The 111258-nt window shown below is 74.2% G+C and carries 119 protein-coding genes (1 of these 119 only partly in view); 54 read left to right on the top strand and 65 right to left on the bottom strand.

Annotation, left to right across the window (positions count from 1 at the left end):
- Positions 1-484, top strand: the end of a protein-coding gene (locus APR03_RS20115; protein ID WP_253838676.1) for a family 43 glycosylhydrolase. The gene continues 1850 nt to the left of window position 1, outside the view; the window shows 484 of its 2334 coding nt (coding positions 1851-2334); its start codon lies off the left edge, out of view; the stop codon is at positions 482-484.
- 10 nt (positions 485-494) lie between these two features.
- On the opposite strand, the gene APR03_RS25470 is transcribed toward APR03_RS20115, so the two are convergent.
- Entirely contained in the window at positions 495-725 is a 231-nt protein-coding gene (locus tag APR03_RS25470; RefSeq protein ID WP_372494961.1) for a zf-HC2 domain-containing protein, read from the bottom strand.
- 157 nt (positions 726-882) lie between these two features.
- Here APR03_RS25470 and APR03_RS20110 point away from each other — a divergent pair, with 157 nt between their 5' ends.
- Positions 883-1563: a hypothetical protein gene (locus tag APR03_RS20110; protein ID WP_253838673.1), complete on the top strand. Its 681-nt coding sequence runs from the start codon at positions 883-885 to the stop codon at positions 1561-1563.
- Between the two features lie 10 nt (positions 1564-1573).
- Here the strand turns inward: APR03_RS20110 and thrS are convergent, their stop codons facing one another.
- The 4 genes from thrS to APR03_RS20090 all read right to left on the bottom strand — a co-directional run bounded on the left by thrS (position 1574) and on the right by APR03_RS20090 (position 6036).
- Positions 1574-2848: a threonine--tRNA ligase gene (gene thrS / locus APR03_RS20105; protein ID WP_253838672.1), complete on the bottom strand. Its 1275-nt coding sequence runs from the start codon at positions 2846-2848 to the stop codon at positions 1574-1576.
- A 158-nt stretch (positions 2849-3006) separates the two neighbouring features.
- A complete protein-coding gene (ypfJ, locus tag APR03_RS20100) occupies positions 3007-3891 on the bottom strand; it encodes a KPN_02809 family neutral zinc metallopeptidase (protein WP_253838671.1) in 885 nt (294 codons plus the stop codon).
- A 64-nt stretch (positions 3892-3955) separates the two neighbouring features.
- Positions 3956-5365, bottom strand: a complete 1410-nt coding sequence (locus APR03_RS20095; RefSeq protein WP_253838670.1) for a serine hydrolase domain-containing protein — start codon at positions 5363-5365, stop codon at positions 3956-3958.
- Positions 5366-5382: 17 nt separating this feature from the next.
- Entirely contained in the window at positions 5383-6036 is a 654-nt protein-coding gene (locus tag APR03_RS20090) for a DedA family protein (RefSeq protein ID WP_253838668.1), read from the bottom strand.
- Positions 6037-6164: 128 nt separating this feature from the next.
- Between APR03_RS20090 and APR03_RS25350 the strand changes: the two genes are divergently transcribed.
- Together APR03_RS25350 and APR03_RS20080 are read left to right on the top strand one after the other, a co-directional pair.
- The gene (locus APR03_RS25350) at positions 6165-7340 is read left to right on the top strand and encodes a sensor histidine kinase (RefSeq protein WP_253838667.1); all 1176 of its coding nucleotides are present in this window, start codon (positions 6165-6167) and stop codon (positions 7338-7340) included.
- Positions 7331-7969, top strand: coding sequence for a response regulator transcription factor (locus tag APR03_RS20080; protein ID WP_253838658.1), 639 nt, complete (start codon positions 7331-7333; stop codon positions 7967-7969). The genes APR03_RS25350 and APR03_RS20080 overlap by 10 nt, the downstream gene beginning before the upstream one ends.
- 406 nt (positions 7970-8375) lie before the next feature.
- On the opposite strand, the gene APR03_RS20075 is transcribed toward APR03_RS20080, so the two are convergent.
- Positions 8376-8837 (bottom strand): hypothetical protein, encoded by a 462-nt coding sequence (locus APR03_RS20075; RefSeq protein ID WP_253838656.1) that lies wholly within the window; start codon positions 8835-8837, stop codon positions 8376-8378.
- A 68-nt stretch (positions 8838-8905) separates the two neighbouring features.
- Between APR03_RS20075 and APR03_RS20070 the strand changes: the two genes are divergently transcribed.
- Genes APR03_RS20070 through APR03_RS20055 form a run of 4 tightly spaced genes read left to right on the top strand, consistent with a single transcriptional unit; the run spans position 8906 to position 11302 of the window.
- The gene (locus APR03_RS20070; RefSeq protein WP_253838654.1) at positions 8906-9361 is read left to right on the top strand and encodes an NUDIX hydrolase; all 456 of its coding nucleotides are present in this window, start codon (positions 8906-8908) and stop codon (positions 9359-9361) included.
- Positions 9362-9400: 39 nt separating this feature from the next.
- Positions 9401-10045, top strand: a complete 645-nt coding sequence (locus APR03_RS20065) for a LysE family translocator (protein ID WP_253838652.1) — start codon at positions 9401-9403, stop codon at positions 10043-10045.
- A 55-nt stretch (positions 10046-10100) separates the two neighbouring features.
- On the top strand, positions 10101-11018 hold the full coding sequence (locus APR03_RS20060) for an IS5 family transposase (RefSeq protein WP_372494965.1): 918 nt from the start codon (positions 10101-10103) through the stop codon (positions 11016-11018).
- Positions 11015-11302, top strand: coding sequence for a hypothetical protein (locus APR03_RS20055; RefSeq protein ID WP_253838650.1), 288 nt, complete (start codon positions 11015-11017; stop codon positions 11300-11302). The genes APR03_RS20060 and APR03_RS20055 overlap by 4 nt, the downstream gene beginning before the upstream one ends.
- A gap of 33 nt (positions 11303-11335) precedes the next feature.
- Here APR03_RS20055 and APR03_RS20050 read toward each other — a convergent pair whose 3' ends face one another.
- Positions 11336-11710, bottom strand: a complete 375-nt coding sequence (locus tag APR03_RS20050) for an ASCH domain-containing protein (RefSeq protein ID WP_253838648.1) — start codon at positions 11708-11710, stop codon at positions 11336-11338.
- 71 nt (positions 11711-11781) lie between these two features.
- On the opposite strand from APR03_RS20050, the gene APR03_RS20045 reads away from it, so the two are divergent.
- The 6 genes from APR03_RS20045 (at position 11782) to rpmG (ending at position 13966) form a co-directional block, all read left to right on the top strand.
- Positions 11782-12192, top strand: coding sequence for a DUF6234 family protein (locus APR03_RS20045; RefSeq protein WP_253838647.1), 411 nt, complete (start codon positions 11782-11784; stop codon positions 12190-12192).
- Between the two features lie 37 nt (positions 12193-12229).
- Positions 12230-12745, top strand: a complete 516-nt coding sequence (locus tag APR03_RS20040; RefSeq protein WP_253838645.1) for a GNAT family N-acetyltransferase — start codon at positions 12230-12232, stop codon at positions 12743-12745.
- 287 nt (positions 12746-13032) lie between these two features.
- On the top strand, positions 13033-13338 hold the full coding sequence (rpsN, locus tag APR03_RS20035) for a 30S ribosomal protein S14 (protein ID WP_253838642.1): 306 nt from the start codon (positions 13033-13035) through the stop codon (positions 13336-13338).
- Positions 13339-13366: 28 nt separating this feature from the next.
- Positions 13367-13489, top strand: coding sequence for a type B 50S ribosomal protein L36 (ykgO, locus tag APR03_RS20030; RefSeq protein WP_253838635.1), 123 nt, complete (start codon positions 13367-13369; stop codon positions 13487-13489).
- Positions 13490-13505: 16 nt separating this feature from the next.
- Positions 13506-13799 carry a type B 50S ribosomal protein L31 gene (locus APR03_RS20025; RefSeq protein WP_253838633.1) on the top strand — a complete coding sequence of 98 codons (294 nt, stop codon included), beginning with the start codon at positions 13506-13508 and terminating at the stop codon, positions 13797-13799.
- On the top strand, positions 13799-13966 hold the full coding sequence (gene rpmG, locus APR03_RS20020) for a 50S ribosomal protein L33 (protein WP_253838631.1): 168 nt from the start codon (positions 13799-13801) through the stop codon (positions 13964-13966). The genes APR03_RS20025 and rpmG overlap by 1 nt, the downstream gene beginning before the upstream one ends.
- A gap of 61 nt (positions 13967-14027) precedes the next feature.
- Here the strand turns inward: rpmG and APR03_RS20015 are convergent, their stop codons facing one another.
- From APR03_RS20015 to APR03_RS20005, 3 genes are all read right to left on the bottom strand, one after another.
- A complete protein-coding gene (locus tag APR03_RS20015) occupies positions 14028-15290 on the bottom strand; it encodes an ATP-grasp domain-containing protein (RefSeq protein WP_253838626.1) in 1263 nt (420 codons plus the stop codon).
- Positions 15291-15549: 259 nt separating this feature from the next.
- Positions 15550-16959, bottom strand: a complete 1410-nt coding sequence (locus APR03_RS20010) for an MFS transporter (protein WP_253838624.1) — start codon at positions 16957-16959, stop codon at positions 15550-15552.
- Between the two features lie 101 nt (positions 16960-17060).
- Complete coding sequence (locus APR03_RS20005) at positions 17061-17966, bottom strand: LysR family transcriptional regulator (protein ID WP_253838622.1); 906 nt, start codon at positions 17964-17966, stop codon at positions 17061-17063.
- Between the two features lie 82 nt (positions 17967-18048).
- Between APR03_RS20005 and APR03_RS20000 the strand changes: the two genes are divergently transcribed.
- Complete coding sequence (locus APR03_RS20000) at positions 18049-19329, top strand: MFS transporter (protein ID WP_253838620.1); 1281 nt, start codon at positions 18049-18051, stop codon at positions 19327-19329.
- A gap of 82 nt (positions 19330-19411) precedes the next feature.
- Here the strand turns inward: APR03_RS20000 and APR03_RS19995 are convergent, their stop codons facing one another.
- The 3 genes from APR03_RS19995 to APR03_RS19985 form a co-directional block, all read right to left on the bottom strand.
- Positions 19412-19924: an SRPBCC family protein gene (locus APR03_RS19995; protein ID WP_253838618.1), complete on the bottom strand. Its 513-nt coding sequence runs from the start codon at positions 19922-19924 to the stop codon at positions 19412-19414.
- Between the two features lies 1 nt (position 19925).
- Positions 19926-20294: an ArsR/SmtB family transcription factor gene (locus tag APR03_RS19990; protein WP_253838612.1), complete on the bottom strand. Its 369-nt coding sequence runs from the start codon at positions 20292-20294 to the stop codon at positions 19926-19928.
- 187 nt (positions 20295-20481) lie between these two features.
- Positions 20482-21513 carry a LacI family DNA-binding transcriptional regulator gene (locus tag APR03_RS19985; RefSeq protein ID WP_253838610.1) on the bottom strand — a complete coding sequence of 344 codons (1032 nt, stop codon included), beginning with the start codon at positions 21511-21513 and terminating at the stop codon, positions 20482-20484.
- A gap of 369 nt (positions 21514-21882) precedes the next feature.
- On the opposite strand from APR03_RS19985, the gene APR03_RS19980 reads away from it, so the two are divergent.
- Positions 21883-22860 carry a ThuA domain-containing protein gene (locus tag APR03_RS19980; protein WP_253838608.1) on the top strand — a complete coding sequence of 326 codons (978 nt, stop codon included), beginning with the start codon at positions 21883-21885 and terminating at the stop codon, positions 22858-22860.
- 63 nt (positions 22861-22923) lie between these two features.
- On the opposite strand, the gene APR03_RS19975 is transcribed toward APR03_RS19980, so the two are convergent.
- Both APR03_RS19975 and APR03_RS19970 read right to left on the bottom strand, forming a co-directional pair.
- Entirely contained in the window at positions 22924-23712 is a 789-nt protein-coding gene (locus APR03_RS19975) for an MBL fold metallo-hydrolase (RefSeq protein ID WP_253838606.1), read from the bottom strand.
- 38 nt (positions 23713-23750) lie between these two features.
- Complete coding sequence (locus tag APR03_RS19970) at positions 23751-24566, bottom strand: alpha/beta fold hydrolase (RefSeq protein WP_253838604.1); 816 nt, start codon at positions 24564-24566, stop codon at positions 23751-23753.
- A 114-nt stretch (positions 24567-24680) separates the two neighbouring features.
- Between APR03_RS19970 and APR03_RS19965 the strand changes: the two genes are divergently transcribed.
- Complete coding sequence (locus APR03_RS19965) at positions 24681-25346, top strand: GntR family transcriptional regulator (RefSeq protein ID WP_253838601.1); 666 nt, start codon at positions 24681-24683, stop codon at positions 25344-25346.
- Positions 25347-25392: 46 nt separating this feature from the next.
- Here the strand turns inward: APR03_RS19965 and APR03_RS19960 are convergent, their stop codons facing one another.
- The gene (locus tag APR03_RS19960; RefSeq protein ID WP_253838599.1) at positions 25393-25860 is read right to left on the bottom strand and encodes a winged helix-turn-helix transcriptional regulator; all 468 of its coding nucleotides are present in this window, start codon (positions 25858-25860) and stop codon (positions 25393-25395) included.
- Positions 25861-25964: 104 nt separating this feature from the next.
- On the opposite strand from APR03_RS19960, the gene APR03_RS19955 reads away from it, so the two are divergent.
- On the top strand, positions 25965-26669 hold the full coding sequence (locus tag APR03_RS19955) for an SDR family oxidoreductase (RefSeq protein ID WP_253838597.1): 705 nt from the start codon (positions 25965-25967) through the stop codon (positions 26667-26669).
- On the opposite strand, the gene APR03_RS19950 is transcribed toward APR03_RS19955, so the two are convergent.
- Both APR03_RS19950 and APR03_RS19945 read right to left on the bottom strand, forming a co-directional pair.
- Positions 26645-27790, bottom strand: a complete 1146-nt coding sequence (locus tag APR03_RS19950; protein WP_253838595.1) for a sensor histidine kinase — start codon at positions 27788-27790, stop codon at positions 26645-26647. The genes APR03_RS19955 and APR03_RS19950 overlap by 25 nt on opposite strands.
- A complete protein-coding gene (locus tag APR03_RS19945; protein ID WP_253838594.1) occupies positions 27787-28470 on the bottom strand; it encodes a response regulator transcription factor in 684 nt (227 codons plus the stop codon). The genes APR03_RS19950 and APR03_RS19945 overlap by 4 nt, the downstream gene beginning before the upstream one ends.
- A gap of 88 nt (positions 28471-28558) precedes the next feature.
- On the opposite strand from APR03_RS19945, the gene APR03_RS19940 reads away from it, so the two are divergent.
- On the top strand, positions 28559-29203 hold the full coding sequence (locus tag APR03_RS19940) for a M15 family metallopeptidase (protein ID WP_253838592.1): 645 nt from the start codon (positions 28559-28561) through the stop codon (positions 29201-29203).
- Here APR03_RS19940 and APR03_RS19935 read toward each other — a convergent pair.
- The 6 genes from APR03_RS19935 to APR03_RS25340 are packed head-to-tail and all read right to left on the bottom strand — an operon-like array spanning position 29200 to position 37988.
- Positions 29200-32562, bottom strand: coding sequence for an ATP-binding protein (locus APR03_RS19935; RefSeq protein WP_253838591.1), 3363 nt, complete (start codon positions 32560-32562; stop codon positions 29200-29202). The two genes, APR03_RS19940 and APR03_RS19935, sit on opposite strands and share 4 nt — an antisense overlap.
- A complete protein-coding gene (locus APR03_RS19930) occupies positions 32559-33248 on the bottom strand; it encodes a DUF4194 domain-containing protein (protein ID WP_253838590.1) in 690 nt (229 codons plus the stop codon). The genes APR03_RS19935 and APR03_RS19930 overlap by 4 nt, the downstream gene beginning before the upstream one ends.
- Positions 33241-34761, bottom strand: a complete 1521-nt coding sequence (locus APR03_RS19925; RefSeq protein ID WP_253838589.1) for a DUF3375 domain-containing protein — start codon at positions 34759-34761, stop codon at positions 33241-33243. The genes APR03_RS19930 and APR03_RS19925 overlap by 8 nt, the downstream gene beginning before the upstream one ends.
- A gap of 54 nt (positions 34762-34815) precedes the next feature.
- Positions 34816-35415, bottom strand: coding sequence for a TetR/AcrR family transcriptional regulator (locus APR03_RS19920; protein ID WP_253838588.1), 600 nt, complete (start codon positions 35413-35415; stop codon positions 34816-34818).
- 32 nt (positions 35416-35447) lie between these two features.
- Positions 35448-36482 (bottom strand): DUF4037 domain-containing protein, encoded by a 1035-nt coding sequence (locus APR03_RS25345; protein WP_253838586.1) that lies wholly within the window; start codon positions 36480-36482, stop codon positions 35448-35450.
- Between the two features lie 51 nt (positions 36483-36533).
- The gene (locus APR03_RS25340) at positions 36534-37988 is read right to left on the bottom strand and encodes a BadF/BadG/BcrA/BcrD ATPase family protein (protein ID WP_308216523.1); all 1455 of its coding nucleotides are present in this window, start codon (positions 37986-37988) and stop codon (positions 36534-36536) included.
- Between the two features lie 176 nt (positions 37989-38164).
- On the opposite strand from APR03_RS25340, the gene APR03_RS19900 reads away from it, so the two are divergent.
- Positions 38165-38833: a UdgX family uracil-DNA binding protein gene (locus APR03_RS19900; RefSeq protein ID WP_253838584.1), complete on the top strand. Its 669-nt coding sequence runs from the start codon at positions 38165-38167 to the stop codon at positions 38831-38833.
- A 41-nt stretch (positions 38834-38874) separates the two neighbouring features.
- Here APR03_RS19900 and APR03_RS19895 read toward each other — a convergent pair whose 3' ends face one another.
- The gene (locus tag APR03_RS19895; protein WP_253838582.1) at positions 38875-40155 is read right to left on the bottom strand and encodes an ABC transporter permease; all 1281 of its coding nucleotides are present in this window, start codon (positions 40153-40155) and stop codon (positions 38875-38877) included.
- Positions 40152-40847, bottom strand: coding sequence for an ABC transporter ATP-binding protein (locus tag APR03_RS19890; RefSeq protein ID WP_372494960.1), 696 nt, complete (start codon positions 40845-40847; stop codon positions 40152-40154). The genes APR03_RS19895 and APR03_RS19890 overlap by 4 nt, the downstream gene beginning before the upstream one ends.
- Positions 40848-41042: 195 nt before the next feature.
- Between APR03_RS19890 and APR03_RS19885 the strand changes: the two genes are divergently transcribed.
- The 7 genes from APR03_RS19885 (at position 41043) to APR03_RS19855 (ending at position 48051) form a co-directional block, all read left to right on the top strand.
- Positions 41043-41555 carry a histidine kinase gene (locus APR03_RS19885; RefSeq protein WP_253838580.1) on the top strand — a complete coding sequence of 171 codons (513 nt, stop codon included), beginning with the start codon at positions 41043-41045 and terminating at the stop codon, positions 41553-41555.
- Positions 41556-41639: 84 nt separating this feature from the next.
- Positions 41640-42482, top strand: a complete 843-nt coding sequence (locus APR03_RS19880; protein ID WP_253838578.1) for a DUF4097 family beta strand repeat-containing protein — start codon at positions 41640-41642, stop codon at positions 42480-42482.
- A 43-nt stretch (positions 42483-42525) separates the two neighbouring features.
- Positions 42526-43347, top strand: coding sequence for an ABC transporter ATP-binding protein (locus APR03_RS19875; protein WP_253838576.1), 822 nt, complete (start codon positions 42526-42528; stop codon positions 43345-43347).
- Positions 43344-44102, top strand: coding sequence for an ABC transporter permease (locus tag APR03_RS19870; RefSeq protein ID WP_253838574.1), 759 nt, complete (start codon positions 43344-43346; stop codon positions 44100-44102). Before APR03_RS19875 ends, APR03_RS19870 begins: the two co-directional genes overlap by 4 nt.
- A gap of 124 nt (positions 44103-44226) precedes the next feature.
- Entirely contained in the window at positions 44227-45612 is a 1386-nt protein-coding gene (locus APR03_RS19865) for an MFS transporter (protein WP_253838572.1), read from the top strand.
- On the top strand, positions 45609-47261 hold the full coding sequence (locus tag APR03_RS19860; RefSeq protein ID WP_253838570.1) for a carboxylesterase/lipase family protein: 1653 nt from the start codon (positions 45609-45611) through the stop codon (positions 47259-47261). Before APR03_RS19865 ends, APR03_RS19860 begins: the two co-directional genes overlap by 4 nt.
- A gap of 112 nt (positions 47262-47373) precedes the next feature.
- Positions 47374-48051 carry a TetR/AcrR family transcriptional regulator gene (locus tag APR03_RS19855; RefSeq protein ID WP_253838569.1) on the top strand — a complete coding sequence of 226 codons (678 nt, stop codon included), beginning with the start codon at positions 47374-47376 and terminating at the stop codon, positions 48049-48051.
- A 34-nt stretch (positions 48052-48085) separates the two neighbouring features.
- On the opposite strand, the gene APR03_RS19850 is transcribed toward APR03_RS19855, so the two are convergent.
- From APR03_RS19850 to APR03_RS19835, 4 genes are all read right to left on the bottom strand, one after another.
- Positions 48086-48697, bottom strand: a complete 612-nt coding sequence (locus tag APR03_RS19850; RefSeq protein WP_253838567.1) for a TetR/AcrR family transcriptional regulator — start codon at positions 48695-48697, stop codon at positions 48086-48088.
- Positions 48698-48701: 4 nt separating this feature from the next.
- Positions 48702-50348 (bottom strand): long-chain-fatty-acid--CoA ligase, encoded by a 1647-nt coding sequence (locus tag APR03_RS19845; protein WP_253838563.1) that lies wholly within the window; start codon positions 50346-50348, stop codon positions 48702-48704.
- On the bottom strand, positions 50341-51114 hold the full coding sequence (fabG, locus tag APR03_RS19840) for a 3-oxoacyl-ACP reductase FabG (RefSeq protein WP_253838561.1): 774 nt from the start codon (positions 51112-51114) through the stop codon (positions 50341-50343). The genes APR03_RS19845 and fabG overlap by 8 nt, the downstream gene beginning before the upstream one ends.
- Before the next feature lie 84 nt (positions 51115-51198).
- The gene (locus APR03_RS19835) at positions 51199-51906 is read right to left on the bottom strand and encodes a GntR family transcriptional regulator (RefSeq protein WP_253838559.1); all 708 of its coding nucleotides are present in this window, start codon (positions 51904-51906) and stop codon (positions 51199-51201) included.
- 142 nt (positions 51907-52048) lie between these two features.
- Here APR03_RS19835 and APR03_RS19830 point away from each other — a divergent pair, with 142 nt between their 5' ends.
- From APR03_RS19830 to APR03_RS19810, 6 genes are all read left to right on the top strand, one after another.
- On the top strand, positions 52049-52837 hold the full coding sequence (locus APR03_RS19830; RefSeq protein ID WP_253838557.1) for a MerR family transcriptional regulator: 789 nt from the start codon (positions 52049-52051) through the stop codon (positions 52835-52837).
- Complete coding sequence (locus APR03_RS19825) at positions 52834-53568, top strand: GOLPH3/VPS74 family protein (RefSeq protein ID WP_253838555.1); 735 nt, start codon at positions 52834-52836, stop codon at positions 53566-53568. The genes APR03_RS19830 and APR03_RS19825 overlap by 4 nt, the downstream gene beginning before the upstream one ends.
- Positions 53569-53643: 75 nt before the next feature.
- A complete protein-coding gene (locus tag APR03_RS19820; RefSeq protein WP_253838554.1) occupies positions 53644-54156 on the top strand; it encodes a mycothiol transferase in 513 nt (170 codons plus the stop codon).
- A 113-nt stretch (positions 54157-54269) separates the two neighbouring features.
- The gene (locus tag APR03_RS25005) at positions 54270-56081 is read left to right on the top strand and encodes a zf-HC2 domain-containing protein (protein WP_275977789.1); all 1812 of its coding nucleotides are present in this window, start codon (positions 54270-54272) and stop codon (positions 56079-56081) included.
- 370 nt (positions 56082-56451) lie between these two features.
- Entirely contained in the window at positions 56452-57246 is a 795-nt protein-coding gene (locus APR03_RS19815) for an SDR family NAD(P)-dependent oxidoreductase (protein WP_253838552.1), read from the top strand.
- Between the two features lie 148 nt (positions 57247-57394).
- On the top strand, positions 57395-58567 hold the full coding sequence (locus APR03_RS19810; RefSeq protein ID WP_253838550.1) for a MarP family serine protease: 1173 nt from the start codon (positions 57395-57397) through the stop codon (positions 58565-58567).
- 8 nt (positions 58568-58575) lie between these two features.
- On the opposite strand, the gene APR03_RS19805 is transcribed toward APR03_RS19810, so the two are convergent.
- Positions 58576-59247 (bottom strand): NADPH-dependent F420 reductase, encoded by a 672-nt coding sequence (locus APR03_RS19805; RefSeq protein WP_253838548.1) that lies wholly within the window; start codon positions 59245-59247, stop codon positions 58576-58578.
- Positions 59244-60311: an LLM class flavin-dependent oxidoreductase gene (locus tag APR03_RS19800; protein WP_253838546.1), complete on the bottom strand. Its 1068-nt coding sequence runs from the start codon at positions 60309-60311 to the stop codon at positions 59244-59246. The genes APR03_RS19805 and APR03_RS19800 overlap by 4 nt, the downstream gene beginning before the upstream one ends.
- 80 nt (positions 60312-60391) lie before the next feature.
- On the opposite strand from APR03_RS19800, the gene APR03_RS19795 reads away from it, so the two are divergent.
- Positions 60392-60886, top strand: a complete 495-nt coding sequence (locus tag APR03_RS19795; RefSeq protein ID WP_253838544.1) for a MarR family winged helix-turn-helix transcriptional regulator — start codon at positions 60392-60394, stop codon at positions 60884-60886.
- A 16-nt stretch (positions 60887-60902) separates the two neighbouring features.
- On the opposite strand, the gene APR03_RS25335 is transcribed toward APR03_RS19795, so the two are convergent.
- Together APR03_RS25335 and APR03_RS19785 are read right to left on the bottom strand one after the other, a co-directional pair.
- Entirely contained in the window at positions 60903-61883 is a 981-nt protein-coding gene (locus tag APR03_RS25335) for a GlxA family transcriptional regulator (RefSeq protein ID WP_253838542.1), read from the bottom strand.
- A 31-nt stretch (positions 61884-61914) separates the two neighbouring features.
- Positions 61915-62601: an HD domain-containing protein gene (locus APR03_RS19785; protein WP_253838535.1), complete on the bottom strand. Its 687-nt coding sequence runs from the start codon at positions 62599-62601 to the stop codon at positions 61915-61917.
- Between the two features lie 178 nt (positions 62602-62779).
- On the opposite strand from APR03_RS19785, the gene APR03_RS19780 reads away from it, so the two are divergent.
- A complete protein-coding gene (locus APR03_RS19780; protein WP_253838533.1) occupies positions 62780-63070 on the top strand; it encodes a zf-HC2 domain-containing protein in 291 nt (96 codons plus the stop codon).
- Here the strand turns inward: APR03_RS19780 and APR03_RS19775 are convergent.
- Entirely contained in the window at positions 63024-64571 is a 1548-nt protein-coding gene (locus APR03_RS19775) for an MFS transporter (RefSeq protein ID WP_253838532.1), read from the bottom strand. The genes APR03_RS19780 and APR03_RS19775 overlap by 47 nt on opposite strands.
- A 50-nt stretch (positions 64572-64621) precedes the next feature.
- Between APR03_RS19775 and APR03_RS19770 the strand changes: the two genes are divergently transcribed.
- Positions 64622-65206, top strand: a complete 585-nt coding sequence (locus APR03_RS19770) for a TetR/AcrR family transcriptional regulator (protein ID WP_253838531.1) — start codon at positions 64622-64624, stop codon at positions 65204-65206.
- A 3-nt stretch (positions 65207-65209) separates the two neighbouring features.
- On the opposite strand, the gene APR03_RS19765 is transcribed toward APR03_RS19770, so the two are convergent.
- From APR03_RS19765 to APR03_RS19740, 6 genes are read right to left on the bottom strand one after another with little or no spacing between them, the layout of a single operon-like run.
- Positions 65210-66001: an HpcH/HpaI aldolase family protein gene (locus APR03_RS19765; RefSeq protein ID WP_253838530.1), complete on the bottom strand. Its 792-nt coding sequence runs from the start codon at positions 65999-66001 to the stop codon at positions 65210-65212.
- Positions 65986-66786 carry a 2-keto-4-pentenoate hydratase gene (locus tag APR03_RS19760; protein ID WP_253838527.1) on the bottom strand — a complete coding sequence of 267 codons (801 nt, stop codon included), beginning with the start codon at positions 66784-66786 and terminating at the stop codon, positions 65986-65988. The genes APR03_RS19765 and APR03_RS19760 overlap by 16 nt, the downstream gene beginning before the upstream one ends.
- Positions 66783-67874, bottom strand: a complete 1092-nt coding sequence (gene hpaD, locus APR03_RS19755; RefSeq protein WP_253838514.1) for a 3,4-dihydroxyphenylacetate 2,3-dioxygenase — start codon at positions 67872-67874, stop codon at positions 66783-66785. The genes APR03_RS19760 and hpaD overlap by 4 nt, the downstream gene beginning before the upstream one ends.
- A gap of 4 nt (positions 67875-67878) precedes the next feature.
- Positions 67879-69384, bottom strand: coding sequence for a 5-carboxymethyl-2-hydroxymuconate semialdehyde dehydrogenase (gene hpaE, locus APR03_RS19750; protein ID WP_253838512.1), 1506 nt, complete (start codon positions 69382-69384; stop codon positions 67879-67881).
- A complete protein-coding gene (locus APR03_RS19745; protein WP_253838510.1) occupies positions 69381-70094 on the bottom strand; it encodes a GntR family transcriptional regulator in 714 nt (237 codons plus the stop codon). The genes hpaE and APR03_RS19745 overlap by 4 nt, the downstream gene beginning before the upstream one ends.
- A complete protein-coding gene (locus tag APR03_RS19740; protein ID WP_253838508.1) occupies positions 70091-71560 on the bottom strand; it encodes a fumarylacetoacetate hydrolase family protein in 1470 nt (489 codons plus the stop codon). The genes APR03_RS19745 and APR03_RS19740 overlap by 4 nt, the downstream gene beginning before the upstream one ends.
- A gap of 117 nt (positions 71561-71677) precedes the next feature.
- Between APR03_RS19740 and APR03_RS19735 the strand changes: the two genes are divergently transcribed.
- The 3 genes from APR03_RS19735 (at position 71678) to APR03_RS19725 (ending at position 76745) form a co-directional block, all read left to right on the top strand.
- Positions 71678-73030, top strand: a complete 1353-nt coding sequence (locus APR03_RS19735; protein ID WP_253838506.1) for an MFS transporter — start codon at positions 71678-71680, stop codon at positions 73028-73030.
- Between the two features lie 11 nt (positions 73031-73041).
- Positions 73042-74928 (top strand): FAD-binding monooxygenase, encoded by a 1887-nt coding sequence (locus tag APR03_RS19730; RefSeq protein WP_253838504.1) that lies wholly within the window; start codon positions 73042-73044, stop codon positions 74926-74928.
- Positions 74929-75080: 152 nt separating this feature from the next.
- Complete coding sequence (locus APR03_RS19725) at positions 75081-76745, top strand: thiamine pyrophosphate-binding protein (RefSeq protein ID WP_253838502.1); 1665 nt, start codon at positions 75081-75083, stop codon at positions 76743-76745.
- Here APR03_RS19725 and APR03_RS19720 read toward each other — a convergent pair.
- The 4 genes from APR03_RS19720 to APR03_RS19705 all read right to left on the bottom strand — a co-directional run bounded on the left by APR03_RS19720 (position 76742) and on the right by APR03_RS19705 (position 81331).
- Positions 76742-77575, bottom strand: coding sequence for a carbohydrate ABC transporter permease (locus APR03_RS19720; protein WP_253838500.1), 834 nt, complete (start codon positions 77573-77575; stop codon positions 76742-76744). The genes APR03_RS19725 and APR03_RS19720 overlap by 4 nt on opposite strands.
- Positions 77572-78480 (bottom strand): carbohydrate ABC transporter permease, encoded by a 909-nt coding sequence (locus tag APR03_RS19715; protein ID WP_253838498.1) that lies wholly within the window; start codon positions 78478-78480, stop codon positions 77572-77574. The genes APR03_RS19720 and APR03_RS19715 overlap by 4 nt, the downstream gene beginning before the upstream one ends.
- A complete protein-coding gene (locus APR03_RS19710) occupies positions 78477-79880 on the bottom strand; it encodes an ABC transporter substrate-binding protein (protein ID WP_253838496.1) in 1404 nt (467 codons plus the stop codon). Before APR03_RS19710 ends, APR03_RS19715 begins: the two co-directional genes overlap by 4 nt.
- 140 nt (positions 79881-80020) lie before the next feature.
- Entirely contained in the window at positions 80021-81331 is a 1311-nt protein-coding gene (locus APR03_RS19705; protein WP_253838492.1) for an FAD-binding oxidoreductase, read from the bottom strand.
- 130 nt (positions 81332-81461) lie between these two features.
- Between APR03_RS19705 and APR03_RS19700 the strand changes: the two genes are divergently transcribed.
- Positions 81462-81983 (top strand): PH domain-containing protein, encoded by a 522-nt coding sequence (locus APR03_RS19700; RefSeq protein WP_253838490.1) that lies wholly within the window; start codon positions 81462-81464, stop codon positions 81981-81983.
- Positions 81980-83557: a PH domain-containing protein gene (locus APR03_RS19695; RefSeq protein ID WP_253838489.1), complete on the top strand. Its 1578-nt coding sequence runs from the start codon at positions 81980-81982 to the stop codon at positions 83555-83557. Before APR03_RS19700 ends, APR03_RS19695 begins: the two co-directional genes overlap by 4 nt.
- A 43-nt stretch (positions 83558-83600) precedes the next feature.
- Here APR03_RS19695 and APR03_RS19690 read toward each other — a convergent pair whose 3' ends face one another.
- The 3 genes from APR03_RS19690 to APR03_RS19680 form a co-directional block, all read right to left on the bottom strand.
- The gene (locus APR03_RS19690; protein ID WP_253838487.1) at positions 83601-83918 is read right to left on the bottom strand and encodes a DUF5808 domain-containing protein; all 318 of its coding nucleotides are present in this window, start codon (positions 83916-83918) and stop codon (positions 83601-83603) included.
- A 107-nt stretch (positions 83919-84025) separates the two neighbouring features.
- Entirely contained in the window at positions 84026-84982 is a 957-nt protein-coding gene (locus tag APR03_RS19685; protein ID WP_253838486.1) for a diacylglycerol/lipid kinase family protein, read from the bottom strand.
- A gap of 29 nt (positions 84983-85011) precedes the next feature.
- On the bottom strand, positions 85012-85992 hold the full coding sequence (locus tag APR03_RS19680) for a helix-turn-helix transcriptional regulator (RefSeq protein ID WP_253838484.1): 981 nt from the start codon (positions 85990-85992) through the stop codon (positions 85012-85014).
- A gap of 77 nt (positions 85993-86069) precedes the next feature.
- Between APR03_RS19680 and APR03_RS19675 the strand changes: the two genes are divergently transcribed.
- Positions 86070-86519 carry an SRPBCC family protein gene (locus APR03_RS19675; RefSeq protein ID WP_253838480.1) on the top strand — a complete coding sequence of 150 codons (450 nt, stop codon included), beginning with the start codon at positions 86070-86072 and terminating at the stop codon, positions 86517-86519.
- Positions 86520-86522: 3 nt separating this feature from the next.
- Here the strand turns inward: APR03_RS19675 and APR03_RS19670 are convergent, their stop codons facing one another.
- On the bottom strand, positions 86523-87098 hold the full coding sequence (locus tag APR03_RS19670; protein ID WP_253838478.1) for a dihydrofolate reductase family protein: 576 nt from the start codon (positions 87096-87098) through the stop codon (positions 86523-86525).
- 159 nt (positions 87099-87257) lie between these two features.
- Here APR03_RS19670 and APR03_RS19665 point away from each other — a divergent pair, with 159 nt between their 5' ends.
- Entirely contained in the window at positions 87258-87944 is a 687-nt protein-coding gene (locus tag APR03_RS19665) for an alpha/beta fold hydrolase (protein WP_253838474.1), read from the top strand.
- On the opposite strand, the gene APR03_RS19660 is transcribed toward APR03_RS19665, so the two are convergent.
- Complete coding sequence (locus APR03_RS19660) at positions 87934-88527, bottom strand: hypothetical protein (protein WP_253838472.1); 594 nt, start codon at positions 88525-88527, stop codon at positions 87934-87936. The genes APR03_RS19665 and APR03_RS19660 overlap by 11 nt on opposite strands.
- 158 nt (positions 88528-88685) lie before the next feature.
- Here APR03_RS19660 and APR03_RS19655 point away from each other — a divergent pair, with 158 nt between their 5' ends.
- The gene (locus tag APR03_RS19655; RefSeq protein WP_253838471.1) at positions 88686-88895 is read left to right on the top strand and encodes an EF-hand domain-containing protein; all 210 of its coding nucleotides are present in this window, start codon (positions 88686-88688) and stop codon (positions 88893-88895) included.
- Between the two features lie 4 nt (positions 88896-88899).
- On the opposite strand, the gene APR03_RS19650 is transcribed toward APR03_RS19655, so the two are convergent.
- Positions 88900-89733 carry a class II fructose-bisphosphate aldolase gene (locus APR03_RS19650; RefSeq protein WP_253838469.1) on the bottom strand — a complete coding sequence of 278 codons (834 nt, stop codon included), beginning with the start codon at positions 89731-89733 and terminating at the stop codon, positions 88900-88902.
- Positions 89730-91046 carry an alpha-glucosidase/alpha-galactosidase gene (locus tag APR03_RS19645; RefSeq protein WP_253838467.1) on the bottom strand — a complete coding sequence of 439 codons (1317 nt, stop codon included), beginning with the start codon at positions 91044-91046 and terminating at the stop codon, positions 89730-89732. Before APR03_RS19645 ends, APR03_RS19650 begins: the two co-directional genes overlap by 4 nt.
- Positions 91047-91145: 99 nt before the next feature.
- On the opposite strand from APR03_RS19645, the gene APR03_RS19640 reads away from it, so the two are divergent.
- Positions 91146-91952 carry a DeoR/GlpR family DNA-binding transcription regulator gene (locus APR03_RS19640; RefSeq protein ID WP_253838465.1) on the top strand — a complete coding sequence of 269 codons (807 nt, stop codon included), beginning with the start codon at positions 91146-91148 and terminating at the stop codon, positions 91950-91952.
- On the opposite strand, the gene APR03_RS19635 is transcribed toward APR03_RS19640, so the two are convergent.
- The 6 genes from APR03_RS19635 to APR03_RS19610 are packed head-to-tail and all read right to left on the bottom strand — an operon-like array spanning position 91949 to position 97835.
- Positions 91949-92857: a 1-phosphofructokinase family hexose kinase gene (locus APR03_RS19635; RefSeq protein WP_253838463.1), complete on the bottom strand. Its 909-nt coding sequence runs from the start codon at positions 92855-92857 to the stop codon at positions 91949-91951. The genes APR03_RS19640 and APR03_RS19635 overlap by 4 nt on opposite strands.
- Positions 92854-93813 (bottom strand): carbohydrate kinase family protein, encoded by a 960-nt coding sequence (locus tag APR03_RS19630; protein ID WP_253838461.1) that lies wholly within the window; start codon positions 93811-93813, stop codon positions 92854-92856. Before APR03_RS19630 ends, APR03_RS19635 begins: the two co-directional genes overlap by 4 nt.
- A complete protein-coding gene (locus tag APR03_RS19625; protein ID WP_253838459.1) occupies positions 93810-94697 on the bottom strand; it encodes a carbohydrate ABC transporter permease in 888 nt (295 codons plus the stop codon). The genes APR03_RS19630 and APR03_RS19625 overlap by 4 nt, the downstream gene beginning before the upstream one ends.
- Positions 94694-95581: a carbohydrate ABC transporter permease gene (locus tag APR03_RS19620; protein WP_253838457.1), complete on the bottom strand. Its 888-nt coding sequence runs from the start codon at positions 95579-95581 to the stop codon at positions 94694-94696. Before APR03_RS19620 ends, APR03_RS19625 begins: the two co-directional genes overlap by 4 nt.
- Entirely contained in the window at positions 95578-96897 is a 1320-nt protein-coding gene (locus tag APR03_RS19615; RefSeq protein ID WP_253838450.1) for an ABC transporter substrate-binding protein, read from the bottom strand. Before APR03_RS19615 ends, APR03_RS19620 begins: the two co-directional genes overlap by 4 nt.
- A gap of 50 nt (positions 96898-96947) precedes the next feature.
- Positions 96948-97835 (bottom strand): SIS domain-containing protein, encoded by an 888-nt coding sequence (locus tag APR03_RS19610; RefSeq protein ID WP_253838449.1) that lies wholly within the window; start codon positions 97833-97835, stop codon positions 96948-96950.
- A 194-nt stretch (positions 97836-98029) separates the two neighbouring features.
- Between APR03_RS19610 and APR03_RS19605 the strand changes: the two genes are divergently transcribed.
- From APR03_RS19605 to APR03_RS19590, 4 genes are all read left to right on the top strand, one after another.
- On the top strand, positions 98030-99121 hold the full coding sequence (locus tag APR03_RS19605; RefSeq protein ID WP_253838444.1) for an amidohydrolase family protein: 1092 nt from the start codon (positions 98030-98032) through the stop codon (positions 99119-99121).
- A 43-nt stretch (positions 99122-99164) separates the two neighbouring features.
- Positions 99165-99644 (top strand): restriction endonuclease, encoded by a 480-nt coding sequence (locus tag APR03_RS19600; RefSeq protein WP_253838440.1) that lies wholly within the window; start codon positions 99165-99167, stop codon positions 99642-99644.
- A gap of 134 nt (positions 99645-99778) precedes the next feature.
- On the top strand, positions 99779-100198 hold the full coding sequence (locus APR03_RS19595) for a hypothetical protein (RefSeq protein WP_253838438.1): 420 nt from the start codon (positions 99779-99781) through the stop codon (positions 100196-100198).
- A gap of 60 nt (positions 100199-100258) precedes the next feature.
- On the top strand, positions 100259-100870 hold the full coding sequence (locus tag APR03_RS19590) for a trimeric intracellular cation channel family protein (protein ID WP_253838436.1): 612 nt from the start codon (positions 100259-100261) through the stop codon (positions 100868-100870).
- Here the strand turns inward: APR03_RS19590 and APR03_RS19585 are convergent.
- Entirely contained in the window at positions 100837-101712 is an 876-nt protein-coding gene (locus APR03_RS19585) for an HAD family hydrolase (protein WP_253838434.1), read from the bottom strand. The genes APR03_RS19590 and APR03_RS19585 overlap by 34 nt on opposite strands.
- A gap of 257 nt (positions 101713-101969) precedes the next feature.
- Between APR03_RS19585 and APR03_RS19580 the strand changes: the two genes are divergently transcribed.
- Positions 101970-102638: a PadR family transcriptional regulator gene (locus APR03_RS19580; RefSeq protein WP_253838432.1), complete on the top strand. Its 669-nt coding sequence runs from the start codon at positions 101970-101972 to the stop codon at positions 102636-102638.
- Between the two features lie 136 nt (positions 102639-102774).
- Positions 102775-103497: a lytic transglycosylase domain-containing protein gene (locus tag APR03_RS19575; RefSeq protein WP_253838428.1), complete on the top strand. Its 723-nt coding sequence runs from the start codon at positions 102775-102777 to the stop codon at positions 103495-103497.
- Positions 103498-103526: 29 nt separating this feature from the next.
- Here the strand turns inward: APR03_RS19575 and APR03_RS19570 are convergent, their stop codons facing one another.
- Positions 103527-104213 (bottom strand): SDR family NAD(P)-dependent oxidoreductase, encoded by a 687-nt coding sequence (locus tag APR03_RS19570; RefSeq protein WP_253838426.1) that lies wholly within the window; start codon positions 104211-104213, stop codon positions 103527-103529.
- Between the two features lie 69 nt (positions 104214-104282).
- On the opposite strand from APR03_RS19570, the gene APR03_RS19565 reads away from it, so the two are divergent.
- Positions 104283-105194 carry a helix-turn-helix transcriptional regulator gene (locus APR03_RS19565; protein WP_253838424.1) on the top strand — a complete coding sequence of 304 codons (912 nt, stop codon included), beginning with the start codon at positions 104283-104285 and terminating at the stop codon, positions 105192-105194.
- Here APR03_RS19565 and APR03_RS19560 read toward each other — a convergent pair.
- The 4 genes from APR03_RS19560 to APR03_RS19545 are packed head-to-tail and all read right to left on the bottom strand — an operon-like array spanning position 105135 to position 108848.
- Positions 105135-105800 carry a response regulator gene (locus APR03_RS19560; RefSeq protein ID WP_253838881.1) on the bottom strand — a complete coding sequence of 222 codons (666 nt, stop codon included), beginning with the start codon at positions 105798-105800 and terminating at the stop codon, positions 105135-105137. The genes APR03_RS19565 and APR03_RS19560 overlap by 60 nt on opposite strands.
- A gap of 8 nt (positions 105801-105808) precedes the next feature.
- A complete protein-coding gene (locus tag APR03_RS19555; RefSeq protein WP_253838422.1) occupies positions 105809-107092 on the bottom strand; it encodes a sensor histidine kinase in 1284 nt (427 codons plus the stop codon).
- Entirely contained in the window at positions 107089-107967 is an 879-nt protein-coding gene (locus APR03_RS19550) for a hypothetical protein (RefSeq protein WP_253838421.1), read from the bottom strand. Before APR03_RS19550 ends, APR03_RS19555 begins: the two co-directional genes overlap by 4 nt.
- A complete protein-coding gene (locus APR03_RS19545) occupies positions 107964-108848 on the bottom strand; it encodes a CPBP family intramembrane glutamic endopeptidase (protein WP_253838413.1) in 885 nt (294 codons plus the stop codon). Before APR03_RS19545 ends, APR03_RS19550 begins: the two co-directional genes overlap by 4 nt.
- 155 nt (positions 108849-109003) lie before the next feature.
- On the opposite strand from APR03_RS19545, the gene APR03_RS19540 reads away from it, so the two are divergent.
- Both APR03_RS19540 and APR03_RS19535 read left to right on the top strand, forming a co-directional pair.
- Positions 109004-109711, top strand: coding sequence for a CPBP family intramembrane glutamic endopeptidase (locus APR03_RS19540; protein WP_253838411.1), 708 nt, complete (start codon positions 109004-109006; stop codon positions 109709-109711).
- An 18-nt stretch (positions 109712-109729) separates the two neighbouring features.
- Positions 109730-110029, top strand: coding sequence for a hypothetical protein (locus APR03_RS19535; protein WP_253838409.1), 300 nt, complete (start codon positions 109730-109732; stop codon positions 110027-110029).
- 151 nt (positions 110030-110180) lie between these two features.
- On the opposite strand, the gene APR03_RS19530 is transcribed toward APR03_RS19535, so the two are convergent.
- Positions 110181-111258 (bottom strand): HNH endonuclease (locus APR03_RS19530; protein ID WP_253838407.1); only part of this gene is annotated, 1078 nt, incomplete at its 5' end.

Genomic DNA, 111258 nt, shown 5'->3' with positions numbered 1-111258 from the left:
CCTCGTCGGCGAGGCCAACGACGCCCCGGCGCTGCTGCGCGACGCCCCGGACGGCGACTACGTGCTGGAGACCACGGTGACGCTGCCGCTCGGGCAGGACACGGTCCGCAACTACCAGCAGGCCGGCCTGCTCGTGCACGCGGGCGACGACGACTTCCTGCGCCTGGCCCCGGTCTCGATCTGGCAGACCCGCCAGGTCGAGTTCGGCAAGGAGCTCACGGCCGACGGGCGCTGGTGGGGCGGGCACGTCTCCGGACCGGTCGCGGACACGATGCACCTGCGCCTGTTCCACACGACCGACGCGGCCACCGGTGAGCATCGGTTCCGGTCGGCGACCTCGCGGGACGGCCGCACGTGGCGGTTCGGTGCCACGTGGACGCTCCCGGCGGACGCCGACCCGCGGGTCGGCGTCTACGCGGGCGGCGGGGCCTCGCCCGCGACCACGGCGGTCTTCGACGAGGTCCTGATCCGCGACCTCGACTGAACCGCACGCGTCAGACGTACGGGCCGCCCGGGCGGCCTGTACGTCTGACATGCGGGGCCCGGGTGGGGGTAGCCGCGGTCCAGGCGGACTCCCGGACGTCCGTGAAGACCCGCATGCACCGCACGCACTGCACCACGTGGTCCACCAGCCGACGGCGGCGGCCGGGCGGCAGACGGTGCCTCAGGTAGTCGTCGAGCGCGGCCCGGGTGGTGTCGCACGTCGCCGGTTCGGTGAGCCTCATGCACCCCAGACGCCCGGACCGTGCCGATGTCACAGCACTTCGGCGGATTGGTCCGAGACGCCTCGCCTGGAGGGGTATAAACGCCTTTGTCCGGGCCGCTCGGGCGGGTTCACGGGCTGGGCGAGCGGACCCGGCAGGCGGCACGTACGGTCCGCTCATGGGCACCGACTCGCCGAGCGTTCCCCTCACCGTCTCCGACGCGCTGCCGAACCTGCGCGTCGGGCGCCTGTCCCGCGCGGACGACCTCACCCACCACCGCCCCGCCAAGCACCTGATCGCGCAGCGCCGCACCTACCGCCGGCAGCATCTCGCGTCCCTGGTGCGCGGGCGGCTGCGCGGCGGCTACGACCCGCGGCACCGCGCCCTGAGCCGCCGGATCGTGGGCGTGCGCGGCGTCGCGAGCGAGCTGTGGGAGCTCGTGGCCAAGCACCCCGCCTGGCGGGTGCTGCACTCGGTGCGCACCGACGCCCCGACCCGCACGGCCCAGGGCGCGGGCGCCATCGTCCTGGACGACGTCGTGATCGGTCCCGCGGGCGTGTTCACCGTCCAGGCGGTGTACCGCCCGGTGGAGGACGTGACCGCCGACGCCGCGCGCGAGGCCGCCCGCCGCGCCCAGGAGATCCTGAACCGCGCCACCCGGGTGCCGGTCACCGTGCGGGCGCTGATCGTGTTCGTCCGCAGCGACCAGCCGCGCGTGGTCGGCCCGCGCGACGACGTCGAGGTGCTCACCGAGGACGAGCTGGTCCCCTGGCTGGAGTCGCGCCGTCCGATGCTGACCGACCGCGAGCTCGAGATCGTCTACCTCGCGGCCCGCGACCGGCGCACCTGGTCGCGCTGAGCCGCACGCCCTACGACAGCGGCCGCGCGACCCGGTCGCGGGCCGCGGCGGCGAGCCGGCCCGGCAGGTCGGCGAGCGGTACGGAGAACCGCTCACCCGACGCCGGGTCGGTCACCGCGAGCAGCCCCGCGTCCGCCTCGCGCGGGCCGAGCACCCCGAGCAGCGCGTCCCGCCGCTGCCGGGCCAGCCGGATGCGGTTGCCCAGCGACCCGTGCCGCTCCACGCGGACCCGCAGCCCGCGCCCGCGCAGATCCCTGGCGAGAGCGTCGGCAGCGTCGCCCGGGGCGCCGTCCGAGACCGGGAGCAGGCAGAGCTGCACGGGCGCGAGCCAGAACGGGAGCCGGCCCGCGTGCCGCTCCAGGAGGAAGGCGACCATCCGCTCCATGGCCCCGACGGTGCCACGGTGGATCATCACCACCCGCTCCCGGTCTCCCGAGGCCGCGACGTAGGTCAGATCGAAGCGCTCCGGCTGGTTGAAGTCGAGCTGCACGGTCGCCAGGGTCTCCTCGTGGCCCCGCGCGTCGAGCACCTGGACGTCGATCTTGGGCCCGTAGAACGCCGCCTCGCCCGGCTCGGCGCGCCAGGCGCGGGGCCCGGCGAGGTCGTCGAGCACCGCGGCCAGCGCCGCCTGCGCGGCGGCCCACCGCCCGGGGTCGCCCAGCCAGCGGTCGGTGTCGTCCCGGCCCGACAGCCGCAGGTACGACACCTCGATGCCCAGGGTGCCGAGCACCTCCAGGACGGCGGCCAGCGCGGTGCGCACCTCCGCCTCGACCTGGTCCGGGCGGCAGAACACGTGGGTGTCGTCCAGGTCGATCTGCCGCACGCGGCTCAGCCCGGACAGCACGCCGGACCGCTCGGCGCGGAACATCGGCGCCAGCTCCGAGTACCGCACCGGCAGGTCGCGGTAGGAGCGGGGTTCGGCGGCGTAGATCTGCGCGTGGTGCGGGCAGTTGGCGGGGCGCAGCACGAGCGGGTCGGCGTCCGGCGCTCCGTCGGGGCCGAGCGACATGGGCGGGAACATGTCGTCGGCGAACTTGGCCCAGTGGCCCGACCGCTCGAACAGCGACCGCTTGCCGAGCACGGGCGAGTACACGGGCTCGCAGCCGGTGCGCAGCGCCACCTCGCGGGCGTACTGCTCCAGCTCGTGGCGGACGGCGGCGCCCGCGGGCAGCCACAGCGGCAGCCCGGGGCCGACCAACGGGCTGGTGTCGAAGATCCGCATGTCGCGGCCGAGCTCGCGATGGTCCACGGGGGCGTTCCGGACGGGGGTGGCGGGGGCGTTCATGGTTGCTCCTTCGAGAGGGAGCCGCCCCGCGCGCCGCCGTCGTACGACGAAGGCCCCGGAGCGAGCTCCGGGGCCTGGTTGCTGGTGCAGGTCAGCGCGCGCCGGAGGGGTCCGGCGTCGTCGTGCGTGCGCTGAGGTGCATACCGTTCACCGTAACGTCAGAGGGTGGCGGCGTCCAGCGCGTTGCAGTCCTGGATGGTGCCCCCCTCGTAGCCGATCGAGAACCACTTCACGCGCTGCTCGCTGGAGCCGTGCGAGAACGCCTCAGGGTTCACGTCGCCGCCCGAGCGGCGCTGGATGTTGTCGTCGCCCACGGCCGCGGCGGCGGACAGCGCCTGCTCGAGCTGCTCCCGGGAGATCGGCTCGAGGAACGTGACGCCCGTGTCCGGGTCCTCGGTCGTGGCGGCGTTGCCGGCCCACATGCCGGCGAGGCAGTCGGCCATGAGCTCGATGCGCACCGAGTCGGACTCCGGGCCGGTACCCGACCGGTCGGCCCGCTCGAACAGGCCGAGCTGGTTCTCGATGTGGTGGCCGAACTCGTGCGCCGTCACGTACATCTCCGCGAGCGGGCCGCCCTCGGCGCCGAACTGGCTGGAGAGCTGGTCGTAGAACGCGAGGTCCTCGTACACCGTGGTGTCCGCGGGGCAGTAGAACGGCCCGGTCGCCGACGTCGCGTTGCCGCAGCCCGTGCTCACGGCCTGCGTGAAGCTGACGACCTCGGGCAGCTCGTACTCGATGCCGCCCTGGTCCGGCAGGGTCGTCGCCCAGTAGGCGTCGAGCGACTGGACGGCCGCGTTGAGGCGACACTCGGGGTCGGTGTTGGCCTGCTCGGCGGTGCAGTCGCCGATGTAGCCCTGCTCGCCGCCGCCCCCGCCGTCGGGGGCGGTGCCGCCCAGGATGTCGGCGGGGCTGTTGCCGGTGAGCACCATGTACAGCAGCGCGATGACGAGCGCGGCCCCGCCGCCCACCCCGGCACCGACCGCCCCGCGTCCACCCTTGCGGACCCGGCCGCCCTCGAACTGACCGCCCTCGTTGAACGTCACCCGACAACGCTACCGCGACCGGGGGTACGTCACCCGCGAGCGCCGGGGCGGTGGCCGGGGCCGTCTACCCGGCGGCGCGCCGGCGGTACTCCTCCACCGGCCACGAGGTCATCGCGCCGAGCCGGACGGCGGTCACCGCGCCGTCGTCGGCCCGCTCCACCTGGACCGGCTCGCCGACCGTGCCGAAGCCGGCCACCGACTCGTGGAACAGCGCGCCGTCGCGGACCACGAGGCGCGTGGCCTGCTCGACCGGCTGCGCGGCCCGCGAGTTCAGGACGTGGAGCATGCCCCCGAGGTCCACGACGTCGGCCACGCCCCACAGGTTGGCGAACCGGCCGACCGGGGCGTCCGCGGGCACCGGCTCGACCGGGCCGGCGGTGCCGGACGCCTTCGCGACCTCGTCCGCGGCCGCGAGCGCCAGGTCGACGAGCGTGATGACGCCGTTGGCGATCTGGGTGGCGATGCCGTCGACGGCGTTGGTCAGGGCGGAGACGACGAGGCCGTCGACGGGGTCGATCCAGGTGCGGGTGATGTGCCCGGGGTACCCGCCGGAGTGCCCGACGAGCTCGCGGTCACCGACCGCGCCGACCTCGAGGCCGACGCCGTAGCGCCCGCGCTCCTGCCCGCGCACGACGACGCGGGACTCCTCGCGCTGCATGATCCGCTTGCTCGCGTCGGTGAGGAGCGTGGTGTCGCCGAGCACGTGGGCGGAGCCGTAGCGGACCATCTCGAGGGCGGTCGAGTACCAGCCGGTGGCGGCGGCCATGGCGCGGGTGTCGACGTGCGGGACGACGCGGCGGGCGTCGTCGTGCGCGATGCGGCCGGTGTGCCCGGCGGCGTACTCGGCCGAGCGGGCGGGGTCGAGCTCGGTCCCGGTGCGGGTGAGGCCGAGCGGTTCGACGACGGCGGTGCGGGCGGCCTCGCCGTAGGTGGTGCCGGTGACCCGCTCGATGACGATGCCGAGCAGGCTGTAGCCGATGTTCGTGTACTTGAAGTGCTCGTTGGGCTCGAAGACGACGCCCTCGGTGCGGACGACGTCGAGCACCTCGTCGCGGTCGAGGAACGGCTTGTGGTGCTGCCAGAAGTCGCCGTCGGAGGAGTCGCGGACGATGCCGCCCTGGTGGCCGAGCAGCTCCCGGAGGGTGACGCCGGCGGCGGGTGTGCCGGTGAGCTCGGGCACGTGCGTGCTCACCGGGTCGTCGAGGCGCAGCGCGCCGCGTTCGACGAGCTGCATGACGAGCACGCCGGTGAACGTCTTGGAGTGGGAGGCGACGCGGAAGAGGTGGTCGCTGGTGAGGGGTTCGCCGGTCTCGAGGTTCGCCGCGCCCCAGGCGAGGTCGACGAAGACCTCGCCGCGACGCCCGACGGCGAGCTGCAGGCCGGGCTGGCCGTGGTAGGCGGCCTGGAAGGCGGCCCACTCGGCGAGGTAGGGGGCGACGGAACGGAGGATGGAGGCGGTGCGGTCGACGGTCACGGCAGCATCATGCCCGCTCAGCGCTGCCGCGCGTGCCGCGGGTTGTCCTGGTCCTGGCGTCCGCGCAGGGTCTTGACCAGCCACCACACCACGAGCAGGACGGCGACGACGATGACGACCTTCTGGAACACGCCGACGCTCTCCTCGACGATGTGCCACTGGTCGCCCAGGAGGTAGCCGGCCCCGACCAGGAGGGTGTTCCAGACGCCGGAACCCAGCGTCGTGAAGGCGAGGAAGCGCCACACCGGCATGCGCTCGACGCCGGCGGGGATGGAGATGAGGCTCCGCACGATCGGGATGACGCGCCCGATCAGCACGGCCCAGTCGCCGTGCCGGTTGAACCAGTCCTCGGCCTTGTCGACGTCCTCCAGCTTCACCAGCGGCATGCGGTCGACGATCGCTCGCAGGCGGTCCCGGCCCAGCCAGGCGCCGAGCGCGTACAGGAGCACGGCGCCGACGACGGAGCCCGCCGTCGTCCAGACGAGGACCTGCCACAGCACCAGGGTGCCCTGCGAGGCCGTGAACCCGGCCAGGGGCAGGATCACCTCGCTGGGCAGGGGCGGGAACAGGTTCTCCAGGGCGATCGCGACGCCGGCGCCGGGTGCGCCGAGAGCCTCCATGAGCCCGATGGCCCAGTCGGCGACGGTCGTGGCGAAGCTGTGTGTCGTCATGCCCCAACGCTATGTGACGGCGAGGGGGCCGGTGGACTGCGGTCCACCCCCGGGCCGTGACGGTATGCCGCAGGTCGGGTGTGGTTTTCCGCAGTCCGGGCGGGGCCCGGCGTCCCTATCCTGGGCGGGTGAGCCGCTCCCCCGCCGTCCTGCACCGGCCCCTTCGTGTGCTGGGCGGTGCGGCGCTCGGGTCGCTGGCGTGGCCGCTGGACCTGGTGCTCGGCTGCGTCGCCGTGCTGACGCCGCGGGGTGCCCGGCCGGTGCGGCCGGTCGCGGCTCTGGTCGCCTGGCACCGCCGGCGTACGTCCCGCCTGCTGGCCTGGGCCGACGACGACGCCCCGCTGACCTCCCCGCGCGCCGCGGCGTACCTGGCGACTCGGGTCGCGGTGGGCCTGCTCGGCCTGGTGGTGCTGGCGCTGCTGGCGTACGGGCTGTTCGCGGTGGTGGTGGGGCTGGCGTCGTGGCTGTTCGACGTGCGGTTCACGGTCGAGATGCCCGTCCGGGGCGAGGAGCCGGGCGTGACGACCGCGTCGATGCTCATCCTCGTGCCGCTCGGCGCCGTGCTGCTGTACCTGGACCTCATGGGGCTGTACGGCGTCGGGGTGCTGGACCGGGCGGCCGCGGCGCGCTGGCTCGCGCCGAGCCGGAGCGAGCGGCTGGCCGCGCAGGTGGAGTCCCTGACGGTCAGCCGTGCCGAGCTGCTGGCCGCGCTGGACGCCGAGCGCGGCCGGATCGAGCGCGACCTGCACGACGGCGTGCAGCAGCGCGCGGTGGCCGTGGGGCTGCTGGTGGACCGCGCGCGACGGGCGGGCGTCGCCGCCGGCGGCCCGGGCGTCGGGCTGCTGGAGCAGGCGTCCCGGGAGGTGGGGCTGCTGGTGACCGACCTGAGGGAGGTGGCGTGGCGCGTGCGCCCGACGACGCTGGACACGCACGGGCTCGAGCCGGTGCTGCGGCAGCTCGTGGACCGGGCGGCGGTGCCGACGACGCTGGAGTGGCGCTGCGCCGTGCGGCTGCCGGGGCCCGTGGAGACGACCGTGTACTACGTGGTGGCGGAGGCGCTGACGAACGTGGCGAAGCACTCGGGAGCACGCACGGCGCAGGTCGAGCTGACCTCGGACGCGCACGACGGCGGCGCCGTCGTGCGCGTGACGGTGGGCGACGACGGCGTCGGCGGGGCGCAGGCCCTCCCCGGCCACGGGCTGGCCGGCCTGGCCGGCCGGGTGGCCGCCGCGGGCGGTGCGATCACGGTCGACAGTCCCGCGGGCGGGCCCACCCGGATCGGGGTGACGCTGCCGTGCGCGTGATGCTGGCCGAGGACTCCGCGCTGCTGCGCGAGGGCGTGCGCAGCCTCCTGACCGACGAGGGGCACGACGTCGTCGCGGCGTACGGCTCCGCCGAACCCCTGCTGGCGCGCCTGGCGGCGGAGCGGCCCGACGTCGTCGTCCTGGACGTGCGCATGCCGCCCACCCACACCGACGAGGGCGTCCGCGCGGCCGTGCGGATCCGCGAGCGCTGGCCCGAGGTAGGCATCCTGGTGCTGTCGCAGTACGTGGAGCAGGAGTTCACGCGGGTGCTGCTGGGCGACGAGGCACGCGGCGTCGGCTACCTGCTCAAGGACCGGGTGATGCGGGTGGACGACTTCCTGGACGCGCTGGCGCGGGTCGCTTCCGGCGGCCTGGTGCTGGACCCGGAGGTGGTGGGGCAGCTCTTCCGCTCGACCACGCACCCGCTCGGCATGCTGAGCGACCGCGAGCGCGAGGTGCTGGGGCTCATGGCCGAGGGCCGCACCAACGCGGGCATCGCGGCGGCACTGTACGTGTCGGTGTCGGCGGTGGAGAAGCACGCGAACGCGATCTTCGACAAGCTGGGGCTGGCCGCCGAGGGCGGGTACAGCCGGCGGGTGCTGGCGGTGGTGCGGTACCTGGAGGTGTGAGGGGGCCTGCGCGAACGCTACGGGGCGTCGCGCAGTCCGATGGCCCGTTCGGGATAGTTGGTCGTCACCGTCACCTGCTGCATGCCGACGGCGGCGGGCATCCCGGACGACCGGCGGCTCGCCCAGCTTCTGGACGCGGCGGCTCGCGTCGCCGGAGGTGACTTCTCCGGGGAGGTGTTGCTGAGAGTCGACCGTGTCTACTCTCAGCAACACACGTGCGGAAAGGTCACTTTCGGACCGGCTCCCCTCCGCATCTCGAAAAGGGACCCGATCGCGTCCTTCCGACCGAGTTCTCGCTCTCCAGAAGCGAGCGACGACGACCGCGAGTCCGGGTGCGGGGCGCGCCACCGGCACGGTCCGGAGTTCGTCCGGACAGCCTCGGCCCCCGAGCAGCCGTACCCGTCATTCACCGCCGTCGTCCGACGGCCGGTCCGAGTGAATGAGGCTCGAACTGGTACTGCTCCACCCACTCGTCCTGATCGAGGGCGGCGGCAGCGTCGACCCGCGCGGTCTCTTCCAGGCGCTTGGCGGCAGCCCGCATGCGACGTGCGGCGCGCACTGTATCGGTGTCCGCGAGCAGGCAGAGTTCCTCCCAGGCGTCGGTGACAGCCCGGTCCAGGTCGGCGAGCTGCGCGAACCCTGCGACGGAACCGACAGGCGGCGTCGTCGCACCGGGTCGCCGCGACGCGGTGATCCCGGCGATGAGCTGCGCGTACCGCCGGAGCGCCGTCGTGTAGCGCAGGCAGGCGTCATAGAAGCGCTCGCGGCGCCAACGGGCGGCATCCGTCACCATGGTGGTCGCCAGGGTTCCGACGACGCCGAGCGTCACACCGACGAGGGCAGGCAACTGGGCGAGGAGGTCGTCCATCTCAGCAGGATCACATAACGCCCGACCCGGACATAGCCCCTGATCGCCCCGTATCTCTGAGAGGCCCCGTGCTCACCACCCGCTCCCCCGAAGAGCCCTACCTCGTCCGGCACGACGGCGGCTGGTTCGAGTACCAGCTCCCCGTCTCGGTCAAGGCCGTCATCAGCTGGCGCGGCCGCCTCCCCCTGCTGCGCAACGAGCGCGACGAGTGGGAGCTGCCCGGCGGCAAGCTCGAGCCCGGTGAGGACCCGGCGTCGTGCCTCGAGCGCGAGATCCAGGAGGAGCTCGGCTGGCGCACCACGGTCGGCGAGCCGTTCCACGCCTGGGTCTACGAGGTCTTCCCGCACCGACACGTCTTCGTCGTCACCTACCTCGCCGCGTACGACGGCGACGCCGCACCCGCCTTCAGCCACGAGCACAAGGAGCTCGTCCTCGTGCGCCCCGGCGAGGTCCCGGACCTCGTGATGCCCGACGGTTACCGCACCGCCGTCGCCCGGGCCGCCGCGCGCGGCCACTTCGCCTGACCCTGTCCCGGACCGCGCCGTGCTCGCTACGATCGCCGCATGCCCACGACCACGCAGCTCGTCGCCTTCCTCGCGGCGTCGTTCGTCTTCATCGCGCTGCCCGGGCCGAGCGTCCTGTTCGCCATCGGGCGGGCCTTGACGGTCGGACGACGCGATGCGCTGCTGTCCGTGTCCGGCAACGCCCTGGGGCTCCTGGTGCAGGTCGTGTGCGTGGCGGTCGGGCTGGGGGCGCTGGTCGAGGCCTCCGCGACCGCGTACACGGTGCTCAAGCTGGTCGGCGCCGGGTACGTCGTCTACCTCGGCGTCCAGGCGATCCGGCACCGCTCCGACGCCCGCCTCGCCCTCGACACGCCCGCGACCGCCCGCCGTGGCGGCGTGCTGCGCGCGCTGTGGGCGGGCTTCGTCGTCGGCACGACCAACCCCAAGACCCTCGTCTTCTTCGCGGCATTCCTGCCGCAGTTCATGAACGACGCCGCCCCGGCCACGCCCCAGCTGCTGGTCCTCGGGCTGATCTTCGCCGCGATGGCCCTGTGCCAGGACTCCGTCGTCACGCTCCTCGCCGCGCAGGCCCGGACCTGGTTCTCGCGCAAGCCCCAGCGCCTCGACCATCTCGGGGTCGCGGGCGGCATCGCGATGATCGGTCTCGGCACGGGGCTCGCCCTGGAGGGCCGGGTCCGGGCCTAGGGCGTGTTTCGGAATTGGTCTGTGACCTGCGGTTTCGGCATGCTTCGGGTTCGTGGTGGACGCGGCTGGACGACATGATCTGACGGACGAGGCGTGGGCAGTGGTCGGGCCGTTGCTGCCGGTAGCGGCGCGTGGTCGTCCGGCACGGAATCTGCGGCGGCAGGTCGACGGGATCCGGCACCGGGTCCGAGCAGGATGCCCGTGGCGGGACGTGCCTGACCGGTACGGGCCATGGTCGAGCCTGTATCGGGTCTTTCGCCGCTATCAGCGTGAGGGTGTCTGGGACCAGGTCCTGGACGTGTTGCGGACGCTGGCAGACGGTGGCGGGCAGATCTGCTGGGAGGTGGCGGTGGACTCCACGATCGCCCGCGCGCACCAGCACGCCGCCGGCGCGCGCAAGGACCCCGATGAGCAGAAGGAGCCACCCGGGGCCGAGCCGGTCGATCACGGGCTGGGTCGCTCGCGCGGTGGGTGGACCACGAAGATCCACGCGGCCTGCGAGCAGGGGCAAAAGCTCATGGGGATGGTCATCACTGGTGGGCAGCGGGGTGACAGTCCGCAGCTGGGGCCGGTGCTTGACCAGGTGCGCGTGGCGCGGCCGGGCGGGATCGGGCGGCCGCGCACGACGCCGGACCGGGTCCGCGGTGACAAGGCCTACGCCTCGGCGGGTAACCGTCGTCTGCTGCGCCGCCGCGGTATCAGGGCCACGATCCCGGAGAAGAAGGACCACCGCGCCAACCGTCTCAAGAAGGGCTCGGCGGGTGGGCGGCCGCCGAAGGTCGACTACGAGGACTACAAGAAGCGGCACGCGGTGGAGTGCATGTTCAACCGGCTCAAGCGCCACCGCGCCGTGGCCACGAGGTATGACAAGCTCCAGGTCCGCTACGAGGCGAGCGTGAAGGTCGCCGCGATCGATGACTGGATCGTCGCCGTCGTCCGGGCGGGCCGACCGCTGGCATCCTGGTCGCCGTGAGCTACTACGCCGACGCCGAGGGCGGCGACCACGTCCCGCACCCTGACCACGCCGCCCTGGTCAGGATGATCGGTGCGTTGAACACCAGGGACAACACCTTCTTCGTGGTCTACCCCGACGACGAGGACCTGGAGTGGTCCATCGCCGTGCTGACCCGTCGTGGAGGCCTGGGCGGCTACGACATCGAACGCCTCGACCCGGTCACCGATCAGGACGACACGACCATCGCCGCCGACCCCGCCACCATCGCCACCGACGTCCTGAACTGGATCACACAGCGCTAACGACTTCCGAAACACGCCCTAGCCGCGGTCTGATCAGTCGGGCTGGTCCGCTCGAAAGCGGAGGTGATAGATCAGGTCCTCGTCGCCGATCCCCGGGTCGTCGTACGCCCGCGACGAAGCCCTCAGCTCGTCGGCAGAACAGCCCTCCGCCGCGGCCTGCGTGTCGGCGATGTCGGCGAAGCGGATCGGTTCCGCTGACTCGACTATCCCGGACAGGGACCGGTACCGGTCCTCGAACTCGAAGAGCATCGTGACCGGCCCTGGCGCGACGCGGTCCCCGAGGCGCATGGTGGCCGTCTTGGCGCCGTCCACGACGGCCTGCCAGTGCCGGGCGCTGAACCGCAGCAGGCGGGGCGGTCGCGCGTCGGGGTGCGGGGACGGGTACGGCAGCAGGGCCCGAACAGGCACGGCACTTCCGCCGCACGAATTCCCGGCGCGTACGATCCGGGCCACGACGACTGCCGACGACAGGAGTGCGCATGCCGACCGACCGGGACGACAAGCGGGCAGCGGATCGCCCCGGTGTCGCGGGTGAGGCGCTCGGCTCGCTGTTCGCCGCGCTGATCGGCCCGCTGGTGCTGCTCGTCAACCTCTGGAGCGCCTACGGGTTCCTGACCTCTACCGACCCCCGGCCGGAGCACACTGCGACCTACCTCGTCGTCTCGGCCCTCATGGTGGCCGGCGTCGCGTGGACGTTCCACTCCGCCCGGCGACGGGACGCACGCGGCTTCGCCTACGTCTGGCACACCCTGGTGGCGGTGTTCGCGCTGGTCGCCGTGACGGTGCTCGCCGTGCCGCACGTCGACCTGGGCACCGTCAGGGAACCGCCGCCCACGGAGCGGTACGTCGACGACGATCCGTGCTACTCCGGCGGCGACCCCTGCGGCTGACCGAACCCCTGCCGCACCGATCCGCTACGTTGTCCGCGTGCCCGACCTCCTCATCGCCCCGCGCCACACGGCCCACCTGGACCGCGCGGTCGAGGCCCTCCGGCTGGTCCACGAGCACGACCGCTATCCCCTCACCTGGCCCGACGACCCGCACGCCTGGCTCACCCCCGAGGGCACCCTCGGCGCCTGGGTGGCGCTGGCGGACGGCGTCCTCGTCGGCCACGTGATGCTCGTCGACGGCAAGCTGGTCGAGCACGCCGACCGTCTCGCCGAGGCCGCCGGGGTCTCCCTGACGGGACTGGCCGGCATCAGCCGCCTGTTCGTCACGCCCGCGGCGCGCGGCACCGGCGTCGCCGCCGCGCTCCTCGAACGTGTCGAGGACGCCCCGACGCGCCGCGGCCGTCGCCTCGCGCTCGACGTGGTGGACGACGGCGGCCCCGCCGTCCGCCTCTACGAACGCCTCGGGTGGGCACGGGTCACGTCGGGCCCGGCCAGCTGGACCACCCCGTCGGGCACCCGCCCGACGTCGGCGGCCTACCTCTGCCCCCGCTGACCCGACCCTCACCGCCCGCCCCACCGACTGACATCTGGTGGCCCCACGGCGCCACCACTCCCGCGTGCCCCCGTGCCGCACCGAACCCTCAACCTGAAGTTGAACCTGAGCCCTCCCCCGTCCCAACCCTCAGGCAGCACTTGAGACCGGGATGATTCCGCGGCCGCCGCCCGTTCCAGGAGTGGAGGGAACGAACCCTGGAACCATCTCCACCAGCGCGGAATACATGAGAACCGTTCTCAGTTGTAGATCCATGTAGCGCGTGACGAGACACCAGGAGAGGTTCCATGGCCAAGAAGTCGAAGATCGCGGCGGACGCCCGACGGCGTGAGCTGGTGGCCCGGTACGCCGAGCGCCGCGCCGAGCTGCGCCGCACGCTGCGGAACCTGGACCTGCCGGACGTCGACCGCATGGCCGCCGTCCGCGAGCTCGCCCGACAGCCCCGCGACGCGAGCGCCACCCGGGTGCGCAACCGCGACGTCGTCGACGGACGGCCCCGCGCCTACTCGCGGAAGTTCGGCCTGTCGCGCATCCGCCTGCGCGAGATGGCCCACCGGGGCGAGCTGCCCGGCGTCACCACGTCCAGCTGGTGACGCGCGACCCGAGAAGAAGGAGCGACTCATGAAGGTTCGCGCATCACTGCGGTCCCTGAAGGACAAGCTCGGCGCGAAGGTCGTGCGCCGCCGCGGAAAGACGTTCGTCATCAACCGGCTCAACCCGCGCTGGAAGGCGCGCCAGGGCTGAGCGGAAGGAGCACACCATGAAGAACATCCACCCCACCTACGGCCCGGTCGTCTTCCGGGACACGAGTGCCGGCTTCACGTTCCTGACCCGCTCGACGCTCGCGGGTGACACCGACGCCGGCCCCGGCCGCCCTCGGGCGAGCATCGAGTGGTCCGACGGCAACACCTACCCGGTGGTGGACGTCGAGATCAGCAGCGCCAGCCACCCGTTCTGGACCGGTTCGGCCCGCGTGGTCGACACCGCCGGCCGGGTCGAGAAGTTCCGGCAGCGCTACGCCAAGCACACCAGCGACAACAAGGGTGGTCACTGATGGCCGCACGTACCGACCTGCGTCCCGTGATCAAGCTCCGCTCGACGGCGGGCACCGGGTTCACCTACGTGACCCGCAAGAACCGGCGCAACGATCCTGACCGGCTCGTACTGCGCAAGTTCGACCCCGTCATCCGCAAGCACGTCGACTTCCGCGAGGAACGCTGACCCGCTGACGAACGCCCCGACGCCCATGGCGCCGGGGCGTTCGCATGTCCGGGCGCGGCCGTCAGGCCACCGGGTCCACCCGCACCTCGAGCCCGGCGACGAGCTCGTCGGCCCAGTCCTTGGCCGCGTGCCCGGTCGGGTCCGCGACCAGCACGTGCCCGATACGTTCGTTGTTGTCGCCCGGCCGCACCGCGCGGCCGGGCGACGGCGTCTCGTGGCCGAGCACGCGGTCGTCGTCCCTCAGGCGCTCCGCACCCCGCACCTCCCGCACGACGCCGTCCGCCGGGGGCAGCAGGAACCTGACCGCGGCGCTCGTGGCGACCGACGGACCGGGCGCCGGCTCGCGGCCGAGCGCCAGGTCCACCAGCACCCGCAGCGGGTTGTAGCCGGTGACGAGGCGGACCAGCTCGAAGATGTACCCGCCGCCCTGGCGCGGGTTGAGCTCGATGAGCCGCGGGCCTGCCGCGGTGAGCCGCACCTCGGTGTGGCTGATGCCGTGCGTCAGGCCGACGGCGGCGAGCGCCGCGACGACGTGCCGCTCGATCGCGTCCCGCTGCTCGGGCGGGAGCGGGGCCGGGAACAGGTGCCCCGACTCGACGAACCCCGTCCCCGCCTCGACGCCGGGCTCTGCCACCGACTTCGCGGTGATGCCCAGCACCCGTGTGACGCCGTCGCGGGTCACGGTCTCGACGCTGTACTCCGGACCGTCCAGGACCCGTTCGAGCAGCACGAGCCGTTCCAGCGGCTGGTCGCGGGTGTTGCGCTCGGGTCCGGTGATCTCGGCGACGGCGAGCGCCAGCCCCGCCTCGTCGGTCACGCGGCGTACGCCGGTGCCGGAGTTCATGTCGACGGGTTTGACCACGAGGGGGTAGCCGAGACCCGCGGCCTCCTTGCGGGCCTGCGCCTCGTCGGCCGCGACGGCGAACGGGACGTCGGGCACGCCGGCGGCCGCGAGCGCCCGGCGCACCAGGTGCTTGCGGGTGGCGGTGCGCAGGGCGGCGGCGGATGCCCCGGGCAGGCCCAGCCCCTCGGCGACGCGCGCGACGGCGGGCAGGTAGTAGTCGCAGGTGGTGAGCACGCCGTCGACGGGGTGCCGCGTCGCGACCTGGTCGACGGCGGCGAGCAGGGCGTCGTCGTCGTTGGTCTCGGCGACGACCACCTCGGCGGCCAGCGCGAGGACGGGGTGGGGCGCGCCGTCGGGCAGCCGGTACAGGTCGGGGTCGCGGGTGACGAGCACGTAGCGGTGACCGGAGTCGCGCAGGAGGGTCGGCAGGGCGAGGCCGGTCGACTGGAGCCAGCTCTCGATCATCAGGAGGGTCGCCACGTCAGCACGCCCCGCGCGCTGAGCCGCGAACGAGAGTCGTTCTCAACATGGCGCACAGCCTGCCACGCCGGGGCGGCGGCGTCCTGCCGAGAGGCGCACGCGGCGCGGCTCGCTCCCGTCGGTTGCGCTGAGCAGACGTTGCGCTCACAGACGTTGCACTGAGTAGACACCGTCGACGCTCAGCAACACCCGCGCGCGAGAGGGTCGCCCCGCCGGACCCACCGGGCGCGCATCTCGCCGCGCCCGGCACTCGCCCGCGCTACAGCACGCCGTCCGGCAGCGAGGTGTGCTCGTGGGCGGGAGGTGTGGGCCGCGGGATCAGCAGCGCCAGCACGGTGCACACGACCGAGGCGAGCAGGCCCAGCAGCAGGGCGGTGCGGAAGGCGTCGTCGGACGGGACGGGCACGCCGTCCAGCTCCGCGCCGCCCGCGGCGAGCACCCCGCCCACGACGGCGGCGGCCGACGTCGTGCCCAGGGACCGCATGAGGGTGTTGAGCCCGTTCGCGGCCCCGGTCTCGTGCGCGGGGACCACCCGCATGATGAGGGCGGGCATCGCCGCGAACCCCAGCCCGATGCCGACGCCGACCACGACGTTGACCACGAGCACGCTCCACACGTCGAGGTCGACCACCACGGCGATCACGTAGGAGACCGCGATGACGGCCGCGCCGGCGGCGAGCAGCGGCTTGGGGCCGATGCGGTGCTCGAGCCGCCCGGCCACGGGCGACATCGCGAGCATCACCAGGCCGGACGGCATGAGCACGAGGCTCGCCTGCATCAGGCTCAGGCCCAGGCCGCCGGCCGCCGTCGGCAGCTCCAGGAGCTGGGGGAAGACGACGTTCGACGCGAACAGGGCGAAGCCCATGGCGATCGAGGCGAGGTTGGTGAACAGCACCGTGCCGCGTGCCGTGACCCGCAGGTCGACCAGGGGCTCCGGCACGCGCAGCTCGTACCAGCCCCATACGAGGAGCACGGCGGCGCCGCCGAGCAGCAGCCCGAGCGTGCGGGGCGAGCCCCAGCCCCAGTCGTTGCCGCGCGAGACCGCCAGCAGCACCCCGGTCAGGCCGACGGCAAGGCCGGTCACGCCGACGACGTCGAGCCGCCCGCCCGTGCGCAGCGTGCTCACGGGCACCACCCACGCGACCAGCGCCAGCGCGAGCAGCCCGATGCCCGCGGCGACCCAGAAGACCACGTGCCAGTCGTAGCGTTCGGTGACGAATGCGCTGATGGGCAGGCCGAGCGCGCCGCCGACGCCGAGCGTGGCGCTGACCAGCGCGATGCCCGAGCCGAGGCGGTCGCGGTGGAGCACGTCGCGCAGGATCGAGATGCCGAGCGGTACGACGCCCATGCCCATGCCCTGCAGGCCCCGGCCGACGATGAGCAGCACCACCGACGGCGACAGCGCCGCGACCACCGAACCCAGCGCCAGCAGGCCGAGCAGCGCGAGCGCGACCGTCTTCTTGCCGTACATGTCGCCCAGCCGCCCGGAGATGGGCGTGCAGATCGCCGCCACCAGGAGCGTCACCGTGATGACCCACGCCGTGACGTCGCGCGACGTCCCGAGCAGCACCGGCAGCTCGGACTGGATCGGCAGCAGGATCGTCTGCATGAACGACGCGCCCATGCCGGCGAACGCGAGCACCGCGATCACCAGGTTCGGGCTCGGCATGCGGGTGAGCCGGGAACGGTCGGCAGGGGGAAAGCGGAACCTCATGGGGCAGGCACGATCCTTCGCGAGGGGGTTACCTGCACCTTACATAGTTGCCCGCGCTAACGGCTTCGGGTGCCCGCGCGGCCGTGCGGGGCGCCGCGCTCGAGCCGGTCGGCGAGCGCGGCCGCGGCGGCCGACAGCGGGCGGCTCGCCGAGTGGGCGAGCCGGACGCTCCAGGTGAGTGCCGGCTCGACGTCGAGCGCGACGATCTCCGGGTCCGGCGACACCGCGGACGCCGGCACGAACATCACCCCCAGGCCCTCGCGCACCAGCGCCTGGCCCAGCACGAAGTCGGTCGCCTCCGTGTGCACGTCGCGCCGCAGGCCCGCGGCGGCGAACGCCTGGTCGACGACGGCGCGGTTGCCCCACCCGACGGGCGACTCGACGAACGGCTCGTCGGCGAGCTGCGCGAGCCGGACGGTGCCGGTGCCGGCCAGCGGGTGGGTCCGGTGGCACACGAACCGGATCGGCTCGCTGTCCAGCGTGCGCAGCACGAGCCCGGGGGCCGTCTCCGACACCGTCGAGGCGAGCGCCAGGTCGAGGTCGCCGCGGCGCACCGCCTCCAGGCTCCCCCGCGACCCGGTCCCCGTCTGCCGCGCGTGCACGACGACGCCGGGGTGCGCCCGCCGGAAGTCGGCCAGCAGGGCCGCGACGTCGAAGCGGGCCAGGTGGTTCATCATGCCGAGGCTCACGGTGCCGACGATCTGGCCGCGCGTCGCAGCCACCGCCGCCCGGGCCGCGTCGATGGCGGCGAGCACGTCCCGCGCCCGGGGCAGCAGCGCCTCGCCCTCCGGGGTCAGCGCGATGCGCCGTCCGCGCACGAACAGCACGCACCCGAGCTCACGCTCGAGCTGTTTGACGGCCGCCGACGCCGCGGACTGCACCACCCGGGCCCGCTGGGCGCCGGCGGTGAAGCTGCCCGTCTCGGCGATCGCCACGAAGTACTGGAGCTGGTGCGGCTGCATCGTCTCAGTATCGCCGATCGCGATAATCGGGTTCGCCAGGATTCGTTGGACTTGATGACCCGGCAGGCGCACGATCGTAGGCGTGACACCCTCCACCACCGTTCGACCGTCCGGCCTCCCGGACCAGCCAGAGACCGGGACGCTCGCCCGACGCCGGCCCCGGCACCACGCCCGCGGCTTCTGGATCGTGGCCGCCCTCTTCGCCGTCACGATGGCCTTCGCGGGCGCGCCCGCGCCGCTGTACGTCCTCTACCAGGAACGCGAGGGGTTCGGCCCGCTGGCCGTCACCCTGGTGTTCGCCGCGTACGCGGTCGGCGTCGCCGCGGCCCTGTTCCTGGCGGGGCACCTGTCGGACCGCTTCGGCCGCCTGCGCCTCATCGCACCCGCCGTGCTGCTCAACGTGCTCGCGGGCCTCGTCTTCGTCACGTCGACCGATCTCGGCCCGCTGCTCGTCGCGCGCGTCCTCTCCGGCCTCGGCATCGGGCTGCTCACCGCGACCGCCACCGCGCACCTCACCGAGCTGCTCGCGGCCGGGCGCGCGGCCGCCGGCAGGCCGCCGAGCCGGCACGCCGAGACCATCTCGACCGCGGCGAACCTCGGCGGCATCGGGGCGGGCCCGCTCGTGGCGGGCATCCTGGCCGACATCGCACCCGCTCCCCTGCACACCCCCTACCTCGTGTTCCTGTTCGCCCTGGTGCTCGGCCTGCTGCTCGTGGCGTTCGTGCCCGAGACCGTCGAGGCCGTCGACGAGCCGTGGCACTACCGGCCGCAGCGCGTCACGGTGCCCGCCGAGTCGCGCGGCCGGTACGCGGGCGCCCTCGTGGCGGCGTTCGTCAGCTTCGCGATGTTCGGGCTGTTCACCTCGCTCGCGCCGTCCTTCCTGGCGCACGACCTGCACGTCACGTCGCACGGCGTGGCCGGGGCCGTGACGTTCACGGTGTTCGGCGCGGCCGGCCTGGCCCAGATCGTCACGGGCCGGCGCGGTGTGCGGACGCAGCACGTGCTCGGGGTGTCCCTCCTGACCGCGGGGCTCGTCCTCATCGTCGGCGCGATGCTCGCCGCGGTCTTCCCCCTGCTCGTGATCGGGGGCGTCGTCACCGGCGCGGGCGCGGGCACCCTGTTCAAGTCCGGGGTCGGCACCGTGGTCTCCGTCGCGGCGGGCGGCTCGCGCGCCGAGGCCCTGGCCGGCCTGTTCCTCGCCGCCTACGCCGGCATGTCGCTGCCGGTGGTGCTGCTCGGGATCCTGCTGCGGACCGTGCCGGCCGGCACCGCCGTGCTCGCCTTCGGCGTGCTCATGCTCGTGCTGCTCGCGGCTGCGTCGGTCCTCCTGGGCACGGGGCGGCGGGGCGCGCAGACGGCCTGACCCTGCATGACCTGACCCGGCATCCGACGGCGGGCGGCGCGCGGCACCGGCCGCGCGCCGCCCGCAGTGGCCGGAGCGCGTGTCACGCCGGCGCCTGCTCCCCCGCGAGCTCCACGGCGAGCTCCTCCACCAGGTCGTAGCCCTCCTGCATCCCGCCCTCCATGCCGGTGGCGATGATCATGTCGCGCACCTCCTTGCTCGACACGACGGTGCGGACCGTGAGCGTGGTGCGGCCGTCGTGCTCGGCGAACGTGTAGTGGTTGAGGCTGGGGTCCGAGTCGCCGTCGGGCATCCCCTCGAAGACCTCCGTGTGCGTCATCCGCGCGGGTGCCTCGATCTCGCGGTACTCGCCGTGGAAGGCGACGTCGAAGCCGTCGGTCGTCGTCATGACGTAGCGCCACGTGCCGCCCACCCGCAGGTCCACGCTCGCCTCGGTCACGGTGCCGCGCTGCCCGGCCCACCAGCGCCGGATCAGCTCGGGCTCGGTGAACACGCGCCACACGAGGTCGCGCGGTGCGTTGAACTCCCGGGTCACCAGGATCTCGGTGTCGGACGGCAGCGTCAGGACGGCGCTGCCCTTGGTCGTCGTGGTCATCTCAGTCTCCTTCTGGCGTGGTCGGCCCGGGGGGTTCGGCCCCGGTGTCGGTGAGCTCGTCCAGCACGGCGTCGACCAGGTCGAACCGCTCGTTCCAGAGGTGCTCGTAGCGGGAGACCCAGTCGTGCACCGCCCGCAGCGGCGCGCCGTTGACCCGGTAGAGCCGGCGGCGCCCGTCGTCGCGCACGTCCACCAGCCCCACCTCCCGCAGGACCCGCAGGTGCTTGGACACCTGTGGCTGGGCGAGGCCGAGCAGCTCGACGAGGTCACCCACCGCCAGCTCGCCGCCGGCCAGGGCGTCGAGGATCTCGCGACGCCGCGGCTCGGCGACCGCGTTGAACGCGTCGGTGGTGGTCGCTGCTCGTGCCATGGACCAAACATATACCCATAACGGCATGCGTCAACCCCTGCGACACCTCTGCAGTCCCCTTCGAGACCGAGGTTGCTTCGCTTTGCGGGCCCGCAAAGCGAAGCAACCTCGGTCTCGAAGAGGAGGAGGGCGGCCGGGACCGCGCAGGGGGGTGCGGCAGCAGGGCGGGGTGCGGCGGTCTGGGGGTTCAGCGGGCCCGGGACGTCGACGCCCGGACCATCAGGCGCTGCGCCGCCGGACGGCGCCTCGGGCGGGTCGCCCGGGGCAGCAGCGCGAGCTCCAGGGCCTGGCGCCCCATCTCCTTCATCGGCAGGTGCACGGTCGTCAGGGCGGGCGACAGGTGTCCCGCGACGGTGACGTCGTCGAAGCCGGTGACCGAGACGTCGTCGGGCACGGAGATGCCCCGCTCCCGGAGCACCGACAGGACGCCGACCGCCATGTCGTCGTTGAGCGCCAGCACGGCCGTCACGTCCGGGTGCTCGTCGAGGATGCGCCGGGCGGCCTCCTTGCCGCCCTCCAGCGTGAACTCGGCCTCGACCACGGGCAGGTCGGCGAGCCGCAGCCCGTGGGCCTCGAGCGCCCGGGAGACGCCGGTCAGGCGGTCCGCCATCGTGGCCAGCCGGCGCGACCCGGCGGCGACGGCGATGCGCCGGTGCCCGAGCCCGAGCAGGTGCTCCGCGATCGCGCGGCCCCCCTCGACGTTGGCCGGCACCACGGCGTCGACACCGAGCTGCGGGTGCCGGCCGATGACGGCGACCCGTCCGCCGGCCGCCTCGAAGGCGTGCACCTCGACCTTCATCCGGGCCTGGACGTCCCGGTCGAGGTGCCCCGACCCCGCGACGACGATGATCCCCACGCGGGCGTTGACCAGCGCCCGCAGCTGGGCCACCTCCGCGTAGGGGTCACGACCGGTGTGGCAGATCTGCACCATGCGGTCGTGCGCCCCGGCGACCTCCAGCACCCCGCTGGCGATCTCGGCGAAGTAGGGGTCGCCGATCTCGTGCACCACGAGGCCGACACCGGGGCTCGCGCCGCTCGCCAGGGAGCGCGCGTGCACGTTGGCGACGTACCCGAGGTCTGCTGCGACGGCGCGTACCCGCTCGGCCAGCACCTCCGAGACCCCGGCGGACCCCGACAGGGCGCGGGACGCGGTGGCGATGGACACGCCCGCCCGCTCGGCGACGTCGACCAGGCGTAGCCCGGCGGTGTGCTTCCGCATCTGATCTCCTCGCCGTCGGCTCGTGCACGGGCAGCTCGTACGGGTGATACGCACTCCCACAATCCTTGTCACCCAGCGTCCCAGTTCCTAGAGTGCCGTAAGCGGTTACGGAAGCGCTTGCCACGACGAGGTGGCCCCACGAGGGAGTGGACCATGACAGCAGCCCGACGCACGACCGTAGCGGCACCCGCCGCGGCCTCGGTTCTGTCCCTGTCCGCCTGCCCGCCGAACCCGGGTACGAAGGGCCCCGACACGGGTGGTGGCCGGCGAGCGCTGGACCGCTGAGTGCGGGGTATCCGCCCCTTCCCACCCCACGAAAGGGCGAATGTCCAGCACTCAGCGAGGCAGAACTGTGCAGAGGAGAACGCGATGTCGCTTCGATCCGTGCTCGGGAAGTCGCTCGGCAGCGCCGGACAGGGGGTGCTCGGCCTCGCGATCCTGGCCGCGCTGCTCGCCGGGCTCGGTGCGACCTCGTCGTCCGGGGGTCGCCCGGAACCGTACCGGGACAAGGTGGCGGACTACGGCGTCTGCCGCGGCACCGACCCGGCCTGCTACAACGACTGGGACCTGCCCCGCGAGGACGACGGCCGGGTGCGCGTGCTCGTGCTCACCGCGACCGGCGTCTCGCGGCACGCCCACCTCGGGCCGCTGCTGCCGCCGGGCCTGAACCCGCCGCTCACCGCGGAGCACGTGGCGCAGAACGCCGTGGTCCGCTGGGGCCAGGAGCACGGCTTCGAGGTGGACTGGACCGAGGACGTGCGCCAGCTCGACTCCCCCGGCCGGCTCGCGCCGTACGACGCCGTCGTCTTCCTCAGCACCTCCCGCACCATGCTCGACGACGCGGCGCAGACCACGCTGCTGCAGTACGTCCGCTCGGGCGGCGGGTTCGTGGCGATCCACAACACGCTGGGCGCGATGTACCACTGGCCGTGGTTCCAGGGCCTGCTCGGCGGCACGCACTTCTACGACCACGGCCCGCACCGCGACGGGCAGGTGGTCACGGTGGACCGGCGCGACGTCTCGACGCGGGACCTGCCGCGCCGGTGGGACTTCCGCGACGAGTGGTACCACCTCGAGCCGTTCCCGACGGACGTGCGGTTCCTCGCCGAGGTGGACACCCGCACGACCGGCTCGGGCGCCGGGTTCAACGGTCACCCCGGGCACCCGGGCGAGCACCCGGTGTCGTGGTGCCAGTACTACGACGGCGGCCGCGCGTGGGTCACGTCACTCGGCCACGACCCGGAGGCCTGGACCGAGGACTCGACGCTGCCGGGCGCCGGCTCGTTCGAGCGGCACGTGGTCGGCGGCATCCTCGGTGCCGCCGGTGCGCGGCCGTTCTGCCGCTAGCCCGCACTCCGCACTGACGACGACATCCGGGAGGCACCCGGTCCCGGTAGACGGGCCGGCGCGTCAGTGGCCGGCGAGGTCCAGGAGGTCCGAGAGGCCCGCCGCCGTGAAGGCCGCGATCACGTCCTCGCGGCCCTCGCTGAAGTGGGCCCAGCCGTCGTAGTGGGCGGGGACCACCCGGCGGGCGCCGAGGATCCGCGCGGCCTCGACGGCCTGGACGCTGGTCAGGACGATCGCCGCGCCGTCGAGCACGACGGGCAGGCGCGGAGCGCCCACGTGCAGCACGGCGGTGTCGACCGGGCCGAACCGGTCGGCCACCGCCGTCACCAGGTCGAGCGACGCGTTGTCCCCGCTGACGTACACGGTGGGCAGGCCGTCGCCCGTGAGCACGAAGCCGACCACCTGGCCGAGCCCGGCCTCGATGAGGTCGCGCGGGCCGGGGCCGTGCACGGCGGGCACCCCGGTGACCGTGACCTGCCCGCCGTCCGGCCGGCCGAGCTCGACCGTCTCCCAGTCGGTGAGGCCGCGCGCCGCGCCGCCGAGCCGCTGCGCGCCGGCCGGTGTCGTGAGCGTCAGCGGTACGTCGGTCAGCAGGGCGCGGCCCGCGACGTCGAGGTTGTCGGGGTGCTCGTCGTGGGACAGCAGCACGACGTCGACGGGCAGGACGTCGGCCGGGCCCAGGTCGGACGGTGCCGTCTTGACCAGCACCGGGCGCCCCGGCGAGGGGTACTCGCCGGGTGCGTCGAACGTCGGGTCGGTGAGGAGGCACAGGCCGCCGTACTCGAGGACCGCCGTCGGGCCGCCCAGCACACGGACGGGGACGTGGCCGGAAGCGGAGCTGGTCGCGAACATGAGGTTCTCCCTGGGTGTGTCGGGCGGGGACGGTCGGGTCAGCGGGCCGTGGCGCGGGCGGCCGTGTCGATGATGCCGGACACGGCGTGCGGCCGGGACACCGCGACCGCGTGCGAGGCCTTGATCTCGACGCTGTGCGAGCCCGCGCGGTCGGACATGAAGCGCATCGAGCGCAGCGGGATGGTCAGGTCCTGCGTGGTGATCAGCGACCAGCTCGGGATGGTCTTCCAGGCAGCCTGCGTGGCGGTGTCGGCGAGCGCGGACTCCGCGATCGGGCGCTGCGTGGCGGCCATCAGGTCGGTGGTGCGGCGTGGCACGTCGGCGGCGAACACGCGGCGGAACTGTGCGGGCTGGACGTAGAGGTCGGTGCCGGTGCCGCCGTCCGCGGTGGGGAACGGCCGCTGGTCGAGTGCCGCGCCGAGCTGCCCACCGGGGAACTTCCCGGCCAGCTCCGCGGTGCTCTCGCCCACGTCGAGCTGGAAGCTCGCGATGTAGACGAGCGCCTTGACGTCGGGGTCGCCCGCGGCGGCCTCGCTCAGCACCGACCCGCCGTAGGAGTGGCCCGCGAGCACGATCGGGCCGTCGATGGTGTCGAGCACGCTGCGCAGGTAGGCCGCGTCGCTGTGCAGTCCGCGCAGCGGGTTGGCCGGGGCGATGACCGGGTAGCCCTTGCGCTGCAGGTCGGGGAGCACGCCGTTCCAGCTCGAGGAGTCGGCGAAGGCGCCGTGGACCAGCACGACGGTGGGCTTCTCGGGCCCGGTGGGCTTCCCGCCGGCGAGGGCCGGGGCGGTGCCGACGGCGAAGGCCGCGGCCAGCGCGACGCCCGCGGCGAGGAGGGAGCGCTTGAGGTTCATGACGGGTTCCTTGTCTCTCGTTCTACGGTCGCGCGACCAGTATGCAATATATCGCGCACGCGGTAGAAGCGACAGCGGCTTGCGTATATTCCCGTGGAGAGCGCAATATATTGCATGCCCATCCCACAGAACGCCCCGGCGATCGACCGGCGCCTGCTCCGGGACGACGTCTACCACCGGCTCCGCGACGCCATCGTCGACGGCACCCTCGCCCCCGGCGAGCAGCTGCGCGACATCGACCTGGCCGGCTGGCTCGGCGTCAGCCGCACCCCGGTCCGCGAGGCCCTGCTCCGCCTCGCCGAGGCCGGGCTCGTCGCGGCACAGCCGGGCCGCTCCACCACCGTGAGCTCCCTGTCCGAGCGCGCCGTGCACGAGGCCCGCGACGTGGTCGCGGCGATGCAGCAGCTCGCGGTGCGCGAGTCGGTCGGCAACCTCACCCCGGACGACCTCGACGCGATGCGCCAGGCGAACACCCGGTTCCGCGCGGCGGTCGACGCGGGCGACATCGAGGCGGCGCTCCTGGCCGACGACGAGCTGCACGACGTCTGCGTCCGGGTCGCCTCCAACCGGGCGCTGGCCGCCGTGCTGGACCAGTACACCCCCGTGCTGCGCCGCGCCGAGCGGCTCCGGTTCTCCTCGGTGGCCGGCGCCGCGTCCGCGGACCGCCACGACGACCTCATCGCGGCGCTCGCGGACCGCGACGGCGATCGCGCCGCGCAGATCGCCGCGACGGTGTGGACGACGCTACCGACCACGCCCCCGGACGCCCCGCAGGACTGACCGCCACCCGGGCCGGGCACCGCACGGCGCGCCGCCCGGCCCGGGATCACGCCGCGACCGGCGCCCCCGGGCCCGCCACGACGGTGACGTCGTCCACGCCGAGCTCCCGCCCGTCGTCGGCCAGGAACGCCAGGCGCACGGGCTTGCTCGTCTCCTTGTCGACGTACACGATCGACGGCCCGAACCCCGACGGGCGGTGCTCGTCGCCCCACGCGACGAAGGCGGCCAGCACCGGCTGGAGCTCCATGCCCATCGGGGTGAGCACGTACTCGTCGCGCTGCCGCTGCCCCGCGTCCCGGTAGGGCCGGCGCTCCAGCACCCCGCCCTCGACCAGGGTCTCCAGCCGCGCGGCGAGCACGTCGGGCGCGACACCGAGCCGCGCGCGGAAGTCGGCGAACCGGGTGACGCCGAGCACCGCCTCGCGCACCACGAGCAGCGACCACTTCTCCCCCAGCACCTGCAGGCTGCGTGCGATCGAGCACCGGTCGTTGCGTTCGCGCGGGGTCACGTCCATACCGCCAGCCTAACGCGCTGGGTTGTGTTTTCCAATCGAGATGCTACGTTGGAGTTTCCAACTCAGCGGTGCCTGCCGGCGCCCGCCAGAAAGCGAGTACATCCATGACCGACCTCCGCAACGCCGTCGTCCTGGTCACGGGTGCGAACGGCGGCCTCGGCCGCGGATTCGTGGCCGAGGCCCTCCTGAGGGGCGCGACGAAGGTCTACGCCAGCGCCCGTACCCCCCGTGCGTGGGACGACGAGCGCGTCGTGCCCCTGACCCTGGACATCACCTCGCCCGAGTCGGTCGCCGCGGCCGCGGAGCAGGCCCCGGACGTGACGGTGCTCATCAACAACGCGGGCATCAGCGCGCCGCGCCTGCCGGTGCTGCGTACCCCGCTCGACGACATCCGCAGGGTCTTCGAGACCAACGTGTACGGCCAGGTCGCCGTCGTGCAGGCGTTCGCGCCCGTGCTGGGCCGCAACGGGGGTGGCGCGATCGTCGACGTGCACTCCTCGCTCAGCTGGCTGGCCATGGGCACCTACTCCGCCACCAAGGCCGCCTTCTGGTCGTTCACCAACGCGCTGCGCCTCGAGCTGCTCGGCCAGGGCACGCACGTGGTCGGCGCGCACCTCGGGTACACGGACACGCCGATGACCGCGGCGCTCGACGTGCCGAAGGAGGACCCGCGCGACATGGTGGCGGCCATCCTCGACGGCCTGGAGGCCGGGGACCACGAGGTGCTCGCCGACGAGGCGAGCCGCGAGGTCAAGGAGGCCCTGTCGGCGCCCCTGACCGCGCTCTACCCGGCGCTCGCCTCCCGCTGAGCCGCCGCCGGGAACGTGACCGTGACGCGCAGGCCGCCGCCCGGCCGGGCCCGCAGCGCGAGGTCCGCGTCGTGGGCCCGGGCGACCGCGGCGACGATCGCGAGGCCCAGCCCGCTCCCGGGCACCCGGCCCTGACGGCGCGTCCGGTCCGCCGCCCGGACGAACGGCTCCACCAGCGTGTCCACCGCCTGCGTGTCCAGCGGCTCCCCCGTGCTCTCGACGACCAGGGCCGACCGTCCCTGGTCGTCGGGTCCCGTGGTCAGCCAGACGGTGCCGCCCGCGCGCAGGTTGTGCCGTACGGCGTTGCCCACCAGGTTGCCGGCGAGCTGCTCGAGCAGCGCGCGGTCGCCGCGCACGGGCGCCGCACCGAGCACCGGGACGATCCGTGGGGCGCCCGGGGCCGCGGTGTCCGGCACGGCCGCGAGCGCGGCACGGGCCACGTCGGCGAGGTCGGCCGGTTCCGCGAGCAGGTCACCGCGCCCGCCGCGCGAGTGGTCGAGCCGGGCGAGGCGGAGCAGCGACTCCACGATCCCGATCGACCGCTCGTTCGTCTCGTGCAGCCGCTCCAGCAGGCGGTCCACGTCCCGCCCGGCCGGGTCGGCCTGCGCCACCTCGATCAGCGCCTTCATCACGGTGTTCGGCGTCCGCAGCTCGTGCGACGCGTTGGCGGTGAACCGTCGCTGGTTCTCGAACGCACGCTCCAGGCGGGCGAGCATGAGGTCGAAGGTGTCGGCGAGCCGGCGCAGCTCGTCGTCGGGCCCGTCCAGGGCGATGCGGTGGGTGAGCGAACCACCGGCGGCCAGCGCCGCCGCCTCGCCGATACGGTCCAGCGGCCGCAGCATGCGGCCGGCCAGGACCCAGCCGCCCGCGAGACCCACCAGAGCCAGGAAGCCGACGGCGGCCGCCGAGATCGGCACCGCGACGTCGAGCAGGTCGGAGCGGTCGGGCGCGAAGCCGCCGCCGCGCATGACGGTGAGGTTCTCGTCGGGCACGTACCGCAGCACGAGCAGGAGGCCCGCGAACATGACCGTGCCGGCCACGACGAGGAAGCCGGCGTAGCTGAGCGTCAGCCGCATCCGCACCGACAGCCCGCGCCGGCGGGCGGTCCCGGCGGGCGTCATGCCCCGGGTCCGTCGTCGGGCCCCGCGCCGAACCGGTAGCCGACGCCGGGCACCGTGTGGATGAGCCACGGGTCGCCGAGCCGCTTGCGCAGCGTGGAGATGGTGATGCGCACGGCGTTGGTGAACGGGTCGGCGTTCTCGTCCCAGGCGCGGTGGAGCAGCTCCTCGGCGCTGACCACGCCGCCGCCGGCCCGCACGAGCACCTCCAGGACGGCGAACTGCTTGCGCGTCAGCGCGACGTAGCGGTCGTCGCGGTAGACCTCGCGGCGGTAGGGGTCGAGCCGGACCGGCCCGACCTGGAGCACCGGCGGCGCGGTCGCCTCCGGCCGGCGCGCCAGGGCACGCAGCCGGAGCACGAGCTCGCGCATCGCGAACGGCTTGGTGAGGTAGTCGTCGGCGCCCAGCTCGAACCCGGTCACCTTGTCGGTGAGCCCGCCGGCGGCGGTCAGCATCAGGATGCGGACGCCGGGGTGCCCGGCCACCACGCGGCGCGCCACCTCGTCGCCGTGCACCACCGGGACGTCCCGGTCGAGCACCACCACGTCGTAGGCGGTGGTGGCCACGAGGTCCAGGGCCGCGCCGCCGTCGGGCGCGACGTCGGCGGCCATCGCCTCCAGCCGCAGCCCGTCGCGGATCGCCTCCGCGAGGTACGGCTCGTCCTCCACCACCAGCACGCGCATGCCTCCACACGCTACCGGCGCGCGCATATCGCGGGCGTATCGAGAACCGGAGACGCTCTCGCAACAGGGCGCACGCTGGGCTGGGCGCATGACGACCGACGAACGCACCCCGCTCTCCCCCGCCCCGCCCGCCCGCCGGACGCCGGTGGCCCTGGTCGCCGCGGCCGCCGTGCTGCTCGCGGTCTTCGGCGCGTACCCCCTGCTCGACCGAGCCGGCTCCCCCGTGGTGGAGGTCGTCGAGGACCTGACGGGCACCGGCCCGTCGGGGCCCACCGGTGTGGCCGGGGGCGCCGTGCCGGACGGCGGGGCGACCCTGGACGACGACCTGCCCGCGATCACCGGGCTGGACCCCGACCTGGCCGCGACCGTCCGCCGGGCCGCCGACGACGCCGCGGCGGCCGGCGTGGACCTCTGGGTCACCAGCGGCTGGCGCAGCCCCGCGTTCCAGCAGCGGCTCCTGGACGACGCCGTGCGCCGGACCGGCAGCCTCGAGGAGGCGCGCCGCACCGTGAGCACCCCCGAGCTGTCCCGGCACGTCACGGGCGAGGCCGTGGACATCGGGCCCACCGAGGGCGCCTACTGGATGCTGGAGCACGGCACTGACCACGGCCTGTGCCAGGTGTACGCCAACGAGGTGTGGCACTTCGAGCTGCGGACCGCCCCGGGCGGCTCGTGCCCGGACCTGCTGGAGGACAGCTCGCCGGGGGCGGCCACGGTGGGGCGGGGCCGCTAGGGACGGTCGGCCACCCCGGCTACCGCCTTGGTGCGCGAGCGTCCCGAGTCGTCCTTGAGCACCACGTACTTGAGGTCCACGTGCGGTTCCAGGGCGCTGTACTTGTCGTTCGGCGCGCCGATGACGAGCTGGAACCCCAGCCCGCGCCACGCGCCGACGGCGCGGCCGGTGAACCGGGCGTCCGCCTTGATGAGGGCCTCGTCCAGGAACACGGGCGCGTACCGCGGCCGCTCGGCCCCGGCGTCGCCGAGCTGGTAGCGCAGCGCGGCACCGACGATGAACGCGACCAGCTCCTGCGACTCGCCGCCGGACTTCTCCCCGATGCCGTCGTAGTGGGCCACGTGGTTGCCGTCGAGGTCCACCTTCTCGGCGCTGAGCCGCACGTGGCGCCGGACGTCCACGAGGTCGGCGAAGTCCGGTGCGGTGCGCCGGATCCGGTCGACGAGGCGCGCCGTGCGCAGGTAGCGCCGCTCCCGTTCCGCGTCGGTGGCCTCCTGGCCGAGGGTCTCGCGCAGGGCGCGCAGCTCCTTGCGGAAGGCACCGACGACGGCCGACTGGTTGTCGCGCGCGTCGATCCGCAGCCGGTGCCCGTCGTCGGCGAACGGCAGGTCCGCCAGGATCTCGTTGACCGGGCCGATCCGCTCCTTGATCTCCCGCACCGCGCCCGCCAGGGCGCTGTGCAGGTCGGCCAGGTCGTTGCCCGACAGCCGCAGCAGGCTGTTGCGCCACTCGGCCTCCAGCTCGTGCAGGCCGTTCGCCTCCAGGTCGGTCAGGATCCTGTCGTAGTCGGCGAAGGACTCGTCCGGGTCGGTGCCCAGGTTCGGGTCCTGCCAGCGCTCCTTGAACGTCTCGAACGTGCGGCGCAGCGCCTCCCGGGACCCGTCGAGCGCGGCGCGGGCGGCCTCGCGGTCAGCCTTGAGCCGTTCGGCGGCCTGCCGCAGCGCGCCGTCGAACGCCGCGAGCGCGGCCGCGGCGGCCTCCGGGTCGTGCGCCTGGGGCGGGTCGGCGGTGCCGAAGAGCGCGTCGAGGTACGTGCGCTCGTCCGGGCCGACGGCGACCTCGGCCGCCTCGGCGTCGTCGAGAGCCCGCTGCGCCTCGTCCACCTCGTCGGTGACGGCGGTCCAGCGTTCCTCCAGCGACTCGGCCTGCGCCGTCGTCTTGCCGAGCTCCTGGTTGAGGTCGTCGATCAGCGTCCCGAGCCGGGCCGACTGCTCCCGCAGGTGCGTGATCTCGGGATTGCCGGCCGTGACCTCCTGGATCACGTCGGCCCAGCGGGCGCGCTCGGCCTCCACGGCGGCCACGTCGACCTGGTCCCAGGTCAGCGCGCTGACCGTGCGGTACGCCTCGAGCTCGTCGTCGTGCCGGTTGAGCCGGGCCTCGGCGTCCGCGACGCGCTGCTCCACCTCGGCGAGGCGCTGCCGGGCGCGGGCGATCCGGTCGTCCAGGTCGGCCAGGACGAGGCCGTTGGTGAACCCGAGCACGTTGGACCGCAGGCTGCCGCCGTGCGCGCCCCGGCGCCCCTCGGACTGCTGCCCGGCGCGGGTCAGCGCCATCTTGTGCTGGCCGAGCTGCCCGGGGGTGTCGACGCAGACGTAGGCGAAACGCTGCGCCAGCTCGTGCCTGAGCCATCCGGCGAACGGCCCGCCGCGCACGTCGAGGCGTCCGGGCAGGGTCCGCGAGTCCACGCCGACGTCGTCGCGCATGCCGGTGGGCACGCCCTCGAACCGCACCCGGGTGGTCGTGGGCACACCGTCGATCGCCTTGCGGAACGCCTGGACGTGGGCGGTGTCGATGAGCATCTTCGTGGCGAACCCGCCGAGCGCGAGGTTGAACGCCCCGCGCCACGGCTCGAACTCGGTGCGCACCTCCAGCAGCTCGCCCACGAACGGCAGGTCCTCCGGCGTGAGCCCGGCGGCCTCCGCGAGGACGGCGCGCGCCCGGTGCAGGTGGTCGGGGATGTTGCCGCGCCGCGCGGCGGCCGCCGACCGTTCGGCCTCCAGCTCCGCGAGGTCCGCCCGCGCGGTGTTGCGCACCGACATCGCATCGCCGAACGCATCCCGCGCGGCGCGCTTCGCGCCGGCGTCGGCCGTCGCCGCGCGGGCCCGGGCCGCGACCGCGGCGAACTCGGCCTCCGTGGCGGCGGGCACGCCCAGCACGCCGAGCGCCGTGTCCAGCCGGCCCCGGGCGCGCCCGACCTCGGCGAGCCGCGCGTCGACGCCCTTCAGCTCGCGCTGCGCGGTGGCCAGCCGGTCGCCGCCCGACGCCCGCAGGGTCTCCTGCGCGCCGTCGAGCTCCGACTTGGCCGCGGCGATCCGGGCCCGCGTCTCCTCCGCGCGGGCCAGCGCGTCCCGGTGCCCCGCCTGCACGTCGCGCTCGACGGCCCGCAGCAGGTCCAGGCGCCGCTCGTGCCGCCACAGCGCGGCGGGCGACGCCGCGTCGGCGAACGACCCGACCCGCTCGATGACGCGCAGGCGCTCCACGGCGCCGCCCAGCGCGGCGTGGTGGGCCCGGATGCCGGACAGCGCGTTGACCTGCTGGCGCGCGGTGATCATCTGCTCGCGCGTGCCGGCGAGCTCGTCGAAGTGCTCGACCACCTCGTCGGCCGTGGCGAGCGTGTCGGGCTCCTCCAGGACCATCGCCTTGTAGAGGGCGTCCACGGTGGTGATCTGCTGGCCGGCCTGGATGCGGCCCAGCAGCGCCACGGCCTTGTTGCCGTCGCCGGACGCGCCGATGCCCAGCGTGGAGTGCAGCCGCGCCGTGAGCTCGCGGTCGGTGTCGAAGGGCGTGAGCCCGGCGTCGACCACGGCCGGGCGGGCCAGGCGGCGGGCCGCCGCGGACTCCAGGTCGCGCAGGTCGAACGGGCCGTCGCACGTGGCCCGCAGCGCGACCACCTCCTCGAGCGTGCGCGCCGCGGCCGGCACGTACCAGGCACGCACGGCGGTGAACTCCGCACCCGCCTGGTCCGCCCAGGTCATCGCGATCGCCGACCACGTGTCCCGGCCGTCGCCGCGCAGCACGCGCTGGCGGGTGCCGTCGTCGGTGCGCGACTCGTCGATCTTGCCGCGGGCGTAGGACAGGATGTTGCGCTGGTCCTTGCCCCGCGGCCGCCCCACGACGCTGCCGTTGGACGCGCCGTTGAACGGCGTGGTGTGCGGCATGAGCAGCGCGATGTAGGCGTCCATCAGGGTGGACTTGCCCGAGCCGGAACCACCGGACAGCAGCGTCGCGGTGGGCGCCAGCCGCACGCGGTGGTAGCCGTCGTAGCCGCCCCAGTTGACGAGCTGGAGGTCGCGGGCCACCCACTGCCGGCCCGTGGACGCGGCCGGGATCATCCCGAACAGGGTGTCGATCATGGTCATCGGGCGGCCTCCTCGCCGGACGCGGCGGTGCGGTCACGCAGCCAGGACCGCAGCTCGACGAGCCGCTCGTTGCTGAGCACGATCTCGACCAGCGGCGTGACCCGGTACCGGCCCTCGGACTCCTCCTCGACGACGCCGTCCTTCTCCAGCCGCCGCACCGCGTTGCGGATCTCCGTCTGCCGGGTGGCCAGGCTCTTGTCGTCGGGGTCGAAGAACGTCAGCACGGTCTGCTCGACCTCCTCCACGTCCACGCGCGCCGAGGTCTCCCCGGCGCCCCGCTCCCGCTGGAACACGGTGCGCAGGTGCACGAGCACCAGGGTCTCGGCACGGCTGTACGGGTCGTCCTTGAGCAGGATGGGCACGTCGAGCTCGGCCGAGCGCACCTGCCTCTTGTAGGCGATGCCCCGATCGTGGTCGACCACGAGCCGGACGTACAGGTCGTGCAGGCGTGACTCGATGACCTGCTGGTTCTCCAGCAGCGTGCGCCACTGGGCCCGGTTGCGCTCCGCCACCAGGAACCGGCGCTGCAGCAGCCGCACCAGCACCCGACGCACGGGCGCGTCCAGCGTGCCCGTGTCCCCGGGGAACTGTCCCGGGTCGTCCTCCTCCATCGGTACGGGCTCGACGAACCCGTCCACGGGCCCGGACGCCGGCACCGGCGCCTCCTCGACTGCGGTCTCACTCATGGTCCGTCCCGTCCTTCTCGTGCCTGCCGTGCGTCCGTACCGTGACACCCTCGAACGCGAACCGTCTGCGCGACCCGTCGGGCCGGACCGCCTCGACGAGCGCCACCCGGCCGGTCTCCTCCATGCCGTCCCGGTGCGCGATCTCCAGCAGCCCGAGCAGGTCCACCGGCCGCCTGATCCGCTCCGGCGCCGCGCCGAACGCCGCCGCCAGGTCGGCCTCGCCCGACGGGCCCGCGTACGCCGCCAGGTGCTCCCGCAGCTCGGCGTAGTGGGGTCCGCCCCACTCGCGAGCCACGCCGTCCGGCTCGGTGTCCCCGTCGTCGTCCCCGTCGTCCCATGCCTCCAGCGGGGCGGGCGGCTCCGGGTCGCGCAGCGTGCTCGTGGTCTGCCGCAGGTGCGCGACCTCCGCGACCGGCAGCCGGCGCACCGGGTCCACGTCCTGCCCGCGCCTCGTGGTCGGCACCCAGGCCTGCAGGCCGACCATCACCTCGCGCAGCAGCTCGTCCACCTGCCGGTCGCGCAGCGGGTCGTGGTTGCGCACCTGGGTCGCGATGACGTGGGACGCCTGCCGCTGGGCCTTGATCACCTCGGCGACGCCCTGCTCGATGCGGCGCGCGACGTCGCGCAGCTCGGCACGCTGCTGCCGCGGCAGCCGGCTCGTGAAGCGGTGCCGCAGCACGACGTCGAGCTGGTCGGAGAGCTCGTCGATGCGCTGCGGGTCGCCGATGAGCCGCAGCGCGCCCGAGAACGCGCGCCCCTCCGGGGTCGACTCCATGACCTGCTGGCCGCGCTCCAGGTACTCGCGCAGCACGTCGCCCGACGGCCGCTCGTCCTGCCGCAGCGCGGTCACGACGTCGCGCTGCATGGCCCGGAGGGACTCGGCCACGCGCGCGAAGTCGGCGGGCAGCTCGCGCACGAGGTGCAGCACGTTCTCGGCCTCCTCCAGCAGCACGTCGTCGCCCACCTCCTCGACCGTGCCGGTGCGCTGGAGCCGCGCGAGCTCGTCCTGCAGCCGCCGGACCTGCGCGTCCAGGCGCGACATCCGCACCAGCACGTCCGGGTCCGCGTCCTGCGCGAGTTGCTCCACGGCGTCCAGCAGCGTCCGCACCCGCGACTGCGAGATCCGCGCCCGCGCGCCCCCGGCCCGCCCCGCCACCTCGAGCGCGCCGACGGCGTGCGCCGAGAGCTGGTACACCTCCACGTCGCCGTCGACGATCTGCCGCTTCAGCCAGCCGACGTCGGCCCACTGGCGGCACAGCTCGCGCGCGGTGCCCAGCGGGATCGCCCGCGTGCCGTCGGCGTGGTGCTCGTAGCCGCGCGCGCGGAGCTGGTCCAGCGCGTCACCGATCTCGGTGTGCGCCTCGGCCACCGGCACCGTGGGCCGCTCGGGCGTGAACACGAGGGACAGCAGCGACACGACCAGCGGCGCGTACCTGCGGTGCAGCAGGTCGAGCATCGGCTCCTGGAAGGCGCGGAGCGCACCGAGGTAAGCACCCTCTGCACGTGTAGTCATCGCCGGTCAGGGTACGTCGAGCCGCCGACATCCACGGACCGGCGCCGGCCCGGCTCAGCCCGCCGCGCCGGCGGGCAGCAGCTGGTCGGCGAGCGAGCGCGCCGTCGCCTCGAGCGTGCGCACGTCCATGCCGGTGCGCCCCAGGTAGGTGACGCCCTGCTGCGCGGCGAGCAGCGCCCGCGCGGTGCCCACGGGGTCGGCCGACGCCGGCACGTCACCCTCGTCCTGCGCCCGGGCGACGGCCTGCGCCAGCACCGCCGTCGTGTCGTCGTACGCCTTCCGGGCCGCGGCGGCGACGACCGGGTCGGCCGACGCCAGCTCGGCCGTGGTGTTGGCGAGCAGGCAGCCGCGCCGGGCGGACGCCCCGTCGTCGTCGCCGACGGGCGCCAGCACGAAGGCCCGCAGGGCGTCGACGGCGCGCGGCGCGGACTCCACGGAGCGGCGCAGCCCGCGGTCGATCGCCGCGACGTACCCGCGCAGCGCGCGCAGGAAGAGCTCGTGCTTGTCCCCGAAGGCCGCGTACAGGCTGCCCTTGCCCAGGCCGCTCACCCGCATCAGGTCCTGCAGCGACGTGCCCGCGTAGCCCGCGTCCCAGAACTGGTCGCGGACCGCGCGCAGCACCTCGTCCTCGTCGAACTGTCTCGGTCGCGCCATGGCGCCAGGCTACGGGTTCCTGCGCGGCCGGATCAGCACGCTGCCGACGCGCCGGTCCGCGCCAGCCGCACGCGCGCCGCCGCGTCGGTGAGGACCGCGACGTCGTCCACCCACTGCTCGACGGCGCCGCGCGGCGGCAGCGCGCGCACCTCCGGGTCGGTGACCGCGGCGCGGAGCACGCCCGGCACGTCGCGCAGGCCCGTGAACGGCCGGTCGTGGAAGGGTTCGGTCGCCCCGCCCTCGAGCGCCGGGAGGCCGAGGTCGCGCTGCCGGTCGTGCAGCGCCTCGCACGCCGCGCCGAGGGCGGCGTCCCGCTCCGGCCACGTCGGCGCCGCGAGCGCCGCGGACAGGTGCCCGCCGGCGGACGGCGCCACGGGCAGCCGGGCGAACAGGGTGCCGGCCCACTTGGGGTAGGGCGGCCAGCGCCGCTCCAGCAGGAACGCGAGCCGGACCAGGCCGGTCGTGAGACGCGCGGCGAGCAGGCGGGAGCCGAGGTCGTCACCGCGCTGTCCGGTGCGCCCGACGAAGGGCAGCTCCTGCTCGACGCGTGCCCACTCGGCGGCGAGCACGTGCAGCCAGAGGTCGTGCGGGTACCAGGCGAGGCGGTCACGCAGGGCGGTGATCTCGCCGGAGGTGTCCTCGAAGACGGGTCCGGCGGTGATCTCGAGCACGGACTGCCCCGTGAGGGACAGCCAGCCGGCGAGGTCGGGTCCGGCGGCGACGTCGAGCCCGGTGCGGGCGCGGACGAGGTCGGCGGGGGCCGCGACCTCGACGCGGTGCCGGACGGCCGGGTCCCAGGTGAGGGGGAACGCCGTCGGCAGGCCCTGGTAGGTCTCCGGGAGCGCGCCGGCCAGGAGCGTGTCGACCTCCCGGACGCGCTCGGCGGGGACCAGCAGCGTCAGGCGCAGCCCCCAGTCGTGGTCGCGGGAGGTCTCGTCGTCCAGCCCGAGCACGTCGGACCCGGTGCCGAGCCGGCCGGCCGCCCGGGGCAGGCCGGGCAGCGCCCGGTCGAGGAGGGGGCGGACGACGTCGCCCCAGTAGGCGCGGGCGAGGTCGATGCCGGTCACCCGCTCAACCTAGGAACGGCGTGCCGCCCGGTCCAGGCCATTTCGCCGGGCTCAGCGCACGTTCGCCGTGACCACGCGCGCCGTGAGGCAGGTCCAGCCGCCCACGTAGACGCGATCGCCGTCGGCGAGCCAGCGGCGTTCCCCGGGCCGCAGGGGCACGGTGGGCAGGTCGTCGCCGCGGGCGGCGACGTAGGTGCCGTTGGCAGACCCCAGGTCGATCACGCTCCAGCCGCCCTCGACCCAGGCGATCTCGCAGTGCCGCCGGGAGACGCCCGTGTCCTCGCACACGATGTCGGGCACGACGCCGCGGCTGCGCGACGCCCTGCCGACCACGAGGCGCTCGCCGGTCAGCGGCACGACGGCGTCGCCCGCGCCGGGCTGCGGCACGCCGTCGGACCGCACCTGGTCGGCGGACCACTCGTGGTCCGAGCGGACCTCGAGCGCCCAGGCCGACGGCGAGCGGTCCTGTGCGGGCAGCGGCCGCACGGCCGGGAGCACCACCTTGGGCATGGTGATCGAGTCGTCCAGCCGGGGTCCGGCGCCGATGCGGACGGCGAGCAGCGGCACGTGCTCCTGGACGACGACGGGGTGGGCGGCGAGCATCCGCGCCAGGTGCAGCGCGCCGTCGAGCGGCATGCCGGCGCTGGGCTGCACACGCACGTCGGCACGCTTCTCGAGGAGGTGCTGGAGCACCATGGAGCGGAACATCGGCGCGTGCGTGAGCAGCTTGCCGGTGGTGACGGCGACGGGCTCGACGCCGGGGTGGCTCAGCACGGCGCACAGCCCGTCGGCCAGGGAGCGGGCCGCCTCGTCGAGGATCTCCCGGCAGGCGAGGTCGCCGCGGCCGGCGGCCTGGATGACCTCGGGCGCGAACCCGGCGAACTGCGACACGTCCGTGACCGACGTCCAGCGCTCCCGGCGTCCGAAGTGCTGCTCGGCGGCCTGCACGAGGGCGGCGGAGGCGCCCATCCGGCGGCCGTCCATCGCGCGTGCGGCGGCGTCGAGGCCGCGCCGTCCGATCCAGGCGCCGCCGCCGTTGTCGCCCACGTGCGGGCCCATCCCGTCGGCCAGGTGCCACCGGCCGACGTCGTCGCACGCCACGGCCACCGCGCCCGTGCCGACGGCGAGCGTGGCGCCCGGTCCCGAGCCGAGCGCGCCCAGGTGGGCGGTGACGGCGTCGCTCGCCACGGCCGTGGCGCTGGTGCGCAGCTCCTCGGCGAGCACGTCGTGCACGTGGTGGGGGTCGAGGGTGCCCGCCTGCGTCTGGGACCGGAACCCGCGCATCCCGACGGCGGCCGCGCTCACGCGCGGGCGCCCGCCGAACTCGGCCGCGAAGCCGCGGCACAGGCCCCGCACCACCTCGGGCACCGTCGAGCGGCCGCCGACGACGCCGGCGGGTGGCCCGGTGACCTCGTACGACCGGCCGCCCGGGGCGGCCGAGACCCGCAGCCGCGACCCGGTGCCCCCGATGTCGACGCCCGCCACCCCGGCTCCCGTACCCGGCACCCCTGCCCCCTGCTGACCCGTCGCTATCGGCACCGGGTCATATTCACCCCGAACACCGGAAACCGCATGCGTGGGCTGTCATACGCCCAGGTCGCGGGACGGGCCGCCCGCTCACGTCGCGAGCACGCGACGGGCGGGCGAGGCTGGGCGGGAGCGCCGACCGGAGGAGGAGTCCCGTGCCACCCACCCGCACGAGCCGCGGCGGACCGGCCCGCCCGGCGCCCGAGCGGCCGGGCGCCCAGCGGTGGGTGCCCGAGCACGCCGACGTCGCCGCGCTCGCCTCCGCGGTGCACGACTGCCGGGGCTGCGAGCTGTGGCGGCCCGCGACCCAGGCCGTCTTCTCGGCGGGCCCGGCCGACGCCACCGTGATGCTGGTGGGCGAGCAGCCCGGCGACCACGAGGACCAGGAGGGTGAGCCGTTCGTCGGACCGGCGGGCCGGGTCCTGGACGACGCGCTGCGCGAGGCCGGGCTCGACGGCGCGTACCTCACCAACGCGGTCAAGCACTTCCGGTTCACCGAGCGCGGCAAGCGGCGCCTGCACCGCACGCCCGACGTCGCCCACGTCCGCGCCTGCCTGCCCTGGCTGACCGCCGAGCTGGCCGTGGTGCGGCCGCGCGTGGTGGTCGCCCTGGGGGCGATCGCCGGCCGTGCCGTGCTGGGCCGGCCCGTGCGGATCGGCGCCGAGCGCGGCCAGGTGCTCGACGCCGCGGACGGCGCGGAGCACCGCGTGGTGCTGACGACGCACCCGTCCGCGGTGCTGCGCCTGCGCGGCACGCCCGACTATGCCGAGGCGTTCGCGGCCCTGGTCGCCGACCTGCGCCTCGCGGCACGCACCGGGCGCTGACCCCGGCGGCCGGGCCGGCCGCCGGGGTCCCGCGCGTCCGCCTACTCGTACCGCAGCGACGAGATCGGGTCCTGCCGTGCCGCGCGCAGCGCGGGCAGCGTGCCGGCGAGGAACGCGATGCCCATGACGCCGAGCACCACCACGGCCACCGTCACCGGCTCGAACGCGATGAGGGTCAGCCCCGGCAGGTCGGGCAGCAGGTTGCCGGAGATGCCGCCCACCACCTGGCCGACACCGATCGCGGCGAGCACGCCCAGCGCGCTGCCCACCAGCCCGATGACGACCGCCTCGATGCTGAACAGGGAGAAGACGCGCGTGCTCGACAGGCCCATGGCCTTCATGAGCCCCACCTCACGGGTGCGCTCCTGGACGGCCATGAACAGCGTGTTGACGATGCCGATGCCGGCCGCGACCAGGGCGATCACCGCGAACCCGTTGAGCACGAGCACGATGGCGTCGATGACGGACGTGAGGGTGCCGAGCTGGTCCTCCAGCGTGCTGGCCGTGTACCCGGCGTCGGCCAGGCGGTCCACGAGCGCCTGCTGGGCCTCCGGGCCGGCGGACGCGTCGAAGGTGACCGACGCCGACGCGTACCGCGCGGCCTGCGCGGCGGGTGCGCCGGTGGTCTGCAGGTCGTACAGCGTGCCGGCCAGGGCGTCGTTCGGGATCGCGCCGCCCATGCTCAGCACGCCGGGCTCGGCCACGCCCACCACCGTCGCCTCGGTCGTCACCTGGGTGCCCGTGCCGTCGGTGACCGCCAGGACGACGGTCCGCCCCACGGCGTCGACCGGGGTGCCGAGGCCGAGCGGCTCGACGTGCCCCTCCGGCAGCACGAGCTCCGGGCCGGGCGCGTCGAGGTCCACCTGGCGGCCCGACGCGAGCTCGGCCCGCATCCCCGGCACGAACTGGGCGACGCCGAGCTGGTACCGGTCCCCTCCGTCGTACTGCACGTAGTCGGTGGTGATGGCCTTGACCGGTTCGACGGCGAGCACGCCGTCGACGCCCGCGACGGTCTCGAGGTCGTCGTCGGTCAGGGCCGTCGTGGTGGCACCGGGCGGGCCGTCGGCCTCGATCTGGTCGGGGTCGTACTCCGCGGGGCCCTCGGTGGGGAACGCGTCGTCCGTCACGGTCACGGTGAGCACGTCGTCGACGCCGACCGAGGCCACCGTGTCGTCGATGTACCGGTTGATGCCGGTGCCCAGCCCGTTGGTCAGCGAGAGCGTGAAGGCGCCGATGAAGATGGCCAGCACCGTCAGGCTGGTGCGCAGGCGCGACCGGAAGGCGTTCCGGAACGCGGTCGCGACGACGTCGACGGCCTTCATGCCGCCACCCCCTCGTGTGCAGCGATCAGGCCGTCACGCATCTGGACGCTGCGGTCGCACCGGGCGGCCAGGTCGTCGTCGTGCGTGACGACGACGAGGCTGATGCCCTGGCTCCGGTTGAGGTCGAACAGGATGTCCTCGACCACCCCGCCGGTTGCGGTGTCCAGGTTGCCCGTCGGCTCGTCCGCGAAGATGACGCGCGGCCGGTTGATCAGTGCCCGGGCGATGACCACGCGCTGCTTCTGCCCGCCGGACAGGTCGTTGGCGCGGTTGTCCGCCTTGTCGTCGAGCTCGAGCTGGGCCAGGGCCGCCAGGCCCCGGGACGTGCGCTCGCGGCGCGGCACCCCGGCGATCTTGAGCGGGAGCGTGACGTTGTCCAGCACGCTCGCCTGCGCGTTGAGGAAGAACTGCTGGAAGACGAACCCGAAGGTGCTGTTGCGCGTCCGGTTCAGCTGCCGCGCGGAGAGCCGGGCGGTGTCGGTGCCGTCGAGGGTGATGGTGCCGGAGGTGGGCCGGTCGAGCAGGGCGAGCAGGTGCATGAGCGTCGACTTGCCGGAGCCGCTCTTGCCGGTGATCGCCACGGACTCACCCTCGGCGATGTCGAGGTCCAGGCCGCGGAGCGCCTCGAAGGCGCCCGGTCCGGACCCGTAGGTCTTGTGCAGGGTGCTCGCGGAGAGCAGTGGGGATGCCACGTCGGGGCCTCTCTCGTGCTGGGTGTGGGGTCTTTCGGGTACGGCTCCACCCTGCGCGGCCGCCGTCCGGGCCGGATCAGCCTGGCGATGACTCCCGAGTACCCCGCTGGTACGACAGACCCCCGACACCACCTGACATCACGTGCGACGTCACACCCCTTGCCATGACACCACGCATGGTGTCATGATGGCGTCATGGACCTCACGAGACATGTCGACGAGCTGCAGCGCCAGCTCTCCGTCGCGGCCGCCGCCGGCGGGGACGAGGCGCGCGAGCTCGCCGCCCGCCTGACCGCCCCGCTCGACGCCGCCGCCCGGCTCGTGCTGCTCGACGCCCTGTCGACCGCGGCCGGCGAGATCTCCGCGGAGCTCGCACCCGGATCGGTCGACGTGCGGCTGCGCGGCGGGACGCCCGAGTTCGTCGTCACGGCACCCGCGCCCACCCCGGCGGCGGCCCCGGCCGCCGCGCCCGCCGTACCGGCCCCCGGACAGCCCGCCGACGCGGAGGGCGGCGCCACCACGCGCACCACCCTGCGTCTGCCCGACCACCTCAAGGCCCGCGCCGAGGACGCGGCCGCACGCGACGGCGTCTCGGTCAACACGTGGCTCGTGCGGGCGGTCGCCGCCGCGCTCGAGCAGCCCGCGGGCCGTCCGGACCAGCAGGAGGGCCGGCCGGGGACCACCCGCCTCACGGGCTGGGTGCGCTGACACCCACCCCGACACCAGACGTGACACCACTCCTGACATCACTCCCGCACCCGCAGCACCCCGCCCCCACCACCTGGAGCCGTCATGCCCACCTTCCCCGCCCCCGCCCCCGTGCCCGTCGTCGTGGACGTGCCCTTCGGCGGCCTGCGCGTCACCGCGAGCGAGCGCGACGACGTCGTCGTCACCGTCACGCCCGCCGACCCGGCGAAGTCCGGCGCCGTGCGCGCCGCCGAGGAGACCCGCGTGACCCGCGACGGCGACGCCGTCACGATCGTGTACCCGAACTCCTGGAAGCAGTACGTGCTGCCGTTCTCCGCCGGCGGGGCGATCGTCACCATCGAGCTGCCCACCGGCTCCGACCTGCGCGGCAAGGCCGGGTCGCTGTTCGCCGAGGGCCGCCTCGGCGCCGTCGACCTCACCCTGAACGGCGGCGACGCCCGGCTCGACGAGGCGGAGCGGCTCGACCTCACCGTCTCGGCGGGGTCCGTCGTGGTCGGCCGGGCCACCGGGCCCACGCACGTCAAGGCGAGCGCCGGCGGCGTGCGGATCACCGAGCTCGCCGGCGAGGGCACGGTCCGCGCGAGCAACGGCCCCACGGTCGTGGACGCCGTGACGGGCACGCTCGAGATCGTCGGCGCGCACGCCGAGATCGCGGTGCGCCGCGTGCACGGCACGCTCACGGCACGCTCGGCGCACGCCGGCATCCGCGTCGAGCGCGTCGACTCGGGCAGCGTCACCGCCACGACGTCCTACGGATCCATCGAGATCAACGTGCCCGAGGGCACGGCCGCCTGGCTCGACGTCAGCTCGGAGCACGGCAGCGTCCGCAACGACCTCACCCCCACCGAGGGCCCCGTCGAGAACGAGGCCACCGCCGAGATCCACGCCGGCACCGGATGGGGCGACGTGATCATCCGCCGCCCCTGAACCTCTAACCCGCCCCCGAGAGACCAGAGAGAAGAGACGAACCATGAGCCAGCTCACCGAACCCGGGCCCGCGATCCGGGTCCGCGACCTGCGCAAGACCTACCACCAGAAGCAGGGCGGCGACCTGCCCGTGCTGCGCGGTGTCGACCTCGAGGTCGCCCGCGGCAGCATCGTCGCCCTCCTCGGCTCCAACGGCGCCGGGAAGACCACGATGGTGCGCATCCTGTCCACGCTGCTCGCGGCCGACGGCGGCACGGCGCACGTCAACGGCTTCAACGTCGCCGCGCGGGCCGCCGACGTGCGCGAGTCGATCAGCCTCACCGGCCAGTTCGCCGCCGTCGACGAGGTGCTCACGGGTCGGGAGAACCTGGTGCTCGTGGCCAGGCTGCGGCACGTGCCGGACCCCGCCGGGACGGCCACCGACCTCCTGGCCCGGTTCTCCCTGACCGAGGCAGGCGACCGCCGGGCCGGGACGTACTCGGGCGGCATGCGTCGCCGCCTCGACATCGCGATGAGCCTGATCGGCGACCCGCAGGTCGTCTTCCTCGACGAGCCGACCACGGGCCTGGACCCCCAGGCCCGCATCGACGTCTGGCGCACGGTCCGGACGCTCGCCGAGAACGGCACCACGGTGCTGCTGACCACGCAGTACCTGGACGAGGCCGAACAGCTCGCCGACCGGATCGCGATCCTCCACGAGGGCCGCATCGTCGTCGACGGCACGCTGGCCGAGCTCAAGGCCCTCCTGCCGCCCGCGAAGGTCGAGTACGTCGAGAAGCAGCCGTCCCTGGAGGACGTCTTCCTCGCCCTCGTCGGCGGCGCCACTCCTACCGCCACCCCTACCACCACGAAGGAAGAGCGATGAGCAACCTCCTCGGCGACACCGCCGTCCTGACCGGCCGGTCCCTGACCCACATCGGCCGCAGCCCCGACACCATCGTCACCACGGCGGTGACGCCGGTCGCCCTCATGCTGCTGTTCGTCTACGTCTTCGGCGGCGCCATCCGGACCGGCACCGAGAGCTACGTGAACTACCTGCTGCCCGGGATCCTGCTGATCACCGTGGCCTCGGGCGTCGCCTACACCGCCTACCGGCTCTTCCTCGACCTGCAGGGCGGCATCCTCGAGCGGTTCCGCTCGATGCCGATCGCCCGGTCGGCCGTGCTCTGGGCGCACGTGCTGACCTCGCTGGTCGCGAACCTGACCTCGGTCGCCGTGGTCGTGCTGGTGGCCCTGGCCATGGGCTTCCGCTCGGGCGCGGGCGTGCTCGCCTGGCTCGCGGTGGCCGGCATCATCGCCCTGTTCACCCTGGCCCTGACGTGGCTCGCCGTGCTCGCCGGCCTGTCGGCGAAGACGGTGGACGGCGCGAGCGCGTTCTCCTACCCGCTCATCTTCCTGCCGTTCATCAGCTCGGCGTTCGTGCCCACCGGCACGATGCCCGGCCCGGTGCGCTGGTTCGCCGAGAACCAGCCCGTGACCTCCATCGTGAACACGGTCCGAGCCCTGCTCGCCGAGCAGCCGGTCGGCACCGACATCTGGGTGGCGCTCGCCTGGTGCGCGGGCATCCTGGCCGTCGGCTACGCGGTGGCGACGGCGGCCTACCGGCGCCGGGTCTCCTGAGCTCGATCGGGCCTGGCAGACCCTTGCCAGACCGGGGTGTCCTGTGCCACATTCAGTGACACTGCGTGCCGCATCCTCGCTGCTGAGACGGCACGGCGTGCCACTCAACGACGAGAGGACCCCCATGAACCAGCCGCAGGCCACGGCTCGCGACGCGCTGCACGCCGTCGCGAGCCGCAAGGCCGTCGTCCGACTCCTTCCGCTGCTCTGCCTCGCCTACTTCATGGCCTTCGTGGACCGCACGAACGTGGGTCTCGCCAAGTCCTCGCTGGAGACCGACGTCGGCATCGGCGCCGCCGCGTACGGCCTGGGCGCGGGCATCTTCTTCCTCAGCTACGCGCTGCTGGAGGTGCCGAGCAACCTGATCATGCACCGGGTGGGGCCGCGGGCCTGGATCACCCGCATCGCGCTCACGTGGGGCGCCCTGACCACCGCGATGATGTTCGTGCAGGGCGAGGCCAGCTTCTACGTGGTGCGGTTCCTGCTCGGCGCCGCCGAGGCGGGCCTCTTCCCCGCCCTGATGTACATCATCACGGTCTGGTTCGCGCAGTCGCAGCGCGCCACGATGGTGGGCCTGCTGTACCTCGCCGTGTGCGCGGGCCTCACCCTCGGCGGGCCGCTCGGCGGAGCGCTCATGGAGCTGGCGGGCACCAGCGGCCTGCACGGCTGGCAGTGGATGTTCCTCATCGAGGGCGGCTTCACGATCCTGGTCGGGTTCGCCGTCTGGCGGTGGCTGCCCGACAAGCCGTCCGACGCCCGCTGGCTCACCCCGGACGAGGCCGCGGTGCTCGAGGAGCGCGCGGCGACGCAGGGCGCACCGGCCCACACGACGCTGCGCGGCAACGTCCGGGTCGCCTTCGGCCGCCCCTTCATCCTGGCCCTCGCCCTGGTCTATCTCGCCAACCAGGTGGCGTCGGTGGCCATCCAGTACAACTTCCCCTCGATCGTCGAGAGCATCGACATCAGCCGCCCGTTCCTCGTCGGCCTGGTCAGCGGGAGCGTCGGCATCGGCGCGCTGCTCGGCGTGCTGGTCATCCCCGCGGTGCAGCGCCGCGTGCGGGACGAGGTGCGCGTGATCATCGGGTGCTCGATCGGCACGGCCGTCACGTCGGTCGCCTACGTGCTGGCCTCCGCCCCGGTGCTGCGCATCTCGCTCATCGTGCTGGCCATGTTCTTCCTCATCGGCGTGCTGCCGATCTACTGGTCGGTCGCGACGGCCCGGATGTCCGGCCTGATGGCCGCGGCCGGGCTGGCCTTCATCAACACGATCGGCCTGCTCGGCGGGTTCCTCGGCCCGTACCTGTACGGGTGGGCCGAGGGCACGTGGGGCGCGGGCACCTCGGCGTGGATCGTGCTGGTCGGCTTCTCCGCGCTCGGCGTGCTCCTGGTCCCCGTGCTGCACGTGACGGTACGCGCCGAGGACCGCGCGACCGACGCCGGACCCGCCGCCGAATCCGCCACCCACCCCGCCGCCGACCCGTCCCTGCCCGTGACCGGGGCCGACCGATGAGGCGCCGCCGCCTGGTGGTCGCGCTCGCCACCGCGCTGGCCCTGGCCGCGGGCCTCGCCGCCCCGGCCGCGACGGCGACCCCCGCCCCGGCGGGTCGCTCGGGGCACCCGGGCACGGTGCTGCGGCACACCTCCCTCGGCCCGGTGCTCGGCATCGACGACCGCCGCGGGTCGGGCACCCACAGCTGGCTCGGCATCCCGTACGCCGAGCCGCCCGTCGGCGACCTGCGGTGGAAGCCGCCCGTGACCCACCACCGCTGGCACGGCGTGCGGCCCGCCCGCGCGTACGGCGAGGGCTGCGCCCAGCCGGGCCGGTTCTTCAGCCCGTCGCCCGACGGGCCGCACTACGACCTGGAGGTGCGCGACGGCCTGCGGCAGCCCGTGGGCCAGGAGGACTGCCTCACGCTCAACGTCTTCCGGCCGGCGACGGCCCGGCGGAACCTGCCGGTGGTCGTCTTCGTGCACGGCGGCAGCAACGTCGTCGGCTACTCGGCCGACCCCATGTACGACGGCCGCACGCTGGCCCACGAGGCCGACGCCGTGGTCGTCACCGTGAACTACCGCCTCGGGCTGTTCGGCTGGCTGGCGCCCGGCCGGACCACCGGCGACCCGGAGACGGACTCGGGCAACTACGGCACGCTCGACCAGATCGAGGCGCTGCGGTTCGTCCAGGCGAACGCCCGGGCGTTCGGCGGCGACCCGGGCAACGTGACCCTGATGGGTGAGTCCGCGGGCGCGGTGAACGTCTGGGCGCTGCTGGTGGCCGAGCAGGCCCGGGGCCTGTTCCACAAGGCCGTGCCGATGAGCGGCGGCCTCAGCACGACGACGGCGGACGCCGCCCGCGCCTACGCCGACCAGCTCGCGGACGCCGCCGCGCAGGAGGCCGGGCTGGACGGCCCGGCGGCGGGCGCGGCCCTGCTGCGCCAGATGTCCGCCGACGACCTGGTGCGGCTCGCGCTGCGCCACGGCCTGGACGGCACCCCGGCCGTGATCGCCGACGGAGCGGTGCTGCCACGGGACCCGTACGCGGTGCTGGCGGCGGGCGCGGCGCGGGACGTGCCCGTGCTGGCGGGCAACACGCTCGAGGAGGGCAAGCTGTTCGGCGGGCTCGTGGGCGCGCACCGGCCGGGCGACCGAGACCGGTTCACCATGCAGTACGAGTTCGACCCGGACCGCCCCTCGCCGTGGACGGCGCGGGACTTCCTCGTCGACGCGTACCTGCCCGTCGACGGCCCGGGCGGGTGGGACGAGGCCTCGGACGCGCTGACCGACCTGGTGTTCACCGGGATCGCGCGTGACTCGATGAACGCCGTGCAGAGCTCGGGGAACGACCGCGTCTGGTACTACCAGTTCGCGTGGGACAACCAGCCGCCGCCGTTCGACGACGTGTACGGCGCGGTGCACGCGATGGACCTGCCGTTCGTCTTCGGCACGTTCGGGCGCACGGTGTTCTCCTACGCGTTCAGCCGGCAGAACGCGCCGGGCCGGCTCGAGCTGTCCGGGCTGATGATCGGCAGCCTGCGGCAGTTCGTCCGCACGGGCAGCCCGCAGACGCACCGGATCGGCGTCCGCTGGCCGCAGTGGCCGGCGAGCGTGGTGCTCGACGCCGACGACCGGCGCGCCCGGGTGTCGGTGGGGTCCTTCTCCTGACCCGGGACGGCGGTGGCCCGAACGCACCACGGGCCCGGGCCGCCGCCGTCCTCCTAGACTGTGGTGCCGGCGACGGGCCGATCCCGGCAGCGACCGAGGAAGTGGGGTGGCGGTGGCCGAACGAGGGCAGGACGCCAAGTACCGCATCGCGGAGACCGCCATGGCGCTGTTCCTGGAGCAGGGCTACGAGGCGGTCACGGTCGAGGCCGTGGCGGAGGCCTCCCGGGTCTCGCGCCGCACGGTGTTCCGGCACTTCGGCGGCAAGGACGAGCTCCCGTTCCCCGACCACTCGGCGCGGCTCGCGGTGCTGGACCGGCACCTGGCCTCGGCCGGGCCGGACGACGACCCCGTGGAGGTGGTCATCGCCGGCACCGAGGAGTCGCTGCGGGACTTCCTGAGCCGGCCCCAGCTCGTCTTCCGCCGGTACCGGCTCACCCGGCTCGTGCCCGAGCTGCGCAACCGGGAGATCGTCGAGCACGAGCGCTACGTGACCCTGACGTCCGCGTTCCTGCGCACCCGTCTGCCGCCCGGCACGCCCGCCTACCAGAGCACCGGGCTGGCCGCGCTGATCGACGCCATGCACCGGTCGGCCCTGCGCAACTGGGCCCGCAGCGACGGCGCCACGGACGCGCTCGGCGAGCTGGAGGCGGGGATGGAGTGGGTGCGCACGCTGACCTCCGCGGCGTCGGGCACGCCGGACCGGCAGCTCCTGCTGGCCATGGTGCCCGACACGCCGGCGGCCCGCCGCACCCTGCGGTCCCTGCGCGACGCGGCGACACCGCTCGACTGAGGCGATCCACACCCTGTCCGCAGCCCGCGCGACCTCAGCGCGCCACCATCCGCAGCGCGAGCCGCGCGTTGAGCTCGCCGAGCTGCTCCGGCGTCTCCGGGCCGTCCGGCCGGTACCAGCGCACCAGGTCGATCGCGAGCGAGATGAGGGCCCGGGCCACCCGCCGCACGTCGAGGTCCGGGTCGAACGCCCCGGCGTCCACGCCCGCGGCGACGGCGAGCCGGAAGATCTCGTTGGTCTCGTGCCGGATCCGCAGCACCTCCGCGTAGTGGTCCTCGCTCAGCGCCGCCAGGTCGTACTGGCACACGCGGGCGATGACGTGGCGGTGCGCGTGGAACCGCGTGTACGCGGCCACGAGGGCCCCGAGCCGGGCGGCCGGGTCCGCCGCGTCGGTGCTCGGGACCTCGGTGCTCAGGATGTCGTACGCATGCTGGTGCCCCCGGCGGACGATCTCGTACAGCGCCAGCTCCTTGGACGGGAAGTGCACGTAGAGCGCGGCGGGGCTCAGGCCCGCGCCCCCGGCGATGTCCCGCGTCGTCGTGCCGTGGAAGCCGTTCGCCGCGAAGCACCGCACCGCTGAGGCCAGCAGCCTGCGGGGTACGGGCCCGTAGGCCTCGGCGCCGGGCAGTACGTCGTCGCTCTCCACGGGCTCAAGCATGCCGCCGCAGCGCCACCTTGGAGAACTTGCCCGTGGCCGTCCGTGGGATCCGGTCCAGCACCACGAACCGGTCCGGCACCCACCAGGACGCCACCCGCCCGGCGAGGTGCTCGCGCAGGGCGGCCTCGATGCCGGGCAGGTCGTCGGGCAGGTCGAGCGCGTCGTCCGCCAGGACCACGAAGGCGCGGGGCCGCTCGCCCCAGCGCTCGTCGGCCACGCCCACCACCGCCGCCTCCAGGACGTGCGGATGGTCCATGAGGTGGTTCTCCAGGGTCACCGACGAGATCCACTCGCCGCCCGACTTGATCATGTCCTTGGTGCGGTCCACGATCCGCACGGTGCCGAGCTCGTCCAGGGTGGCGACGTCGCCCGTGCGCAGCCACCCGTCGGCGGTGAACGAGTCGGCGCCGGCGGGGTCCGCGCCGTGGTACCCCGCCGCGATCGTCGGCCCGGCCACCTGGAGCTCGCCCGACGTCGCGCCGTCGCGCAGCACCGGCCGGCCCTCCGGGTCCACCACGCGCACGTCGACCAGCGGCACGGTCGGACCGGGCTGCCCGAGCAGACGCCGGCGCTCGTCGGGCGCCAGCCCGTCCCGCGCCGTCGGGACGCGGCCGACGGCGACCACGGGGCTCGTCTCCGTCATGCCCCACGAGCCGGTGATCGGTACGCCCGCGTCGCGCTCCCAGGCCTGCGACAGCGAGTCGGGCAGCGCGCTGCCGCCGCTCACCACCAGCCGCAGGGCCGACAGGTCCCGGCCCGCGAGCAGCGGCCGCAGGCTCCGCCAGACGGCGGGCACCCCGGCCGTGAGCGTGACGCGGTGCCGTTCGAGGCGGTCGACGAGGGCGGCGGGCGCCGTGTCCGGGCCGGGCAGCACCAGGGTGGCGCCCGCGAGCGCCGCCGCGTAGGGCAGCCCCCACCCGTTGACGTGGAACATGGGCACGACGGGCATGATCACGTCGCGCTCGCCGACCGCGAAGCTGTCGGTGCCGAGCAGCACGAGCGCGTGCAGCACCACGGACCGGTGGCTGTAGAGCACGCCCTTGGGCCGTCCGGTGGTGCCGGAGGTGTAGCACAGGCAGGCGGCGTCGCCCTCGGCCACGCGGACGGCGGACGGCGGCGCCGGGTGGGGGACCCGCGCGATCAGGTCCTCGTAGTCGAGCACGCGGGGGTCGTCGGGCAGGGGCGTGTCGGCGCCGTCGTCGGTCACGACGACCCAGCGGACGGTGGGCGCCTCCGCGACCACCGTCCACACGGTGGGCAGCAGCGACCGGTCGACGACCACGACGTCGTCCGCGGCGTCGGCGAGGACGTGCCGCAGGTCGTCCGCGAAGAGGCGGTGGTTGAGGGTGTGCAGCACGCGTCCGCCGCTCGGCACCCCGAGGTAGAGCTCGACGTGCCGCTGCGTGTTCCACGCGAAGCTGCCCACGCGGGCCGACCGGGGCACGTCGAGCAGGTCGAGGGCGGCCGACAGGCGCCGGGCGCGGGCTGCGACCTCGCCCCACGTGGCCGTGGTCTCGCCCGTCAGGGTCCCGGTGACCACCCGTTTGTGGGCGAACATGGTCTCCGCGCGGCGCAGGAGGGTGCCGATCTCGAGCGCCCGCTCCTGCATGAGGCCGGGCAGGGCGGCCTGCTCAGCCAAGGGTCTGCCCGCCGTCCACGTAGAGGGTCTGCCCGGTGATGTAGGAGGCCTCGTCGGAGGCGAGGAAGGCCGCCGCGGCGGCGATGTCCTCGGGTGCCCCGATCCGGCCGACGGGGTTGCCCTGCGCGGTGCGGCTGCGGAACTCCTCGACGGTCAGGCCGAGGCGGGCGGCCGTGGCGTCGGTCATCTCGGTGGCGACGAACCCGGGGGCGACGGCGTTGACGGTGACCCCGAACGGCCCGAGCTCGATGGCGAGGGTCCGGGTGAGGCCCTGGACGCCCATCTTGGCGGCGGCGTAGTTGGCCTGCCCGCGGTTGCCGAGCGCCGAGATGCTGGAGAGGTTGACCACCTTGCCGTAGCGCTGCGGCACGAAGTGCGCCTGCGCGGCCCGGGTCATGAGGAACGCGCCCTTGAGGTGCACGCCGAGCACCTGGTCCCAGTCGTCCTCGGACATCTTGAACAGCAGGTTGTCGCGCGTGACGCCCGCGTTGTTCATGAGCACGTGCAGGCCGCCGAGCTCGTCGACGACGCGGCCGACGGCGGCCTCGACGTCGGCGGACGAGGCCACGTCCGCGCCGATGCCGACCGCCCGGGCCGCCCCGTCCCGCGGCTCCAGGGCCGCGGCGGCGGCGGCCGCCGCGGACTCGTCCAGGTCGATCACCGCGACCGACGCGCCCTCCGCGGCGAACCGCTGCGCGGCCGCGAACCCGATGCCGCGCGCGGCCCCGGTGACGGCGACCACGCGCCCCTCGAAACGTCCCCTCATCGGCACCCCGTCGTGTCTGAGTCGTGACTAAGCGCTTGCTTAGTCACGACAGCGTGCCAGGCCGCGCGGTGCCCTGTCCAGTGCCTACCCGCGGACGGCGACGCCGCGGCGCGCGGGCACGGGCCCGTCGTCGGCCGCGAACAGCTCGGGCGAGCGCCTGCGCGTCCGCTCGATGTCGTCGAAGACGGCACGCAGGTGCGCGCGGAGCCCGCTGCGCGCGGCGGCGAGGTCGCCCGCCACCATCGCGTCGAGGATGTCGCGGTGCTCACCGGCGAACCGGTCCACGCCGTCCGGCTCGTGCAGTCCCAGGCGCCGGGCCCGGTCGAGGTGCGCCTTGGCCGCCACCACCGTGGACCAGGCGCGGCCGTGCCCGCTGAGCCGCAGGAGGCCGTGGTGGAACGCCTCGTCGAGCTCGAAGAACCGCTCCACGTCGAGCCCCGGCTCGCGCTGCTGCGCGAGGTTGTCGCGCAGCGCGGCCAGCAGGTCCGGGTCGAGGGTCTCCGGCAGGTCGTCGAGGGCGGCGAGCTCGACCGCCTCCCGCAGGAACTGCGCGTCCGCGACCCGGCGCGCGTCGACCCGCGAGACGAACGAGCCCACCTTGGGGTACACGCGCACCAGCCCCTCCTCCCCCAGCAGGATGAGGCTCTCGCGCACCGGCGTGCGGCTCACCCCGAGGGCGGCCGCGAGCTCGTTCTCCGACAGGGCGGCGCCCGGCGGCAGCTCCAGGGTCAGCACGCGGCGGCGCAGCGTCTCGTAGACGACACGCCGGTTCGACCGCGACCCCTGACCCATCCTCCGGAGTGTAGGCGGCGGTTCGCCCGGCCCGGGGTCGCGTCCGCCGACCGGCCCCTTGACCATGTTCTGGGAACAGGGTGTCTGCTTGCCGGTGACATCCCCGACGAGGCGCTCCGCGAGCGCGGAATGGGACGAGGGCATGGCCTGGAGCACACGCGAGCTCGCCGACCTGGCAGGCACCACGGTGAACACCGTGCGCCACTACCACCGGCTCGGCCTGCTCGAGGAGCCGGAGCGCCGGTACAACGGGTACAAGCAGTACGAGGTGCGGCACCTGGTGAGCCTGCTGCGCATCCGGCGGCTGGCCGACCTCGGCGTGCCGCTCGCGCAGATCGGCGAGGTGGGCGCGGCCGCCAGCAGCACCCCCGAGGCCCTGCGCGAGATCGACGCCGAGCTCAAGGTGCGGATCGAGCACCTCGAGAAGGCCCGGTCCGACATCGCGGCGATCCTGCGCGAGCAGGCGCCCGCGGACGGGCCGGCCGGCTTCGAGTCGCTCGCGTCGCGGATGTCGGAGGCGGACAGCTCGCTGGTCCACATCTACACGCAGCTGTACGACGAGGCTGCCCTCGCCGACGTCCGCGCGATGGTCGAGGCCGACACGGACGCGGTCAGCGCCGAGATGGACGACCTGCCGCCCGACGCCGACGAGGCCACCCGCATCGACCTCGCCGAACGCCTCGCGCCGGCCATCGCCCAGAACCTCCTCGACTACCCGTGGCTGAGCGACCCCGTCTCCCACCTGTCGAAGAGCGAGCACGTCACCCGGGAGACCTTCGTCGACGCCGTCGTGGAGCTGTACAACCCGGCGCAGCTCGAGGTGCTCGCGCGGGCCAGCGCGATCGCGAACGAGCAGGTGCGCGCGATCCGGGAGGCCCAGGGGATGTCCGCCGACCACACACCCGACCAGACAGAGGGGACCGACCGATGACCGACCAGCACCACGAGCCCGACGCGCCCACCACGGCCGACACCGACCGGAGCGCGCTCGGCGCGCCCACCGTGGCGGAGGACCTCCTCCTGCTGCTGTTCCAGCCCGACTCCGGGGTGATCGCCGGGGAGGGCACCCTCTACTACGTGCTCGCGGGCGCGGTCCTCGCCGACCTCGGCCTGGGCGACCACGTCCGGACCGGCACGGGGAAGCTGGGCACGACGACCGTCGAGGCCGTGCCGGACAGCCCGCCGTCGGACCACCTGCTGCGCGCGAGCTGGGAGTACGTCGCCGACAAGCCGCGCGGCGTGCAGACGGTCCTCGCCGCGACCGGGCCGTCGCTGCGCGAGCCGCTGCTGGACCGCCTCGTCCAGCGCGGCGACATCCGGCGCAGCACGCGCAAGGCCCTCGGCCTGTTCGAGACCCAGGTGCTGGCCGACGGCGAGTCCGGCCGCCGCGCCGGCCTGCTGGCCGACGTCCGCGCCGTGCTGGTCGACGGCGCGGAGCCGACGCCCCGGGTCGCGGCGCTCGCCGCGCTCGTCTACGGCAGCGGCACCCTGCCCCAGTTCAACCGCGACATCCCCTGGGGCACCGCGGTGATCGAGCGCGCGGAGGAGCTGAAGAAGGGCAACTGGGGCGCGGGCGCCGCCGCGGAGGCCGTGGCGCGCACCGTCACCGCGACCATCGTCAACAACGTGGTCATCGCGGCGGCGGTGCTGCCCCGCACCTGACCCGGTCGCACCCGCGGACGGGATCGTGTGGCATCGTGGCGAGCACGACGCCCGCCACCGAGAGGAACGATCCCGATGCACGGTACCGACCTGCTCACGGACGCATTCGGCCGGATCCGCCAGGCCGTCCACGGCGCGGTCCGGGGGCTGACGCCCGACGAGCTCGCGTTCCGCCTGGACGACGACGCGAACACCGTCGCCTGGCTCGTCTGGCACCTCACCCGGGTGCAGGACGACCACGTGGCCGACGCCGCCGGCACCAGCCAGGTCTGGTCCGACGACGGGTGGGACCGCCGGTTCGGCCTGCCGTTCCCGGCGGAGGACACCGGGTACGGGCACGACGCCGACGAGGTGTCCGCCGTCCGGGTGCCCTCCGCCGACCTCCTGGTGGGCTACCACGACGCCGTCCACGACCGCACGGTGCGCTACCTGGCCACGCTGTCGGACGACGACCTGAACCGTGTGGTCGACGAGTCGTGGAACCCGCCGGTGACCCTGGGCGTGCGGCTCGTGAGCGTCGTCAACGACGACATGCAGCACGCCGGCCAGGCGGCGTTCGTGCGCGGCCTGGTGCTGCGCCGGCGCTGACGCACCCGACCGCACGGGGGCGCGTCGACGTGCGTTGACGCACATCGTCCGGCTCGTCGCGCGCCCTCCCGACCCCGGTGGAAGCATCTCCGGTCGGGAGGGGGGCACGCGGCATGACGGCGGCACGCGCACTGCAGATCGACGACTGGGTGGTGCACCGCCCGAACGTCGTGCGCTCGGTGATGGCCCGGGTGCCCGGCGTCGACGCCGAGGAGGCCGCCAGCCGGGCCCTGGAGAAGATGGTCCGCATCGTCTCCACCGGCGGCAGCATCGCCGACCCCGCCCCCTACTGGCGCCGGGCCGCGATGAACGAGGCCATCTCGCTGACCCGCGAGGCCGGGCGCACCACCGCGGTCGAGGACGACGCGCTGGACGGCCTCGCTCCCCCGGTCGAGGGCGCCGAGCCCGCCGTCGAACGACAGGCCGACGTCGCGATGCTGCGCGCCGCCCTGGCCGACCTGGCCGACGACGACCGCCGCATCCTGGTCGAGCGCCACGTGCACGACCGGGCGGTGAGCGAGATCGCGTCCGGTCTCGGGGTCCGGCCGCACGCCGTGACGATGCGGCTGCGCCGCGCCGAGGAACGCCTGGCCGGTGCCTTCGCCGCCGCGCACGCGCAGGCCGTCAACGAGCCGGAGTGCCGTGCCACGCGTGCCGCGATGCACGACTACCTCAAGGACCGGCTGCTCCCCCGCCGCCGCGGCCGCGTCGAGGCGCACATGGACGGCTGCGCCGAGTGCACGCGCGCCTTCCTCGACGTGCGCGAGGTGTCCTGGATGCTGCGCGACCTCGGCCAGCACGTCGTGGCGGGGGCCGTGGCCACGGGTGCGCTGGGTGCGGGGGTCGGCGCAGGGCTGGTGGGCGGGGGCGCGGGTTCCGCGGGTGGGGCGGGCGGGTCTGGCGGCGGCGCGGGCGGGCGGAGGTTCGGCACCAAGGAGGCCGCGGTCGCCGCGGCGGTGGCAGCGGCTGTGGTCGGCGGTGGCGCGGCGGCCCTGGCGGCGCTCCAGCCGGACGACCCTCCGGCGGCCCAGTCGGTCCAGGCCCCGCCAGCGGGCGCGGACGGTGCGGGCGGTGGTGGCGCGGCCGGCGGTGGCCCGGGCGGTGGTGGCGACGGCAGTGGCGGCGGCGCGGGTGGCCGCGGTGACGGCAGTGGCGACGGCAGTGGCGGCGGCGCGGGTGACGGCGCGGGTGACGGCAGCGGCGGCGGTGCCGCGGGCAGCGACAACGGCACGGTTGCCGGTGGCAGCGACAGCGGAGCCGGCGCGGCGGCCGGCGACGACCCCGCGGGCGCGGGCGGTGACGGTCCGGCGGTCGACGGATCGGACGCCGCCGTCGGCAGCGACGCGTCAGGTGCCGGCACGACGGATGACCAGGCCCGTGGGGACGGCGCTGACGGCACGAGCGGCACCCCGGACGAGACCTCTGGAGGCGCCACCGGCGAACCGCGCTCCGGCGCCGAGCACGACGACGCGGCGAGTGACGGCGGGGCTGGATCCGGCGGCAGGGCCGACGGGCAGTCAGCGGACGGGCCCGGACGCGCCGAGACTGCCCCGGTCGGAGTGGGTGCTGCGGTCCGGGACCTGCTCGCGGGCCTGGGCATCGGCGACGGCACCCCGGACCAGGCCGCGGGCGACACCGGCAGGACGGGCAGCACCGGGACCGTCGGCGTGGAAGAGGACGGCAGCTCCAACGGCAGCGACAACGCGGGCGACCCCGGCACCGATGACCTCGCGCCGCCGTCGGGCACCACCGCTCCCCCGCCTGGTGCGGCCGGCCCCACCGGCACGGACGCGTCGGGCCCCCGGGTCGGCGCGGAGCTGCTGCACTGGTTCGCCCGGCTGGGCATCGCAGGTGTCCCGGCATTCCTGCTGGTGGTCTTCGTCCTGTGGCTCTGGGAACGCTGGACCCGCACAGACAACCAGTAACCCCAGCCTCACCAGGTCGGTCCGCTGTCTCGAGATCGGTCCATCAATGGACCGATCTCGGGGCAAGAGACCGACCTGGCGAACTCCCACCCCATGGGTGGGGGCGCAGCGACCCTGAGCACACTCACCAGCCCGTGCTGGTGGCCTTCCCCCTGTGACTCTGTGACTCCCACAGAGAACCAGCAGCCCCAACCTCACCAGGTCGGTCCCCTGTCTCGAGATCGGTCCATCAATGGACCGATCTCGGGGCAAGAGACCGACCTCAACGCAAGGGACCGACCTCGCGAGCCACGCCCTGTGCGAGCCAGGTGGCAGGGGGCGTGGCAGCCTGGGAGCGGCAGGTCTCGGCCCGACAGCAAGGAGTGTCAGCATGCGCATCGATCTCGCGGGACGCACGGCCCTGGTGACCGGCTCGACCCAGGGCATCGGCCGCGCGATCGCGGCGACGCTGGCCGATGCCGGCGCCCGGGTGGCGGTCAACGGCCGGCGGGAGGACGGCGTGCGGGCCACGATCGACGAGCTGCGGGAGCAGTCCCCGGAGCGGGACCTCGTGGCCGCGACCGGCGACGTCAGCACCGCGGAGGGCGCGACCGAGGCGCTCGCCGCCACCGGCGACGTCGACGTGCTGGTGAACAACCTCGGCATCTTCGGCAGCGTGCCGCCCCTGGAGATCGACGACGACGAGTGGCGCCGGTACTTCGAGGTGAACGTGCTGGCGGCGGTGCGGCTGATCCGCTCGACGCTGCCCGGCATGACCGCGCGCGGGTGGGGTCGCGTGCTGAACGTGGCGAGCGACTCGGCCATCGTGATCCCGGCCGAGATGATCCACTACGGCGTCTCGAAGACGGCGCTGCTGGGCGTCTCACGGGGTTTCGCGAAGGAGGCGGCGGGCACGGGCGTGACGGTCAACTCGGTGATCGCGGGTCCCACGCACACGGGCGGGGTCGAGAAGTTCGTGTACGAGCTCGTGGACCCGGCGCTGCCGTGGGACGAGGCCCAGCGCGAGTTCATGCGCACGCACCGCCCGCAGTCGCTGCTGCAGCGGCTGATCGAGCCGGAGGAGATCGCGAACCTCGTGGCCTACCTCAGCTCGCCGCTCGCCTCGGCGACGACGGGTGCGGCCGTGCGGGTCGACGGCGGCTACGTGGACTCGATCGTGCCCTGAGCGGGACCGTCGCCTGTGAACGTCTGGGCGTGAATCTGCGGATCGGGTGAACGGACGCGGGTCGACGCCCGCACCCGGGCCGTCGACCGTCTACGGTCGTCTCCTACCGCCCGGCCGGCGCCCAGCCGACCCTGTCGAAGGAGCCCTCATGTCCCTGCTCGACCTGGTGCTCCTCCTCGCGCTCTTCATCGCCCTGATGGCCGGCCTCAGCCGCGGGCTGCTGGCCACGCTCGGCGGCCTGATCGGGCTGGTGCTCGGCGGCGCCGCCGTGTTCTGGGCCGTGCCCGCCGTGAACGACCTGATGCCCACCACGCAGTGGCGCGGGCCGGTGTCGATCGCGGTGGCCGTGCTGCTGCCGCTGTTCGGCGCGTCGCTGGGTGCGGGCCTGGGCCGCAACCTCCGGCAGGGTGTGGACCGCACGTCGCTGCGCCCCCTGGAGCGCCTGCTCGGCGGCGTGGCGAACGTGGGGGTCGTGGCCCTGGCGCTGTCGTTCGTGGGGCACGCGGTCGGTGCCACCGGTGTGCCGGGCGTCGCGCCCGCGGTGTCATCGTCGGCCGTGCTGCGCACGATCGACGAGCTGACGCCGCCCGCGGTGGGCCGCCCGCTCGCGCAGGCGCGCGCGTTCGTGCTCGACGACGGCCTGCCGCGCCTCAACATCCTGATGGTGCCGGCGCAGGACGCGGTGGTGCCCGTGGTCGACCTGGACGACCCGGAGCTGGAGGCCGCGGCGCGGTCGGTGGCCCGCATCTCGGGCATCGCCTACGCGTGCGGCACGAGCTCCACCGGGTCGGGCTTCGTCGTGGCCGCCGACCGCCTGGTGACCAACGCGCACGTGGTGGCAGGCGTGGACCGGCCCGTGGTGGAGCTGCCGGGCGGCGAGGTGCGCGAGGGTCGCGTGGTCTACTACGACCCGACCGACGACCTCGCGGTCATCGCCGTGGACGACCTCGCCGCGGGCCCGCTCCCCCTCGGGCCGACGCTCTCGGTGGGTGACAGCGCCGTCGTGCAGGGCTACCCCTACGGCGGTCCGTTCACGTCCGGCAGCGCCGGGGTGATCGACGTCAGCACCACGATGGTGCCCGACTCCTACGGCCGGGGCGGCGCCGACCGGGAGGTCTACTCGCTGGCCGCCGTGGTGCGCCCCGGGAACTCGGGCGGACCGCTGCTCACCACGGACGGCGAGGTCGCCGGCGTCGTCTTCGCCCGGGCCGAGACCAGCCCGGACGTCGGCTTCGCGATGACGAACGCCGAGCTGCGGCCGGTCGCCGACCAGGCCGCGGCCCTCACCTCACCCGTCTCCACCGGGCAGTGCGCGGGCTGAGGCACCGTTCAGACGACGACCCGCTCCGGGGCGGCGTCCAGCAGCTCGCGCAGCCGCTCCGCCTCGACGTTCGCGCCGAAGGCGGGCGTGCCCGGCTCCATGCGGACCCCCTGCGCGAGCGGGCCCGCGGGCACGGGGTCGAACCCGAGCGCGTCCACGACCGCGGCCACGGCGGCGACGTCGGCCGGGTCGTCACCCGTGATCCCGATCGCCTTGCGGCCCGGCGCGCCGGCCGGCCGGGCACCGTCCTGCAGGTCGTGGTACCCCATGTGGTTGAAGGCCTTGACCACGCGCGTGCCGGGCAGCGCGGCCTGGACGTGCTCGCTCGTGGAGACGTCGGCGGCGAGGAGCCCGTCGCGGGGCCCGTCGATCTCCCACCAGTGGTTCATGGCGTCGATCACGAGCCGCCCGGACAGCGCGTCCGCCGGGACGGCCGGGAGCTTGCCGAGCGGCAGGGCCAGGACGACGACGTCAGCCGCGCGGGCCGCCGTCGTCGCGTCGACCGCCTCCGCGCCCGGGGCGAGCACCTCGACCGTCAGCGCGATGCGGGACGGGTCGCCCGACCCGGCCACGAGCACCCGGTAGCCGGCCGCGACGGCGAGGCGGGCGAGCACCGTGCCGACCTTGCCCGCGCCGAGGACGCCGATCGTGCGCACCGGACCGGTCACGGGGGCGGTCATGCCGTCACCGGCACGGGCTCGTCGGCGAGCAGCTCGCGGACCATCGGCAGCACCTGCGTGCCGTACAGCTCGACGGCACGCAGCCGGTCGCTGGCGCGCATGGCCCCGCCCGCGGAGTAGATGAGGTCGAACCGGCCGACGTCGAGGGCCCGGATGGCCGCCGCCATCTTGCGGGCGACGGTCTCGGGCGAGCCGATGTAGAGCGAGCCGTGCGCCACCTCGGCGTCGAACTCGTCGCGGCGCAGGGGCGGCCAGCCGCGCTGCGCGCCGATGCGGTCCCGGATCACCTTGTACCCGGGGTAGAACAGCTCCTTGGCCTCCTCGTCCGTCGCGGCGACGAAGCCCGGCGAGTGCATGCCCACCGGGGTGGCGGTGGTGCCGAACTGGTCCGCTGCGCGGCGGTACAGGTCCACGTACGGCGCGAACCGGTCGGGCGCGCCGCCGATGATCGCGAGCATGAGCCGCAGCCCGTGGCGGGCGGTGCGGATCACGGACTGCGGTGAGCCGCCCACCCCGACCCACGTGGTGAGACGGCCGGAGTCGGTCTTCGGGAAGACGTCGGCGTCCTGCAGCGCCGGGCGCAGCGTCCCCTCCCAGCTGACCGGCTTCTCGTCGAGGAGCTTCACGAACAGGTCGAGCTTCTCCTCGAAGAGCTGGTCGTAGTCGCGCAGGTCGTAGCCGAACAGCGGGAACGACTCGGTGAACGAGCCGCGCCCGAGGATCACCTCGGCCCGGCCGCCGGAGAGCGCGTCGACCGTCGCGAACCGCTGGAACACGCGCACCGGGTCGTCGGAGCTCAGCACGGTCACGCCCGAGGCGAGCCGGATGTTGGACGTCCGGGTCGCGATGCCGGCCAGCACCGTCTCCGGGGTGGAGATGGCGAACTCGGGCCGGTGGTGCTCCCCGAGGGCGACCACGTCGACGCCCGCGCCGTCGGCGAGCACGGCCTCCTCGACCGTGCGGCGGATCGCCTCGCCGTAGGAGACCAGCCGGCCGTCGTCGTCCAGCGGCAGGTCGCCGAAGGTGTCGATGCCGAACTCGATGTCCGTGGAGGTGTCGCTCATGAGAACTCCCGCTCGCCGAAGTGATTGACGCGTCAATCATGCTCCCGATATGGTTGACGCGTCAACCACTGGAGGTCCCCGTGACGGACAGCACGCGACCCCGCGCCCGCCGGTCGCCCACGCCCGACGAGCTGCGCGCCTGGCGCGGTTTCATCGAGACGGCGCAGACCCTCAACGCCCGCCTGACCAGCCGCCTCCAGAAGGAGTCGGGGCTCACGTCCGCCGACTACACGGTGCTGCTGGCCCTCAGCGAGGCCGACGGCCGCCGCCTGCGGTCCTCCGAGCTGGCGGACGCCGTCGACTGGGAACGCAGCCGCCTGTCCCACCACCTGCGCCGCATGGAGAACCGCGACCTGGTGCGCCGCGTCGAGTGCGCGGACGACTTCCGCGGCGCCGAGGTCGAGCTCACCGACCACGGCGCGCGGTCGTTCCGCGCGGCGTCGGTGCCGCACCTGCGCGCGGTGCGGGAGCTGTTCGTCGATGCCCTGACCCCGGAGCAGCTCGACCAGGTCGAGGCGCTCACGGCAGCCCTGCGCTCGCGCCTCGACACGGCGCCGGACCGCGCGGCCGGGTAGCCGCCGGCCGGGGTGCTCAGCCGGACCGGTCCCCCGGGCCGGTCGCCGAGAACCGCGCGCGGTACCTGCTCGGCGAGACGCCCAGCCGGGCCACGAACCGTCGCCGCATCGTCTCGGGGCTGCCGAACCCGGCGCCCCGCGCCGCCTCGGCGACGCCGTGCCCGGCGTCGAGCAGGCGTTTCGCGTGGTCCAGGCGCGTGTCCTCGACGAACCGGGCCGGAGACGTACCGAGCTCGGCCTGGAAGAGGCGAGCGAGGTGCCGGGGCGTCACGCCGGCGGCCGCCGCCAGCGACGTGGCGGTGTGCTCCAGCGCCGGCTGCGCGGACACCAGGTCGACCACGGCCCGCAGGGCCGGGACACGCGGCGCCCGCAGCGCGAGCGGCGCGGAGAACTGCGACTGCCCGCCCGGGCGCTGCATGAACATCACGAGGCCACGGGCCACCTCGCGGGCGAGGTCGGGACCGTGGTCCCGCTCGACCAGCGCCAGGGCGAGGTCGATGCCCGCCGAGACACCCGCCGAGGTGAGCACGCCGTCGTCCTCCACGAAGAGCGCGTCGCGCTCCACCCGGACGTCCGGGTAGGCGCGGTCCAGCAGCGGGGCGTGCCGCCAGTGGGTGGTGGCCCGGCGCCCGTCGAGGGCCCCGGCGGCGGCGAGCACGAACGAACCGGTGCAGATGGAGACCAGCCGCCGGGCCCGCGGCCGCAGCAGCCGCACGGCCTCGACCAGCCCGGACGGGACCGGCAGGCCCACCAGATCGTCACCCCCGGGCACGACGAGCGTGTCGATGTCCCCCGCGTCACACAGGTCGGTCACGGGGCCGGCGGGCAGCAGCGCGCCGATGGACGTGCGGACCGGCCCGCCCGAGACCGACACGTAGCGCAGCGTGTAGCCGGCACCGAGGGTCCGCGCCTCGGCGAAGACCTCGGCCGGCCCCGTGACGTCCAGCATCTTGACGCCGTCGAAGACGACGAACACCACATCGCGCGTCTCCGGCACCGGCACCCTCCTGTCCTGCCGTCCCGGCCCGTCACTCGGGCCAGGCGTTCTCCTGGATCACACGTACGAAGTCCACCCGCCGGAAGGCGGGGTCGAAGTGGGCCAGCACGTCATCGTTCATCGTGCCGAACGTGGTCGCGGGGCGCGAGGCCATGCCCTCGTAGAACGCCCGCAGGATGCGGTTCTTGAAGTCCGGCCGCGGGTGCGCGGCCAGCACCTCGGCGCGCGGACCGGGCTCGATCCGGTCGAGGCGCAGGCCGAGCACGTCGGTCTCCACGCCGAGCGTCACCACGGTGACCTCGGGGGCCAGGTGGTGCGGCACCTCCGGCGTCGTGTGCAGGGCGACGGCGAGCCACGCCGCACGCGCGTCCTCCGGGGACCGCCCGTGGTCGCGCAGGAACCCGTAGGCGGCCTCCGCGCCGTCGATCTCGAACCGGCGGTCGCTCGTGCGGTATGCCGGGGTGAGGCCGAGGTCGTGGAACATGGCGCCGACGTAGGCCAGCTCGGGGTCCGCCGTCCGGCCCTGCGCGGCGAGCTGGAGCATGCCCCAGAGGTAGACGCGGCGGGAGTGGTGGAACACGGTGTCGTCGGCGGCCTCCCGCACCAGGGCGGTCGCGGCGCGGACGAGGTCGGTGTCCGGGACGGCGATCCCGGCGATGGTGCGGTCGAAGCACTCGCCCGACGGTGCGGTCGGTGGTGCGGTCAGTGGCTCGCTCATAGGTCCACCGTCCCCCCGGTCCTGTGCCCCGCCCACCGTTCGGACGGACCACCACCCCACAGATCGGGACATCGTCCGGCCGACACGGCCGCGTATCACGCGCACGTTCCGCGACCCCCGGCACATGTGGAACCCTTGCTCCGCGGGTGAACCACGGCATGGAGAGGGGCGGGACCGCGTGACGATCACGAGCAGCGCGCGGACCGCTCGCCGGGCCGACGTCGCCGCGCTGCGCGCGGCCCTGGCCGACCTCCCGGGCACCGCCCCTGCCGGGCCGCCGCCCCGTGCCCGGCCCGCGACCGGGCCCGACTGCCGCCGCACCCGCGCGGCGCTGCACGACTACGTCGCGGGGACGCTGCGGCCGAGCCGCGGCCGCCGCGTCGAGCTGCACCTCGACGCGTGCGACCGCTGCACCCGCGCGTTCATCGACGTGCGCGAGGACTCCTGGGCGCCGCGCCTCGGGCGCTGAGCCCCTCGTTCGGGATCAGCCGCCACGCGACGACGGCCGCCACCGCCGTCAGCACCGCCGCCACGACGCACGCCGTCTGCAGCGCCCCCACGAACGCCTCCCGGGCCGCGTCCACCACGTCGGGCCGGTCGCCCGCGAGCGCCACCGCGGCGGCGAGCGAGTCCCCGGCCCCGGCGCGCACGTCGTCGGGCAGGCCCGCGGGGAGCGCCACGCGGGCCTGGTAGCCGAGCGTGACCAGCGAGCCGAGCACGGCCACGCCGAGCGCGACGCCGAGCTCGTACGCCGTCTCGGAGATGGCCGAGGCGCCGCCGGCCTTCGTGGGCGGCACGGCCGAGACGACGGCGTCCGTGGTGAGCGTCATCGCGAGGCCCACGCCCAGCCCCGCGGGCACCAGGGCCAGGGCGAGCCAGGCGTAGTGGTCGGCGCCCTCGGCCAGCGCGATGGCCACCGTACCGAGGGCCGTGACCCCCAGGCCGAGGGCGATCGCGTCGCCGCGGCCGAACCGGGCCACCGACCAGCCCACGACCGCGACCACCGCGATCGAGGCGACGGTCGCGGGCAGCTCGGCGAGGCCCGCGACCAGCGGCGAGAAGCCCCGCACGAGCTGGAGGTACTGGGAGAAGAAGAACAGCATGCCGGTCAGTGCGAAGATCGCGATGAGGTTCGCGGTCACGGCGCCGCTGAACGCCGGGACCTTGAACAGGCCGACGTCGAGCAGCGGGCCGCGGCCGTCCGCCAGGAGCCGGCCCTGCCGCCGCACGAACCAGACGCCGGCACCCACCGCGAGCGCCAGCGCGCCGGCCGCGGGCAGGTCGACGCCGGCCGAGGCCGCGTGCTTGATCGCCCAGACGAGCGGCATGACGGCGGCGAACGACAGCAGCACGGACAGCAGGTCGAGGCGGCCCGGGGCGGGGTCCTTGGCCTCGGGCAGGAGCACGGCGCCGGCCCCCACGAGCACGATGACGACGGGCACGTTGACCAGGAAGACGGACCCCCACCAGAAGTGCTCGAGCAGCAGGCCACCGACCAGGGGGCCGATGGCCGCGCCGCCGCCCGCGGCCGCCGACCAGACCGCGATGGCGCGGCTGCGCTCGCGGGCGTCGGGGAACAGGGTGCGGATGAGCGAGAGCGTGGAGGGCATGATCGTGGCGCCCGCGACGCCGAGCAGCAGGCGGGCGGCGACGAGGGTCTCGGCGTCGGGCGAGAAGGCCGCGAGGGCGGAGGCCGCGCCGAACGCCGTCGCGCCGACCAGGAGGAGGCGCTTGCGCCCGACCCGGTCGGCGAGGGTGCCCATCGTGACGAGCAGGCCGGCGATCGCCAGCGAGTAGATGTCCCCGATCCACAGCACCTGGGTCGCCGTGGGTTCGAGGTCGCGGGTGAGCGACGGGACGGCGAGGTACAGCACGGTGCCGTCGATGGCGAGCAGGCCGACGGCCAGCACCAGGACGGCGAGGGCGGCCCAGCGACGGCGGGTGGAGAGGGCGGGCGGGGAGACGGTCACCCGGCAACTATACCGTCCAGCCGGTACAGTTTGGTGGGCGGCTAGAGTGCGTGCCGTCACGATGCGACGAGGAGGGGTACGTGGGCCGGACGGCGGGCAGGGACCCGGAGCAGACGCGGACCGCGCTGCTGGACGCGGCGGCGCAGGTGGTCCGCGAGCGGGGCGTCTCGGCCACGCTCGACGACGTCGCGCGCCGCGCGGGCGTGTCCAAGGGCGGCCTGCTCTACCACTTCGCGAGCAAGCAGGAGCTGCTCCTGGCGCTGGCCCGCGAGTGGCTGGAGCGGTTCCGGGCGGCCGTGGAGGCCGCGGTCGACCCGGCGGACACGGAACCGGGACGGCTGATGCGGGCGTACGTGCGCGTGTCGGTGCACGAGGCCCTGGACGCCGCGGCGACGCGGGACGCGCTGGTGCTCGTCGCGCACCTGTCGACCGTGGCGGCGGTCGCCGACCTGGCCCGGGCCGACGCCCTGCGCTGGCAGGCGGACCTGCGGGCGGACGGCCTGCCCGAGGACGTGCTGTCGCTCGTGCTGGCGGCGGCGGACGGCGTCAGCGCGCAGCCCGTGTGGGGCATGGAGCCGGAGCCGCAGGAGCTGGAACGCCTCCGGGACCGGCTGCTCGCGCTGACGCGGGCGTAGGAGTCACTCCCCCGCGGGCCCGGCCCAGCGGTCGGCCAGCTCCTCCGAGCCCCGGGCGAGCAGGGCGACGTCGGCGCCGACCAGCACGAACGATGCCCCGGCCTCCAGGTAGGCCCGCGCGGCCTCGGGGTCGAAGGCGTTGACGCCCACCGGCTTGCCCGCGGCCCGGACGGCCTCGAACGCGCGCCGCACCGCGGCCACGACGTCCGGATGCGTCTGCTGCCCGAGCAGGCCCATCGACGCCGCGAGGTCGGACGGCCCCACGAAGACGCCGTCCACGCCGTCGACGGCCGCGATCTCCGCGGCGTTCTCGACCGCAGCCGCGGACTCGACCTGCACGAACAGGGAGACGTACCGGTCGGCGTCGCGCATGTAGCCCTCGACGCGGTTCCACCGGGCGCCGCGGGACAGCGCGCTGCCCACACCCCGCACGCCCCGCGGCGGGTACCGCACGGCGCGCACGACGGCGGCGGCCTGCTCCGCGGTGTCGACCATGGGCACGAGCACGTTCTGCGCGCCGAGGTCGAGCAGCTGCTTGAGCACCACGACGTCGTCCGACGGCGCGCGCACCACGGGTGTGACCGGGTACGGCGCGACGGCCCGGAGCAGCGCCGTCGTCGACTCCAGGCCGATCGGCGAGTGCTCGGCGTCGATCAGCAGCCAGTCGAGGCCCGCCCCGGCGCAGATCTCGGCGACCGCCGGGCTGCCGGTGCAGACCCACATGCCGGCCTGCGGCCGGTCGGCCGCGGCGATCCGGTCGCGGAAGGTGGGCGGGAGGGTCACACGAAGCGGCACGAGACGGTCCCCAGCTCTCGGTAGTCGGCCAGCACGGTGTCGCCGGGCTCGATCCAGACCGGGCGGGTGAACGAGCCCGCCAGGACGATCTCGCCCGGCTCGAGCGCGTCGCCGTGCTGCGCGAGCTTGTTCGCGAGCCACGCGACGCCGGCCGCGGGGTGGCCCAGCACCGCCGCCGCGACCCCGGACTCCTCGACGGTCTCGTTGCGGTGCAGGAGCGCGGAGACCCAGCGCAGGTCCACGGCGTCGGGGGCGACGGGCCGCCCGCCGTGGACCATGGCGCCCATGGCGGCGTTGTCGCTGATGGTGTCGACGATGGTGCGGCCGGGCATCTCGATCCGGGACGACAGGATCTCCAGCGCGGGCACCACGTACTCGGTGGCGCGCAGCACGTCGAACACCGTGGCGTGCGGGCCGGTGAGGCGGTCGCGCAGCACGAAGGCCAGCTCGACCTCGACCCGCACGTTCGAGAACCGCGCGTGCTCGACGACCGTGCCGTTCTCGACCACCATGTCGGCGAAGATCGCGCCGTAGTCGGGCTCGGTGATACCGGTGGCCGCCTGCATCACCTTTGAGGTGAGGCCGATCTTGCGGCCCACGGGCCGCCGCCCGGCCTCGATGCCCCGGCGGCGCCACGTGTTCTGCACGGCGTAGGCGTCCTCGACCGTCATGCCCGGGTGGCGGGCGGTGAGCAGCGGCACCGTGGTGCGGTCCGCCTCGGCCCGCGCGAGCTCGTCGGCGATCGCGGTGACCGCGGCGTCGTCCAGCGTGCGCCCGGCCGTCACAGCTGGTGCCCCAGCTTGTACTCGCCCTGCTTCCACGAGGGCAGCGCGTCCTCGTCGTCCTCGGGGCGGGTGTAGGAGAACCCGTCGGCGCCGATGGTCACCGCCATCTCCGAGGTGTCGGTGCGCGCGACGACGGGCTGCGGGTTGCCGTCGAGGTCCAGCACGGGCGAGGCCTCCGTGTACCAGGACGGCACCACGGGGTTGCCCCACCAGTCGCGCCGCTGGTTGTCGTGCACGTCCCAGGTGACCACGGGGTTGTCCGGGTCGCCCGTCCAGTAGTCCTGCGTGTAGATCTCCACGCGGTGGCCGTCGGGGTCGCGCAGGTACAGGTAGAAGGCGTTGGACACGCCGTGCCGGCCCGGGCCGCGCTCGATGCGGTCGCTCTGCCGCAGGGCGCCGAGCTTGTCGCAGATGGCGATGATGTTGTGCTTCTCGTGCGTGGCGAACGCGACGTGGTGCAGGCGTGGCCCGTCGCCGCCGGTCATCGCCGTGTCGTGCACCGTCGGCTTGCGGCGCATCCACGCGGCGTAGGTGGTGCCCTCGGCGTCCTGGATGTCCTCCGTGACCCGGAAGCCGAGGTCCTCCATGTACCGCACGGCGCGCGGCACGTCGGGCGTGACCTGGTTGAAGTGGTCCAGGCGCACCAGTGCGCCAGGGGTGTGCAGGTCGTACCGCCAGGCCAGGCGCTCGACGTGCTCGACGTCGTAGAAGAACTCGTACGGGAAGCCGAGCGGGTCGGTCACACGCACCGAGTCGCCCACGCCGCGCGTGAAGCCCTCGGCCCGCCGCTCCACCCGGCAGCCGAGCTCGCGGTAGAACGCCACGGCCCGGTCGAGCTCCTCGGGCGAGCGCACCCGGTAGGCGAACGCGGCGGCCGCGGCCACCGGACCCTTGCGCAGCACCAGGTTGTGGTGGATGAACTCCTCGAGGCTGCGCAGGTAGACGGCCTCGGCGTCCTCGTACGTGACGACCAGCCCGAGCACGTCCACGTAGAAGTCGCGCGACGCGGCCAGGTCGGTCACCACGAGGTCGAGGTAGGCACACCGCACGATGTCGGGCGGGGGCGCCGTGGGCGTAGGAATGGACATCGCGTCAGGCCCCCTTGCCGAACGTCGGGTTGTGGGCGGCGCCGAGCGTCACGTGCACCGCCTGCTGGTGCGTGTAGAAGTCGATCGAGCGGTACCCGCCCTCGTGGCCGAGCCCCGAGGCCTTGACGCCGCCGAACGGGGTGCGCAGGTCGCGCACGTTGTTCGAGTTGAGCCAGACCATGCCGGCCTCGACCGACTGGGAGAAGGTGTGCGCGCGCCGCAGGTCGTTGGTCCAGACGTAGGCCGCCAGACCGTACTTCACGCCGTTGGCCAGCTCGAGCGCCTCGGCCTCGGTGTCGAACGGGGTGATCGCGACCACCGGCCCGAAGATCTCCTCCTGGAAGATCCGGGCGTCGCGCGGCACGTCCGCGAACACGGTCGGCGCCACGAAGTTGCCGGTCCTGAAGCCCTCGGGGCGCCCGCCGCCCGCGACCAGGCGGCCCTCCCCCTTGCCGAGCTCGACGTACTCCAGGACCTTGGCGAGGTGCTCGGGGTGCACGAGCGCGCCCACCTCGGTGGCGGGGTCGTGCGGGTAGCCGACCCGGACGCGCGCGGCCTGTGTCGCGTAGCGCTCGACGAACTCGTCGTAGACGGCGCGCTCGACCAGGATGCGGCTGCCCGCGGTGCAGCGTTCGCCGTTGAGCGAGAAGACGCCGAAGATCGTCGCGTCGATCGCGGCCTCCAGGTCGGCGTCGGCGAAGACGATCGCGGGCGACTTGCCGCCCAGCTCCATCGACAGGCCCTTGAGGTGCGGTGCGGCGTTGGCGAAGATGAGCTGCCCCGTGGCACTCTCGCCGGTGAAGGAGATGAGCGGCACGTCGGGGTGCTTCACCAGGGCGTCGCCCGCCTCCTCCCCCAGTCCGTTGACCAGGTTGAACACGCCCTCGGGCAGGCCGGCCTCCTCGAAGATGCCCGCCCACAGCGACGCCGACAGCGGCGTGAACTCCGCGGGCTTGAGCACCACCGTGTTGCCCGTGGCCAGCGCCGGCGCGAGCTTCCACGACTCGAGCATGAACGGCGTGTTCCAGGGCGTGATCAGGCCCGCCACGCCGATCGGCTTGCGGTTGACGTAGTTGAGCTGCCGCCCGGGCACCTTGAAGGCGTCGTCGGTCTGGGCGACCACCAGGTCGGCGAAGAACCGGAAGTTCTCCGCGGCCCGGCGCGCCTGGCCGAGCGCCTGCGTGATGGGCAGGCCCGAGTCGAAGCTCTCCAGCTCGGCCAGCCGCGCGTCGCGGGACTCGACGAGGTCCGCGATCCGGTGCAGCACCCGCGAGCGCTCGCGCGGCAGCATGCGGGGCCACGGACCGTCGGTGAAGGCCTTCCGCGCGGCGGCGACGGCGCGGTCGACGTCGGCGGCCTTGCCGGCGGCGGCCTGCGCGTAGACCTCGTCGGTCACGGGGTCGAGCACGTCGAACGTGGCGCCGTCGGCCGAGTCGGCGAACGCACCGCCGATGTAGTGCCGGATGCGCTCGGGCAGGTCGGCGGGCAGAGATCGGGTCGGCTGGGTCACAGTGTCTCCGTGGGTCGGGCGGGTCGGCCGGCGCGGTCGGCGCGGGCGTCGAGGAAGGCCTGCATGGTCGCCCAGCGGTGGTCGCGCGCGGCGATCTCGATCTCGAGCGGGTCGGCCCCGCGGGCGATGAGGTCGAGGATGTGGTCGTGCTCGGCCACCGAGGCGTGGGCCCGGCCGGGTACGAACGCGAACGTGGAGTCGCGCAGCCCGGAGAGCTGCGCCCAGCCGCGGTGCACCATGTCGAGCAGCAGGCCGTTGGGGCACGACTCGAACAGCACCGAGTGGAACCGCTGGTTCAGCGCGGTGAAGGCGTGCGGGTCGAAATGGTCGAGCAGGGCGCGGAGCTGGCCGTTCACCTCGCGGGCGCGGCCCAGGTCCGCCGCCGAGACGGCGGGGGCGGAGAGCCCGGTGGCCGCGCCCTCGACGACGCCGAGGGCCTGCATGGCGTCGACGTAGCCGTGCTCGTCGATCATGGCGACCCGCGCGCCGACGTTGCGCTCGTAGGTGACCAGGCCCTCGGCCTCCAGCCGCCGGATGGCCTCGCGCACGGGCACCACGCTCATCTCGAGCTCGTCGGCGATGCTCTGCAGCACCAGGCGGTAGCCCGGGCTCAGCTCGCGGCGGGCGATCCGGTCGCGCAGGGACCGGTAGGCCAGCTGGGACTTGCTGACCGCCGCGAACGCGTCCTCGACGGCCGAGGTGCCGGTCACGCGTCCTCCCGGGACGCCCGGTAGCGCGCGAGCCACTCCTCGTTCGGCGGGAACAGGCCGTCGACGGCGTGCCCGTCGGCCACCTGCCGGGCCACCCACTCGTCCTGCTCCTCCTGCGCGAGCGCGGCCTGCGCCACCTCGGCGACGAGGTGCGGCGGGATGACGACGACGCCGTCGGCGTCCCCCACCACGACGTCGCCGGGCAGCACCGTGGCGCCGCCGCAGGCCACGGCCACGTCGGTGTCCCACGGCACGTGCCGCCGGCCGAGCACCGCGGGGTGCGGCCCGGCGGCGAAGACGGGCAGCCCGGTGGCGGCGACGGCCTCGGAGTCGCGCACCCGGCCGTCGGTCACCACGCCCGCCGCGCCGCGCACCTGCGCGCGCAGCGCGAGCACGTCGCCGAGCGTGGCCGCTCCGGGCTCGCCGCGCGCCTCGATGACGATCACCTCGCCGGCGTCCACCGTGTCGAACATCCGCTTCTGCGCGTTGTACCCGCCGCCGTGCGCCGCGAAGAGGTCGGCCCGGTAGGGCACGAACCGCAGGGTCCGGGCCCGGCCCACGAGCGTCGTGCCCGGCGCGAGCGGCCGCACGCCCTCGATGACGGCGTGGTCGAGCCCGCGCGTGCGCAGCTGCGCGGACAGACCCGCCACGGGCGTGCGGCGGAGCAGGTCGGCCAGCTCCTCCGTGAGCTCGAACGGCGCCTCCAGCCCCGCCGCCTCCCGGCTCCCCCAGGCCTCGGCGCGCTGCGTGTCGTCGACCCTCGGCCCGGCGCCGACGTCCGTGAACGGCACCTCGCCCTGCGTCACGGTGGTGACCAGCCGGCCCGACGTCGGCGCGCCCGGCGCGGCCGGCGCGTCCACCTCGACCTCGACCACGTCACCGGGCACCACGACGCTCGAGCCCGCCGGCGTGCCCGTCAGGATCACGTCGCCCCGCTCGAGCGTGAGGTGCTGCGACAGGTCGGCCACGATCTGCGCGAAGGGGAACAGCAGCACGTCGGGGCCGGTCGTGTCCTCCTGCACGAGGTCGCCGTTGACCCACGTGCGCACGCGCAGGGCCCCCGGGTCGACCACGCGCGCGTCGATCAGGTCCGGGCCCACCGGCGTGTAGCCGTCGCGGCCCTTGGAGCGCACGTTGGAGCCCTTGTCGGCCCACCGCAGGTCGTACACGCCCAGGTCGTTCGCCGCGGTCACGGCGGCCACGTGGTCCCACGCGTCCTCGACCGTGACGTTCCGGGCCGGCTCGCCGACGACCAGCGCGACCTCGCCCTCGAAGGCCAGCAGCTCGGCGCCGGCGGGCCGCTCGGCGACGCCGCCGCTCGCGGCCAGCGAGCTCGTGGGCTTGAGGAAGTAGGACGGCGCCGCGGGCCGCCGTCCGCGCTGCGCGGCGCGCGAGGCGTAGGCGAGGTGGACGGCGACGACCTTGCCCGGCCGCTGCGCGAACGGCCCGATCCCGTGCGTACCCATGAGCTCCCTTGCCCTCGGCCTCCGGGTCCGCTGCGACCCCTGGTGCTTCGTATCACAGATCGTATATGGTCGGTGCGAGCCCGGCAACGACGAGGGCGATGACGAGGGAGTCATACGATGTCAGAGGCACAGCCCACCGCCCGCGAGCGCCGTCGTGTCGTCGCGGCCACGATCGTCGGCACCACGGTCGAGTGGTACGACTTCTTCGTCTACGCCTCCGCCGCGGGCCTGGTGTTCGGGCAGCTCTTCTTCGAGCCGGCGGGCGCGGGGCTCGCGACGCTGCTGGCGTTCGGCTCGGTGGGGGTCAGCTTCCTGTTCCGGCCGCTGGGCGCGTTCGTCGCGGGCCACCTCGGCGACCGGTACGGGCGGCGCGTGGTGCTGGTGCTCACGCTCGTGCTCATGGGCGTGGCGACGGCGCTGATCGGGGTGCTGCCCACGTACGCGCAGATCGGCGTCGCGGCGCCGGTGCTGCTGGTGCTCCTGCGGATCCTGCAGGGCATCTCGGCGGGCGGCGAGTGGGGCGGCGCGGTGCTCATGTCGTGCGAGCACGCGCCCGTGCGCCGCCGGGGCCTGTACGGCGCCTCCCCGCAGATCGGGGTGCCGCTGGGTCTGCTCCTGGCCTCGGGGGTGCTGGCCCTGATGACCGCCGTCGCCCCGGGCGACGCGTTCCTCGCGTGGGGCTGGCGCGTGCCGTTCCTGCTCAGCGTGGTGCTCATCGGCATCGGGTACTGGGTGCGCCGCAGCGTCGAGGAGAGCCCGGTGTTCGTCGAGATCGCCGAGCGGGCGCAGACCACGCGGCAGCCGGTGGTGCGCCTGTTCCGCCGGCACACGCCGCTGGTGATCGTGGCGGCGCTGGTGTTCGCGGGCAACAACGCGGTGGGCTACATGACCACGGGCGGGTACGTGCAGCGCTACGCGTCGGACCCGCAGGGGGCGGTGGGCATGGGCCAGGGGCTGGTGCTGTGGGCGGTGACGGCGTCGGCCGTCGTCTGGCTGGCCTCGACGTGGTTCGCGGGGTGGGTGTCGGACCGGCTGGGCCGCCGCACCACGTACGCGGTGGGTTTCGTGGTGCAGCTCGCGGGCGTCCTGGCCCTGTTCCCGCTGGTGCACGGCGGCACGTTCGGCTCCCTGCTGCTGGGCCTGTCGTTCCTGTCGGTGGGTCTGGGGCTCACCTACGGGCCGCAGGCCGCGCTGTACGCGGAGCTGTTCCCCGCGTCGATCCGGTTCTCGGGCGTGTCCATCTCGTACGCGATCGGCTCGATCCTGGGCGGCGCGTTCGCGCCCACCATCGCGACGGCGCTGGTGCAGGCGACGGGCAGCGCCACGTCGGTGACGATCTATCTGGCGGGGATGACGCTGCTCGGCCTGGCGGCGGTGCTGCTGCTGCGTGACCGCACGGGCATCCCGCTGGGCCCCGACCACGAGCACGTGCAGGCCGTCAACCCCGTCTACGGCCTGGCCAGGGCCTGAGAGGACCACCGATGCAGTTCCACCACCACGGGTACGTCACCGGCGACCCGCACGTGCGCCCGGCCGCCGGCTACGGCCTGGTGCGCCCCGCCGGGCTGCCCGACGAGGTCGACGTGCTGATCGTGGGCAGCGGGCCGGCGGGCATGATCACGGCCGCGCAGCTCGCGCAGTTCCCGGACATCCGCACCCACGTGGTCGAGCGGCGCGCGGGACGTCTGGAGATGGGGCAGGCCGACGGCATCCAGGCGCGCAGCGTCGAGACGTTCCAGGCGTTCGGGTTCGCCGAGCGCATCACGGCCGAGGCCTACCGCATCACCGAGATGGCGTTCTGGAAGCCGGACCCGGCACGCCCCGAGAACATCGTGCGCGGGGCGGTGCCGCCCGACGACCCGGACGGCATCAGCGAGTTCCCGCACCTCATCGTCAACCAGGCGCGCGTCCTGGACTACTTCGCCGAGGTCGCGGCGAACGCCCCGGGTCGCGTGCGCCCGGACTACGGCCTGGAGGTCACGGGGCTGAGCGTGCCGGCGGGAGACGGCTTCGTCACCGTCACTCTCCGCCACACCGCCGGCCCGCACGAGGGCGCCGAGCGCACCGTCCGCGCCCGGTACGTCGTCGGGGCCGACGGCGCGCACTCCGCCGTCCGGCAGGCCATCGGCCGCACCGCCGTGGGCGACAAGGCCAACCACGCCTGGGGCGTGATGGACGTGCTCGCCGTGACCGACTTCCCGGACGTGCGCACCAAGTGCGCCATCCAGTCGCACGACGGCGGCTCGATCCTGCTCATCCCCCGCGAGGGCGGGTTCCTGGCCCGCTGGTACGTCGACCTCGGGGAGGTCCCGGCCGACGACGGCGGACGCGTGCGCGCGACGTCGCTGGACGAGATCATCGCGCGCGCCAACCGGATCATCCACCCCTACACGCTCGACGTGAAGGACGTGCCCTGGCACAGCGTCTACGAGGTGGGCCACCGCGTCACCGACGGGTTCGACGACGTGCCCGCCGAGCTGGCCGGCACCCGCACGCCCCGGGTGTTCCTCACGGGCGACGCGTGCCACACGCACAGCGCCAAGGCCGGGCAGGGCATGAACGTGTCCATGCAGGACGGGTGGAACATCGCCTGGAAGCTCGCGCACGTGCTCACGGGGCGCGCGCCGGAGTCGCTGCTGGCCACCTACTCCGCCGAGCGGCAGGTCGTCGCGCAGGAGCTCATCGACTTCGACCGGGAGTGGTCGCGGCTCATGGCGACCCGGCCCGAGGACCTGCCCGACCCCACGTATCTCGAGGACTTCTACGTCAAGACCGCGGAGTTCCCCTGCGGGTTCATGACGCGGTACCAGCCGTCGATGATCGTGGCGGGTGCCGAGCACCAGCACCTCGCCACGGGCTTCCCGGTGGGCAAGCGGTTCAAGTCGGCGCCGGTCGCGCGCGTGGCGGACGGCAACCCGGCGCACCTGGGTCACCACGCGCGCGCCGACGGGCGCTGGCGCGTCTACGCGTTCGCCGACGCCGGCGCCCCGGACGCACCGTCGGCGCTGCGCGACTGGGCCGACTGGCTCGGCACCGCACCCGGCTCCCCGCTGCTGCGGCACACGCCCGCGGGCGGCGACCCGGACGCCGTGCTCGACGTCAAGGTCGTCTACCAGCAGGACCACCACGCGATCGAGCACCCGTCGGTGCCCGCGGTGTTCCGGCCGCGGGTCGGCCCGTTCGGCCTCGTCGACTACGAGAAGGTGTACGCCGCCGACCCCGCCCACGACATCTTCGAGCTGCGCGGCATCGACCGCGGCGGCGCCGTCGTCGTCGTACGGCCGGACCAGTACGTGGCCGCCGTGCTGCCCCTGACCGCGCGCGACGAGCTGACCGCCTTCCTCGGGGGCGCGCTCCGACCGGTCTGACCTGTGGTTGTACCCGTGGTTATACTCAGCGCGTCGAGGCGGATCATCTCCCGCCTGCGCTCGAAAAAGGGGCGCGCGACGGGCCCCCGGGGGGCCCGCCCGGGACACATACGGACCGCACCACTCATCCGTCACTGTTCCCTGGAGGCCCCGTGCCCACCGTGTCCGCACACGTCGCCCGTACTGTCGCCCGCCACGTCGACCACGTCTTCGGCGTCATGGGCAACGGCAACGCCTGGTTCCTCGACGACCTGACCCGCTCGACCACCGCGCGCTTCACCGCCGTGCGCCACGAGGCGGGCGGCGTGGTCGCCGCCGACGCGTACTTCCGCGCCTCGGGCCGCATCGCGGCGGCCACGGCCACCTACGGCGCAGGCTTCACCAACGCCCTCACCGCGCTGGCCGAGGCCGCGCAGGCCCGCGTGCCGCTCGTGCTCCTCACGGGCGACGAGCCCACCTCGGGCCCGCGCCCCTGGGACGTGGACCAGATCGCGCTCGCGGCCGCCGTCGGCGCGCGGACGTACACCGTCGGCCGCGCCGACGCCGCCGCCACGAGCGTCATCGCCATCGAGCACTCCCTGACCTACCGCGTGCCCGTGGTGCTGGCCATCCCCTACGACGTCGCCGCGCTGGAGGCCGGGCCCGTGCCCGAGGCGCCCGAGCCCGTGCTGCCCGCTCCCCTCGCCCCGGCGGGCCCGTTCGACGCCGCCGCCATCACCGACCTGGCGCGGCACCTCGCCGACGCCGAGCGTCCCGTCCTGCTCGCGGGCCGCGGCGCGTGGCTGGCCGGGGCGGGCGAGGCCCTGGGCGAGCTCGCCGAGGCCACGGGTGCCCTGACCGCCACGACCGCGCTGGGCCGCGGCGTGTTCCCCGACGGCCGGTACGACCTCGGCGTCGCGGGCGGGTTCGGCGCGGCCGACGCGATGGAGCTCGTGCGGCAGGCCGACGTCGCCGTCGTGCTCGGCGCGTCCCTCAACCAGTTCACGATGCGGTTCGGCGAGCTGTTCGCGCCCGGCACGCGCGTGGTCCAGGTGGACATCGCGGCCGCGGCCACGCACCGCCACGTCGGCGGGTTCATCCGCGGCGACGCCGCCCTCGTGGCCCGTGCGCTCGTCGACGAGCTGCGCGCCCAGGGCGCCAGGCCGTCGGGCTGGCGCGAGACCGTCGACGTCGCGGCGGCCCGCCGGTACGACACCGGCCCCGACGACGGGCTCGCGCCCGACGGCCGCCTCGACCCGCGCGCCGTCGCCCACCGGCTCGCGGGGACGCTGCCGCGCGACCGCGTGGTCGTCTCCGACGGCGGGCACTTCATCGGCTGGGCCAACATGTACTGGCCCGTGGCCTCCCCCGACCGCATGATGATGGTCGGCACCGCCTACCAGTCCATCGGCCTCGGCTTCCCGAGCGTGGCCGGCGCCGCCGCTGCCCGGCCCGACGACGCCGTCGTGCTCACCACGGGCGACGGCGGCGGCCTCATGGCGCTGGCCGACCTCGAGACCGCCGTGCGCACCGCGGGCGGCCGCGGCCTCGCCGTCGTGTGGAACGACGCCGCCTACGGCGCCGAGGTGCACGTCTACGGGCGGCAGGGCCTCGCCGAGGAGCCCATGCTCATCCCCGAGACCGACTTCGCCGCCCTGGCGACCGCCGTCGGGGCCGAGGGCGTCGTCGTGCGCACCCTCGGCGACCTGGACCGGCTGGCCGCCTGGTCGGCCGAGCCGGTCGACCGGCGGCGCTTCCTCGTGCTGGACTGCCGCGTCTCCGGATCGGTCGTCGCGCCGTACCAGGAGGAGATCCTGCGGGCCAACCGCACCCGCTAACCCTTCGAGCCCGTGGTGGCGATGCCCTGCACGAAGTACCGCTGCCCGGCGAAGAACAGCAGGATCATCGGCACGGTCGTGATCACCGACGCCGTGACCACCACCTCCCACTGCGACTCGCCGCCCGGACCGAACTGGTCGATCACGGCCTTGAGCCCACGCGGCACGGTGAACGTCGCGGTGTCCTGGAGGTAGACCAGCGGGCGCATGAGGTCCGTCCACGAGGCCTGCGCCTCGAACAGGAACGCGAGCACCAGCGCCGGCCGGCACAGCGGCACCGCGATGCGCCAGAACAGGGCCCACTCGCTCGCACCGTCCAGCCGTGCAGCCTCGAACGGCTCGCGCGGCAGCCCCAGGAAGAACTGCCGCAGCAGGAAGATGTAGAACGCGCTGCCGAACAGGTTGCCCGCCCACAGCGGCACCGTCGTACCGACGAACCCGAGCTGGTGCCAGATGAGATAGGTCGGGATGAGCGTCACGGCACCCGGCAGCATCATCGTCGCGAGCACCAGCCCGAACAGCGGCCCGCGCCCCCGGAACCGGTAGTGCGCGAACCCCCACGCCACCAGCGCGCTGGACAGCGTCACGGTCGTGGCCGCGAGCGCCGTCACCACCAGGGTGTTGGCCAGCCACAGCCCGAGCGGCGCCGCGTCCCACACCGTGAGGTAGTTCTCCAGCGTCGGGGTGCGCGGCAGCAGCCGGTTGTCGAAGATCTCGGCGCGCGGCTTGAACGACGCCGACACCAGCCACACCAGCGGGTACACGAACACCACGGCGAGGACGGTCAGCGCCGCCACGACCACGACGCGCACGGTGCGGCGCCCCCTCATCGCTGCTCCCCCTCGTAGTAGACCAGGCGTCTCGACACGAGCAGCTGCACGGCGGTGACCAGCATGATCACGACGAACAGCAGCCACGCAAGCGCGGAGGCGTACCCCATGTGCAGCTCGGCGAACCCCTCGCGGAACAGGTAGATGACGTAGAACAGGGCGGCGTCGTTGGAGTAGCTGGACGTGCCCGCGCCGAAGTACGCCGAGTACGCCTCGGTGAACATCTGGAACGCGGCGATGGTGTTGACCACGGTCACGAAGAACAGGGCGCCGCTGATCATCGGCAGCGTCACGGTGCGGGTGCGGCGCCACCAGCCCGCCCCGTCGACGCGCGCGGCGTCGTACAGCTCGGCGGGCACGTCCTGCAGCGCCGCGAGCAGGATGACCACGGCCGTCCCCACCGACCACAGGCTCACCAGGGCGAGGCCGGGCTTGACCCACGCCGGGTCGGTGGTCCAGCTCGGGCCGTCGACGCCCACGGCGGCGAGCGCCTCGTTGACCAGGCCGTACTGGCCGTTGAACAGCAGGAGCAGCAGCACGCCGACGGCGACCGGCGGCGTCATCTTCGGTACGAAGAACGCGGTCCGGAAGAACCCGGACGCGCGGCCCGCCTGGTGCAGCAGCAGCGCGAGCGCGAGCGACACCAGCACGTACAGCGGCACCTGCACCACCGCGTACTGCAGCGTGTTCCACAGCGCGAGCCGCACCTGCGGGTCGGCGGCCATGCGCTCGTAGTTCTCCAGGCCGACGAATGCCGGGTCGGTGAGCACGTCGTAGTCGGTCAGGGACAGGTAGCCGGAGTAGAGGATGGGCCAGGCCGTGAACACCACGAAGCCGACGATCCAGGGGCTGATGAACGCCAGCCCGGTGCGGCGCTCGCGGCGGGCGCGGGCGCTGGTCGTCACTGCTTCTCGTCCCAGCCCGCCCAGGCCTCGTCGAGCGCCGCCTGGGCCTCCTCCTGGGCCTGGGCCAGCGCGTCGGCGGGCTCCTGCTGACCGTTGAGCACGCGGTTGACGGCGTCCTGCCACGCGGTCTCGAACTCGGCGCCCGCGGGGCTGGCGGGCAGCGCGAAGGTGTGCTCGTTGGCCTCGTAGACGGCGTCGATCGCGGAGCGCCACGGCTCGGGCGGGTCCTGAGCGAGCACCGTGTCGCGGATCTGCGCGTCGGCCTCCTCGTTGCCGGTGAGCACGCCGGTGAACACCAGGCCGTCGGCCGCGCGGGCGTCGGCCCGCGCCTGCGCGGCCCGCACCCACGCCTCCGTCTCGGTCATGCGGGCCACGTAGGCACACGCGGCGGCCGGGTCGCTCGCGCCCACCGGGATCGCCCACGCGGAGCCGGTGGCGAAGGCGTGCACCTCGCCGTCGGACCCCTTGACCGGGCCGAAGGCCAGCGGCGCGTCCGGCGAGCTCTCGTTGAGGACGTTGACGTACCACTGCTCCATCGCCATGGCACCGAGCTGTCCGGTCGCGAACTGGTTGCCCGCCCCGAAGAAGTCCGCGGAGTCGCGGAACGTCTTGACGTCCGGGAACCCACCCTGGGCCTCGTAGACCGCGACGGCGTGCTCCAGCGCCGCGACCACCTCGGGGTCGTCGAGCTGAGCGGTGCGGCCGTCGGCCGAGAGCAGGTCGACGCCCCGACCCTTGGCCCACAGCGGCAGGAACTCGGGGAGCTTGGAGTCGACGCCGATCACCGACAGCTTCCCGCCGTCGCGGCGGGTCAGCGCCTCGGTGGCCGCCAGGACGGCGTCCGGGTCGGAGCCGTCGACGTCGGCGAGGCCCAGTCCTGCCTCGTCGAGCAGGTCGGCGTTCGCCATGGTGACCTGCACCATGTTGAACTCCGGGACGCCGTAGAGCTCGTCGCCGAAGGTCACCTCGTCGACCGCGGTGCCGACGAACGCGTCGGTGTCGATGCCCTGCGCGTCGATGCACTCCGACAGGGGCAGGATCGCGCCGCGCGACGCGAACGTGCCGATCTGGTCGCGCTCGGCGTAGACGAGGTCGGGCGGGTTGCCGGCCGCGGCGGCGGACAGGAACGCCTGCGGGTCGAGCTCGCCCTCGGAGAGCTTCACGTCGACCCCGAGGGCCTGCGTGGCACGCTCGTGCCGCACCTGGCCGATCTCGTCGCCCGTGCCGAACCCCATCACCTGGAGCGTGCCGCCGGGCGACGGCGACGCCCCGAAGTCGACGTCCGGCCCCTCGCCCTCCGCGCTGATCCCGCGGGCGCAGCCCGCCGTCGCGAGCGCGACGGCCAGCAGCGTCGCGACGGGTCGGGCGACGGTTCGGAACGAGTGCTGTGGCGCGGACATGGGTCCTCCTGCGACGGGATCGGTGCCCGGCCCAGGCCGGGTTCCGGATCATCGTGTGCCCGCCCCTGGTCACTCGCACGAGCAGCGGTTCTCGGCGGGATCACTGCCGGATCATGCCGCTGACCGGCGCACACGCCCGCTCATCGCGCCGCGGGCTCGATGTTCTGGTTGAGGTGGAACACGTTGCCGGGGTCGTACGCCGCCTTGACCGCGGCCAGCCGGGCGAGCTTCTCCGGCGGGTAGGCACGGCGGACGCCGGCGGCGCCGTCGTCCGAGAGAGCGTTGACGTAGACGCCGCTCGCGTAGGGAGCCATCCGGGCCGCGCTCGCGCGGGCCGCGCCGACGCGGGCGTCGTCCTCGCCGGGATCCGTCCACCCCGTGGCCGCGACGTACTCGAACGCGGTCTGCCGCTGCCCGAACGCCGCGTCCGCGTCGGGCACGTCGGCGATCGCGCCGCCGTACGCCTGGAGCCCGGCGTGCGTGCCCGGCTCGGTGGCCAGCAGCGCGTCGATCGCACCCGCGGACAGCTCCCGCAGGTAGTGCCCCTTCCAGTAGCGGCGCACCGCGTGCCCGCGCTCACTGTCCTCCCGGCTCTGGAGCTCGAGGTAGGACAGCTCGGCCACCCGGCGAGCGACCGGCTCCCCCAGCGCGTCGAGCACCTCGCCGTGCGTCCGCCCGTCGTCCGGGTCGCCCACCCACACCAGGCCGAGGGTCAGCACGCCGTCGAACACGCCCGCCGTGTACGTCGCGGCGCGCGGCGCGCCCTCGGCCAGGTCGCGCCAGCGGGCCACCGTCGCGGCGGCACCGGCCACGGGGAAGTCGAGCTCGACGCTCAGGGCCCGGGTGCCGGTCTCGTGCAGCCGGAGCTCGAACTCGGTGACCACGCCGAAGTTCCCGCCGCCACCGCGCAGCGCCCAGAACAGCTCGGGTCGCTCGTCCGCGGACGCGCGCACCACCTCGCCCGCCGCCGTGACCACCTCGAAGGACACCACGTTGTCGCAGGTCAGGCCGTACTGCCGGGCCAGCCAGCCCATGCCGCCGCCCAGCGTCAGCCCGCCCACCCCCGTGTGTGAGACGTTGCCCGCCGTGGTCGCCAGGCCGTAGGGCTGCGTGGCTGCGTCGAGCGCGCCGAGCAGGGCGCCGCCCTGCACCCACGCCCGCCGGCGGACGGGGTCCACACGGACGGCGCCCATCGGCGTCAGATCGATCATCAGGCCGCCGTCCGGCACCCCGTGCCCCACCACGCTGTGCCCGCCGCAGCGCACGCCCACCTCCAGGCCGTCCCGGCGGGCCCGGGCCAGCGCCGCCACGACGTCGGTCGTGTCCCGGCACCGGACCACGACGGCGGGCCGATGGTCGACCATCGCGTTCCACACCCGGCGCGCCTCGTCGTACGCGGCGTCTCCCGGCAGCAGCACCTCCGGGCCCGAACCACCGTCGGTCGCATCCATGTGCTCGCTCCTCCTGTCAGGGCCGACCCGCCGCGGCCTCGTGCTGGTGAGACCGGCACTCGCGCCGGGACTCATCGACCGGGGCCGAATTGCGTTGCCGCCCCCGCCCGGGGTTGACAGCATGGCTGGCGTGACCGCGCCGAGCCCCGACGACAGTCCGAAGCCCGCCCTCAGCCTGCGCCCGCCCCGGCACGCCGTGGACCCGCGCGCCGTCGGGTGGTGGACTTGGCAGCTCGTGCTCTGGACGGCGGTAGCCGTGGTACCCCTGGCGGTGCTCGGCGCGCTCCTCCCGCCCGCGCGCCTGTGGCTGTTCCTGCCGGGCGGCGTGATCGCCGCGATCGGCGCGCTGGCCGCTGTCACCCTCCCCCGCCTGTGGTTCCGCCACCACCGCTGGGAGGTCACCGACCAGGCCGTGTACACGCGCACGGGCTGGTTCTTCCAGGAGTGGCGCATCGCCCCGCTGTCCCGGATCCAGACCGTGGACACGGTCCGCGGCCCGCTCGAGCAGCGCTTCGGGCTGGCCACGCTCACCGTGACGACGGCGTCCGCCCGCGGCGCCGTCAAGGCCCCGGGCCTCGACGCAGAGACGGCCGCGGCCCTCGCCGCCGACCTGACGCTGGCCACCCAGGCCACGCCCGAGGACGCGACGTGACGACGCCGGCACCCGACCCTGCCGTGCCCGACCGAGCCGTGCCCGACCCGTCCTGGGACCGCCTCGACCGCCGGGCCGCCGTGCTCGCCGCGGCGCTCTACACCGCGGGCCCCGTGGTCGGTGGTGCGCTCCTGACCGCCTACTGGGTCGCCGTCGGCACGTCGCTCGGCACGGCGCTCGCCTGGACGGTGCCGCCGTCGGTGCTGGCCGTCGCCGTCGGCGCGGGGTGCGGCGAGTGGATGTGGCGCGTGACCCGCTACCACGTGGACACCGACCGGCTGCACGTGCACACGGGCGTCGTGTTCCGCAAGCGGCTGGCCCTGCGCCGCGAACGGATCCGGTCGGTGGACCTCACGGCCGACCCGGTGCTGCGCGTGCTCGGCGTGGCCACGGTGCGGGTGGGCACGGGCGAGCACGCCGGGGCCGAGGGCACCGTCACGCTCTGGCCCCTGCGGCGCGACGCCGCCGACGCGCTGCGGGCCACGCTGCTCGCGCACGCCGCACGCCCGGTGCCCGACGCCGAGCCGGCCGACGGCGCCCTGGCCCGCTTCGACCCCCGCTGGATCCGGTACGCGCCGCTGTCGTTCGTGCCGCCGGCGCTCGGCGCGGCCGCGGCGGGCGGCGTGATCCAGGTGTCCGAGTGGTTCGGGCGGCAGGACGACCTGTTCGCCGCGGTCGGGTCGTGGTTCGGCCTGGCGCCGGTGCTGCTCGTCGCGCTCGCCCTGCTCGCCGGCCTGCTCCTGGTCGGTGCCGTGGCCGCACTCGCGCTGTGGGTCGAGACCTGGTGGAACCACACGCTCGACCGGGAGGCCGACGGCACGCTCCGCGTGCGACGCGGCCTGCTCACCACGCGGTCCATCTCGCTCGAGGAATCGCGGCTGCGCGGCATCGAGCTGGTGGAGCCCCTGGGCGTCCGGCTCGCCGGTGCCGCGCGCGTGGACGCCGTGGCCACCGGGCTGACGACCAGCGAGGAGGACAAGTCCGAGAGCCGGACGCTGCTGCCCGCCGCCCCGAAGGAGCTGGCCGACCAGGTGGCGGCGGCCGTGCTGCGCGAGCCGGCCGCCCCGACGGCGGCGCCGCTCGCCGGCCACCCCCTCGCGGCGCGCGGACGCCGGGTGCGCTGGGCGCTGGCCCCGGTGCTCGCGGTGGAGGCCGTGCTCGTGATGCTCGGCCTGCTGCTCACGCCGGTGCTGCTGCACGTCGCGTGGATCAGCGCGCTCGTGCTGGTGCCCGTCGCGGTGGCGCTGGCCCTCGACGCCTACCGCGCGCTGGGGCACGCGCTCACCGGCGCCTACCTCGTGGCTCGCAGCGGCACGGTGCGGCGCTCCACCGTGGCGCTCCAACGTCGCGGCATCGTGGGCTGGACCGTGCGGCAGTCGGTGTTCCAGCGCCGCGCCGGGCTGGTGACGGTGCTGGCCACCACGGCGGCGGGCACCGGCGCCTACGCCGTCCGTGACGCGGGCCAGGCCGACGGCCTGGCGCTCGCCGACGCCGCCGTGCCGGACCTGCTGCGGCCGTTCCTGCTCGGCGCGGACGACGCTCCAGCGCGCGTTACGGAGCACCAGCGACCGTGAGGGTGCCGGCGGCGCCTTGCCGCAGTGGTGCTCCGTGGCTGGATCACGCACCGATCTTCGCGCGGGCGACCGCGAGCACCCTGCCCAGGTTGACCGACCAGCCCACGCCGAACACCCGCGGGCCCACGACGTGGGCGGCCTCGGGGTCCCACAGCCGCTCACGGACGCGCTCCAGGGTGGGCGGGCGGAACTCGTAGGGAACCACTGACGCGACCTTGCCGTGCCACGTGCGCTCCGGCGCCGGGGTGCGCAGCTCCTTGATCACGGCCGCGACGGTCAGCGCGACCGCCGCGGCCGTGATCAAGCCCTTGACCCCGCCCCGCTTCGCCGGCCGCTCCTGGCCCTTCATCGTCTTTCCCATCCTGATCTCCCGTCTCTGGTTTCTTGCGACCCAGCGATCGTGCCCACTTCCGGGCCTGATCCCGGGCACGATCGCTGGGTCGGCGCGGATCCCGCGCCGACCTCGTCTCACCGCACCCGCACCGCAGCCGCCTGGACCTCCACGGCGAACGCGGTGGCGGTGCCCAGGTCCTCGCCGTCGATCTCCAGCACCCGCGGCTCGGCGAGCTCGACCCGCAGGGCGCGCACGCGGCCGTGGGCGGCGCTGTCGCTGCTCTGCGCCTCGACCACCCCCGTGGCGAGCCGCTTGAGGCCGTTGTCCCACACCATGTTGCGCACCGTGTCGGCCCAGCCGGCGGCGCCCTGCGCGGACAGCAGCAGCAGGTCCAGCTCGCCGTCGCGCGGGTCGGCGTCGGGCAGGAGCGTGATGCCGCCCTGGAGCATGCCGCAGTTGCCGACCAGCAGGGTGTGCACGGTGGTGCGCTCGGGCTCGCCGTCGTCGGCGGCGAGGGTGACCTCCAGCGTCTCGCTGGCCGTCAGCGCCCGGCCCAGCGACTCCACGTAGGCGAGCCAGCCCACGCGGTCCTTGAGGTCGTCGTTCGTCTCGGTGATCATGTGCGCGTCCAGGCCGAACCCGGCCATGACGGCGAACGCGAGGCGCTGCGGCCCCTCTCCCAGGTCGGCCTCCAGCCACCCCAGGTCGACCGGGCGCGCCTCGGGCGCGAGCGCCCGCGCGAACGCGGCGGGCACGTCGCCGACCGGTACCCCGAGGTTGCGGGCCAGCAGGTTGCCCGTGCCGAGCGGCACGATCGCCAGGTCGGCGTCGGCCCCCGACTCGCCCAGGTACGCCGCCACGGCGCGCACGGTGCCGTCGCCGCCCGCCGCCACGAGCACCTCGGCACCCTCCTCCACCGCGCGCGCGGCCGTGCCGTGACCCGCGTCCTCGGGGCTGGTCTCGTACCAGCGCACGTCGGTCGCAGCCGCCGCACCGTCGTCCGGGGCGGCCTCGATCACGGCCTCGAGCGCGGTCTCGAGGTTCTCCCTGCTCGTCTTGGACGGGTTCCAGATGATGGCCAGCCGGGTCATGACCGCATGCTTCCACAGGCCGGCCGAGCTCACCGGTCGACCGGGCGGCCGTCCTCCGGCGGCGGGTCCGCCACGGCCGCGGCCAGCCGCTCCGCGACCGCGCCGACGGCGGCCCGCAGCTCGGGCCCGCCCTCGACCCGGAACGGGAACGGCACGCTCGCCAGCCACTCCTGGGCGTACATCGCGGGGTTGCGCGTGCTGCCCACGAGCACGCACCGGTCCCCCGCGTCCTCCAGGCGCCCCATCTGCGCACCGACCCAGGGCGCGACGTCGGACAGCGGGGCGTCGAAGACGACGCGCGTGGCGTACCGCCAGCCGCTGCCGAGGTGCTCCTCGAGCGCCGCGACGGGATCCAGCCCGTCCGGTGGCGCGAACGGCCGGTCGGTGTGCTCGACGGCGAGCACCCGGTCCACCCGGTAGGTGCGCACGGCGTCCGCCCGGTGCGAGTGGCACAGCAGGTACCAGCGCCCGTACCGCACCACGACGGCCCAGGGGTCCACCTCGGCGGCCCGCTCGCTGCCGGCCTCGGCACGATAGGTGACCCGCACCTGCCGTCGGGCCGCGACGGCCGCGACGAGGTCGCTGGTGATCGCGGTGTCAGGACGGGCGGCGAACCGGTCGGGGGCGGCGGACGCGTGCTCGCGCAGCGTGGCCGCCTGCCGGCCCACGGCCTCGGGCAGCGCGCGGACCACCTTGGCGAGCGCGGTGTCGACGAGGTCGTCCGCCTCGGGGTGCCCGTCCAGCACGGCCATGACCAGGCCCAGCGCCTCGGCCTGCGTGAAGGAGACCGGCGGCAGCCGGGTGCCGCGTCCGAGCCGGTAGCCGCCGTACGGGCCGCGCACCGACGTGACGGGGATCCCGGCCTCGCGCAGGATCCCGACGTACCGGCGGGCGGCACGCTCGGTGACGCCCAGCCGGTCGGCGAGCTCGCCCGCCGTCGTGCCGGGGCGGGTCTGCAGAACCTCCAGCGTGCGCAGCGCGCGGGCGGTGGGGCTGGTCTCGGCGGCCACAGGAGCAGGGTACGGCCGCACGTGCGAGTGGGCGCCACCCTTGCCACGGTGGAGACTCCCGACGAGAGGAGAGGCTCATGACGAGCATCACGAAGTCGATCGACGTGGCCGTCCCCGTGCGTACCGCCTACAACCAGTGGACGCAGTTCGAGGAGTTTCCCCGCTTCATGGAGGGTGTCGAGGAGATCCGCCAGCTCGACCCCACGCATACCCACTGGAAGACGAAGATCGGCGGGGTCGAGCGCGAGTTCGACGCCGAGATCACCGAGCAGCACCCGGACGAGCGGGTCGCGTGGACGAGCCGCACCGGCCCGCAGCAGGCGGGCGTCGTGACGTTCCACCGCCTGCAGGACGACGCGACCCGCGTCACCGTCCAGCTCGACTGGGAGCCGGAGGGCGCCGCCGAGAAGATCGGGAGCGCGCTCAACGTCGACGACCGGCGCGTCCAGGGCGACCTGGACCGGTTCAAGGAGTTCGTCGAGAAGCGCGGTGGTGAGACCGGCGCCTGGCGCGGCGACGTGAGCTGACGCTCAGCGCACCACCTCGAAGATCTGCTTCTGCACCCCGTTGCCGTAGACGGCGTGCTCGGTCAGGGTGAGCTTCTGGGCCGGCTTGTCGGCATCGCTGAACAGGGGCTTGCCCTGACCGAGCAGCACGGGGAAGACGAGCAGGTGGTAGGCGTCGATCAGACCGGCGTCCGCGAGCGCCCGGGTCAGGGAGACGCTGCCGTGCACCTGGAGCTCGCCGTCGCCCGCCTCCTTGAGGCGGGCGACGTCGTCCAGGGAGCGCAGGATCGTGATGTCGCCCCAGTCGTCGACGAGGTCGTCGTCGGTCAGCGTCGTGGACACGACGTACTTGGGCAGCGCGTTGTAGCGCGGGAACTCGTCCGTCATGCCGGGCCAGACGGGCGCGAACATCTGGTAGCTGGCCCGTCCGAGCAGCAGGCCCGCGGCCTCCTCCTGCTCCTTCGCCTTGAGCTCGTAGGACTCCGGCGCCGGCGCCACGGTGCGGAAGGTCCAGGCCGTGTCGTGCAGCTCCGGGTCGCCGCCGGTCGGGTCGACCTTGCCGTCGATCGAGACGAAGTGCGTGGCGACGATGGTGCGCATGGGGGTTCTCCTCGGTTCGGTGCCGTGTGACGGGGTGGACGGAAGCCTGGCAGAAAACTCATCGGTCGGAACCGGACGCCGCGATACCGGACGTAGATCGTCCGGAACCGGTCCTACGGTGGTCCTGTCAGCACCTGCCATCCCTCTGGAGACACGATCATGGACATCCTGCTCATCGGCGGCCTCTGGCTCGACGCCGCGGCCTGGGACCGCGTCGTCCCCGAGCTCACGGCGCTCGGGCACCGGCCCGTACCCGTCGCGCTGCCCGGTCAGGGCGACGGTTCCGGGTCGGCCACGCTCGACGACCAGGTGGCCGCCGTGCTCGCCGCCGTCGACGCGGCCGACGGGCGCCCGCTGGTCGTGGGGCACTCGGCCGCCTGCACGCTGGCGTGGCTGGCCGCCGACGCGCGCCCCGACGCGGTCGCGGGCGTGGTCCTGGTGGGCGGCTTCCCCTGGGACGACGGCAAGACGTACGCCGACCTGTTCCCGGTCGTGGACGGCGTGATGCCGTTCCCCGGCTGGGAGCCGTTCGAGGGGCCGGACATCGCCGACCTGGACCGGGCGACCCGGGACGCGGTGGCGGCCGCCGCGGTGCCCGTGCCGGAGGGCGTGGCGCACGGCGTGGTGCACCTGACCGACGAGCGCCGGTTCGGCGTGCCGGTGACGGTCGTGTGCCCGGAGTTCACGCCCGCGCAGGCCCGGGAGTGGATCGACGCCGGCGACGTGCCGGAGCTCGCCCGCGCCGAGCGCCTCGACCTGGTCGACCTGGACTCGGGCCACTGGCCCATGTTCTCGGCGCCGGCCGCCCTGGCCCGCCTCCTCACCCAGGCCGCGCTCAGCGTCTGAGGCCGAGGGAGCGGAGCTCCAGGTCGGCGAGGGCCCGGATGGTGTCGGGGTCGCCCGTGCGCCAGGCGGTCGCCGGGTCGGGCGTGATCCGGAGCAGGTCGCGCGGCGGGCGGTTGGCCAGGGCGCGCAGGGCGAGCAGGGCCGGGTCGGCGGCGGCCAGCCGCCGGCCCGCGGACGCGCGGCGCACGAACCGCACGCGCAGCGGCACGTACAGCACGGCGACGAGCAGCACGGGCACGAGGAACACCGCGAGCCCGGCCAGCAGCGCGACGTCGGTGACCGTCTCGGCCTGGGCGCGGCCCGCCGCGGCCAGGCTCTCGGCCGCCTGGGCGGCACCCTGGAACGGGGCGGCGAGGTCGTCGCCCACCGCCGGCAGGTCGTCGATACGGCCTTCCACGTCGTGGAACCGCCCGGCCAGGTCGTCGGCCGCCGACGCCGTCTCGCGGCCGGGCGTGCCCAGCAGGTCCACGGCGGCGCGGGCCTGCTGCCCGGCCCAGGCCCAGCCCGCGACCCACGCGAGCAGCAGCAGGTCGCCGAGCACCTGGCGGGCGGCCCGGGCGGGCGCGGCGGCGTAGAGCCTCATGCGTGCGACCTCATGTCCGACCTCCGGGACGACGACGAGCGGCACGCCGCACCGTACCCGACGCGTACCCGACACACACGCGACATTCGCGGCACGCCGCCGCGGTTCTGTGGTTGCATGTGCGCGACCCGTTTCCCCACCCCGCGGAGGTAAGACCCATGACTGCCGACGACGAGCTCACCCGCACCTTCGTCGAGTTCGACGGCGACGGCGACGGCCGCATCACCGCGGAGGAGTTCCGCCAGGCCATGGCCACCCGCGGCGAGGAGACGAGCGACAAGGACCTGGAGCAGATCTTCGGCAAGGCCGACCACGACAAGGACGGCCGCATCGACCTGGCCGAGTTCACGGAGGCCTGGGACGCCTGACCCGTCAGGCCAGCGCGCCCGCCAGGTCCCTGACCGTGTCCCGGACCGCGTCACGGGCCCCCGCGAGGTACTTGCGGGGGTCCGTGACCTTGTCGTCCCCCGCGAGGTAGCTGCGCACCTGCGCCGTGTAGCCCACGTTGAGCGCCGTGCCGACGTTGATCTTGCGGATGCCCGCCGCCACGGCCGCGCGCAGCCCGTCGACCGGCACGCCGGAGGACCCGTGCAGCACCAGCGGCACCGGCAGGCGCTCGGCGAGGCGGGCGATGAGGTCGTGGTCGAGCCGGGCGGTCGCCGTCGTCATGGCGTGCGAGCTGCCCACGGCCACCGCGAGCCCGTCCACGCCCGTCCGCTCGACGAACGACGCGGCCTCGTCCGGGTCGGTGCGCACCCCCGGCGCGTGGGCGCCGTCCTTGCCGCCGATCTCGCCGAGCTCGGCCTCGACCCACAGGCCCTGCGCGTGCCCGGCGGCGGCGAGCTCCGCCGTCGTCGCGACGTTCTCCTCGTACGGCAGGTGTGCGGCGTCGACCATGAGCGACGAGATGTCCAGGCGCCCCGCCTCGGCGACCACCTGGCGGGCCAGCGCGAGGTCCTGGACATGGTCCAGGTGCACCGAGACCGGCACGTCGGCCGCCGCGGCCACCTCGCGGCAGGCCGCGACCAGCGCCGCCATCCGGCCGCCGTGGAACCGCACGGCGTTCTCGCTGACCTGGAGGATGCCGGGCACGCCGGCGGCGGACAGCCCGTCGGCGATGCCCTCGGCGTGCTCCAGGGTGATGACGTTGAAGGCGAGGACGGCGCCGGTCCCGCCGACGAGGTCCCCGGTGCGCGCGAGGGTCACAGGACGCCCGCCGGCACGGGGGCGCGCAGCGCCTCGGGCAGCAGGTCGCCGTGCGCGGCCGTGAGCTCGTCGCACAGCGCCCAGATCTGCTCGGGGGTCAGTGTGGAGGCCGTGTTGGGGTCCATGAGCGCGGCCTGGCGCACGAGCAGCGGGTCGCCCGTGCGGGCGGCCTCGACCGTGAGCCGGCCCACGGACACGTAGGCCTGGTTCACGGCCGCGCACTGGAGGGGCAGGGCGCCCATCGCGACGGGCACGAGGCCGTTCCCGTCCACGACGGCGGGCACCTCGACGACGGCGTCCTGGCCCAGGTTGTCGATGAGGCCGCGGTTGGGCACGTTGACGTGGATCTCCCGGCGCGTTCCGGTGACCAGCGAGTGGATGATCTGCGGCGCGTACTCGCTCGCGCCCTCCTCCAGCTCGAGGTCGCCGCCCGCGGCCAGGGTCTGCCGGGCGCGCTCGAGCTCGGCGAGGTTCTCGTGGCTGATGCCCACGTACTCCAGGGGCTGCAGCCGGTACCGCTCGATCTGCGCGTCCGAGCGCAGGAACCAGGACAGGTACTCCGAGGAGTGCTCGCTGGTCTCCGTCGGGTAGTAGCCGATGCGGCGGAAGATCTCGACGCGCACGCGGCGCTCGAGCTCCGGGTCGGCGGCGATGCGCTCGCGCAGCAGCGGGTACAGGTCGCGGCCCTGGTGCTCCCACTCGAGCAGCCACGCCTGGTGGTTGACGCCGGCGGCGCGGTAGCGGGTCTCCTCGACCGGCACGCCCACGAGCTCGGCCAGGTCGTGCGCGGTCCAGTACACGCTGTGGCACAGCCCGGCGACCTTGAGCTCGGGCGCCACCACGGACAGCCACCACACGTTCATGGCCATCGGGTTGGTGTAGTTGAGCAGCCACGCGTCGGGGCACAGCTCGCGCATGTCGGCGGCGAGCGCCTCCAGCACGGGGAAGGTGCGCAGCGCACGGAAGATGCCGCCCACGCCGGTCGTGTCGCCGATGGTCTGGCGCAGCCCGTACCGGGCGGGGATCTCGAGGTCGCGCTCCGTGGCGGGCACGCCGCCCACCTGGATCATGTTGATCACGAAGTCGGCGCCGTCGAGGGCCGCGCGGCGGTCGGCCGTCGCGACGACGGTCGCCCGCCCGCCGAGCTGCCGGTCCACCTGGCGGGCCGTCGCCTCGGCGACCGCCAGCCGCTCGGGGTCGATGTCGTGGAGCACGAGACGCGCGTCCACCAGCTCGGGGAAGCGCAGGATGTCGGCGACGAGCTGCCGGGTGAAGACGACGCTCCCGGCGCCGATGAACGCGATGCTGACCATGCCGACGATCATCCGTGGGCTCGCGCGAGATGTGCAAGAATGCGATCAGATTTCCCGGAAAACGATCAATCAGACTGAGCGATTCGAGAAGGGATCGGCATGGCGACCACCGTGGAGCCCGGCCCTCGCGCCATCTCGCACAAGCGCACGGAGCGCATGATGCGGGTGCTGACCTACGTCAACGCCCACGGCACCACCCGGCTCACCGACCTGGTGCGCGAGCTCGGCGTCTCGTCCGCGACGATGCGGCGCGACCTGGCCGCCATGGAGGACCAGGGCCTGCTGGTGCGCACGCACGGCGGCGTCCGCGCGCTCGACCCCACCACCGAGGTGCCCGTGCTGCTGCGGGACAACCGGTTCCGGGACGCGAAGTCGCGCATCGCGGAGCACGCGGCCTCCCTGCTGCCGCCGGGCCGCTACTCGGTCGCCATCAGCGGCGGTACGACGGCGGCCGCCGTCGCCCGCGCGCTGGCCACCCGGCCCGACCTCGCGATCGTCACCAACGCGCTGACGACGGCCACGGAGCTCGCCTCGCGCAGCAACCTCAAGGTCATCATGACCGGCGGGTTCGTGCGGTCCAGCTCGTTCGAGGCCGTCGGGGCGCTGGCCGAGAACACGTTCAACGCGATCAACGTCGGCACGGCGTTCCTCGGCACGGACGGCATCAGCGTGCGGGGCGGCGCCACGACCCACGACGAGACCGAGGCGCGCACCAACCACGCCATGCTGGCGCACGCCGAGCACGTGGTGGTCGTCGCGGACGGCTCGAAGGTGGGGCGGGTGACCCTGGCGAAGGTGGCCGACCTGGCGGAGGTCGACGTGCTCGTCACGGACTCGTCGGCCGACCCGGACGCGCTGGCCGCCATCGCGGCGGAGGGCGTGGACGTGCAGGTGGTGCCGGACTAGCCGGAGACGGTCACCTGGCCCGCGAGCCGGCGGGCCAGGTCCGCGTCCAGCACGGCGGCGCCGGGCCCCTGGGCGTTCGCCGTCCCCGCGGCCGTGGCCAGCGCGAGCGCCGCGGCGAGGTCGTCGCCGCGGTCCAGCGCGACGAGCAGGCCGCCGAGGAACGAGTCGCCGCTGCCGACGGGGAAGCCCCCGGTGTGCCCGGTCAGCGTGGCCCGCAGCACCCGGTCGCCGTCGGTGGCCCAGGACCCGTCGGCGCCGTCGGTGATCACCACCAGCCCCCCGGTGCGTTCGCGCACCGCGGCGAGCAGGTCGGGCACGGGCGCGTCGCCGCCGACGAGCTCCGCGGCCTCGGCGCGGTTGACCTTGACGAGGTCGGGCGCCGCCGCGACGGCCGCGTGCAGCGGTTCGCCGTGCGTGTCCACCGCGACGCGGACGCCCGCGCCGCGCAGCCGCCGCACGATCTCGCCCACCAGCCCCCGGGACACCGAGTCGGGCAGCCCGCCCGAGACGAGCCACCACCCCGGTCTCGTCCGCGCGAGCCGCACGGCAGCGTCCACGGCGGCGGACGCCGCGCTCACCGAGACCGGCACGGCGCGCTCGTAGATCTCGGTGAGCCGCCCGTCGGCGCGCGAGAAGACCGACACGCAGCTCCGGGTCGGCTCGCCCGGCACCACGTGCAGGTCGACGCCGTCGGCACGCGCACCGGCCGCGACGTCGTGCCCCGCACCCCCGCCCAGCACCGCGACGGCGGCCACCCGGGCCCCGAGACAGGCGGCGGCCCGGGCGGCGTTGAGCGCCTTGCCGCCCGCGACCTTGTGCACCGACAGCGGCCGCTGGATGCCGTCCAGCTCCTCGACCTCGTACGTGACGTCGAGCGAGGGGCTGAGGGCGAGGGCGGAGATCACCGTGCGAGCTCCCGGTCGAGGTCCGCGCGCGTCGCCTGCCGCCCCGTGCCGCCGGAGCCCAGGGTGGACAGCGAGCCGGCCACGGTGGCCCAGCGCACGCGCACCTGCTCGTCGTCGACCCCGCTCGCCACGGCGGCGAGGTACCCGGCGTCGAAGCTGTCGCCCGCGCCGGTCGTGTCGACGACGTCGACGGGGACACCGGGCGCGCGCACGACGACGCCGTCCGCACCGACCGACCAGCCGCCGTCCGCCCCGTCCTTGACGACCACGCGCGGGCCGCGCCGCGCGAGCCGTACCGCGAGCTCGACGTCGTCGAGGTCGGCGGGCTCGCCGAGCGCCCCCGCGATCGCCCGCAGCTCGTTGCGGTTGGGCAGGAGCAGGTCGAGCTCGCCGAGCACCTCGGCCAGGCCCGCCCACTTCTCGGCGGGGTCCCAGTTGGTGTCGAGGCTCGTGGTCCAGCCCTGCGCCCGGGCCCGGGCGAGCACGCCCGGCAGGTCGCGGGCGAGGCCGGGCTGGAGGAAGTACGAGGCGACGTGCAGCAGGCCGGGGCCGCGCCCGTCGAGCACCCGGCTGACCCGCTCCCCCGTCAGCGTCGGGATCGTGCCGGGCACGGTGAGGATCGCCCGGTCGGACGGCGTCGACAGGATGACCGACAGCCCGGTCGGCTCGTCGTCCGCCACCTCGACCTCGTCGACGTCGACCCCGGAGGCTCGCAGCGCGTCGAGCGTGAAGGTGCCGAACGTGTCGGCGCCCACGCGGGCCACGAGCGAGGTCGGCACGCCGAGGCGCGCCACGCCCGAGGCCGCGATGCTCGCGGACCCGCCGAGCACCAGGTCGCCCGAGTCGGCGAGCTGCTCGGCCTGACCGAACCGGGGCACGACGTCACCGCGCAGGACGAGGTCGACGTTGGCGTCGCCGGCGACCACGACCGGGCGTGCAGCGTGCTGGTCGGTCATCCCTTGACTCCCGTGAAGGTCATGGTGGCGATGAACTGTTTCTGGGCCACGACGAAGAACGCGATCAAGGGCAGCGTAGCCACCACGTTGCTCGCCATCAGCAGGGACCAGTCGGTGCGGCGTGCGCCCTGGAAGTTCGTGATGCCGAGCTGCAGGGTGAACGCGTCGGGGTTGTTGATCGCGATGAGCGGCCACACCAGGTCGTTCCACGAGCTGAGCAGCGTGAAGATCGCCAGGGTGGCCAGGGCCGGGCGGGCCAGCGGCAGGATGATGCGCCAGAACGTGCCGAAGCGGCTGCAGCCGTCCAGCACGGCGGCCTCCTCCAGCTCCGCCGGCAGCGACAGGAAGAACTGCCGCATCAGGAAGATCCCGAACACCGAGGCGAGCCACGGCACCATGGCCGCCGCGAGCGTGTCGATGAGGCCCACCCGCGCGAACATGACGTACGTGGGCACCATGAGCAGCTGCGTGGGGATCATGATCGTGGCGACGATCAGCAGGAACCCGACGTGCCGCCCGGGGAACTTCAGCCGCGCGAACCCGTAGCCGGCCAGCGAGCAGAGCACGAGGTGCGAGACCACCGCGACCGCCGAGACGAGCACGGTGTTCCCGGTCCACAGCAGCACGTCGGAGTCGCGGAACAGCTTGGCGTAGCCGTCGAACGTCAGCTCCGAGGGGAAGAACCGCGGCGGGAACCGGTTGATCTCCGACTCGGGCGTGAGCGACGTGAGGAACATCTGCACGAACGGCACGGCGAAGACCACCGCCACGGGCACCAGCACGAGGTGCCACCACCCGGTGCGGCGACGACGGCGCGGGCCGGGCTCCGGCTCGGGCTCCTGCGGTCCGTAGACCGGCGGGCGGGGCGAGGCGAGCAGGGTCATGCCAGACCTCCTACCGTGCTGCGGCGCGAGTAGATCGTCACGCCGATGGTGATCGCGAGGGTGACGGCGAACAGCCCGTAGGCCACGGCCGACGCGTAGCCGAACTCCAGGTCCTTGAACGCCGAGGTCCACAGGTAGTAGACGACGGTCTCGGTGGAGCCCAGCGGCCCGCCGCGCGTGGTCGTGTACACGAGGTCGAAGAGCTGGATCGCCTGGATGGTCTGCCAGATGCCGACGAACACCGTCACGGGCGCGAGCTGCGGGAACGTGACGTGCCAGAACGACTGCCACCGGTTGGCGCCGTCGACGCGCGCCGCCTCCGTCAGCTCCGCGGGGATGTCCTGCAGCGCCGCCAGGTAGATGACGGTGGTGAAGGCGGCCTGCCCCCACAGGGACATGAGCGCGATGACCACCATGGCCTGCTGCGGGTCCTCGAGCCAGCCCTGCTGGGGCAGGCCCAGCACCCGCAGCACGTTGTTGACCAGCCCGAACTGGGGGTTGAACAGGTAGGTCGTGAGGATGCCCGTCGCGGCGGCCGACACGACGAACGGCAGGAAGATCAGCGTGCGGTACACCCCGACCAGGACGATCCGCCGGTTCAGCGCGACGGCGAGCCCCAGGCCCAGCAGCACCGAGGCCGGCACGAACAACGCCGTGTACAGCAGGGTGTGCCCCACCGCCGCCGCCAGGTCCGGGTCCGCGACCATCTCCTGGTAGTTGGCCAGGCCCACCGGCTCGGGTACCGAGAACCCGTTCCAGTCCTGCAGGGAGAGCAGGAACGCCCAGACCGCGGGGAAGATCGACAGACCCAGGACGATGAGGGTCGCGGGGGCGACGAACCCCCAGCCGGTCAGCCCCTCCCGGACGCGGCGGCCCGGGCTCACTTGTCCGCCAGCGCGGCCGTCGCCTCGTCGGCGGCCCGCTCGAGGGCCTCGGCCGGCTCGCCCTGACCCTGCAGCACCTCGGAGATCGCGGTGCCGATCGCCTCCGACAGGTTCACGTACCCGGGCAAGGTGGGCCGCGGGATGGTGGCGTTCGCGCTGTTGGCGGCCATGACGTCCAGCCCGGGCATCGCCTCGACCTGCTCCTGGAACTCCGGCGAGTCGATCTCGCTCTCGCGCAGCGGCAGGTTGCCGTAGGCGACGTTCCAGCGCACGTCCTGCTCCGGGTCGGTGAGCCACTTCGTGAACTCGTACGCCCAGTACTCGCGGTTGGCGTCCTGGTGGTCGAAGAGCACCCACAGGTCGGCGCCCGAGATCGTGGTGTGGTCGCCGTCGGTCCCCGGCAGCGGCACGACGCCGTACTCCGTGCCCGCCGTCTGCAGGTCGTACAGCGACCACGGGCCCGAGGTGATCATGCCGATCTGGTCGCTCGCGAAGATCTGGCCGAACTTGGTGTCGGTCTGGTCCAGGTACACCGACTCGTCCTCGACCGCCATGTCGCGCAGCAGGGTCAGCGCCTCGACGCCGGCCTCCGAGTCGAACGTCGCCTGCGTGCCGGACTCGTCGAGGATCTCGCCGCCGTTCTGCCACAGGTGCGGCCAGAACTGCCAGGTGGTCTCCTCCGAGCCGGAGACCGAGTAGCCGTACCCGTACGTCGTCGTGGCGGGGTCGGTGAGCTCCTTGGCCGCGGCCCGGAAGTCGTCCCAGGTCCAGTCCTCGGTCGGGTACTCGACACCGGCCGCGTCGAAGACGGTCTTGTTGTAGATGAGGGAGATGTTGTCCACCACCGCGGGGAAGCCGATGGTCGCCTCGCCCGTCGGCTGCGCCGTCGCGCGGGCCGCCCCGGAGAACTCCTCCCAGCCGACGGCGGGGTCGGACACCTGGTCGGTGATGTCGAGCGTGCGCTCCGACTCGGCGAGCTCGCTCGCCCAGGAACCGAACGCGTAGGAGATGTCCGGGTAGGTGCCGCCGGCGAACGACGAGGACAGCTTCTGGAGCAGGTCCTCGGTCGACGGCGCGCCCGAGGACACCTCGATGGTGACGTTGGGGTGCTCCTGCTCGAACTCCTCGGCCAGCCCGGTGAGGATGGTCTGGGCCTGGTCGGCCTGACCGGTCCACCAGGTGAGCGTGACGTCGGCGTCCTTGTCGAGGGTCGTGGCGCCCTGCGTGCCCGACGAGCACGAGGTGAGCAGGGCCGTGGTCACGAGGAGGCTGACGGCGCCGAGGGCGCCGCTCCTGAGGGGGTGATGACGCAGCATGGGTCGTCCTCGTCTCTCTGCGTTCTTCTACGGGGGGTGGGGTGTTGGGGTCAGCCGAGCACGACCGACCGCGTGAGGTGGCGGGGGGTGTCCGCGTCCAGCCCGCGCGACCGTGCGACCTCGACGGCCAGGCGCTGTGCCTGCACGAGCTGGACCAGGGGGTCGAGGTCGTCGTGCCGGACGGTGGCGCCGGTGCGCTCGATGTCGGCGGTGAGCACCGGGTCGGCGTCGCCGAAGAGGGTCACGAGGCTCCGCTCCCCCGCGACCGCCACGGGGCCGTGGCGGTAGTCGAGGGCCGGGTAGGACTCGGACCAGGCCTGCGCGGCCTCGCGGATCTTGAGCGCGGCCTCCTGGGCCAGGCCGTAGGTCCACGTCCGGCCGAGGAACACGAAGTGCTCGAAGGCCGTCACGTCGACCGGCAGCGGGGCGTCGAGCGCGGCGCGGGCCTGCTCGGTCGCGGCGGTCAGGTCCTCGCCGAACCCGGTGCGCGCGAGCACGAGCACCGCGGTGGGGAACCGGGTCTGGACCACCGACTCCTCGTCGGCGAAGTCCAGCACGAGCACCTCGTCCGCCGCCTCGGCCACGGGCGTGCCCGCGACGCCGACGACGGCGCTCGTGCGGGTACCCTCCGGCACCTTGCCGAGCGCCTCGAGCACCTCGCTCGTGGTACCCGAGCGGCTGATCACGACCACGCGGTCGTAGCCGCGGCCCGGCGTCCACTCGGACGCGTAGGCGGCGTCGGTCTCGCCCTGCCCGGCGCGCTCGCGCAGCACGGCGAGGGACTCGGCCACGAACGCGCTGGTGCCGCAGCCGAGCACCAGGACGCGTTCTCCCGGGCGGCCAAGCACCTGCGCGCCGTCGGCGGCCGCCGCGGCGGCGCGGGCCCAGACCTCGGGCTGGCTGCGGATCTCACGCTCGGTGGTGGTGCTGATGCTCACGTGCGCTTCCTGTCGTCGTGCGGTGCGCCGGTAGGCGCCGTCGCCGCCCATGGTGCTCGACAGTTGCGCGCCAGTCACCAAGACTGGCGGATTCGATCATTCTGACTGATTGAATCGCGTAACAAGTCGGCAATCCGTGCACGCGTGCCCGATCCTCGTGGACGGCACGATCACTTTCCCTCCAGGAGGCAGTCATGACCCACGCTCCCGACCCGCTGGGCGCCGGTGGCCCGTCCGGGATCACCGTGCCGGACCTCCGGCTCGTCGACTGGAAGCCGCGGCCCCGCGTCTCGGTGCCCGTCACCCGTGTGCGCCGCGCGGCGGTACCCGCCGTGGACGTGCACAACCACCTCGGCCGCTGGCTCACGCAGGACTGGTGCACGCCCGACGTCGACGCGCTGCTGGCGATGATGGACGGCGCCGGCATCGAGACCGTCGTCAACCTCGACGGGCTGTGGGGCGAGGAGCTCGACGCCAACCTCGACCGTTACGACCGTGCGCACCCCGGCCGTTTCGTCACGTTCTGCCAGGTCGACTGGACCCTCCTGGCCCGGCCGGGCGGCGAGCGCGAGATCGCCGACCAGCTCCGCGACAGCGCCGCGCGCGGCGCCCGCGGCGTCAAGGTGTGGAAGAACGTGGGCCTCACGGTCCGGGGGCCGGACGGCGAGCTCGTGCTCCCGGACGACCCGCGGGTGGTCGGCGTGCTGGCCCTGGCGGGCGAGCTGGGGCTGCCGGCCCTCGTGCACGTCGCCGACCCCCGGGCGTTCTTCGACCCGCTGGACGAGCACAACGAGCGGTTCGACGAGCTGGCGGGCCAGCCCGACTGGTCGTTCGCCGACCGCGGTCGCTACCCGGCCTTCGACGACCTGATCGACGCGTTCGAGCGGCTGCTCGTGGCCACGCCGGGCACCCGCTACATCGGCGCGCACGTGGGCTGCGTGGCCGAGGACCTCGACCGCGTCGAGTCGCTGCTGCGCGTCGCGCCCAACCTCGTGGTCGACATCGCGGGCCGCCTCGGCGAGCTCGGCCGCCAGCCCCGGCGGTTCCGGCGGCTCGTCGAGGCCTTCCCCGACCGCGTGCTGTTCGGCACCGACGCCTACCCGCTGTCGGTCGAGCAGCTTGAGGTGCACTTCCGGTTCCTGGAGACGGACGACGAGAGCTTCGACTACGCGCCGGGCGACGAGGTGCCCCCGCAGGGCCGCTGGCAGATCGCGGGGGCGGCGCTGCCGGCGCACCTGCTGCCGGGCCTCTACGCGGACAACGCCCGGCGGGTGCTGAATATCTGAGGCCCGGTGAGCGGTCGCCGGAACTTCTTGACAGAATGCCGATATGACCGCACTCGAGGACCTCCTCGACGACTACATGTTCCGGTCCGACTCCGAGTCGGACCGGAACGAGAAGTTCGAGGACCTGATGAAGGCATTCCTGCGCACCGACGAGGAGTGCACCGCCGCGTACGACGCGGTGTGGTCGTGGGACGAATGGCCCGCCCACCAGGGTCCCGGCAGCGGCATCGACCTGGTGGCACGCGAGGAGGGCACCGCGCGCCTGGTGGCTGTGCGCTGCGCGTTCCACGACCCGGCCACCCCTTTGTCGGCGGCCGAGGTGGGGCCATTTCTGGCGGTGTCGAACAAAGCGCCTTTCTCGGCGCGGATCGTGCTCGCCACGACGGATACGTGGAACGCCGATCTCGAACATTCAATTCGTGATGCGAAAATACCCGTCGAACGTATTGGACTGACCGAGATGCTGCATTCCTCGGTGGACTGGACCCGCCTCGTGCCGCAGGCCGTGGCGACCGCGGGCTAGGCCGGCGACCCCGGGCGGAGCACCCCCCGAATCGCTCCGCGCGCTGGGTGACATACGACCGGAAATGCATGTATCTGCATGCATATTCCGCCCATATGCCCGCGAACACGGGCAATATTACGTGAAGGATCGATATGCCTCTGACGACCTCCACCACACCCGTCACGTCCGTCTGCCGGGCGTACGGCCAGGACACCGGCACCTGGGACGCCCGGACGACTCCGGCACGGCGCGAGTACACCGCCGTCGTCGACCATCCGGCGCTGCCCGCCGCCCTCGAGGCCTCCGGGGTGCACATCTGCCGCGGGGCAGCCGTGGAGCTGGACGACCGCTGGGTCTTCTTCGACGGCCTCGCCCCCGCGGCCGCCTTCGTCCGGGCGGGCCGGGCGTCGAACCTCAGGGCGTCGCTGGACCTCTACGAGGCCGCGGAGGTGCGGGCCCGGTGCGCCGAGCACGACCGCCCCGAGGCCGCCCTGCTCCTGGGCCGCCAGATCTTCGAGCCGGCCGAGGTCTGCGACCTGGTCGCCCGCTTCGCGGCGGCGGCCGCGGCGTGACGGGCCGCGCACGCCGGCGTCTGCCAGAGTGTGCGCAGGTACGCAGGAAAGGAGCCGGACGTGGCGTGGACGCAGCTCGTCCCTGATCTGCTGGGCGTGTTCTTCTTCGCCGTGTCCGGCTCCCTGCTCGCGCAGCGGCGCAGCTTCGACATCGTCGGCTCCCTGCTGCTGGGCACCTGCGTGGGCCTGGGCGGCGGCATCCTGCGCGACGTCATCCTCGACGTCGGCGTGCCGCGTGCCTTCGACTCCCCCGTCTACCTGGTGCCCCCGGTGGTCGCCGCCGTGGTGGTCTACTTCTTCGCCCACGTGGTGCAGCGCTTCCACGACGTGCTGCTCACGTTCGACGCCGCGGGCATGGCCCTGTTCTCGGTCACGGGCACACTGGTGGCGCTGGACGCGGGCATGAACCACGCGGCGGCGTCGATCCTGGGCGTGGTGACCGCCGTCGGCGGCGGCGTCATCCGTGACGTCGTCGCCAACGACGTGCCGCAGATCTTCCGTGCCCGCGGCCTCTACGCCATCCCGGCCCTGATCGGGGCCGGGCTCACGGCGCTCACCTCCTGGCTGGACTGGTTCGGCCTGGTCGCGGCCTGGGCCGTCGCGGTGCTCGTGTTCGCGCTCCGGATGGTCTCCCTGCGCTACCGCTGGGAGGCCCCGCCGGCCGCACGCTGACCGGCGCCGAGGCTGCGCAGCACCGCGACCACGCCGTGCTCCTCGATGGTGCCGGTCACCTCGTCCGCGGCGTCGCGCAGCGCGGCCGGGGCGTGGCCCATGGCCACGCCGCGCGCCGCCCACGCGATCATCTCCAGGTCGTTGACGCCGTCACCCACCGCGACGGTCCGGGCCGGGTCGACGCCGAGATGCTTTCGCACGCGTTCGAGCGCCGTCGCCTTGCTCAGGTCCTGCGGAGTGACGTCGACCCAGTCGGGCGCCGCGGGCACGGCGGTGACCCCGAGGGCCCGCAGGGGTTCCACCAGGTGCGCCGCACCGTCGCCGCGCAGGATGAGGCGGGTGGCGGGCACGTCCCACAGCTCGGCGTCGGGCACCTGCCGCTGCTCCCCGTTCACCAGGGCCGGGTCGAAGAGGCGGGTGACCCGGTACCCCCAGCCGATCTCCTCGACCCCCACCTGCACGCCGGGCACGAGCACGCGGGCGCGCCGGATCACCGGCTCCACGTCGAAGGTGTGCACCGTGTCGAGCTCGTAGCCACCCGGCCGGGACGCGTCGAGGTGCGCGACGACGGCACCGTTGGACGCCACCACCCAGCCCGCGTCGATGCCCAGGCAGCGGGCGACCGGCAGCACCCCCACGAGCGATCGGCCGGAGGCGAGCACCACGTGGTGCCCCGCGAGCCGCGCCGCGGCGACCGCCGCGACGGTCACCTCCGGCACGGCGGCCCGTGCGCACAGCAGGGTGCCGTCGATGTCGAGCGCCACCAGGGCGCCGCCCGCGGTTCGTCCTCCGCGGATACGGCGTGTGGATCCCTGAGCGTCGTCGGTCGTGGGCGTCGTCACTGTTCCTGTCGTATCCGTCATGACCCTGAGACGCACGGCGAGAGGGGAAGTCACAGCACTTCACCCCCGAGTTTCGGACAGGGCGAAAAATTTGTGACCCCCGGTTCGCCCGGAGGGGTTGCGTAACGATATATCTTTGATCTATCTTTGGAACGTCGGTCGAGCAGGACGCTCCCGACCGGCAGGAGTACGAGACGCCGCCGTGCGCGACCGCGCACCGCCTCGCCCCGCCGCCACAGCATCAAGGAGACACACCCATGCGTACCCATGACCACACCCAGAACCACACCCGGAACCGCGGCCGTCGCGCCGTCGACATCCCGATCTTCGTCCCCGGCCTGCGGCCCGCGCTGATCGGCATCCCGGACGAGTACACCCGCGAGCGCCACGGCGACTTCGGTCCCCGCGGCGGCTTCGGCCCGCACGGCCACGGCGGTCGCGGCGGGCACCGGGGTCCGCGCGGCCCCCGCCGCGCCGGGCGCGGCGAGATCCGCGCCGCGATCCTGCTGCTCCTGTCGGAGCAGCCCATGCACGGCTACCAGATCATCGGCGAGCTGGCCGAGCGGACGGACGGCCGCTGGCGGCCGAGCGCCGGCGCCGTCTACCCCGCGCTGTCCCTGCTCGCGGACGAGGGCCTCGTGCTCCTGTCCGAGGAGGGCGGCCGCAAGCTCGCCACACTGACCGACGCGGGCACCGCCTACGTCGAGGAGCACCGGGACGAGCTCGGCACCCCGTGGGAGCAGGTCGGGCGCGGCCACGGCCGCGAGCTGCGGCACGAGCTGCGCGCCCTGGCCGACGCCGTCGAGCAGGTGGCCCGTACCGGCAGCCCGGAGCAGGTCGCGGCCGTCGCCGCGCTGCTCGGCACCGCACGCCGCGAGGTCTACCTGACCCTCGCGGGGGAGGCGCCGGAGACAGACACCGAATAGGCACCCCGAGGACGTTTCCGGGAGGTCTTGCAGGCGTCGTCGGGGTGCGACCGGATCATCCGGTCGCACCCCGTAGTCTCTGGACCAGCGAGCACCGAGGGGGCGGTCGCTCGACGTCGTCGACCTCGGAGTGACCGTGAGAGCAACGTCCTGGGCCCCCGCCCTCGCCGCCGTGCTGCTCCTGTCGGGCTGCGGCCCGGCGGAGCGGAGCTGGCCGTCCGTTCTCGAGCTCGACTACCCGCCCGCCCCGCAGCAGCTGCTGCCCGACGCGAGCCCCGACGCCGCCGCGGAGACGCCGCTCGCCGAGCTCGCGGACCCGGGCTGGCTCCGCGACACCGCGGCGCGCACCGGCATCCCCCGGCGCGCGCTGGCCGCGTACGCGGGCGCCGCGCTCCGGCTGGCGCAGGCCGACGAGGGATGCGGCCTGGGCTGGAACACGCTCGCCGGGATCGGCGCGGTCGAGTCGGTGCACGGCAGCTACCTGGGGGCACGCGCCTGGGCCGACGGGACCGTGCGCCCGCCGATCGTCGGCATCCCCCTGGACGGCCGGGAGGGTGTCATGGAGATCCTCGACACCGACGGCGGCGTGCTGGACGGCGACGTCGAGTGGGACCGCGCCGTCGGCCCCATGCAGTTCATCCCGACCACGTGGGGCGAGCACGCCCAGGACGGGAACCTGGACGGCCGGGCGGACCCGCACCAGATCGACGACGCCGCCCTGACCGCCGCCCGCTACCTGTGCGCCACGGGCGGCGACGTCACCTCGGACGACGGGTGGACGGCCGCACTCGGCGCGTACAACCGCTCGGTGTCGTACGCGCACGACGTCGCAGACCTCGCGGAGTCGTACGGCGGCTGATCTACCCGGGCTGATCTACCCGGCCTGATCTACCAGGGCAGCTCGCCGGTCTCGTCCTGGAAGGTGCCGGTCGGCCCGTCGGCGCCGAGCGTCGCCCACCGCACCACGAACCGGGCGGTCTCCTGTACCGGGCGGCCGATGCCGAAGGCCGCGGTCATGTCGGTCGCCGTGGTGCCGGGCTCCAGGGCGTTGAACCGGATGCCGGGCTCCGCCTGCGCGTAGCGGACGGTGAGCATGGTCGCGGCCGCCTTCGACGCGGAGTAGAGCAGGGTCGGCAGCTGGTGCTCCAGCCGGTCGGGGTTGGTCACGGCCCAGAACGACCCCGCGCTGCTGGACAGCGTCACCACGTTGGGGCTGGCGGACCGGCGCAGCAGCGGCAGCGCCGCCTCGGTGACGCGGACGACGCCCACCGCGTTGGTGTCGAACACGCGCAGCGCCTTGTCCGCGTCGACGTCGCCGTCCCCGAGCAACCCCGCGCTGTGCACCAGGACGTCGAGCCGGCCCTGCTCGGCGTCGATCGCCGCGAGGGCGCCGCGCACCGAGGCGTCGTCGGTGACGTCGAGCTGCACGAAGCGCGCGCCCACCTCCCGCGCGGCCTGCTCGCCGCGCCCGACGTCCCGCGCGCCGACGTAGACGTCGTGCCCCAGCTCCACGAGCTGCCGGGCGGTCTCGCGGCCGATGCCCTTGTTGGCCCCGGTGATCAGTGTGACGGTCATGCGCCTGCCTTCCTCGCGTGCTGCGAGCCGATACGAAATACGAGGTCCGTGCGGACCGTTGAGGAGGTTATGCAGCGCACACCGACCGAGACAGAGCCCCGTCGAGACAGGGGTCTCGCAGGACCCCCCTCCGGCAACGCGCTCGGTGCCTACCTGCGGGCCCGGCGCGAGCAGGTCACGCCGCAGCAGGTGGGCCTGCCCGAGGGTGGCGTGCGGCGGGTGCCGGGGCTGCGGCGCGAGGAGGTCGCGATGCTCGCGGGCATCAGTGCCGACTACTACCTGCGGCTGGAGCGGGGCCGCGACCGCAACCCGTCACCCCAGGTCATCGCCGCGCTCGCGCGCGTGCTGCGGCTCGACGAGACCCACGTGGCCCACCTGCGCAGCCTGGTGGAGGACGCTCCCCGGCCGCCGCGCCCGCACCACGCGACCCTGCCGCCCGGCGCCCTGGCGCTGCTGGGCTCGCTCGCCCAGCCGGCCTACGTCGAGGACCGCTACTTCGACGTCGTCGCGGCGAACGACCTCGCCCGGGCGCTCTCCCCCCACCTCGACGCGGGGCACAACCAGCTCCGGGACATGTTCGTGGACCCGGAGGTGCAGGCCCTGTTCCCCGACTGGGCGGACTACTCGGAGTGCCTCGTGGCGAACCTGCGCCAGGCGGTGGGTGGCGACGTCGACGACCCGCGCCTGACGGCCCTCGTGGACGAGCTCACGCAGGCCAGCGGGTTGTTCCGCCGGCTCTGGGCCCGGCACGAGGTGCGCGGGCAGTGGGGCTCGCCCGTCCGCGTCGTCCACCCCCGCGTCGGCGAGCTGACCGTGAACCGCGAGCGGCTGAGCATCAACGGTGCCGAGCACCTGATGATGGTCGTCCTGGTGCCGGACCCGGGGTCGGAGGACGCCGACAAGCTGGCCCGGGTGCTGGGGTCAGGCGCCGGGCTGGGCCAGGCCGTTCTGATAGGCCCAGACGGCCGCCTGGAGGCGTGAGCGGACGCCCAGCTTGGGCATCATCCGCGCGAGGTGCGACTTCACGGTCGAGACCTCGAGGTAGAGGGCCCGGGCGATCTCCTCGTTGGAGAGGCCCTCGGCGAGGCGCAGCAGGATGTCGACCTCGCGCGGGGTGAGCAGGTCGGTGGCGCGGGCCGCGGTGACGGGCTGGGTGCGGCGCCGGGTGACGACCTCGCTCAGCACCCGCTTGGTGACGGAGCTGTCCAGGGTGCCCTGGCCGGCCGCCACGGACCGCACGGCCGCGACCACCGAATCCGGCTCGGCGTCCTTGAGCAGGAACCCGGACGCCCCGGCCTCGAGCGCACCGAACACGTAGTCGTCGATGTCGAACGTGGTCAGGATCAGCACGGGGATCGGGTCGGGCACGCCGGGGCCGCAGAGCTGCCGGGTGGCCTCGATGCCGTCGAGGCCGGGCATGCGGATGTCCATGCAGACGACGTCGGGCCGGGTGCGGCGGGCGACCTCCACGGCCTCGGTGCCGTCCGACGCCGTGCCCACCACCTCGATGTCGGCCTCCATGTCGAGCATGGCCGTGAGGCCCGCCCGGACGAGCGGCTGGTCGTCGGCCACCACTGCCTTGATCACTGCCTCGATCACCGCGTGGGCTCCTCGTCGTTCGTCGTGCCGTTCCTGCGTGCGCTCACGGTGTCGGCTTCGGTGGGGATCGTCAAGGTGACCAGCCAGCCGCCGTCGTCGGTGGGGCCGTAGGTGAGGCGCGCGTCGGTGAGCTCGGCACGCTCCCGCATGCCCACGAGCCCGAACCCGCCCGAACCGTGCGCGGACGGCGCCCGTCGGGGCGCCCCGTTGCGGACCGTGACGACGACGTGCGCGGGGTCGCGCAGGTCGACCTCCACGTCGCACCGGGCGCCCGGGGCGTGCCGGGCGGCGTTGGACAGGCACTCCTGCACCGTCCGGTAGGCCGCGAGCTGCGCCAGCGGGCCGACGGCGACGGACGTGTCGAGCGTCCCGTGCACCCGCAGGTGCGCGTCGGTGCCCGCCTCGGCGGCGGCGTCGACCAGGGCCGGGATGCCCGAGAGGGTCTCCACGCCGCGCGTCCGCTCCTCGGGGCCCGCGCCGGGGTCGCGCAGCAGACCCACCAGGCCCCGCATCTCGCGCAGCATCGCGGTGCTCTGCGACCGCACCTGGCGCACGGCGGCCTTGGCGTCGTCGGGCGCGACGTCGATCTGCCGCTCCAGCACGCCGGTCATCACCGCGATGCCGGTCAGGTGGTGTGCGGCGATGTCGTGCAGCTCGCGGGCCATCGCCATGCGCTCGCGGGAGAGCGCGACCTGGACCAGCGCCTCGTGCTCGCGGCCCAGGGCCGCGAGCCGGTCGGCCTGGGCCGCGCGGGCCTCCCGGCGGGCCAGCACGAACACGGCGACGACGGCGGGCACCCCGACGACGGACACGGCCTGGAGGAGGCCGGTCCCCCAGGCCAGGCCCGCCTGGGCCCCGGTGAACAGCGCGCCGAGGGTGCTGCCCAGGCCCACGAGCGCGACCGCCGACAGCAGCGCGGGCGCCGCCTCGACGGCTCCGGACCGCACCGTCACCGCGTAGGCCGCGATGATCACGGCCAGCGCGCCGAAGCTGGTCGCGTCCCCCGCGCCGAGGAACGCCAGCACGGGGACGACGGTTGCGACGGCGACCAGAGTCGCCCGCGGGAAGCGGCGGCCGCACAGGAGCAGGGCGGCCTGCAGGGTCAGTGCCCCGAGGGTCCACCACCAGGCGCCCTGCCCGAAGCCGGGGGTCACGACGTCGCCCGCGTCGTCGAGGGCCACGGCGTGGCCGACGCCGACCAGCAGCGCCGTCGCGCCCACCCAGCAGCCGAGGGCCACGGCGACGTCCGACAGCCGGCCCTCACCCGTGCTCGTACTCATCGTGTCCTCCGGGAGAGCCGCCGCTCCCGGACCCGGCGGAGCCGGACCGGCAGGGGCGTGCGGTAGTCGGGCAGCACCGCCTGGGCGCGGAACGCGGACCGCAGCGCGAGGCGGACGAGCCGCACGCGCCAGGGACTCGGCCAGCCGATCCGGTGCAGCCGCGCGACGCGCTCGCCGACGAGGTAACGCGTCAGGTCGCGGCCGAACCAGCGCAGCGGCGCCGGGAACCAGCGGGCGGCGAAATGGTCGGACATGGCGGCCGCGACCCGGTGGCCGGCCGGGGTCGGCTCGTAGGGCCGGGCGTCGAACGTCATGGCGAACTCCGTCATCGCGTGCCAGTCCTCCGGGAACGCCTCGTCCGCCAGCGGTCCGGACGCGCGTTCCAGGTGCCGGAAGAGCGTCTGCGCCCAACGGTGCCAGGCGATCTTCATGCGTTCGCCGGTCGGAGGCAAGCCCAGCGACGTCCGCAGCCGGTCCTCCGACGTGGCGAGGAGCACCAGCGGGTAGACGAAGTCGTCGAGCCGGTCGAAGTTGCCGGGCAGGTGCGGCGTGGCCCGGTCGGCGGCGTGGTGGACCCGGTTGAGCCGCTCGCTGGCCCGGCGGCCGGCGGCGCTCGAGACGCCGTCGACCAGCCAGGCCGTCAGGTACTGGTTCCCGTCGTCGAACCGCCGGTCCCGGTGCCGCACGAGCTTGCCGGTGGCGGCGAGCGTCTCGGCGCCCGCCGCCGGCTGCATCATCCGCATGGTGCCCGGGTAGACCATCATGGCCAGCCCGAGCACCGGGACCTGGTGCCCGACGTGGAGGGAGATCATGCGCTCCCAGTCCACGTCGGGGTCGAGGCGGTCGATCTCACGGTCGACCCAGCGCCACCTCACCGGGTGACCACCCTGTCGTAACCGAGGCGGCCCCGCGTGGTCACCAGCAGGATCGCCGCCGCGACGGACGACCCGACCAGGATGGCGTGCTGGATGTAGTCGGTGTGCAGCCCGGGGAACATGTCGCTCCAGACCACCGAGGCGAAGTTGTTGACGCTGACGTGCAGCAGCATCGCCAGGGGCAGGCTCTGGCCGGTGCGGTTGAAGACCCACATCATCACGACGTTGAATGCGATGCAGAAGGTGATGAACTCGAGCGGGCGGTACCACTCGACGCCCGGTCCGCCGCCCCACTGCGTGAGGAACAGCGGCAGGTGCCACAGCCCCCACAGGGGGCCGACGATCGCGGCGGCGCCGAGCGGGCCGACCGACCGCTGCAGCCGGGGAAGGGCGAAGTCGCGCCAGCCCGGCTCCTCGGCCAGGCCCGTGGTGATCATCTGCAGCAGGAGGCCGGGCACGAACGCCGCGAGGACCATGAGCGACGGCACCTGCGCCTCGCCGCCCACGAACAGGGTGGCCAGGATGAACGCGGCAGGGACGCCGAGCAGGATGCCGACGTACCAGCGCCACGAGACGCGCCAGCGCCAGAGGCGGCCGGCCCACTCGCGCAGGCCCGCACGCCCGTCGGCCACGGCCGTGACGAGGAGCGCGGAGGCGATGGGGCCGAGGTAGGCGCCGGGCAGCACACCCAGGAGCTGGGAGCCGAGCGCGCCGCCGGCGAACTCGAAGTCCCAGATGCCCAGGCCGTGGCGCGACATGATGTAGGGCGTCCAGGCGAACCAGCTCGCCAGGTTGGCGAGCACGAAGAACACCGTGACGGGGCGGCGCGCGATCAGTCCGCGCAGACCCGGCCGGGCTGGTGCCTCAGCGAGGGAGGTCATGGTCGACTTCTTTCGTCGTAGCTGTGCTGACGTGCAACGACGCTACGGACGCGGGCCCCCGGCCCGCGCCGGGCAAAGGACCGAAGCGCGCGGGTTCCATCGAAGGATGCAACAGCGGTTGACCCTGTCCCTGGAACACGGTCTGTACTCGGGGCATGACAGCTGAACTCACACCGGGGACGAGTGCCCGGACCGTCCGGCCGGGCTGGACCGAGATCGTCGTCGGCATCGCCGTGATGGCCGTGGTCGGCATCGGCCTGCCCCTGGTCCTCCCCGACTCGTTCGATCTCACGGGACCCGCGGGCGGGGCGTTCCTGGCGTGCCTCTCGGGCGTCGCCGGCACCATCGCCTTCGTGGCCGCGGCCGCGGTACGACGCCGGCCCTGGGGCGAGTTCGGCGTCCGGCGCACGACACCCGGCTGGATCTGGATCGGGGTGGCGGGCGGCGCCGTCGCCCTGCTCGCCAAGGGCGCGCTCGTGCCGCTGTTCATGTGGCTGTTCGACGTCCCGACGGACACCCAGGCCGGCTATGCCGAGGGGGCGAGCGGCGGTCTCGGGTTCCTGGTGGTGACGGCGATCGGGCTGGCGGTGCTCACGCCCATCGGTGAGGAGCTCCTCTTCCGCGGAGTGGTGACGACCGGCCTGCTCCGCTACGGCCCTGTGATCGCCACGGTGGGCAGCGCCGTCATCTTCGCCCTGCTGCACGGGATCAACGTGGTGCTCCCCGCTGCCCTGGTGGTCGGGCTCATCACCGCCGAGCTCCGCAGGCGCAGCGGCTCGGTGTGGCCGGGCGTGGTGGTGCACGCCTTCAACAACTCGGTCACGGTGATCGCGTACGCGCTGGCCCCGGAGATCGCCGCCTGACCCGGCTTCTGTCGTCGGGTGACCGACCGACCTGAGATCGTCTGCCTCTGCGGCTCGGCCCGGTTCGTGGACGAGCTGCGCGCGGCGAACCGTGACCTGACCTTCGCCGGCGTCATCGTCCTGGCGCCGGGCGAGGTCGACGGACCGGTCACCCCCGAGCAGAAGGCGGTCGTGGACGCGCTCCACCTGCGCAAGATCGACCTGGCCGACCGGGTCCTGGTGGTCAACCCCGGTGGGTACGTCGGCGACTCCACGCGCAGGGAGATCGCTTACGCCCGAGCTGCCGGCAAGCCGGTGTCGTTCACCGACCCGGTCTGACCGGGCTGCTGCCGTTGTTGCTGCGTACGGAGGCGTTCGGTCAGCGGCACTTCGTCGTGGGCGCGCCGGACGGCGTGCTGATCGACGTCATCACCGTGGTCCCGCCCGGGGCGGAGTACGCCGACCGGTACGCGGCCGGGCGCCTGCCGGGTCAGCCGGTGGGGTGGGCCCAGGTGAGGTCGGCGCGGCGGGCGCGCCGGGGTGCCCGGCCGGGTGGCCGGGGTGCCGGCCGGGGTGCTGGTGCTGTTCGGGTGTTCGGGGGTGTCGGGCTGGGGCGGTAGGCGACCGTGGCCCGCTCGGACCGGGTGTGGCACCCGATCTGGTACCGGCTACGCGGCACCCTGCCCACCACTGGACCAGTGACCCCCACCGCCGGCGTCCAGCCCGGGACCCGCTCACCGACCGCAGGCACCTCACCGTCGGCCGCCGCGCCGGTGCTCGATGCCCCATCCACCTGGACGTCGCCAGCGGGCATGCCGGTGTCCCCCTCGGCCCGGGTCGGGACGGTGGCAGCATCAAGGTCTACTGCCCGCAATGGTTGGGGTGGTCGGGGTGCCACGGCCAGGTACCGGTGCCCGGTCGGGGCCAGGGTCTCCACCCCGTGCCGCCCGTGCACCGTGACGCTCTTCTGGGACCAGCCCGGTGCCTGCTTGACGTGGTTGCACCGCTGACACAGGCCCTGCCCGTTGTCCAGACCGGTCGGGCCACCCTGGGCGTGCGGGGTCACATGATCCAGGTGCCGTACCGGCGCGTCACACCACGCCGTGGCACACACGCCCTGCTCCCGGGCCCGCAACAACGCACTCAACCCCGGCGGATGGAACCGGGCGGCGGACGTCGTGGCCACCAACCGACCCCGCGGGTCGACGTAGATGCCCCGCAACCACGCCGCGCCCGCATCCATCCCGTGCGCGACCAGGTTGCGCACCACCGGACCCGGAACCACACCCGCCCCCAGCGGGCCACCCTCGACCAGGATTCCTGGGTGGTTACCACTGGCCAGCAGGGTCTGGTCCGAGACCAGCAGGTTCACCGTCACCGGCACCTCCCCCGCCCCACCCTCGCCCCGCCCGGTGACCCGCTCCACCAGGGTGTCGGCCATGATCTGCCCCACACCCCGCCCATCCCCCGCGGCCTTAGCCGCCCGGGCGTGCGCGTCCAGCTGGGCGTAGGCCTGCACACCCTGAGCCATCGGCACCAGAGCGGTCAGGTACACCATCAGGTCCGGG

The organism is Promicromonospora thailandica (assembly GCF_024171955.1).
Taxonomy (GTDB): domain Bacteria; phylum Actinomycetota; class Actinomycetes; order Actinomycetales; family Cellulomonadaceae; genus Promicromonospora; species Promicromonospora thailandica.
This window is presented reverse-complemented; position numbering and strand designations above follow the sequence as displayed.

Bases quoted from the DNA above. Each gene is read 5' to 3' on its own strand.
- APR03_RS19735 (WP_253838506.1), top strand. From the start codon at position 71,678: ATGTCAGAGGCACAGCCCACCGCCCGCGAGCGCCGTCGTGTCGTCGCG.
- APR03_RS19805 (WP_253838548.1), bottom strand. From the start codon at position 59,247: ATGACCGCCCCCGTGACCGGTCCGGTGCGCACGATCGGCGTCCTCGGC.
- APR03_RS19975 (WP_253838606.1), bottom strand. From the start codon at position 23,712: ATGTTCGCGACCAGCTCCGCTTCCGGCCACGTCCCCGTCCGTGTGCTG.
- APR03_RS19545 (WP_253838413.1), bottom strand. From the start codon at position 108,848: ATGACCTCCCTCGCTGAGGCACCAGCCCGGCCGGGTCTGCGCGGACTG.
- APR03_RS20075 (WP_253838656.1), bottom strand. From the start codon at position 8,837: ATGGACGACCTCCTCGCCCAGTTGCCTGCCCTCGTCGGTGTGACGCTC.
- APR03_RS19595 (WP_253838438.1), top strand. From the start codon at position 99,779: ATGCCTCTGACGACCTCCACCACACCCGTCACGTCCGTCTGCCGGGCG.
- APR03_RS20025 (WP_253838633.1), top strand. From the start codon at position 13,506: ATGAAGAACATCCACCCCACCTACGGCCCGGTCGTCTTCCGGGACACG.
- APR03_RS19940 (WP_253838592.1), top strand. From the start codon at position 28,559: ATGACGACCGACGAACGCACCCCGCTCTCCCCCGCCCCGCCCGCCCGC.
- APR03_RS19655 (WP_253838471.1), top strand. From the start codon at position 88,686: ATGACTGCCGACGACGAGCTCACCCGCACCTTCGTCGAGTTCGACGGC.
- APR03_RS19935 (WP_253838591.1), bottom strand. From the start codon at position 32,562: ATGACCATGATCGACACCCTGTTCGGGATGATCCCGGCCGCGTCCACG.
- APR03_RS19885 (WP_253838580.1), top strand. From the start codon at position 41,043: ATGGACCTCACGAGACATGTCGACGAGCTGCAGCGCCAGCTCTCCGTC.
- APR03_RS19730 (WP_253838504.1), top strand. From the start codon at position 73,042: ATGCAGTTCCACCACCACGGGTACGTCACCGGCGACCCGCACGTGCGC.
- APR03_RS19640 (WP_253838465.1), top strand. From the start codon at position 91,146: ATGGCGACCACCGTGGAGCCCGGCCCTCGCGCCATCTCGCACAAGCGC.
- APR03_RS19815 (WP_253838552.1), top strand. From the start codon at position 56,452: ATGCGCATCGATCTCGCGGGACGCACGGCCCTGGTGACCGGCTCGACC.
- APR03_RS19830 (WP_253838557.1), top strand. From the start codon at position 52,049: ATGGCCTGGAGCACACGCGAGCTCGCCGACCTGGCAGGCACCACGGTG.
- APR03_RS19705 (WP_253838492.1), bottom strand. From the start codon at position 81,331: ATGGATGCGACCGACGGTGGTTCGGGCCCGGAGGTGCTGCTGCCGGGA.
- APR03_RS20065 (WP_253838652.1), top strand. From the start codon at position 9,401: ATGCCCACGACCACGCAGCTCGTCGCCTTCCTCGCGGCGTCGTTCGTC.
- APR03_RS19835 (WP_253838559.1), bottom strand. From the start codon at position 51,906: ATGGGTCAGGGGTCGCGGTCGAACCGGCGTGTCGTCTACGAGACGCTG.
- APR03_RS20110 (WP_253838673.1), top strand. From the start codon at position 883: ATGGGCACCGACTCGCCGAGCGTTCCCCTCACCGTCTCCGACGCGCTG.
- APR03_RS19965 (WP_253838601.1), top strand. From the start codon at position 24,681: ATGCCCATCCCACAGAACGCCCCGGCGATCGACCGGCGCCTGCTCCGG.
- APR03_RS19710 (WP_253838496.1), bottom strand. From the start codon at position 79,880: ATGTCCGCGCCACAGCACTCGTTCCGAACCGTCGCCCGACCCGTCGCG.
- APR03_RS19685 (WP_253838486.1), bottom strand. From the start codon at position 84,982: ATGACCCGGCTGGCCATCATCTGGAACCCGTCCAAGACGAGCAGGGAG.
- rpsN (WP_253838642.1), top strand. From the start codon at position 13,033: ATGGCCAAGAAGTCGAAGATCGCGGCGGACGCCCGACGGCGTGAGCTG.
- APR03_RS19555 (WP_253838422.1), bottom strand. From the start codon at position 107,092: ATGAGTACGAGCACGGGTGAGGGCCGGCTGTCGGACGTCGCCGTGGCC.
- APR03_RS19615 (WP_253838450.1), bottom strand. From the start codon at position 96,897: ATGCTGCGTCATCACCCCCTCAGGAGCGGCGCCCTCGGCGCCGTCAGC.
- APR03_RS19960 (WP_253838599.1), bottom strand. From the start codon at position 25,860: ATGGACGTGACCCCGCGCGAACGCAACGACCGGTGCTCGATCGCACGC.
- rpmG (WP_253838631.1), top strand. From the start codon at position 13,799: ATGGCCGCACGTACCGACCTGCGTCCCGTGATCAAGCTCCGCTCGACG.
- APR03_RS19670 (WP_253838478.1), bottom strand. From the start codon at position 87,098: ATGCGCACCATCGTCGCCACGCACTTCGTCTCGATCGACGGCAAGGTC.
- APR03_RS20010 (WP_253838624.1), bottom strand. From the start codon at position 16,959: ATGCCGAGCCCGAACCTGGTGATCGCGGTGCTCGCGTTCGCCGGCATG.
- APR03_RS19985 (WP_253838610.1), bottom strand. From the start codon at position 21,513: ATGCGGAAGCACACCGCCGGGCTACGCCTGGTCGACGTCGCCGAGCGG.
- APR03_RS19865 (WP_253838572.1), top strand. From the start codon at position 44,227: ATGAACCAGCCGCAGGCCACGGCTCGCGACGCGCTGCACGCCGTCGCG.
- APR03_RS19600 (WP_253838440.1), top strand. From the start codon at position 99,165: ATGACCGCACTCGAGGACCTCCTCGACGACTACATGTTCCGGTCCGAC.
- APR03_RS19675 (WP_253838480.1), top strand. From the start codon at position 86,070: ATGACGAGCATCACGAAGTCGATCGACGTGGCCGTCCCCGTGCGTACC.
- APR03_RS19870 (WP_253838574.1), top strand. From the start codon at position 43,344: ATGAGCAACCTCCTCGGCGACACCGCCGTCCTGACCGGCCGGTCCCTG.
- APR03_RS25005 (WP_275977789.1), top strand. From the start codon at position 54,270: ATGACGGCGGCACGCGCACTGCAGATCGACGACTGGGTGGTGCACCGC.
- APR03_RS19720 (WP_253838500.1), bottom strand. From the start codon at position 77,575: ATGAGGGGGCGCCGCACCGTGCGCGTCGTGGTCGTGGCGGCGCTGACC.
- thrS (WP_253838672.1), bottom strand. From the start codon at position 2,848: ATGAACGCCCCCGCCACCCCCGTCCGGAACGCCCCCGTGGACCATCGC.
- APR03_RS19920 (WP_253838588.1), bottom strand. From the start codon at position 35,415: ATGGCGCGACCGAGACAGTTCGACGAGGACGAGGTGCTGCGCGCGGTC.
- APR03_RS19645 (WP_253838467.1), bottom strand. From the start codon at position 91,046: ATGGTCAGCATCGCGTTCATCGGCGCCGGGAGCGTCGTCTTCACCCGG.
- APR03_RS19875 (WP_253838576.1), top strand. From the start codon at position 42,526: ATGAGCCAGCTCACCGAACCCGGGCCCGCGATCCGGGTCCGCGACCTG.
- APR03_RS19820 (WP_253838554.1), top strand. From the start codon at position 53,644: ATGCACGGTACCGACCTGCTCACGGACGCATTCGGCCGGATCCGCCAG.
- APR03_RS25470 (WP_372494961.1), bottom strand. From the start codon at position 725: ATGAGGCTCACCGAACCGGCGACGTGCGACACCACCCGGGCCGCGCTC.
- APR03_RS19955 (WP_253838597.1), top strand. From the start codon at position 25,965: ATGACCGACCTCCGCAACGCCGTCGTCCTGGTCACGGGTGCGAACGGC.
- APR03_RS19570 (WP_253838426.1), bottom strand. From the start codon at position 104,213: ATGACCGTCACACTGATCACCGGGGCCAACAAGGGCATCGGCCGCGAG.
- APR03_RS19565 (WP_253838424.1), top strand. From the start codon at position 104,283: ATGCAGCGCACACCGACCGAGACAGAGCCCCGTCGAGACAGGGGTCTC.
- APR03_RS19605 (WP_253838444.1), top strand. From the start codon at position 98,030: ATGACCCACGCTCCCGACCCGCTGGGCGCCGGTGGCCCGTCCGGGATC.
- APR03_RS19800 (WP_253838546.1), bottom strand. From the start codon at position 60,311: ATGAGCGACACCTCCACGGACATCGAGTTCGGCATCGACACCTTCGGC.
- APR03_RS20090 (WP_253838668.1), bottom strand. From the start codon at position 6,036: ATGACGACACACAGCTTCGCCACGACCGTCGCCGACTGGGCCATCGGG.
- APR03_RS19660 (WP_253838472.1), bottom strand. From the start codon at position 88,527: ATGAGGCTCTACGCCGCCGCGCCCGCCCGGGCCGCCCGCCAGGTGCTC.
- APR03_RS19860 (WP_253838570.1), top strand. From the start codon at position 45,609: ATGAGGCGCCGCCGCCTGGTGGTCGCGCTCGCCACCGCGCTGGCCCTG.
- APR03_RS19980 (WP_253838608.1), top strand. From the start codon at position 21,883: ATGTCGCTTCGATCCGTGCTCGGGAAGTCGCTCGGCAGCGCCGGACAG.
- ykgO (WP_253838635.1), top strand. From the start codon at position 13,367: ATGAAGGTTCGCGCATCACTGCGGTCCCTGAAGGACAAGCTCGGCGCG.
- APR03_RS19825 (WP_253838555.1), top strand. From the start codon at position 52,834: ATGACCGACCAGCACCACGAGCCCGACGCGCCCACCACGGCCGACACC.
- APR03_RS19950 (WP_253838595.1), bottom strand. From the start codon at position 27,790: ATGACGCCCGCCGGGACCGCCCGCCGGCGCGGGCTGTCGGTGCGGATG.
- APR03_RS19925 (WP_253838589.1), bottom strand. From the start codon at position 34,761: ATGACTACACGTGCAGAGGGTGCTTACCTCGGTGCGCTCCGCGCCTTC.
- hpaD (WP_253838514.1), bottom strand. From the start codon at position 67,874: ATGTCCATTCCTACGCCCACGGCGCCCCCGCCCGACATCGTGCGGTGT.
- APR03_RS19995 (WP_253838618.1), bottom strand. From the start codon at position 19,924: ATGACCACGACGACCAAGGGCAGCGCCGTCCTGACGCTGCCGTCCGAC.
- APR03_RS19690 (WP_253838487.1), bottom strand. From the start codon at position 83,918: ATGGGAAAGACGATGAAGGGCCAGGAGCGGCCGGCGAAGCGGGGCGGG.
- APR03_RS19930 (WP_253838590.1), bottom strand. From the start codon at position 33,248: ATGAGTGAGACCGCAGTCGAGGAGGCGCCGGTGCCGGCGTCCGGGCCC.
- APR03_RS20005 (WP_253838622.1), bottom strand. From the start codon at position 17,966: ATGCAGCCGCACCAGCTCCAGTACTTCGTGGCGATCGCCGAGACGGGC.
- fabG (WP_253838561.1), bottom strand. From the start codon at position 51,114: ATGAGGGGACGTTTCGAGGGGCGCGTGGTCGCCGTCACCGGGGCCGCG.
- APR03_RS19740 (WP_253838508.1), bottom strand. From the start codon at position 71,560: ATGGGTACGCACGGGATCGGGCCGTTCGCGCAGCGGCCGGGCAAGGTC.
- APR03_RS19785 (WP_253838535.1), bottom strand. From the start codon at position 62,601: ATGAGCGAGCCACTGACCGCACCACCGACCGCACCGTCGGGCGAGTGC.
- APR03_RS19580 (WP_253838432.1), top strand. From the start codon at position 101,970: ATGCGTACCCATGACCACACCCAGAACCACACCCGGAACCGCGGCCGT.
- APR03_RS19625 (WP_253838459.1), bottom strand. From the start codon at position 94,697: ATGACCCTGCTCGCCTCGCCCCGCCCGCCGGTCTACGGACCGCAGGAG.
- APR03_RS19880 (WP_253838578.1), top strand. From the start codon at position 41,640: ATGCCCACCTTCCCCGCCCCCGCCCCCGTGCCCGTCGTCGTGGACGTG.
- APR03_RS19970 (WP_253838604.1), bottom strand. From the start codon at position 24,566: ATGAACCTCAAGCGCTCCCTCCTCGCCGCGGGCGTCGCGCTGGCCGCG.
- APR03_RS20045 (WP_253838647.1), top strand. From the start codon at position 11,782: ATGCCGACCGACCGGGACGACAAGCGGGCAGCGGATCGCCCCGGTGTC.
- APR03_RS19990 (WP_253838612.1), bottom strand. From the start codon at position 20,294: ATGGCACGAGCAGCGACCACCACCGACGCGTTCAACGCGGTCGCCGAG.
- APR03_RS19665 (WP_253838474.1), top strand. From the start codon at position 87,258: ATGGACATCCTGCTCATCGGCGGCCTCTGGCTCGACGCCGCGGCCTGG.
- APR03_RS19630 (WP_253838461.1), bottom strand. From the start codon at position 93,813: ATGACCGACCAGCACGCTGCACGCCCGGTCGTGGTCGCCGGCGACGCC.
- APR03_RS19945 (WP_253838594.1), bottom strand. From the start codon at position 28,470: ATGCGCGTGCTGGTGGTGGAGGACGAGCCGTACCTCGCGGAGGCGATC.
- APR03_RS19810 (WP_253838550.1), top strand. From the start codon at position 57,395: ATGTCCCTGCTCGACCTGGTGCTCCTCCTCGCGCTCTTCATCGCCCTG.
- APR03_RS19540 (WP_253838411.1), top strand. From the start codon at position 109,004: ATGACAGCTGAACTCACACCGGGGACGAGTGCCCGGACCGTCCGGCCG.
- APR03_RS19895 (WP_253838582.1), bottom strand. From the start codon at position 40,155: ATGAAGGCCGTCGACGTCGTCGCGACCGCGTTCCGGAACGCCTTCCGG.